We start from the raw sequence: 115,343 nt of genomic DNA, 5'->3' as shown, positions 1-115,343 counted from the left end.
CTGCCGAAGGACGCGAGCCCGATCGACTTTGCCTACACGATTCACACCGAGGTCGGCAACACGACGGTAGGCGCGAAGGTGAACGGCCGCATCGTTCCGTTGCGGACGAAGCTGCGCAACGGCGACATCGTCGAGATCACCACGCAGACCGGTCATGCTCCGAGCCGCGACTGGCTCAGCTTTACCAAGAGCAGCCGTGCTCGCAACAAGATCAAGCACTGGATCAACGAGCACCAGCGCGAACGCGCGATCGAGATTGGTCGCAAGCTGCTGGAGCGCGAGGCGCGGAAGTACAAGGTCTCGCTGCACAAGTTCACCATCGCGGACTACGAGCGCGTGGCCACGGAGTACGGGCTTGGCACCGAGGCTGAACTGCTCGGCGGCATAGGGTTCGGCAAGTACTCGACGCGGCAGGTGCTGAACAAGCTGGAGCCGGGATCGACGATGGCGGCTGAACCCGCGCCTTCTGAATCCGCAGTAGGCAACGCGATCGGGCAGATGTCCGATGTGGTCAAACGCGTCTTCTTCGGCAAGGGCTCCGATTCGCTACAAGTGGAGGGGCAGGACGACCTGCTGGTCTACCGCGCGCGTTGTTGCAACCCTATCCGTGGTGAAGAGATTATCGGCTACGTGACGCGGGGCAAGGGCGTTGCGGTGCACGCCAGAAGCTGTCCGAATGTTCAGAACCTGTTGTATGAGTCGGACCGCCGCATCCAGGTGGAGTGGGCCGCCGCTCCGGCGAGCCCGGGCGATGCGAAGTCCCCCAAGCCTACGACCTATCCCGTCCGCCTTACAGTTCTTTGTGAAGACCGCGCCGGCCTTCTGAAAGAGTTCACTGCGATCATCGCGGATGATGGAACGAACATACGCTCGGTCGATTCAAAGCCGACTCCTGATGGACAGGCTCTGGTTGACTTCGTCGTGGAGACGGTCGATGTGCGGCATCTGAACCGACTGGTGCTAAACCTGCGCAAGGTCCCTGGAGTGAGAGAAGTGCACCGCGTGCAGAAGATCTGACACGCCGTCAGCGCGTATGGTGTTGAGGTGGCTTCTTTATGAAGAAGATCCCTTTCCTCTTTCTTTGTTGGTCCAGCGCAGTATTTGGTCAGGCGAACCAGGGCGAACTGCAGTTGAGAGTCACCGGCCCCGACGGAGCCGCAGTGAAAGGCCCGGTGCGTATCGTGAGCGAGAGCAACCACTACACCAACACCATCACAGCGGATGCCGAAGGACGCGCCGTCCTGCAGCACCTGCCGTTCGGGCTCTATCGCGTGGAGGTCCGGCAGCCCGGCTTCGCATCACTCTCGCAGGCCTTCGAGATACAGACCTCCATTCCATTGCACGAGGGCATTCAGCTAAAGCTCTCCTCCGTTCGACAGTCCATCGATGTGAGCGCGGGGGAGACGCTGCTCGACACCGATGACGCTGGGTCGATCAATCAGATTGGCTCGGAAGATATTCAGAACCGGCTCAGCTCCATCCCGGGCCGCTCGATTCAGGACCTCGTCAGTTCGCAGCCAGGATGGCTCTATGAAGGAAACGCTGTTCTGCATCCGCGCGGCTCCGAGTACCAGACACAGTTTGTCATCGATGGCATACCGCTTACCGACGATCGATCGCCAAGCTTCGGCCCGGAGATCGAAGCCGATGATGTCCAGTCGATGAGCATCTATACCGCCGGCATTCCTGCTGAGTACGGCCGCAAGATGGGAGGAGTGGTGGAGATCAACACGCAGCAGGACTCCGATCCCGGTTTGCATGGCCAGGTCACTTTGTACGGCGGCAGCTTCGCCTCGGCGGGAGCCTTTGCCAGGGGACAGTACGCGTGGGGGAAGAACACGTTCAGCGCCAGCGGTGATGGTAGCCGGACGAACCATTATCTCAACCCGGTCGTTCCGCAGAACTACTCCAACACGGGAACGCTTGGCGACGTTGCAGCGGGTTATCGCCGTGAGTTGACGGCCAATGACCAGATCAGTCTGAGTGTGCGGCATGAACTCTCTCGCTACGACATCCCGAACGAGCTGGTGCAGCAGGCTGCCGGTCAACGTCAGAACGCGGACAACATCGAGACGTTGGGCATCGCTTCGTATCAGCACATCTTTTCGGCGTATGCCACCGGCGATCTTCACGGCATGGTGCGCGACAACGCGAACGACTTCTACTCGAATCCGGAATCAACGCCGGTCGAGGTCTCGCAACACAACTCCTTCCGCGAGGGATATTTCAAAGCGGCTTCACCTTCAATCGAGGACGCCAGGAGTGGAAGATCGGCGCGGAGACTGACAACATCTTTCTGCACGAGAACACGAGCTATCTCGCCACCGCCGATGCCGATGACGATAGCGGCACCAGGCCCGCGAGCCTTGGCCGTTTGAGACGATTGGCTCTGCGGTCCACGGGAGCGCGGCCGGCTGACGATGGTGACAACGAGCCCTTCACCTATCAGGATCAACGCCCGGATCTTGAGCAGTCAATCTTTATTCAGGACCGGATTCGGTTGAACAATTGGACGATCTCCGCCGGCCTGCGCTGGGACCACTATCAGCTTGTCGTCAAGGATCAGGGCGTTCAGCCGCGTTTCTCGATTGCGCGATCCTTCCCCCGGGCAAACACGGTGCTGCACTTCTCGTATGACCGCATCTTCCAGACGCCGTCCTTCGAGAACATCCTGCTGTCGAGCTCCACGCAGATTGAGTCGATCGATCCCGGTGACTTTCTGCGACTACCGCTCAAGCCCTCGAAGGGTGACTACTACGAGGGCGGACTGAGTACGGTCTTCGCGAAGCACTGGAAGCTCGATGCGAACCTCTACCGGCGCTTCGTCAACGACTACGCGGACGACGACCAGATCGACAACACCACCATCAGCTTCCCCATCTCGTTTCGTAAAGCGATCATCTACGGTGCGGAGGCCAAGATCACTGTGCCGGATTGGCATCATTTTTCAGGCTTTGCCAGCTACTCGTACATGGTGGGCAACGTCTGGAATCCGGTGACCGGAGGCATCTTTTTGAGTGACAACGCCGATGAGGCGGCGGCTAATCTCAGTGGGCACTTTCCGGACTCGCAGGACCAGCGGCACAGCCTGCGTGCGCGCGCTCGTTACGAGATCGTGCCGCGGCTATGGCTCGCATTCGGAACGCAGTACGATACCGGCCTTCCCTTCGATTTCGGAGGTGACCGCGATCAGGCGCTGGCGCAATACGGCCCTGAGATCATAAGCCGGGTCAACTTCGATCGGGGACGCATTCTGCCGTCCTTCCAGGTGAGCGCCTCCGCTGGGCTCGATCTCTACACGAGTGAACGAATGAAGATGCACCTTCAGGCAGATGGTGAGAACCTCAGTGACGTTCTGGACGTCATCGACTTTGGGGGGCTTTTTTCTGGCAACGCCATCGGACCGCCGCGCAGTTTCGCGCTGCGCCTGACGGCTAACTTCTAGCCCGCAAGCGTGAGGCGCAGGGCAACTCTCATGCACGTTGTCTTGCTCCCCCATTCGGTGTAGAGCGTGCATTTTATTTTCGATGTACAAGAATAGAGCAATGCGTGTGTTGTATTGACGACCGAGGGAGGGTGAATGCTGAAGATGACTGAAACCGCAGAACGGCGGCATGCCCGAGTCCGTTACAGTTCCGGAACGGTGATGGTCCGAGCTTCGAAGTCGAGTCCATTTGTCGAGGGCTCGCTCGTCGACATCAGCATCAGCGGCTGCTCTATCAAGACGGTTGAACCCTTGTCCGTCAGTCCAGAAGACGTCCTTGAGCTACGCATCGATCTGAGCACGCTGGTCTTTCGCGCCATCGGCTTTGTGCGACGCGCAAGCGCCGGCAGCCTGTCGCTTGGCATCGAGTTCCACCGCATCGCCGAGCAGGACAAGAACGATCTCGCAACCCTCATCGACTACTACGCTGAAGCGTAGCGCTGTGACCGTGCCTGCCTATTGAGAAAGATCCACGGTCATCCCCAGCGACTTCACCATGAAGATGTACTCGTCGGCTGTCAGGTCGACGCGCTTCGAGAGCGGCATGCCTGCGCCGTGTCCGGCGCGAGTTTCTATGCGGATGAGCACGGGATTTTCTCCGGCCTGGTCCTTCTGCATCGTCGCCGCGAACTTGAAGCTGTGCGCCGGGAAGACGCGGTCGTCGTGGTCGGCGGTGGTGATCAGCGTCGGCGGATAGTGCGTGCCGCGCTTCAGGTTGTGCAGCGGCGAGTACTTGTAGATTGCCTCAAACTCTTCCTTGTTCTCCGATGGCGCGCCATAGTCCGCCTTCCACGCCCAGCCTATAGTGAACTTGTCGAAGCGCAGCATGTCCATCACGCCCACCTGCGCCACCGCCGCTCCGAATAGTTCAGGCCGTTGGGTCACGCAAGCTCCGACCAGCAGACCTCCATTGCTTCCGCCCTGGATGGCCAGCTTCGGGGTTGAGGTGTACTTGTTGGCGATCAGCCACTCGCCCGCGCCGATGAAGTCGTCGAAGACGTTCTGTTTCTTCAGCTTCATGCCAGCCTGGTGCCAGGCCTCTCCGTACTCGCCGCCGCCGCGCAGCGTTACCTGGGCGTAGATGCCGCCCATCTCCATCCACAGGACATAGCTGGGCGCGAACTGCGGCTGCAGCGAGATGTTGAAACCGCCGTAGCCGTAGAGCAGCGTGGGGTTCTGGCCGTCGAGCTTCAGACCTTTCTTGTAGCTCAGGAAGATCGGGACCTTCGTGCCATCCTTGCTGGTGAAGAAGACCTGCTTGGTCTCGAACTTGGCCGGATCAAACTTTAATTTGGGCTGGCGATACACGGTCGTCTTCATCGCTGCCATCTCCAGCCGGTAGACCGTGGCCGGCGTAGTGAAGTTGGTGAAGGTGAAGAAGGTCTCGGTGTCCGTGCGCTTGCCGCCGAAGCCGCTCGCGGTGCCGATCGCCGGGAGCTCGTAGCGGCCAATCAGCTTGCCGTCGCGTCCGTGGAGTTCGACGAGACTTTGCGCGTCGGCGAGATACTGTGCGATCAGGGTGTCGTGCACCATGGTCAAGCCGTCGAGCGAGTTCTTCGACTCCGGGATCAGCGTTTTCCAGTTCTCGCGCTCAGGATGCTTGAGGTCGATGCCGATCACCTTGCCATTCGGGGCATCGAGCGTCGTCTTGAACCAGAAGTAGGTGCCGTCGTTAGCGATCGGATCGAAGGTGGCCTCTTCGGTCGTGACGAGCTTGATGGTCGCGGCGTCTGGATGCTCGAGGTCCTTGATGGTTATCTGGTTGTTCGGGCTGGTGCCGCGGTTCATGAAGATGATGAGGTAGCGTCCGTCGTCGGTCACGCTGCCGCCAACGTTCAACTCCTTGTCGTCTGGCCGCTCAAAGACCAGAGGGTCGGACATCTGAGGCGTTCCCAGCTTGTGGAAGTAGATCTTGTGGAAGTAGTTCGCCGTCTTCAGCGAACTCTCCTTGCTCAATTTGTCGGGACGCTCGTAGCCCTCGTAGAAGAAGCCGGAGTTGTCCTTGGTCCAGCTTGCTCCGGAGAACTTTGACCACTCGATGACGTCGGGCAGGTCTTTGCCGGTGGTGATGTCGCGGACGTGCCAGGTCACCCAGTCGGAGCCTGCATCCGAGAGCGCATAGGCCATCAGCTTGCCGTCGTCGGTGAGGCCCATCCCATTCAATGCAACGGTGCCATCCTTCGAGAGCGTGTTGGGATCGATCAGCACATGCGGCTCGCCGGAGAGGCCCTCCTGCCAGAAAAAGATGGACTGGTTCTGGAGGCCCGTGTTGTGGCTGTAGAAGTAGCGCTTGCCCTGGCGGCCGGGCGCGGAGAAGCGTTCAAAGTCGGTCAGCGCGAGCAGCCGCGACTTGATCGCGTCACGTCCAGGGATGGGGTCGAGATAGCTGCGGGTGAGTGTGTTCTCGGCATCGACCCAGGTCTTCACCTCGGGCGAGTCCACGTTCTCCATCCAGCGATACGGATCGCTGACCTTGGTGCCAAAATAGTCGTCTACCTGCTCCACCGTGTGCGCTTCGGGGTACTTGAGCGGGGAGGCTGGCTGTTGGGCGATGACGGCAGAGGAGGACGCAAGGGCTGCGGCGAGAACAGGCTTCATGAACATCATTGTAGGAGTGTAACGAAAAGCCCGCGACGCGCCTGTTGGATAGGGCGCCGCGGGCTTGTGATGAAGAAAAGGCTAGCGGTGGTGGCCCCAGTCGTGGTGGTCGCCGTGGTCGTCATGGTCCCAGTGGCCTTCGTGCATGGCCCAGCCGCGATCGTAGTGATCGTAGTGCGGATGGCTCCAATACGCGCCCGGATAGGGCGGGCGATCCCATCGACCGCCTACCCAGCGGTAGCGGCCTCCGTAGGGCTCCCAATATCCGTCGATCCACGCGTAGCCCGGTCCCGGAAGCGGAGGACGCGCCTCATAACGAATCGGCGGCGGCGGGGCGCCAATGTAGACACCGATCTGGGCGAATGCTGGTGCAGAGACTGCCGCTGCTGCAAGGGTCGCGCTGAATAGCCATTTCATCTTCATGATTGAGCTCCATTCGTGTCTGCCAATCTATTGCTACTGCCATCTTCTGAGATGTACTAACACCATCTCCGGCTAGAGAGTTTCGGCCCGTCGCGGAATTATGATGATTGGAGAACGAGGAGACCCAAGAATGCCCACGAACACGAAGACCGCAATTTCCACCGCCGACGCTCCAGCCGCCATCGGCCCTTACTCGCAGGCGGTTCGCGTGGGAGACATGTTGTTCGCTTCGGGGCAGATCCCGATCGATCCGAAGACCGGCAACCTTGTGGCGGGCGGTATCACCGAGCAGACGACGCAGGTGATGGAGAACATCAAGGCGGTGCTGGCAAAGGCGGGCATCGACTTCGTACACGTGGTGAAGACGACGGTGTTTCTAAAGAGCATGAACGACTTCGCGGCGATGAACGCGATCTACGCAAAGTATCTTGCGCCCGAAGGCGTCGTGCCTCCTGCCCGCTCGACGGTGGAGGTGGCGCGGCTGCCGAAGGACTCCCTGGTCGAGGTTGAGGTGGTCGCGGTAAACTAGCGCCGCGAATCGCGGGGTTCACACCACACGTCTAATAGAACGAGGAGACAAACCATGTCCGAGACAATTGAAACGACAAAACGCGAGAAGATTCACAAGACTGAGGCCGAGTGGCGCGAACTGCTGACGCCAGAGCAGTTCAACATCATGCGCCAGAAGGGAACCGAGCGCGCGTTCTCCGGGGCGCTGGTGAACAACCACGCCGATGGCATCTATCACTGCGGAGCCTGTAACGCTCCGCTGTTCACTTCGGACAAGAAGTTCGAGTCAGGCAGTGGATGGCCCAGCTTCTGGCTGCCGGTAGACGCGGACGCGATTGTTGCCACCGAAGATAACTCGCATGGCATGAGGCGGGTCGAGGTCGATTGCGCGACTTGCGGAGCGCATCTGGGACACGTCTTCCCGGATGGCCCGAAGCCGACCGGATTGCGCTATTGCATCAATAGCGCTTCGCTGGCGTTTGAAGGGAAATAAGCCCTGGGCCGTGGCGACCCGCCTGACCCCTCCTGGCGGCCGATGTGGAGGGATCGTTTCACCCTCACCCTTGAAGGGTGAGGGTCGATACGGTGATGTCGTCGTCCTGCCCGAAAGCCTGCGCGGCGGCTGCGATGGCTTCGGCCGATTGGGTGCTGATGGCGGCGGTCCGGTCGAAGCCATAGAGTTCGCCGGTCTTCGATCGCGCTTCGACGATTCCGTCCGTTGTCAGCGTAAGTTGATGGTGGCTTTCAAGCGTAAAGGCGGACTCTTCATACTCAGCGCTCGCGGCGAGTCCAAGCGGCAGGCCATTTTCCACACTCAGTTCCTCACCGCCGCAGTACGGCGCGATATGGCCTGCGTTGGCCACGATCATCTGTCCATCGGCGTTCGTCCGCAAGAGCAGACATGTTGTGAAGCCGCCATTGCTCCTGCCCATCATGTGCCGGTTCAAGGCAGCAAGAATGGCTGCGGGACTGTCGGTATACTCCACCATTGCGCGCAACATCCCTACCAGCAAAGAGACCTGCAGGGCGGCGGGCACTCCCTTTCCGCTTACGTCGCCAATGGCGATCAGCGCCCGGCCTTCGCGCAGGGGCAAGATCTGAAAGAAGTCGCCGCCCACCTCTCCGAAGGGACGGTATACCGAGTGGATCTTGAATCCCGGTACAGCCGGCATCACCTCGGGAATAAGCACCTGCTGAATCGCCCGCGCCGCCTCGATTTCGGTCACCAGCCGAAGTTTGTCCCGGCGATCCTGGATCAGCGCCCGGACAAAGATTGCTAGCGTCGTCACACCCAGGATCGTCAACGTCAAGGCGGTGCGCTTCCATCGCCAATCGCCGATGACAATGAGATTGCTCCACCCCGTAAACCGCTGTGCAGCGGGAACTACCGTAATCCGTACGATGAAGTGCAGGGCAAACGCTGCGGCGATCATCCGCTCGCGCCGGTTACCGTGGCGAAAGCCCTGATAGATCAGGACCGCAAGCGGAATCTCCGAGACTAGGGCAAGGTCCCTGAAGGCCGCCAGCGACGGGACCCACGCACCCAGAAGGACTAAGACGTAAAAAGGCCAGAAGAGTCTCGTCCATCTTGTGTTGGCGATGGCCAGGGCCTGCCCCGCCACCTCGGCGATCACCGCGACGGCAAAGGCCCGTAGGGTCCAGTCAAGCGGATCGGCACCGGCATACTCCGCTGTTAACTCGCATCCAAGCAGCCCGTAGTACAGCGCGAGTGTCCCGAAGACGCGAAAATCCCGCGCTGTAAGCCATAGCGACACGAAAGCGATGGCAAGCGAAAGCAGAAGCACACCCAGGATTAGATCGGGGCTGTGATGCAACTGATCGACTGCTGTCGTGGGTATGAAGAAAGGGTTGAGCTTGGGTAGCACGATCACAACCAGCCATGCGAGGCTCATGCGGAGACACTCCTCATCGATTTGAGCGCTGTAAGGATGAGGACGGCGACTCTTTGTATCAGTCGACGGAGGCTAGGCATGGACGTACTCGCTTGGGTCTCTGTCTGGATTTGGAGACGATGAATAAAGAGATGAACCATCCTAATTAGAACGCCTGGCCAGCGATTTGGTCAGGACCTCAGCAGGACGAGATAAACACGAAAAGCCCCAGTCGCCATCATCGCGGCTGGGGCACTTTCATTTGCAGCTAATTTCTGTGGAGCTTAGCCCTTTACGACTTTGCCGGTCTTGATGCAGCCGGTGCATACGCGCAAACGCTTGCTGATGCCGTTGGTCACGGCCCGGACGGGCTGCAGGTTTACGTTCCAGCGACGGCGGGTCGTGTTGTGGGCGTGCGAGATGTTGTTGCCAAACTGCGGGCCTTTGCCGCAAAGATCACATTTTTGTGCCATGACTGACTCCGTGTTCCAAACTTGACGATATCGTCGCAGGGCCTTCCAGCAAACAAGCCGCATTTCCAGATAAATCGGGAGATAATGGCTGTGGAAGTGGTAGGCACGTCCGGATTCGAACCGGAGACCTCTACCGTGTCAAGGTAGCGCTCTAACCAACTGAGCTACGCGCCTGCGTGCGTCATTTCAGTCTAAATGGAAGCTGGCCAAAGGGCAACCAAGGTGGGTGAGGAATCCATGGCTCGGGCCATCTCCCAGCATTTTAGAATGGGCTGAGGATCGAATGGCGCCAGAGATCTCCGCGAACCGATGGGTGGCGTTCGGTCTGTGGGCCGCGATTGCGGTCTATGCGGCTGCCCGAGTCTGCCAGATCTACGCCGACTCGCTCCCCATTCTGCTCATCGTCCTTCTGCATGTCATTCCGCCCGCTCTGCTGGCGATGATCCACGGCGGCGGCTTGTATGGCCGCCGGGGTGTGCTCGCGTTCACTGCCATCTGCCTGGGAACAGCTGCTCTCTTCGAGAGCCTAAGTCTACGGACCGGCTTTCCCTTTGGGCGCTACCACTTCACCGGCGTGATGGGGCCGAAGCTCTTTGGTCTGCCGTTTCTGCTGGCGCTCGCGTACCTGGGCATTGGCTATTGCTCATGGATTCTGGCCCTATTGATCCTGCGCTACCAGGACACCCCGCTCCGGGGAACTCGGATTTTCTCGGCTCCGATGCTCGCCAGCTTCATCATGCTTGCGTGGGACCTTTCGATGGATCCGCAGTGGGCGACGATCGACCGTGCCTGGATATGGGAGGACGGTGGCGCGTTCTTTGGCGTCCCGGTCAGCAACTTCCGCGGGTGGTACCTGACGGCGTTTCTATTCTTTCTCGCCTTCGCGGTCTATCTCCGCTCCCGTCCGCCCCCCGCACCGATCTCGCTCGGTTTTTGGCGCGCCCCGATCGCGATGTACGCGGTCTGCGCCCTGGGGAATCTGCTCATCCGGCCGCTGGCTGCCACTCCGCTTGCCGTGGCGGACGCTTCTGGCCGCATCTGGCGATCGGCGGACGTCCGCGATGTCTGCTATACGGTCTCTCTTCTCGTCCTGACGCCGTTTGCCTTGCTGGCGTGGTTGCGGCTCCGGGAACAGGCCGCGACCGGATGCATCGAGAAGCGATGAGGCGGAATCGTCCGATACGCTAAGATTGGCTATCCAGCCGTGGCCTTCCTTGCCCAGTTCCGCGCCGCGCCCAACCTTCTTACGATGGTTCGGCTCTTTACCATCCCCTTCATCGTCATCGAGATCTTGGATGGGAACTTCGGCGTCGCCTTCGCGCTGTTCATCCTGGCCGGGATCAGCGACGGCTTCGATGGGCTGCTGGCGCGTTGGCTCGACCAGAAGACGACGCTTGGCCTCTATCTCGACCCGATCGCCGACAAACTGCTGCTGAGCACGCTCTTTCTCGTTCTGACGCATGTCGGCATCATTCCGAGATATGTGACAGTGCTTGTCTTCAGCCGGGACTTCGGGATCTTGCTGATCGCCACGCTGCTCTTCGCGACCCATACACTTCGCGACTTCCGCCCAAGCCTCTTTGGGAAGCTGAATACGCTGGTCCAGATCGTGGCTCTGCTGACGATTCTGGGCGAAAAGGCGTTCTCAAGCCATCAATTTACGACGCTGAACGCCACCCTGGTTCGGTCGATCGCGTTCCTGGCTCCGCTCTCCGCAGCGCAATATGCCTGGATCGTCATTCAGAGGCTTCATTCGGCAGAAGATCCCCCACGTCGGAGTGCGCCGAAAACTGGTCTCGCCCAGATCTCAGCTGTGGAAGGTGCCGATCCTTCCGGCTCTACCGACCGGGTCGCGTCCTAGAAGGAATCTTAGGCGGAGTCCGCCGTCTCTTCAGCCGCCCGCTTCTGTTCTTCCTCTTCGAGCATCATGTCGCGGTATTCGATGGCGTCGAAGACCTCGCCGCAGTGCTGGCACTCGACAAACTCGGTGTCCTCATCGCGCGCGACGACGCGCACTTGTGGATGTCTGCACTTCGCGGGGATGGGCGTTATGGGCGGAATGGGAAGATTCTCACCCGGCCCGGCAAGCGTGTCAATGCAGTTTTTTGTGAAGACCTCAGCTTATGTACCGCATAGAAAGCTCAGGGACGCTCGACCCTCGGAGAACGCGCTTACGGGAGCCTTCTCAGCATCTTCGGAAGCCGGTTGCATCGGAGAAAATCTGGGCTTACACTTAGGTTGTACAATCCAGACCTTAACGGTCGGGATTGAGCTGGAAATTGAGTTGTGATTTGCCGGCCAACAACCGGATTAGGGCACAAAAACCGTATGCTTCGTCTGACAAAAAAAGCCGACTATGGCCTGATGGCTCTGAAGTATCTTGCCGAGCAGGCGGGCCCAGTGCCGGCTGCGGAGCCGGATGCGCATGTCAGCCTGGCTCAGTCGGCAAAGGACATCGCAGAGGCGTACCACATCCCTCCGCAGTTGTTGGCGAAGATCCTTCAGACGCTGGCAAAGGCCGGAATCCTGGTCTCGCACGCCGGGACGAACGGCGGTTATGCGCTGGCAAGGCCGGCGTCGCAGATCACGGCGTTTGAGGTGATCCGGGCTATCGACGGGCCGCTGTTTATTACGAGTTGCATCACGATCCACGGAGCGTGCGACCTAACCAGTCACTGCACCATCAAAGAACCGCTCCGCAAAGTAAACGACAGCATCAAAGACCTGTTGAGCGGAATCCGCATCTCTGATTTGATCGAGACATCGGAGAGCCGACCGGGTACTGAGACTGCCGTTGGCGGCGGGCTGATCAGTATCGCGCTTTAGGCGACAACAAGATATTTAGAGATTTGTAGGCAAAAAGGGGAAGTTTCAGTATGAGCGCACAGGCATTTGGTACAGATTTGATCGTTGCAGAGAGCAAGACTCCACTACCCGAGGGTGTACACCTTCCCCTCTACATGGACAACCACGCGACCACGTCGATGGACCCGCGCGTTCTCGAAGCGATGCTGCCGTACTTCACCGGCGTCTACGGCAATGCCGCCAGCCGCAACCACGCCTTCGGCTGGGAAGCTGAAGCTGCTGTCGAGAAGGCGCGCGAACAGATCGCAAAGCTGATCGGCGCGACCGCTAAGGAGATCATCTTCACCTCCGGCGCGACCGAGTCGAACAATCTTGCCATCAAGGGCGTCGCGCAGATGTACAAGGAGCGCGGCAACCACATCATCACCCAGGCGACCGAGCACAAGGCTGTGCTCGACACCTGCAAGCGCCTCGAAAAAGAGGGCTTCGAGGTCACCTATCTGCAGGTCCAGCCCGACGGGCTGATCTCGCTCGATGACCTGAAGGCCGCGATGACGGACAAGACCATCCTCGTCAGCATCATGTACGCGAACAACGAGATTGGCGTCATCCAGCCCATCGCCGAGATCGGCAAGCTCTGCCACGAGAAGAACGTAATCTTCCATACAGACGGCGTTCAGGCAGTCGGCAAGGTTCCAGTCAACGTGCAGGCAGAGAACATCGACCTGCTCTCGCTGACCGCGCACAAGATCTACGGGCCCAAGGGCGTTGGCGCTCTGTACGTTCGCCGCCGCAATCCCCGCGTTCAGTTGACCGAGCAGATCAACGGCGGCGGTCACGAGCGCGGCATGCGTTCGGGCACCTTGAATGTTCCCGGCATCGTCGGCCTGGGCAAGGCCTGCGAGATCGCCGGTGAAGAGATGGAAGCCGAATCGAAGCGCCTCACGGAACTTCGTGACTACATGAAGGCCAAGTTCGAGAACGCGCTGGACTACGTCCACGTCAACGGCAACATGGACCACCACCTTCCCGGTAACCTGAACATGAGCTTCGTCTATGTCGAGGGCGAGAGCCTGCTGATGGGCATCAACGACATCGCCGTATCTTCGGGCTCGGCCTGCACCTCGGCGACGCTTGAACCCAGCTATGTGCTGAAGGCTCTTGGACTTGGCGACGATGTTGCACACAGTTCGATTCGCTTCGGCCTCGGTCGCTTCAATACGAAAGCGGAAGTGGACTACGTTGCCGACAAGCTCATCACGACGGTCATTAAGCTTCGTGAGCTCTCGCCACTGTACGAGATGGTGAAAGAGGGAATTGACCTGAGCAAGATCGAGTGGGCAGCGCACTAATTGCGCTGCCGCCCGGAAAGAATTTACAAAGCGACGCATTCTTCGCCGTAACATCAAAGTAAGAGACACAGGAGACACAACATGGCATACAGCGACAAGGTAATCGACCACTACAGCAATCCCCGCAACGTCGGCCAGATGGACAAGAGCTCGGACGAAGTCGGCACCGGTCTCGTCGGCGCGCCGGAGTGTGGCGACGTCATGCGCCTCCAGATCCGCGTCAACCCCGAAACTCAGGTCATCGAGGACGCGAAGTTCAAGACCTTTGGCTGCGGCTCGGCCATCGCCTCCAGCTCGCTCGCCACCGAATGGGTGAAGGGCAAGACCATCTCCGAGGCGCTGACGATTTCGAACACCGATATCGTCAAGGAGCTTGCGCTTCCTCCGGTCAAGATCCACTGCTCGGTGCTCGCGGAAGACGCGATCCGCGCGGCGATCGGCGACTGGAAGAAGAAGAACCACGTTGCCGAAGGCGCTGAAGTAGCCGTCGCAGCTCACTAATTCTCACTCCGCAGATGTCCGTCATTTGACGGACATCTGTCTTGCTTAAGGGCACGGCTTCAGCCGTGCCAGACCAACCTCTGCGGGCGGCTTTAGCCGCTGAGGTAGGCTGGCAGAAGCACCGAATTCAAAACTATGGCCACAACTCTCCTCCAACCCGGAACCTCCGCCCCCAAGCCGGGAGCCTCCGCACCCGCTGATCCGCTCGCCGGACAGACTGTCCTCGACGCCGAGGGCCAGACCGGCCAGAAGGGCATCCAGCTTACGCCGCGCGCGCTCAAGCGCATCCGCGTCGCTATGGCGAAGGAGAACATCACGCCGGACGCGGGTGGCCTGCGCGTCGGTATCCAGGGCGGAGGCTGCTCCGGCCTGAGCTACAACATCCGCTTCGACACCCAGCCCCGTGATCGTGACCGCGTGTATGCGTTCCCGCAGACGCACCTCGATCCGACGGCGACCGACGCCCCGCACATCCGCATCTTCGTTGATCCGAAGAGCTTCATCTATCTTCACGGCATGGTGCTCGACTACGAAGAGACGCTGATGCGCCAAGGCTTCAACTTCATCAATCCGCATTCCACGAAGAGCTGCGGCTGCGGCTCGTCCTTCTCTACGTAGCCGGACCGCATGAACTACTTCGAATTCTTCAGCCTCCCTCTCAAACTCCACATCGACGTTCCGGCCCTCGAGAAGCAGTTCTACGTCCTCTCGCGGAAGCTGCATCCAGACCGTTTCGCGGGCAAGTCACCTGTCGAGCAGGAGGCCGCGCTTGCGGAGTCCTCGCTGCTGAATGACGCCTACCGCACCCTTAAAGATCCCATCGCGCGTACCCAGTACCTGCTCACGCTCGAGGGCGTGCAGCTTGAGGAACAGTCAAAGTCCGCTACAGATGCTGCGCGCGCAACCGGCGAGCAGAAGAAACAAATCGTCCCGCCCGAGCTGCTCGAGGAGGTCTTCGAGCTGAACATGCAGTTGGCCGAGATGCGCGCCAACAAGCAGATGGGCGAGGACGAGCCTGAGCTTCGCCGCGAACTGATGACCGCAAAGGACGCCTTCGACGAGAAGATGGTCCAGGCACAGGAAGATCTTGAAGCACTTTGGACAAAATGGGACAGCGCTCTCGAGGTCCACGACGAGGCAGCGAAGCTCTCCGCCCGCGACGGGATGGTCGTCCTGCTGAACAAGCGCAGCTACCTTCGCAATCTTGTCCGTGACGTCAACGAGGCGCTGGAGTAGACGTCACCCTGCGGGCGTCTCCCACGGATCATACGTTCCGATGCTCCACAGATGGCCTTCGGGGTCGCGGCACGAAAATGCCTTTCCGCCATAGTCCATCTCCTTTAGCTCTCCCACGATCTCCGCTCCGGCTGCCTTCGCGGTCGCATAGATCGCGTCCGCATCGCTTACGATCAGGCACGCATGCTGGGTCTCCTTCTTGCCAATCTCATCGGGTTGGACGATATGGTTGCCGTATTCGCCGGCGTTCTGGACCGACCCCAGCATGATCATGCCGTTCCCGAAGGTAAGTTGCGCGTGCATGACCGTATTTCCGTCGCCCATGTACACCGCCTGTTTCTCAAATCCCAACGCCGTACACAGCCACTCGATCGCGGCCACGCAGTCGCGGTAGCGCATTGCTGGAATCACGGTTGATCGACAATCCTTCGCGAACTGAGCCATGCTGATCCCCTCTCACATCCAATAAACGAGCGCATCCGGCTGACAATGCGATGCGACAATCAAAGTAGCGCCTGAAGCGTCGGCGCGCAAGCCTCGGAAAGTTAAAAGGAACTTCAGAACCATGGCAGAAGAAACACAAGCAGGCCGCGTAGTCGGCATAGACCTCGGCACCACCAACTCGCTCGTTGCGTTCATGCAGGGCGACTCTCCCGTGGTCATCCCGGGAGAAGATGGCGACCGGCTCGTTCCCTCCGTCGTAGCCTTCAACGACCAGACCGCCGAGGGCTTCCTTGTTGGTAACGCGGCGCGCGCGACGCTGCTTACGGACTCGTCGAGCGCCGTCTACTCCGCCAAGCGTTTGATGGGCCGCGACCTCGCCGACATCGAAGAAGAGCTCAAGCTCTTCCCCTTCAAGCTCGCCGAAGGTCTGAAGCCGGGCGAAGTCCTTAAGCTCAACGTTGGCGGCCTCTCGCTTACGCCGCCAGAGATCTCCGCCTACGTCCTGCTGCAGCTCAAGAAGAACGCTGAGCGCTTCTTCGGTGCACCGGTGACCAAGGCGGTCATCACCGTCCCTGCGTACTTCAACGACGCACAGCGCCAGGCGACGAAGGATGCTGGCCGTATCGCCGGTCTCGAGGTCCTCCGCCTCGTCAACGAGCCCACCGCTGCGGCGCTTGCTTACGGGCTCGATAAGCAGAAGGACGGCCTCATCGCCGTCTACGACTTCGGCGGCGGAACCTTCGACGTCTCCATCCTCAAGCTTCACGAGGGCATCTTCGAGGTCATCGCCACCAACGGCGACACCCACCTGGGCGGCGACGACATCGACAACCTGCTGATCGCCATCGCGCTCGATGACATCGCAGGCGACGCCGATCTCGCTCTGACTCCCGACACGCTGCACAGCGGCGAGACCATCCAGGAGATTCGCAAGGCGGTGATTGAGGCGAAGATCAGGCTCTCCACTGAAGACTCGGCACGGCTCAACGTGAGTCTTCCCAATGGCAAGTCCTACACCCGCGAGATCACCCGGGCTCAGTTCGAGCAGCTCACCGCGCAGGTCATCGCTCGTACCGCCGCGCCTTGCAAGCAGGCTCTGAAGGACTCAGGCCTGACGCCTGACCAGATCGATGAGGTCGTGCTGGTCGGCGGATCGACGCGAATTCCTGCTGTTCGCGCGCTGGTAGATGACCTTTTCCAACTCACCCCGCGGGGTAAGAAGCCGCACACCGATCTCAATCCCGACGAAGTCGTCGCGCTCGGCGCTGCCGTTCAGGCGCAGATACTCTCCGGCAGTTCGTCGGCGGCGACCGCAGACCTTTTGCTGCTCGATGTGACACCGTTATCGCTTGGCATCGAGGCGCTCGGTGGCGTGGTCTCGAAGATCATCCAGCGCAACTCGACCATCCCGGCGAGTGCCACCGAACACTACACCACCGGCGTGGACGGTCAGACCAACGTCGCGATTCATGTGCTCCAGGGTGAGCGAGAGCTCGCCAAAGACTGCCGTTCACTGGCGCGCTTTGACCTCAAAGGCATTCCGCCGATGATGGCCGGACTGCCGCGCATCGAGGTGAAGTTTCTCATCGATGCAAACGGCATTCTGCATGTCAGCGCGCGAGAACAGCGCAGCGGCCAGCAGGCGGAGATCGAGGTGAAGCCCACCTACGGCCTCACCGACGAGCAGGTGGAAGACATGATCCTTGCCTCGTTCGACAACGCCGAGCAGGACATCGAGGAGCGGCAGGTGATCGAGGCAAAGAACGAAGCAGAGACCATCCTGACAGCCGTCGATAAGGGGCGTTCGCACGATGCCTGGCAGCAACTTAGCTCCGATGAGATCGCGACCATTAAGATTGCCGTCGATGAGCTCAAGGCGTCTGTCCTCGGGGGCCAATACAAAACCATCCGCTCCGGCATCGAGCGGTTGGACAAGGCTACCCGCCGCTTCGCCGAACTGATGATGGACTCGGCGGTCTCGGGCGCGATGAAGGGCAAGACGATGACGTCGGCCGGAGAAGACATGGGCGAAGGCCCGACTGCGCCGCATCCGTTTGCCAAGGCCGATATCAAATAGCCACTGAGGTACGGGTGCCCCATCCATCGCACGTTCACCGCGATGGGTGGGACCTAGAAGGCTCAATCTTCGTAGACAATCGCCAATAGCTCTCCCGCCAACTTGTGCAGTGGCCGGAAGAGAGGAACGCCGGCAATCTTCAACGCCACCAGCAGCATCTTCAGCGTCTTCTCGTAGAGCGCCATGGTCTTCTTCTGTTCAGGGCTGCGATCATAGACCCAGAAGAGGATGAGCCCCATCTGGTACATCCACAGCAGCCGGCCTAGGTAGGGCGATAAGCTCGGCGGCAGTTTCACTCCACTCTCATGCGCGGCGCGCTCGAAGGTGGCGACGTCTTCATCCCGAATGATCGCCGTCTCCTGCGAGAAAGGCGACAAAGGATGCTGTGGGTCGGTGTGCGCGGTCAGTGCGCTGAGCAGGCTTCGGTTTGGCTCGAAGTAGGCGAACTTCTTTGAGAGAATGACGCGCAGACGGGCCTCGAGCGTCTTCGCGTGGTCCAGTTCCGCGCCGATCTCCACCTGCATCTCGCGGTGTGAACGCTCGTAGAACGCCATCACCAGCGCGTCCTTCGAGTCGAAGTAGTAATAGGCAGCTCCCACTGCGACGCCCGCTTCGGTCGCAATCTCGCGCATAGTAGCCTTCTCGAACCCGCGCGCGCAAAAGACCGAGAGAGCGGCCTCGAGGATCCGGATGCGCGTCTCTTCCGACTTCTTCAGCTTCTTCTCTTCCAACTCGGACCCCACAACCTGTTGAACAGGTTCAAACAAACCATAGGATGCCGCCGTTCACGCGTCAACTTGCAGCGGAGATGGGCTTCAGCCTCCGGGCAGAGCCTCATCTGAACTAAACTGATTAGGACATGTCCTTAACCGAAGTTCACTATCTGAGTTCCGAAGATCTAGCCACTCCCGCCGCCGAAGACATGGTGCGCGTCACCTTTCTGCCTGAAGGCAAGACCGTTGAATTCCCCTTTGGCTCTCTCGAGTACGACGGCCACGGCCTGCCGATGTCCTTCCTCGATGTTGCCGAGAACTATGACATCTTCCTCGACCACGCCTGTGGCGGAGCCTGCGCCTGCACGACCTGCCATATCTGGGTAAAGCAAGGTGCCGGCGGCGTCAGCGAAGCCGAAGACCTGGAGCTCGACCGCATGGAGACGGCCGCGGACATTCAACTGAACAGCCGCCTCGGCTGCCAGGCAGTCATCGAAAAGCCTGGCACTTACGTCGTCGAGATTCCCAAGTGGAACCGCAACTACGTGCAGGAGGGCAAACCCTCCACCCCGTCGGCATAGCTTTAGCCACCTCACAGGAGAGAACGATGCCCCGCGAAATTACATGGACCGATGTCCTAGAAATCGGTATCCAGCTTCAAGAGAAGTTTCCCGAACTCGATCCCTACACTGTCCGCTTCACCGATCTTCACCGCTATGTGACCGAACTTCCGGGCTTTGCGGGCGACCCCGCGAAGTCGAACGAAGGTATCCTCGAGGCCATCCAGACGGCCTGGCACGAAGAGTACGAAGACGCCAAGTAGGCGATGGACGACCCTTAAACCAGCAGTCGCATGAATAGGGTAAGTTATCCGCATGGAACACATCATCGACGGCGTCCTGCGCTTTCAGCGTGAGGTTCGGCCCAACAGCGAGGCGCTCTATCGCGAACTGGCGATCGCGCAGTCGCCGCAGGCTATGTTCATCGGCTGCGCTGACTCTCGCGTTGTCCCCGAGATCTTTACCGCGCAGGACCCCGGATCGCTCTTCGTCGTGCGGAACGCGGGAAACATCGTCCCTCCAAGCTCTACCGAACCCGGCGGCGTTACGGCCAGCATTGAGTATGCAGTCGCCGTGCTGGGCATACCCGACATCGTCATCTGCGGTCACTCAGGCTGCGGCGCGATGACGGCGATCCTGAACGGTGCCCAGAATCTTACGAAGCTCCCCGCAGTAGCGCGATGGCTCCGCTACTCGGATGCCGCCTTGCGCGCGGTTGATGCCGAGGTTCCGGACGCTCCCCTTGAAGTTCGACTTGACGCGCTGGTGAGAGAGAACGTCCTCACCCAACTGGATAATTTACTAACCCATCCCTCGGTAGCGGACGCGATTCACAACAAGCAGCTTCGCGTTCACGGCTGGGTATACGACATTGGAACAGGCCGCGTGGACAACTACGACGCGCGTATCCAACAGTTTGTGCCGCTTACCGCTGAGACCTTCGCCGACGCGACGCCGCTGGTCTAACTTTTTCTGCGAAGCAGTTGCGCGGGAAGTTTTGCCCTCGTCGCAAGCAGCGTTGCTCCGCTGATAACAGCCCAGACGATGGTGCCAATAGCGATGGCAATAAAGTCAGCACGGTGGCCTCGCGACAGGTTCAACGCTCTCAGGCAGGCCGCAACTCCGGCATAGCTGAGCAGGCTTGCCAGCAAGGCCTTTCCAAGCTCTGCGTACTCAAGCCCCTGAATGTGAACGAGGCGATATCGGTGCAGAAGAATCGCCAGCGTGACCACGCTGATGGCCATGCCGATGTCTGAAGCGATGGCCAGTCCGGCTACACCCATCCCCTGGAAGAGCAGGGCATAGATGGGGATGGAGATGAGCGTCACTGCCCAACCCGCGACGGCTGGGGTGAGCGTGTTTCCCGCCGCGTAGAAGCTGCGGGAGTAGATAGCCTGTGCCGACCAGACTGCGATAGAGATGGCAAAGATCGTGAAATAGCCTGAGGTCTCGGCGGCATCTGCGGGGCTGAAGCGGCCGCCGCGGAAGAGGTCGATGAGGGGCATCGAGAGTGCCATCATCCACGCACCCGCCAGGAGGGACGTCGCGACGACGCGCGAGACCGAGCGATTGACGGCGCTGGCGAAGTCCCACGAACGGCCTTGCGCGAAGAGTGAAGCGAAGAAGGGAAGGGAAGCGGCTCCGGCCGCGGAGCCAAGGAGAGTCATCGGGGCGTTGAAGAGGCTCTTGGCCACGCTAAGCTTCGAGATGCTGCCCGGCACCGATGCCGCATAGTAGTTGACGATCCACTTGTCGGCGTAGGTCAACGAGACCCCCACCATGAGTGGGACACTCAGTTTCAACCATTCGCGGAAGACGGGATGGCGAAGGTCCAGAATAAATTTGTAACGCCACCCGTTACGATACGCTCCGAACGCGGCAAACCCTGCCGGACCGAGCACCATGCCCGCGACAACGCCATAAGCGAGCGAATCGACGCCAACGGAACGCGAGAGGAGGACGCCGCCAAGGATGATGCCAAGGTTATAGACCAGCGGCCCGAAGGCCTGGTAGAGAAAGATTTTCCGCACGAGCAGGCGCGAACCCAGAACACCGCCCGCAAAGAAGAAGAGCTGCGCGGGAAGGATGATCCGGGTGAGGCGAGTGCAGAGCGCGGCGCTCTCCGGGGAGAAGTCATGGAAGGCCAGGCGAGTGTAGAGCGGAGCGAAGATCTCCGCCGCGAGGATGGCTGCGCCCAATATCGCGGCGACGCCGTTGAGCACGATGAGCAGGGCATGGTCGGCACCCGCCTCGTCGCCTTTTTGCCGATAGCGGTTGAGGATGGTGATCAACGAGATGGAGGCTACGCCGCCGACCAGGAAGTAGCTCAGCATGTCCGGTAGTTGGAACGCTGCGTTGTAGGCGTCGGTCGCCGGGCCGGCCCCGAATGTACGGTTGATATACGCCGTGCGGACGAGGCCGAGAAGACCGGATAGCAGGGTTGACGCCATCGTGATCAGCGTCGCAGAGAATGCGGTCTGGGTCTGCGACATGCGCAGCCAGGCAAACCTGCCCGGCTTTTCCGCACCCGGATTCTTCACCAATGCCAAACTCAATCTCTCCCAACTGGCTGCAAACCTCCATTCTATCGGGCGGGGTCGGTGAAATCTGCGAGACTAGGTCAATCTACTCGACTAGGGTCAACAGCATGGAAAATCACCGCCTCAGGGTCTTTCGCGAAGTGGTCGAGCAGATGAGCTTTCGCAAGGCCGCTGAGGCGCTTCATCTCAGCCAGCCTGCGGTGAGTCAGCAGATTCGCGCGCTCGAAGAGGAGTGCGGAGCGAGGCTGTTTGAGCGCGACGGCAACCAGATTGCCGTCACCGCTGCGGGCCGGGTTCTGCATGGGTACGCGCTCTCTGCCGCGGCTCTGGTTGAAGAGGCGAAGACCGCGCTGGGAGCGTTGAATCACATGGTCAGCGGGCAGCTTCGTGTTGGAGCTTCGACCACGATAGCGCAGTACATCCTGCCCCGAGTGCTTGGAGCCTTCCACCGGCAACACCCGCAGGTGCAGCTTTCGGTGTTAAGCGGAAACACCGAGGAGATCGTCGAGGCAGTCGTTGCGGAAGGCGTAGCGCTTGGCCTGATCGAAGGTCCGGCCATGCGGCGAGGACTTCGGGTAGAACCGCTGATGCGCGATCGCATGGTCTTGATTGCGGGCGGCAAAGGACGGTCAACAGAGACCCAGGCGGCCATCTCCATCGAAGAACTCACACGCCTGCCGTTGCTGATGCGGGAGCGCGGCTCGGGCTCTCGTCGCGTTGTGGAGCGCGCGCTGAAACATGCCGGTGTCGCCGTCAATTCGCTTCATGCCGGGATGGAGCTTGACTCGACGGAAGCGATTTTGAGTGGCGTGGAAGCGGGACTTGGCGTGGGGTTCGTCTCCGAGAGCGCTATCGGGAAAGAGCTTCGGCTTGGTACGGTTCGTATCGTCAACCTTCAGGGCGTTGCCATCGAGCGTGACTTCAGCCTGATCTATCGTGCCGGTCAAGAGCCCGTTGGAGCGGCAGCGGCCTTCCGACGCTTCGCAGCCTTCGATCTCCGAAGTTGAGGCTTGTGCAAGGTTATAAGAAATGCTTATGACCCATCGTAACAATCGTCTCGACAATGCAACTCCACGGGCGTCTTCTTGTAGCTGACATGATTCGCAATCTCTTCTATATCGGCATTATTCTCTCGGCCAGCGGGCTTATCTCACCCCCGATCGCGCTTGCGGGCGGCCTGATCTTCGGGCTGACCACCATCCATCACTTCCACGTCGAAAGCCGCAATCTTTCGAAGTTCCTGCTACAGGCAGCGGTCGTCTGCCTGGGCTTCGGGATGAACCTGCAGGAGGTCGTCCACGCGGGCAAGTCCGGATTTATCTACACGGCGATCAGCATCACCTTCGCGCTTAGCCTGGGCGTCGCGCTGGGCAAACTGCTGAAGGTCCAGCAGACGCAGTCGCTCTTGATTGCCTTCGGAACGGCGATCTGCGGAGGAAGCGCGATTGCCGCCATCGGCCCGGTGCTCGAAGCCAATGAGGAAGAGATGGCAGTCTCTCTGGGCACGGTCTTCGTGCTCAACTCAGTCGCTCTGCTCACCTTCCCGGCGATTGGCTGGGCCTTGCATCTGTCGCAGACGCAGTTCGGACTGTGGGCGGCGCTGGCGATCCACGACACAAGCTCGGTTGTGGGGGCGGGAGCGAAGTACGGGCCAACGGCGCTTGCAGTCGGCACGACGGTCAAGCTGGCGAGGGCTCTATGGATTGTTCCGCTGGCCATCGCCACCGCGTCGATCCGCAAGAGCAAGACGCGCATTCACTGGCCCTGGTTCATCCTGTACTTCTGCGGAGCGGCGGTGCTGGCGACTTACGTTCCCCACTTCCTGCCGCAGTCTGTGCCGTTCTTCGGTGCGCTCAACCGGCTCGGCCGCGCAGCGCTCACCGTGGTTCTCTTCCTGATCGGCACCGGCATCACGCGCACGACGCTGCGCGAGGTGGGCGTGCGTCCCTTGATTCAGGGCATCACGCTCTGGATTGTGGTGGCGAGTCTGTCGCTGTATGCGATCGCGCGCGGATGGATCGCGCTCTAGGACTGGTCCAGGTTGTCGAAGAGGCTGGCGAACTCGGGCTTTGCGACGACGGCCTTTGGCTTCACCGCGCGGATCGACTGCACCGCTGCCTTGGGCTTTGCAACCGGCTGTTGAGAGAGAAGTGCAAGCAGGGACTGCATTTCGGCTCGCAGAGCTTGCAGCTTGACCGAGATCGCGTCATTCGATTCAGGTTCGGCTGCAGGTGCAATCGCTGTCGGTGCCGGTGTTGCAGCCAGGGGTTCTTTAGACCGAAGTTCGCCCTTAAGATACTGGCGTGCTCCGGCGATCGTGTAGCCCTCATCGTAGAGGAGCGTCTTGACCCGGAGCGCCATCTCTACATCGCGTCGACGGTAGAGGCGCTGGCCGGTGCCTCCCTTATTGGGCTTCAGCTGTGGAAACTCGCTCTCCCAGAATCGGAGCACATAGGGAGCCACTTCGCAGAGCTTCGCTACCTCGCCGATGCGGAAGTAGAGCTTGTCCGGAATCTCGCGCGCGCTCTTGGAGGCGCCGCCGGTCCGGTCCGTCTTCGCCCCGCTCCGAACTGGCTGACGTAGTGCCATTGCAGACTCTCTCCGGTGCGGACTCCAGTAAGCCTGGTGCGCCGCCTTGCTTGCCAACAAGTATAGCGGCTGGCACCCGGATTTATGAGCTTCGCTGAACCTGCGGCATTACCCTGAAAGATTCTGTGAACCGTCGAGCGCGCGATGTCGTATGTTGTCTCATACGTTTTTGCGGAGGCACAGCATGTCCGGTTCCCAGTCCAACTTCAGGCCAATCACCTTTTTGCTGCTCGGCGCGCTTCCCATCACCCTGATGCTCGGGTGCCGCATTGAATCGAAGAAGAGCGAAAGCGGCAATGGCGACAATGTGAAGATCGCGACGCCGTTTGGCGGAATGTCCGTTAAGACCGATGACTCGGACGTCGTAAAGAGCACCGGGCTGCCGACCTACCCCGGTGCGGTCATCACGAAGAAGAAGAGCAAGGACGATCACAACGATGGTGCTGCTGACATCAACATGAGCTTTGGAAACTTCACGCTCCGGGTGAAGGCTGTGAGCTTCACCACGACGGATCCGCCGGACCAGGTGCTGGCCTTCTACAAGAAGGGTCTAGCCCGCTTCGGCACGGTGATTCAGTGCAAAGACCACACGCCGGTGGGATCGCCGACACGCACTCCGGACGGGCTAACCTGCTCGGACGATGAGAAGGACAGCCACGTCCATGTGGACGACGATGTGAGCGGGAAGACGGAGCTAAAGGCGGGATCGAAGCAGCATCAGCACATCGTCGCCATCGACCCCGAAGGGAGCGGCACCAAGTTTGGCTTGGTGGCGCTCGACCTGCCGGGGCACTTCACCTTTGGCGACAAAGATGACAAGGACAAAGACAGTGACGAAGGAAAGCAGTAAAGGCGGGGAGTAAAGCAAGAAAGCAGGGAGTACAGGGCGCTTCAGCCCGGGAGGCCAGCCTAGCTGGCCTTCGCCAGAACATCCAGATGTACCGGGGCAATCCCCATTCTGAGGAGCCCGATCTTCTCGGCTGCAGCGGATGAGACGTCGATGACGTGGCCAGGATCAAGCAGACCTCGATCGTTGATCCGAACAATCACGGAGAGGCCATTCTTCAGATTGGTCACCTTGACGCGCGTCCCGAAGGGAAGCGTATTGCTGGCGGCGGTCAACTTGCGGCAGTCAAAGCGTTCGCCGCTGGCGGTGCGATGGCTATCCAGCACCAGGCCATACCATGTGGCCAGACCCGAGGGAACATGCTTCAGCTTCGCGAAGCTGGCTTCGACACGCTTCATGGTCAACAGACCGGGCGTCCGTGTGGTCACGGGCGACGGGGGAGTCATCAGGGAGGTCGTTGGGGTGGGAGAGACCTCGCGATTCAGGGGAGCGGTCGGCGCGGTCTCGGAGGTGTTGCTTACAGTGACCGGTTCAACGGGGTGTCCCAGTTGAACGGCGTTAACCAGTACGGTTCCTACAATCAGCGTCGAGCGCAGCGTTTCCAAAATCATCCAATCTCCAAATAGTACCTGCCGCAATTTGTGCGGCCCAACATCCAGTCACGGCTGGCACGTCTACAACGAATGTCCAGTTTACCAAATTAGACGCCGGAAGTTACCCTCAAAGGTCATGTATGCACTGCGAATTGTGCAGTTTGTAGGCAATCGCCGGAGCGAATCAGCCGAGTTAACAGAGTTGAACTTCCTGCGGCCCCATACTGAGATGGCCGTGGCTCCGATTCAGAGAGCCTGCGCTCACAGGACATCATGTATCCCACTGCCGCACCCTACTTTGTCTTTCTGGTAGCGGTCTGTCTCGTCTATTGGGCGGTCTGCCAGATTCGAGCCGCAAGGCTTGCGATCCTGGTAGTCGCAAGTCTCTTCTTCATTGCCAAATTTGGCCTTGGCTGCCTGTTGCTGGTGCCCGTCGCAGCGGCTCTGGACTTCTTCTTCGGCCTGGGCATCGGTCGCAGCACCTCAATCACGCAGCGGCGCGTTCTGCTGGCCGGCAGCGTCGTGCTGAACGTCGGCCTGATGGCTGCGGCCAAGGGATTCGGCGCAAAGCTGGGCTGGCTGTTCACCTTCAGCCTGTCGTACTACTGCTTCCAGCAGCTCAGCTACACCATCGACATCTTCCGCCGCGACGCTGAGCCCGAGACGAACTTCCTGAACTACGTTTCGGCAGCGACGTTTTTTCCGTCGCTCACGGCTGGCCCGATCAACCGCCTGCCTGACCTGATCGACAAGCTAAAGAAGCCATTCTCGCTCGAGGATACCCGCAGCGCCCGCGCGCTTCTGCTGATCGCTTCCGGTCTCATCAAGAAGCTGCTGATCGCGCAGTTCCTCGCCGACAATCTGGTGAACAACTTCCTCGACACGCCGAAGCTCTACAGCGGCTTCGAGGTGCTGGTCGCCGTCTGGGGCTACGCCTTCCAGCTCTACTACGATTTTTCGGGCTACACGGACATCGCCATGGGATCGGCCCTACTGCTGGGAATTGCGGTGCCGGAGAACTTTCACCGGCCCTACAGCTCCGCCAATATCGCGGAGTTTTGGCGCAAGTGGCACATCTCCTTCTCGCAATGGCTCCGAGACTACGTCTACTTCTCTCTGCCTTCGGAGCGCCGCGTCGCTGCGGCGAAGTTCACCAATCCGATCATCACCATGCTGCTGGGCGGCCTCTGGCACGGCTTCGGATGGACGTTCCTCATCTGGGGAGCGATGCACGGCGTAGCACTCTCTCTCACTAGGGCATGGCACGACTGGCGCAAGAAGCTTGGCAAAAAGCCGTCCGCAATCGGCCGGTATGTGGCCGTCTTCTTTACGTTCCAATTCGTCTGCGCAACCTGGATCTTCTTCCGCGCCGACTCCGCCTCGGATGCGCTCGACGTCTTCCGCCGTATCGGCTCGATGACCTTCTCGGTCGAGCATATCTCGCTTGCGATCGTCCTTTATCTTGCCGCCGCCGTCCTCCTGCACATCGCGCCCGAATCCTGGTTCGATGAGGCGGTCGCTCTCTTCAGCCGGACGCCTTTCATCCTCCAGGGAGCAGCGATCGCGGGAGTCGTTCTTGCCCTGCAGACCCTCGCCGGCAAGGGAGCCGCGCCGTTCGCTTACAGCAAGTTCTGAACCGTGATCACGCCATGAAGATAAAGATTCAAGTCGGACCGACCGCATTTCCGATCAAGACAGCCCTAGCTGTCGCCACCATCGCCGTCTCGCTGACGGCGTGGCACTGGCGCGTCGGGAAGACCTCGGCTGTCTATCCGTCAGGCCTCGACTGGCACAGCTTGTCCGCGGTTGGAGACCTGCCCTGGCTGCACCGCCCCGCTTCAACCAAGGCGGTGACTCACGCACCCGCCAAAGGTGCCGTCGGCACGGCGGCGCAGGCTCAGCAACCGCCCGACGCTCTGCTGATCGACAACGCCGGTTCGCTGGACAAGTTCTACGCGTCGCTGGCCAAGCTCGACGCGCACTCCGCGCGCGCGGACGCCACCGTCGTCCACTTTGGCGACTCGCCCACGACCGCCGACCTCATCACCGGCGACGTTCGCCAGCAGCTTCAGCAGCGCTTCGGCGACGCGGGACCGGGCTTCAACCTCATCGCCAAGCCGTGGGCCTGGTACCAGCATCGCGACATCGACGAGACCGACAAGGGATGGAAGTTCACCACGGCAGTCGGCCTGATGCGCGAGGGGCAGTTCGGCATCGGAGGCGTGGGCTTCGACGGCGGCAAGGACGCGTCGGCGCGGTACAAGTTCTCCGGCACCAGCCCGGACTCGATGCAATTGATCTGGAAGAATCAGACCGGTGGTGGATCGGTCTCCATCAGTGCGGATGACACCGAGGTCGCAACTGTGTCGACCGCGACCCCGATCGATCAACTTCTCCAGGGAGCACTTGCGACCCCCGAAACGCCCGTCGCGAAGCCGGTCGCAGCTACGGCATCGCAGTTCAGAACGATTCAGCTTCCTGCTGGCACGAAAACCGTGTCGCTCAAGGTCACGGACGGCAACGTCCACCTCTACGGCGTGATCTTTCAGCGCAATCAGCCCGGCCTGACCTACGACAGCATCGGCCTCAACGGAGCGTCGATCACGGTGCTCTCTCGTGCGATCTCGAAGGACATGATGAAGCAGAGCTTCGCGCATCTGCACCCCGACCTGATCGTCATCAACTACGGCACTAACGAGGCCGGATTTGCCTCCTTCATCGGCAAGCAGTACGAAGGCGAGCTTCGCATGGCGATCGCCCGTGTTCACGAAGCGGCCCCCGATGCGTCCATCCTGTTGATGAGCCCCATGGACCGCGGCGAGCGCGGGGCGGGCAACGCGATCACCACCATGGATACCATTCCGAAGATCGTCGATATACAGCGCCGCGTCGCCGCCGATACCGGCTGCGCCTTCTTCAACACCTTCCAGGCGATGGGTGGCGATGGCACCATGCAGCGCTGGTATGAGGGCAAACCGAGACTCGTCGGGGGCGACCTGATTCATCCCACGCCGCAGGGTGCGAAGATCGTTGCCACCTCGTTTGTCGGCGAGATTCAGAAGGGCTATGCGCGCTACAAATCCCGGAATGGTCTGCAGCCGCCGGCTGCAATGCCCGTTGCGGCACAGGCATCCTCCCCAATCAGCGAAAATAGTAAAAGATGACAAGCTCTCCGCGCCTGCGCCGTGCCAAATTCGTTTTGTTCGCTGTGGCTCTCTTTGGAGCAGGCACATACTCCACCCCCGGAATCTCTGCGGAGACGCCCACAAAGCCGGTGCGCAGGCTGGCTCCTCCTAAGAAGACCGTGTCGAAGCCGAAGAAGAAGAAGACTTCTTCATCCAAGTCGGCTGCTAAGTCTGCTGTGAGCTCAAAGCACAGCGCGAAGTCCACGACTGCTGACGCAAAGGTGAAACGTCACCACGGGCCGCCGCTTACCGCATACCGACTTGGGCATGGAGATAGCGGAGCGGGCACAACTACCGTCCCGGCCCCGTATACCGCTCCACCTCCGGCAATCGCTACCGGCCCCGCGCCGCTCACGCCCTCCGCTCTTCCCGGCCAGATCCAGTTCCCCGAGCACCTCGACCACTTCTTCGCACGGCTGCGCGACGAAGAGAGCGGCGACAACCAGCAGACGGTACGTATTCTGCAGTTCGGCGACTCGCACACCGCCGCCGATATGTTCACCGGACGCATGCGTTCACTCTTTCAGCAGCGGTTTGGCAACGGAGGCGCCGGGTTCACCTACGCAGGCCATCCGTTCGCGGGGTATCGCATCCTCGGCACCAGCCGTGCTCAAAGCAACGGATGGATCGACGAAGGCGTTCACTTCACCAAGATCGTGAACACGGAGCTTGGTCTGGGCGGGGTCGCCAGCACCTCTACGAGCGCGGGTGATTCCATCGGCCTTGATGCTCCCTGCGCCCTGCTTCAGGTGCAATACCTGAATCAGCCCGACGGTGGCAGCTTCCTGGTCACCGAGGACGGGCGAGAGCTCGGTCATGTCTCGACGGACAACCCGGTCTCCGCCGAGACCTTTGAATCGCCCTGTACTTCCAGCTCCGAGAGCGGACTGATACACCACTTCCAGGTTGTCGCGGACTCCGGCCGTCCGGTGCGTCTCTTCGGCACCGTGACCGAGCGCCCGGGAACGACCTATGAAGCTCTCGGCCTAAACGGAGCGGAAGCGGCATTGATGCTGCGCTGGGACCAGCCCATCTTCACCAGCTACCTGAAGCAGCGCGATCCCAGCCTGATCGTCCTCGCCTACGGCACCAACGAAGCCGGCAATCACAACTGGACCTACGAAAGCTATAGCGAAGTGCTGGGGAAGATCGTCGACATGCTCCATGACACAGTCCCCGACGCATCGATTCTCGTCGTCGGGCCGCCAGACCGTAGCCTGCGCGTGGGCCGCCGCCGCTCAGCCCATTGGCAGACCTTCGCCGCGACCGTCCACATCAGCGACGCGCAGCGCGACGTATGCCGCACCCATGACTGTGCCTTCTGGGACTGGCGTGCACGCATGGGCGGCCTTGGAAGCATGAATCGCTGGGCCTCCGAAGGGCTTGCCCAGCAGGACCACACCCACTTCACCAGCGCCGGATACATCCAGCTTGCTGACCTGTTCTACTCTGATATCATCGGCGCGTACGAGGTCTGGAAGGGGCTTCATCCAGCCACACCGCGTACCGTCTCTTCAGCCGCTCGTCGACCCTGAGCCTCACTCCCTCCCCAACCGCAACTCCCCCAGCTGAAGGGCTGGACGAACATGGCAGACCGCTCCCTCATCCTCAAGTGCATTCAGGCTGTATCCGCATCTCAGACAACTCCGACTCCAGACGAGAGTCTCTTCGACGCCGGTCTGCTCGACTCCTTCTCGCTGGTAGATCTCGCAACCCAGTTGGAGAGCCATTTCGGCGTCCAGATTCCCGACTCGGATTTGTCGCCGCGAAAGTTCGACACCATCGAACGCATCGACGCCTACATCTCGTCGCGAGCGAAGTAGTCTTCTCTCATGAGCTACCTTCGAGCCTTCGGAAAATATCTCCCCGAGCGCGTCGTCTCGAACGACGAGCTTGCAGCCGCCCTCGAGGTTGAGCCGGCTTGGATCCTGAGCTCCTGCGGCATCGAGGAGCGGCGATACGCGTTCGACTCCCAGACCCTCGTGGACCTAGGCGTCGAGGCGGCGCTGGATTGCCTGAAGAACGCTGGCACGGAGGCAAGCACGATCGGCATCGTGCTGGTCTCGAGCGGATCACCGGATGTCTTCTGCCCCGGCCCTGCCAGCGCCATTGCCGCGCGTCTCGGATTGGGTGACACGCCGGCGATAGATGTGCCGATTGCGAGTGCGGGATCGATCTCTGCGCTGGTGCTGGCGGAATCTCTGGCTGCGCGGTTCGGCAACGTGCTCGTCGTCGCCACCGAGGTGATGTCGCGCCGAATCCTTCGCACTCCTGAGGGGAAGAACAATGCCATCCTATTCGGCGACGGCGCGGGAGCCTGCCTGGTGACCCACGAGGACGCTGGCTTCGCCCGTATCGAGGCGGTCGCGCTGCATACGGACGGAGAGCGTGCCGGGGCCATCGTCGTCCGTGACGGCCAGTTCTCCATGGACGGGATGGCCGTCATCCGGCAGGCGAGCCAGAAGCTTCCCTCGGTCATCTCGGAGGTGCTCGCCAAGGCAGGAGTCGCCGCTGAAGAGTTGGGCGCGGTCCTGATTCACCAAGCGAATCTGAACCTGCTCGATCGCGTGGCGAAGACTTTGAAACTGCTGCCGGATCGACTCTTCACCAACATCCAGCGGTATGGCAATACGTCTTCGGCTTCGATGCTGATCGCTGCGGCGGAGTGGCGTGAGCGAACGCCTGAAGTGTCCTCCCCCATTGTGCTCGCCGCTTTTGGCGCTGGGCTCACCTACGGTGCACTGCTGGCCACTCCTACGTCGGAATAGAAAAGCGCCATGCGGCGATGACCGCATGGCGCTTTCTTCTTGATCGAGAGGGGTCAGTACTTCGGCATAGTTGGATCGATCTTCTCGGCCCATGCAAGAATCCCGCCCGTGAGGTTCGAGACATTGCTGAAGCCTGCATTCTTCAGGATGACAGCCGCCTTCTGGCTTCGTGCTCCCGAACGGCAATGCACGATGATCTCCTTGTCCTTCACCGACGCAAGCTCCGAGATACGGCCTTCGAGCGAGCCGACCGGAATCAGCGGCGCACCGAGGTTCGCAATCGGATACTCATGCGGCTCGCGCACGTCGAGCACGAAGATATCTTCCTTCGCGTCCAGCTTGCGCTTGAACGCTTCGACCGAGATTTGCGGGATGCCGTCGACGACTGGAAGATCGCCTACGGCCTGATTCTGGGCGACTTCGAGCGGGCCAACCTCGGTCGGCTTGGGAACGCCGCAGAACTGGTCGTAGTCGATCAGCTCAGTGACCGTCGGATGTGTTCCGCAGACCGGGCAGTCGGGGTTCTTGCGCAGCTTCAGCGTGCGGAAGCTCATGCCTAGCGCGTCGACAAGCAGCAGACGTCCGATCAGCGGGTCGCCGATCTTCAGGATCAGCTTAATTACCTCCGTCGCCTGAATGATGCCGACGAGACCGGGCAGAATGCCGAGTACGCCACCCTCGGCGCAGGAGGGAACAAGGCCGGGCGGCGGCGGCTCCGGGTAGAGGCAGCGGTAGCATGGGCCTTCTTCGGTGCCGAAGACGCTGGCCTGCCCCTCAAATCGGAAGATCGATCCGTAGGCGTTGGGCTTGCCGGTGAGCACGCAAGCGTCGTTGACCAGGTAGCGGGTCTGGAAGTTATCCGTCCCGTCGGCGATGACGTCGAAGTCCTTGAAGATCTCAAGCGCATTCGCGCTGGTCAGCATGGTGTTGTACTTGACCACGTTCAGGTGCGGGTTCAGACCCTTCAGCATGATCTCGGCGGAGTCGACCTTCAGCATCCCGACTGTCGCGGTCGAGTGGATCACCTGGCGCTGCAGGTTGCTGGCATCCACGGTGTCGAAGTCGACGAGGCCGATGGTGCCGACGCCTGCCGCTGCGAGATAGAGCGCAAGAGGTGCGCCAAGGCCGCCTGTGCCAACGCAAAGCACCTTCGCCGCCTTCAGCTTCTGCTGGCCCTCCATGCCCACCTCGGGCAGGATCAGGTGGCGCGAGTAGCGGGCGATCTCGTCGTTCGTGAGCTTCGGAAGTTCTGTGGTCGTGAGTTCTTCAGTAAGAACTGGCATGGTGCTTGTCCTTCTTTTCCGCTTCGAGCGCGGAAATCATGAAATTGTAAGGGAATTGGTTACAGATACACTCGACCGGCGCGGAGACCTTCGAAAAGGCGGCCAGGAATGGTTACAAATTACAACAACAGCCACCGGCGATGGAAGGAATGATGGTGAGTTCGTCGTTCTCAGCCGCAACGGTCTCTTCCTTGTTGGGAAGGTAGCGCACGTCATCGTCGTTCAGATAGACGTTCACGAACGAACGCAGCTTGCCTTCGGCGGTGAACAGGTGATTGCGCAGTTCGGGGTAGCTGGTGGCGAGCTGATCGAGCGTGGCTGCCACGGTTGCGCCGCCGACCTCGACCGTCTCCTTGCCGCCTGTGTAACTGCGGAGCGGCGTAGGGATGTGAATCTTCATGCTTCTCCTCTTTCCTTGCTGATCAACTCTGGTTGAGGCGTCTCTACGACGACCTCTTCGTTCTGAAACGCTTTGTTCTCTTCGCTCGTTCCGGTCAGCAGGAACGAGTTCGTCAGCTCTGCCTTGCCCTTATCGACGCTGGTGATGACGTAGCTGCAGCCCATCCAGTGCGCTTCGGCAAAATCTGTCTGTGACCATTGTGCCGGATGATCAGGGTGCGAGTGATAAAAGCCGACGATATCGAAGCCCAGACCGCGCGCCTGCCGCTGGACTTTCACCAGCTCCTGCGGCGCGATGTTGTACCGGTTGTGGGCGGAGTCCGTGCGCGTGTTGCCCGCCCGGACGATCAGACTGACCCGGTTGCCAACGCCTGCCTCGCTTTTGCCGAGGAGCACACCGCAACACTCATGCGGATAAGTCTCCTCGCCATGGGCGCGCAGGGCTTGAAAGTCTTCTTCGGAGATATGGATCATGCGGGTTCGCCCTCCTCCCAGAAACGTTCGCTAAGATACTTGTCCGCAGAGTCGCAAAGAATCGTCACGACGACTGCCTCGCGTCCTGCCGCTGCTTCCTGTTCTGCGATCTCGACCGCCGCTGCGACGTTTGCAGCCGAGGAGACGCCCATCAGTAAGCCGAGATGGCGGCCAAGATGCTTCGCCATCTTGTATGCGATCTCCGTGCCCATCTCGATGTTCTCATCGGCGAGCTTCGGATCGTAGATCTTCGGCACGATGGCCGTCGCCATGTGCTTCAGGCCTTCGAGTCCGTTGAACGGCGAGTTCGGCTGCATCGAGATGCAGCGAATGTCCGGGTTCAGCTCCCGCAGCCTGCGCGTGGTTCCCATAAACGTCCCGCTGGTCCCTAGACCGGCGACGAAGTGAGTCACGCGGCCGTTGGTCTGCTCCCAGATCTCTTCGGCGGTGGTGAAGTAGTGCGCCTTCCAGTTGTTGTCGTTCGAGTACTGGTCGGCGTAGAAGTACCGGCCGGGCTCGGCGGCTACCAGTTCGCGCGCTTTGCGGATCGCTCCATCGGAGCCGTCGGCGGGATTGGTCCAAACAACGTTCGCGCCATAGGCCTTCAAGATCCTCTTGCGCTCCGGAGACACATTCGAAGGCACGCACAGCGTCACCGGGAAGCCAAGCGCCGCTCCGAACATCGCGTAGGCGATGCCGGTATTGCCGCTGGTGGCGTCGAGCAGGCCGCGATCCTTGCTGATCAGCCCTTTGGCCTGGGCGTCGGCGATGATCATCGACGCGGCGCGGTCCTTGACGGATCCGCCGGGGTTCGCCCACTCGGCTTTGCCGAGGATCTGCACCCCGGCCAGGCGAGGGCTTAGGCCGTCGAGGCGGACGAGAGGCGTCTTCCCGACACGGTCGAGGACGCTGGTGCCAAGCGCGGTAGATGTCGTTACTAGCGTTGCACTCATACAAAGAACCTGCGTACTTGTCGTTCTAGCAACTCCGAATTTGGGCCGGAACGCTGAGCTACATTGAACCGAAAATCGATCTATGCGACAGTTATTGAGTCTAACTTATCGAAACCCATGGCAAAAAAGACCACACAGCGAAGCTTCAACGACGTCCTCTCGCTTCTGGGCGGTCAACGATTCGATGTTGCACCAGCCCACGACGGTTCACGCCGCACTCCGGCTGGCTTCCCCCCCGGTTTCAAAGTCAGCAAATACGGCTGCGCGGCGGAAATTGCCGAAGCTCCGTCAGGCTCCGATGGTACCGTTCTGGTGCTGGCGCGACCAGGCTGGCTGCTCGGCGGAGAGATCTCCCGGCTGGTCGATAAGGGCTACCAGAAGTTCTTTACCTCCAGCAAGATCGAGATTCCGGCGACCGCCGACCATCTCCGCGCGCTGCATACGTTTACCGAGGAGCTGAACGAGGCAACCGGATCGGCCACGCTCTACAACCAGTCTCTTGGGACCACTAGCGATAGTTACCTCTACGACCGGGTCAAGGGTAGGGAATAGACGACCGTTACTTCCGGCGATTCTGCTCGCGCTGCAGCTCCCGGTAGGCCTCGCTCTTACCCAGGCCGCGCTCCCTCGCGACGCGCTTCAGCGCCGCCATCTCGCTTAGCCCATCCGACTTAATCAGCGCCGCAACCTCTTCGGCGATGCTTCCTTTGACTGCGTCCGAAGCCGCTTCCGGGGCCAGCATCAGGACCATCTCTCCGCGAACGCTGGCCCGCGCTGCCAGTTCTGCCCGGACCTGCGCGACTCTCCCGCGCAGAAACTCTTCGTGCAATTTGGTCAGCTCGCGCGCCAGCGCTACTGGTTCCGAGCCTCCAAAGACCGCCTCAACATCTGCCAGCGCCTCCAGAATCCGGTGAGGCGTCTCGTAGAAGAGCTGCGTCGACCCATCCCGTGGCAGATCTTCCAGAACAGTCTTTCGTGCGCCCGCCTTCGAAGGAAGAAATCCTCGAAAAGTAAATCGCTCTGTCCCCAGCCCGCTGGCGATCAGACCAGCCAAGGCCGCGTTGGCGCCGGGGATCGGGAAGACCGGTACTCCTGCCGCGATGGCCGCTGCGGCGATCTGGCTACCGGGATCGGCGATTCCCGGCGTGCCTGCATCGCTCACCACTGCGATCCGCGCCCCGGCCTTTAGTGCAGCCGTCAATTCTTCGGACCGCGATCCTTCGTTGTGCATGTGATAGCTGACAGTGGGCGTCTTGATGCCGAAGTGGTTCAGCAGCTTCTGCGTCTGCCGGGTATCCTCGCAGGCGATGCGGTCGGCTTCGCGCAGCACGCGGAGCGCTCGTAGGGTGATGTCTTCAAGATTGCCGATGGGCGTCGCGACGAGATACAGCCCGGGAGCGAGCGGGCCGGCCTTGCGCGGAAGAATCGGCTCTTCTAAATCGACCGGAACATCAGCTTCAATATGCTGCGATTCGTCCACTGCGATTATTCCTGGTCCTGCTGGCTGGCGCGAGCGTTGCGCTCCTGCAGCTTCTTCGACTGGTTCAGGATGCTCATGGACTGTGAGAGATTCTGCGGCGTGATGATGCCAATGACGCGCTCGCCTTCGACCACCGGCACCAACTGAGCACCGACTCCATTCGTAATCCGCTGCAGCGTCTTCAGCAGGGAGTCGTCAGGCTGCGCCGTATGGAATGACCGCGTCATCACGCCCTGGACGTAGCCGTTGCCGTCTGTCTGCAGCGCCTCGAAGATACCCTGCCGCGAGACGGCACCGACGAGATTTCCAGCGCGCACAACCGGGAAAACATCCTGGAGCGAATGAATCGCCTGTTCGAGCGCGTCTTCAAGCGTCGCGGAGGCGGAGAGCGTCGTGTACTCCGTCAGCATGACGTCCTTCATGCGAACACTGTCGACCTTGGTCTGGAGCAGCACGCCCTGGTCTTCGAGATGCGCCGCGACCAGAACGAAGATGCCAATCAGCATCAGCACCAGGTTCACCAGCACGATTCCCATGATGACCATGCCGATGGCCAAATACTGGCCGAACTTGATCGCCTGTTGTGCACTGGCGATACCCCCACCGGCACTCGAAAATCCGCCGCGCAGCACACGACCACCATCCAGCGGCGCGACGGGGAGGAAGTTGATTGCGCCAAGCAGCACCTGCGTCCAGGCGAAAGAACGAAGGAGCGCGTCCGGTGTGACCCATGGCCGGTCGAGCAGGCCAAGTCCCGGAGCGATTCCTGCCATCATGCCGAAGAGGATCAGGCCCGTCGCGATATTAGCCAGCGGGCCGACGACGGCCATGCGCTTCTCGATGGCCGGCTTCGCTGCCCGCGCCGTGTCGTCCTGGGTCGCGTAGGTCGGAAGACCGCCGGTGGGGAGGAGAAGAACGCTGCGAAGTTCAAGTCCGAAGGATGCTGCAGCGATAGCCCGGGCGATCTCGCGCAGCACCACTGCGAAGAACAGCATCAGCCATAGCGTAAAGCCGCGCGTGCCGTTGCTCCCGGTCGCCTCGGCGAAGGTGATAGACGTTCCCAGCAGGAGAAGGAAGAACGCATGGATGCGCACTTCAACTCCGAGATATCTTCCAACGGGAAACGACCACGTCCGCATGATTCGATTGTATGCCTGCCTTTCGTTCGGCCGGTGTGCTGTTCCGGCGAGCGGCTACACTGTGGAGATGCGCGTTATTGCAGGAACTTATCGCTCCCGGCTGCTGGTCTCGCCACGGGGGACCGCAACTCGGCCTACCAGCGACCGCCTCCGCGAGACGCTCTTCAACATCCTCTCCCCAAAGATCGAGGGCTGTCAGTTCGCCGATCTCTACGCCGGCACCGGCGCTGTCGGCATCGAGGCGATCAGCCGCGGGGCAGCACAGGTGTGGTTCGCGGAGAACGTCGCCCCGGCTATTGCATCGATCCAGGCTAATCTTTCCGCGCTGAAGATAGTTCGTGGATTCACTATCGAAGACCGGGGAACGGGTGCGCTTCTGCAGCGGCTGGCAAAGTCTGGCAAGCCGCTCGACATCGTCTTTCTCGATCCGCCCTATGAGGCTGAGGCGGAGTACGAAGGTACTCTCAGCTTCTTCGGCAGCGTCCGTGGCCGCACGCTGCTGGCCCCGGAAGCTGTCGTGGTCGCCGAGCACAACACGAAGTCAACGCTTCCGGAGCGCTTTGGAGGCCTGGAGCAGTATCGCCGCCACAAGCAGGGTGACGCATCGCTAAGCTTCTATCGGGTCACTGCATCGACGCCGCCGGGCGACTCATAACCTCCGCCCGTGTGCTTGCCGGTGCGAAGATCGACAGCAAAGGCCATCTCTTTGTCCGTCGGCATGTTCCAGCCTGAGCCGTGGAGCGTGTGGCCGTCGATCTCGCCCAGTTGAACTCCCTCCCAGCTCAGCCTCCCCGTCTCCCATGCGAGGCCATCGCGTCCCCACGCCAGAATCTTATGGAAGCCCGCAAAGAGTAATAGATTCTCCTCAGGCGCGATGCAGACAGCGGAGACCGGCTTCATCGCGAGCAGCGTGCATCGCTCAGGCTGCAGGCTGTTGACGAGATAAGCGTATCCCCCAGCAACGGCGCAGAACTCATCCGGATTCGGGCAGGCGAAAAAGCCTGTCGGCACGGCGGCGCTGGTGAACCCGAGGGCGCAGGTCGCGAGGAACGTTCCTCCCGCAGCGGGGTGGATCAGCAACTGCAGCGCCCCGCGAGCGAGCGCATCTTCCTCGCCCGCGATCTGCAACGGAAACGTGAACTGTCGCGCCGGAGCGATCATCGGCGGCTCTTTCAACACCTGCGCTCGCCAGTTTGGCGGCCACGCCTCGAACGACCTCCGTGCCTGCTCTACTGTGTTCAAGCCAGCGCCTGGGCGATGTCGTCGACGAGATCTTCGATCGCCTCGCATCCGGCGCTCAGGCGAATGAGCCCATCGGGGATGTTGTCGTGGCCCCAACGCTTGCGACGCTCCGCCGTGGTGTGAATTGCGCCAAAGCTGGTGGCATCAGTGATTAGTTGCGCTCGGGAGAGGAAGTCGTCCGCTTTGGCCTGATCCTTCAAGACAAAGCTGAGCACCGGCCCAAACGACCGCATCTGGCGTCGAGCAACGGCGTGACCCAGCGCGCTTGGCAGGCCCGGATACATCACCGCCGAGACCTCGCCGCGCGTACCGAGAAACTCTGCGAGTGCCAGCGCATTCTCGCAGGATCGCTCCAGGCGCAGCGGCAGCGAGGCGATCGAGCGCAGCAGAAGCCACGCCTCCATCGGGCCCAGGATCGCTCCAGAACGAGTCCGCACCTTTGCCAGCCGGTCGTAGAGATTCATGCCGGAGGCGTCGGTCGCGCCTTCGCGAACCGCGACGTGTCCGGCCAGCAGGTCACCGTGGCCGCCAATCATCTTGGTGTCGGAGGAGACGGAAAAGTCCGCTCCTAGAGCCAGCGGAGACTGGCCCAGCGGCGTTGCCGTCGTGTTGTCGACGCCCACCAGAGCGCCGGCTTCGTGTGCCACCTTTGAGAGCGCCGCGATGTCGCAGACATCCATCGTCGGATTGCTGGGCGACTCAAGCCATAGGAGCTTTGCGCCTTCGAGCAGCGCCGCCTGGGCATCTCCGGCGGTCGGAGCCAGCCGCATCTCGACCCCCAGTGGAATAAAGATGTCCTGCATCAGCGCCCGCGCGCCGAAGTAACAGTCTGATGGCAGCACGGCCACATCTCCCGGCTCTAGGACTGCGCTGAACACGGCCGAGATCGCCGCCATTCCCGAGCCGTAGACCAGCGCCTTCGCGGTGTAGCCGTCACCTGACTCCATCCCGGCAAGTGCGCTCTCGACTGCGGTCCAGGTCGGATTGTGGTCGCGAGCGTAGGTGTAGGCACCCTCCTCCGGATCGCCCGGAGTGTGGAAGGGGGCGGCAAATACCGGGCCGTGGTGAATGGGTTCGCCGGTGGCGACAGGGGTCAGGGTCGACCGGATGATTCGGGTAGCGTCACGCATAGCTTTGAGTCTAAATCCGCCGGGTTATGAAAGCCGGATCAGCCGAAACGATGCTCCCAGCCGCCCGCCGTAAGTTTTCGTCTGTGTCCGCTCTCGTCGATTATCGTGATCGCCGCTCGTGGCTTTCTTGCTGTGAAGGTGCCAATGCGAGTAATCCGGACGCCTTCAATGGTTACCGGAATTCGCGTGGCTGGCTTGGCGGAGAAGAGAAGTTCGTAGTCCTCGCCGCCGTGCAACGCGAGATCGATTCTGCCGGAGGCGAGAGGATGGATGGACGCTGCGGGAAGCACAAGCTCGGCGGATAGGTGCGAAGCGTCACAGAGATGTTTCAGGTCGGTCGAGAGACCGTCACTGACGTCAATGCACGAGGTGGCCAGCCCGCGTCGAAGTAGGGTCTGCCCCGCCGAGAGCCTGGGAGCAGGGAATAGCTGTGGATGTTCGCCTGACTTCCTTATCTTCCCTGGAGCGGCGGCAAGCTGTTTCAACTCTGCCGCCGCTCCGCCAAGACTTCCAGTGACATAGATCAGGTCGCCGGCCTTCGCGGTCGACCTCAGCAGCGCCTTCCCGGCCGGAACCGATCCCATGAGAACGATGTCAGCGAGGACGTGCTCGCCAGGTGAGGCGGCAGTGTCCCCTCCTGCGAGCGGGACACTCACGGCGTCTGCCAGCGCCCGCAATCCGCGAAAGAAACCATCGACCCAGCGCCGGTCAGTATCACGAGGAAGTGCCAGTGAGAGAAAAGCCGCGATTGGCTTGGCTCCCATCGCCGCGAGGTCGCTCAGCCCGCGTGCGAGGCAGCGATGGCCGGCAGACTCGGGCGTATGCCAGTCCCGGCGAAAGTGACGACCCTCAAGGCAGAAGTCGGTCGTGACGACGATCTCATGACCGGCAGGCGGGCGAATCACCGCGCAGTCGTCACCGATGCCCACCCGGACCCGGCCTGCGGGGCGGCTGGCCGAGGCCCGCCGGATGCTTTCGATCAGGGCAAGCTCATGGGTGTTGCCGGGCGGATATCTCATGATCTGGACGCCATCTAGTCATCGTAAATCGCCCTGGCGTATCTGCTTCAGCGGCTGCAACATGCCACTTGCGAGGTATGCCCGAACCGGTCAAACTGCCCGTGCCCGGTTGCCTGACCGTGGCGCAGCTAGTACGATTAAGAAGCTCACAAGAGATTCGAGTATCCGCAGTGGCGAATGACCGAATGCAAATGAGAAATGCTAACTTCGATTTCCCCGCATCCGATCCATCATCCTCGGAGCCTCGTCTCTCTTAGCGCCGCGTACTTACTCTTCCTTTGTGGAGCGGCCAGATCCGGGCGCAGGTCGTCGTTTGAATCTGTTGAAGAAGCGCCATTACATCCTGTTTGTCAGCACTGACGATAAAGGGGCGGTCACCAAGGTTCCGGTTCCGATGCACTACGCCTATATCTTCGTGGCGGCGGCGGTGATCGGCTTGTTCACGGTGACGGGCCTGGCAGGATCGTACTCCCGGATGCTGGTGAAGATGTCGTACTTCAACCAGGTTCGGAAGGACCGCGACCTTGCGCGCGCTGACAATGCTCATCTGACCGAGGCGCTGCATCAGAAGGAAGTTCAGACAGCCTCGTTGGGATCGCTGGCGACCGAAGTCTCGGCGCTGTACGGATTTACCGCGAGCAAACTCTCCCAGGTACATCTTGGCGGACGGGCCAGCAAGTCCGCCGGCAACGCTGCGGCGAACCTGGTCGCGACGGCGCCGCTCGCTGTGGCTGCAGGCTCCGACGCTGCTCTGACCGACGAGAGCTACTTCAAGTCACTCGACACCTTCTACGCCCTGCGCACCTCCGCTATGAGCGGCAGCGCTGCCCGCGAACTTACCGGAAACACCTTCGGCCGCACTACGTTCCTCAGCGATCCTGACGCCGGCATCGTCGGCGACTCCTTCGACTCGCCCGGCGGCATCCCCTCGCTCTGGCCGGTGATGGGTAACATCAGCTCCAGCTTCGGCCAGCGTGAAGACCCCGTCCTCGGCAACGGCGACGGCGAGTTCCACAAGGGCCTCGACATCTCCGCGCCAAGCGGCACCCCGGTCCGCGCCACCGCAGACGGCACCGTCAAGCTCGCTGGCATGGTCAACGGCTACGGTCGCGAGGTCATCATCGACCACGGCCATGGCCTCGAGACCTGCTACGGCCACTTGTCTGCCTTTGCCGCCATGCCCGGCGAGACGGTCGTCCGTGGCCAGGTGATCGGCTACGTCGGCCACAGCGGTCGCGTCACTGGCAACAACCTCCACTATGAGGTCCGCATCCGCAACACCCCGGTCAATCCACATAAATACCTGCGCGAGACGATGGCTGAGGTCGGGAGCCTGCCCCCGGCTGGCAACTAAGCGCAGCCCGCAGTTATGTTCCAATAAAACTGTGAGCCACACCTTCGAAATCAGCACCCCTGCAAACAAAGTCTCCGTCGGCGACGGCAGTCTCTTCCTCATCGCTGGACCCTGCGTGCTCGAGTCCGAGCCTCATGCCCGGATGCTCGCCGATGAGATCCAGCGCATCACCGATGACCTGAAGATTCCTTACATCTTCAAGGCCAGCTATGACAAGGCGAACCGCACCAGCATCCACAGCTTTCGCGGCCCGGGCCTTGTTGAAGGCTGCCGCGTTCTCCGCGCCATCTCCGAATCCACCGGCTTGCCTGTACTGACGGATGTCCACACCCCCGACGACTGCGCCCGCGTCTCGGATGCTCTTGGCGACTCCGAGATCGTCCTCCAGATCCCCGCCTTCCTCTGCCGCCAGACCGACCTACTCATCGCCGCAGCCAAGACTGGCCGCCCGGTGAACGTAAAGAAGGGCCAGTTCGTCGCTCCTGCGGACATGAAACACGCCGTGCAGAAGCTCCATGACTCGGGCAACGACCGCGTCTTTCTCACCGAGCGCGGTGCCAGCTTCGGCTACAACAACCTCGTCGTCGACATGCGCTCGCTGCCCGTCATGCGCGGCTTCGCCCCAGTCGTCTTCGACGGCACCCACTCCGTGCAGACCCCGTCCGCCGGGAACGGCGTAAGCGGTGGCCAGCCGGAGTTCATCCCCGTCCTCGCCCGCGCAGCAGTAGCGGCGGGCATCGACGGCATCTTCCTCGAGGTCCACAACAATCCCGCCGAGGCCAAGTCCGACGGAGCCAATGCACTCAAGCTCGACCACCTCAAGCCGTTGCTTGAACAGCTTCTCGCGATCCACGCCGCAATCGCCTGAACCTCTGCGACAGCGTGCTCATCGAATCTCTATGAGCACGCCCGCACCCCCCGTTCCGACAATCCACCCCGGCACCCGCATAGGCCACGTCCACCTGAAGGTCGCCACCATCGACCGTTCGCTCGCCTTCTACCGCGATGTTCTGGGCTTCGAGGTTAAGCATCGCTTCGGCGACTCCGCCGCCTTCATCGCGGCGGGCGACTACCATCACCACATCGGCCTCAACACCTGGGAGAGCGCAAGTGGCTCGCCGCCCGCACCCGGAACGACCGGCCTCTATCATCTTGCGATTCTCTACCCGGACCGTGCCACGCTCGGCAACGCTCTGCAGCGACTGATCGACGCGGGCATCTCGCTCGATGGGGCTTCCGACCACGGAGTAAGCGAAGCCCTCTATCTCCGCGATCCGGACGGCAACGGAGTAGAGCTCTATCGCGACCGTCCCTTCGAAGACTGGCCGCGACTGCCGAACGGCGAGCCCACCATGTACACACGCCCGCTTAACCTGGGCAGCCTGCTCGCCGATCAAACGCCTAAGCCGTAACGATCAGCCCGTTCTTCCAAAGCGCCATCACCACGTCCAACTGCGCGGCATGCGGAGCTTCGTCGCCCTCGGCCACCGCAGTCCACAGAGCGGGAATTGTTTTGTGCGTTCCTGCCCGCAGCAACTCGACCGCCTTTACCGCGTACTCTTTGTTTCTGTTTTCGGCACCAGGCTCAGCGACGGCCACGCCCTTCACCACTCCGGCTTCGCACAGCCCAAGGAAGGCGGACTTGGGCGCGCTCTTCTTCTGCATGTAAGGTTTATCCGGATAGAGCTGGCGTACAGCTGTGTCCCATCTCTGGGCAGCGGTCACCTGTGCTGGTACTTCAAGGCGGGCAGCAATCAAAGCCGCTTCGCCGAACTTATTGGCCATTCGATTCCTCAATCTCTAACTGTCAGTTTCAATTGTAGGCACTCCATCCACATCCCGCACCAAAGCCCTGTATTCTGGTCGTCATGAACGTTCTGGTCATCGACATTGGCGGCACAAACATCAAGGTTGCATCCACAGAGAACCGGGTCCCCATAAAGATCCCTTCAGGTCCGCACCTCACCGCCAAGATCATGGTCGATGACGTTCTGGCAGCCACCAAGAACTGGAACTACGACTGCATCAGCCTCGGCTACCCCGGTCCGGTGAAAGATGACGCCCCAACCATGGAGCCGCACAACCTAGCTCCGGGTTGGATCGACTTCGACTACGCCGAGGCTTTCAAGAAGCCTTACATCTTTATGAACGATGCTGCGATGCAGGCACTGGGTGGATACAAGGGTGGCCGAATGCTCTTCCTCGGCACCGGCACCGGCCTGGGCTCCGCGCTGATCATCGATGGCAAGATCATCTCGCTCGAACTCGCGCACCTGCCCTACAAGAAAGGCCTCACCTACGAGGAGTACATCGGCGTAGCTGGCCTCGAACGGCGCGGGAAGAAGCGCTGGCGGAAGTCTGTGCTCGACATCGTCACTCGTCTACAGGCGGCGATGGTCTGCGACTATGTGCTGCTCGGCGGCGGCAACGCGAAGCTGATGCAGGACCTTCCTCAGCACGTCATCCTTGGCGCAAACAGCAATGCCATCGACGGCGGTATCGCCGCGTGGGATGGGGTGAAACTCTCTGCCGCCAAGAGGAAGTTGAATAAGAAGTCGTAACCGCTCGAGCTACTTTATCGACCGTCCTAGACCCTGCAGCAGAAGCGTCATAAACGAAAGCCCTCGCCGGCTGTCCGCACTGGTGGAGCGCCGGAAAAGTTGCCATAGAGAAGGCGGCTGGCGCTCTGCCTGGTGCTCTTGAGTCGCCGTTGTCAGGACAGCGCTCAAGTTGTCGAGGATCTCGGGGTCAAGCTGCCCCAGCAGCTTTACCGTTGCCAGCAGATTTCGTATGGATGCAATTCCTTCCGGCGTCTTTGCATACTTCGCGATCGTAATGGCGATGGTGTCCTTCGCCGATACCATCCCGTCGAGTAGATCAAGGATTCCCTGATCGTGCGCGGTCTGCAGGAGATCCCACAGCACCAGCAGCGCCTCGCCATGTTCGACAGGAGCGGCCTCGAGGCGCTTCTGCAACTCCTTCTTGTGATCCACCGGAAGCGGCTTGAACGTAAGCGGTGCGGCCATCGAAGACTCCTGAACTTCCTAAACGTGGGTTGAAACGATCTGTACCAGCTTGTCCGATGGCTTCGATCCTGGGATGTGATAGTCAGAGCGGGCCCATTTGCGTTCGATCTCGACGCCCATCGTCGGCGTGCGCGTGCCGTAGCGGAAGTTCTTGCGTGGCAGCGGATTCTCGCCCTGCTCGGGCAGGACTGTCATAGAAACTGCGGTCTCCTTGAACGCAGGAGTATGCGTCTGTCGGTCGGTGTGGCTGCTGGTCAGATTGTTCACCGGTTGGTCAACCGAGTTCAGTGACATATAAAGCTGCTTGCCCTGCACTCGATCGGACACCAGTACCTGCACCCGCACCCGCCCATAAGGGGAGGCAAGCTGCACATGTCGTCCGCTGGTGATGCCGCGTTCCTCCGCAAGCTCCGGAGACACCTCGACAAAGCTGTTAGGCGTGATCTCGTGGATACCAGCGGTGCGCCTCGTCATAGAGCCCTGCTCAAAGTGCTCAAGCAGGCGCCCGTTATTCAGGTGCAGGTCATAAGTCGAACTTATCTCCTCCGATGGTTCGATCCATGTCACGGGAAAGAACCGCGCCTTGCCATCGGGGAAGTTGAACTTGTCGGTAAATAGAAGCGGTGTATCCGTTCCATCCGCATGAACCGGCCACTGCAGGCTGTTGAAGCCTTCAAGCCGCTCATAACTGACGCCCGCAATCAGCGGCGTCAGAGAGGCCGCTTCCGCCATGATCTCCGACGGGTGTGTGTACTTCCAATTGCCGCCCATGCGATTCGCGATCAGTTGGATGATCTCCCAGTCGGGCTTCGACTCGCCCAGCGGTTCAAGCGCCTTGTAGATGCGCTGAATGCGACGTTCGGTACTGGTGAAGGTGCCGTCTTTCTCGAGCGACGTTGCTGCGGGAAGCACCAGGTCGGCATAGCGGCAGGTCTCGGAGAAGTTGATGTCCTGCACCACGAAGAACTCTAGCTGCGCCAGCGCCTTAGCTACATAGCCCGCATTCGAGTCCGACGTGACCGTGTCTTCGCCCTTGATATACATCGCCTTCAGCGACCCATCAAGGATCGCGTCGATCATCTGGTGATTATCCTTGCCCGTCGACGTGGGAAGCGTCACGCCCCAGCCCGCTTCGAACTTCGCGCGGACGGCTTCGTCTTCGACCTTCTGATAGCCCGAGTAGACATTGGGCATCGATCCGAAGTCGCTCGCCCCTTGCACATTGTTGTGCCCGCGCAGTGGATAAGCTCCCGCACCCGGACGCATGTAGTTGCCCGTAAGTAGCAGCAGGTTCGAGAGCGCGGTCGCAGTGTCCGATCCGCCGCAATGCTGCGTCACGCCCATCGCAAAGAGAATGCACACGCCATCCGCAGCAGCGACTTCGTTCGCCACCGTAATCAACGTCGCCTGCGGCACGCCGGTGATCTTCTCTGTGTACTCCAGCGTGTAGGGTTCGAGTGACTTCGCAAACTCGTCGAAGTGGTTCACCCACTTCGTGATGAACTCCGGCTTATGCAGCTTGTGGTCGAGGATGTACTTCGCCACGCCGTTCATCCACACCGAGTCCGTTGACGGATTCGGCCGGAAGAAGATGTCTGCCCGCTCTGCCATCTCGTGCTTCCGGATGTCGGCAACGATCAGTCGCTGGCCGCGAAATTTATGCGACCGCTTGATGCGAGTGGCGAGTACGGGATGGTTCTCCGCTGGATTCGCGCCGACGATGAAGACCAGGCCCGCGGTCTCGATATCGGAGATCGAACCGGAGTCGCCGCCGTAGCCCACGGTGCGCTGCAGTCCCATCGTTGCCGGGTTCTGGCAGTAGCGCGCACAGTTATCCACGTTGTTCGTGCCGATCACCGCCCGCGCCAGCTTCTGCATCAAGTAGCTCTCTTCGTTGCTCGTCTTCGAAGAAGAGATGAAGGCCAACGCATCCGGCCCGTGGTCGCGCATCACCTGCTTGAACTTCTTCTCGATTACATCGAGCGCTTCGTCCCAGGTGATCTCGCGGAAGTGATCGCCATCACGCAGCAGCGGATGCACCAGGCGATCCTCGGCGTTCACGTGTCCCCACGCAAACTTACCCTTCACGCAGGTTGAGATGCCGTTCGCCGGCCCATGTGTCGGCTCGATCTTCAGGATATGCCGGTCGCGCGTCCACACCTCGAAGCTGCATCCCACCGCGCAGTAGGTGCAGACGGTCTTAGTCCGCTTCACGCGCTCGTGGCGCATCTCCGACTCCATCTCGGAGAGCGCCAGAATCGGCCCGTACCCGATCGGCGGCTCAACCCCTTTGACCACCTCGATCATGTCGTGAAGGGCTTCATCGGGGAGATTCGTTAGATACCCCGCATGGCCAAGCATTGACTTCTCCATCAGCGCATTGCATGGACAAACCGTCACGCAATGGCCGCACGAGACGCAGCTTGAGCCTTCGATCTTTTCGCCACCATCCCATAAGACGCGCGGGTTATCCGACGCCCAGTCAATCGTCAGCGTCTCATTTACCTGCACGTTCTGGCACGCCTCCACGCAGCGCCCACACAAGATGCACTGGTCGGGGTCGTAGCGGTAGAACGGGTTCGACATGTCCTTCTCATACGGCTTCGGCGTATAAGGTCGCGACTGGTGCTTCACATCCAGCTCCGCGGTCGTATTGTGAACGGTGCAGTTCTGGTTGTTGTTGTCGCAGACCGTGCAGTAGAGCATGTGGTTTTTGAGGATGCGATCGAAGGCCTCTCGCTGTGCGATGTCCACGGCTTCGCCTTCGGTCGAAACATTCATCTGCGCCGTGACTTCAGTAGAGCAAGCTCGAACCAGGGATCCATTCACGCTGACCATGCAGGTGTCGCAGCTTTGAATCGGGCCCATCTGTGGCAGGTAACAGACTTGCGGCACCTTCTTGCCGTGCTCGCCGGCCGCGCGATTCAGGGCTTCTACAAGAAGCTCTCCCGTACGCGCGGGAACTTGCTTGCCGTTCAGGATGAGGTGGACATCGGTCTCGGTCGGCAGCGGGGTGTTCAGCAGGCGCTTCATAGAGTTCATCCTCGTTCAGATGGGAAGAAGTTTCAAGGCGTTAGCCGGTCGCGTTAGGTTACGAAGTCGCAAGAGCCTCGCGCCCGGCCAAAATCTGGGCAGCCGCGCGCAATCCTGAACTCAGCGCGGCATGGACGGTTCCCCAGTGACCGTCGGTCGTAGTGTGCTCTCCGGCGAAGTAGATTGTGTCAGCGATTGGTTCAACGAACTTTTCCGGCGCATCGATTCCTCTCTTTGCGATATAGCTGTATGCGCCCGCGGCCGAGATGTCTGCCGACCAATCGTGCAGGTAGCAACCGCTTAGCTGATCGCGAATGGATACCGCGTCAAGCTGAAAGGCCTCTGCGAGGACAGCGCAAGCTTGTTCGCCTACCGCCTCCACACTCAAGCCTGCCAGCGCGGAACTTCGCGGGCCGCCGACCCATCCTGTGATCGTGTTGCTGGCTTCAGGATGCGGCGTCCACCATACGGGCGGTATCTTCGCCGGCGTAAAAAGAAAGCTCAACTCGGCGAGTGCGGGTTGCGGCGGAAGCTCCCTCCAGAAGCGCTCCTTGAAGACCAAGGTGAAGCGGGCGGCATGGCCCATCCGGATCGGTCCGTCGATGGCGAGCAAGTCCCGAATGCTGGCAGGTAGTGCAGGGCGAAACTCCGGCTCTCCGCGCTGCAACACGCCAAGTGGCAACGCGATAACGATGCGTCGGGCAGAGAAGCTCCGCTGATCTTCGCCCTTGCCTGCGATGGCGAGAACCCTTCCCTCGCTCCACTCGAGCCGCCGAACTCGCGTGTTTGGAAGAATCTGCCCACCGAATTCCTGCACCTTCGCCGCAAGGAATCTAGGAAGCTGGTCATAACCGCCGGTGATGTGAAAGGCCCGGTCTCCCTCGATGGCGTCTTCTGCTTTCTGCTGGAATCCCAATGCGGCGATACTGATCACGTGATGGTCAGCCGCATTGAATCCTTCCACAAAGCCAATGGCGGCTGCGCAGGCCTCTTCGGAGAGGTGCTTCGTCGCAAGAAACTCCGCGAAAGAAAGATCCGGCCCGGAGTGATCTTCCAGTTCTTCAAGCACCACAAAAGGGCTTTTGGGTTGACCAGAGTCGTCATCATCCTGCTCATCAGAGCGCAGCTCGCCATGCTGAAAGCGCACGGTCGAGCCATCCCGTTCCACAAGTTCGAGCCCGGCCTCTTTAATCAGAGCCAGCAGCTGTGGAGGCTGACCATGAATGAACTCCGCCCCCAGCTCAACAATTTCATCTCCAACGTGACGAGTAAAGATTCGCCCCCCAACGCGGTCCTCCGCCTCAAGTACCAGCACTCGTTGACCGTCGATGGCCAGCGCGCGAGCAGCAGCCAACCCCGCCATTCCTGCGCCCAGCACCAGCACGTCAGCGTCGTTTTCTTTCTGATCTTTTTCGCTCATGCTTCCAGTTTGCATTTATGCCGAGGTGAGTGTCGTGAACGCTTGCGGAGGAGCTCCGAACCGCTCCTTCAGGATGGCAAGCGCCTCTGCGCGAGTATTCACGACGCCGTCAAGTTGCGCATCCTCGGCAAACTCAAGCATCTCTTTGAACTGCACCCCCGGGCGATATCCGGCGACGATAAGGTCGCGCCCGCTGACGAACGGCTTGGGCCGCGCAGATTCCTCCGGATCTTCGTGAAAGTGCTGCTTGGCGAACTCATACAGGCTCAGGTTGCCGTTCGAGGATAAGACATCCATGCGGTGAAGTTCAAGATGCTCCTCGAACTTCGGCATCCGCAGGAAGCGCTTCAAAGTCGCCTGGCGCATGTTCAGGATGTCACCAAAACGCATGTGATTTTTCACCAGCGCGACGATCTGCTCGGCATCTTCGTTTGAAAAGCGCAGCCGGTGCAGGATCACCTCGGCCATGCGGACGCCTACCTCAACGTGGCCATTAAAACGTATGCGGTCGCCCGCAACGCCGGGCTTGGGCGGAGTGAACGTGGCCGGCTTGCCGATGTCGTGCAGCAACGCACCCCAAGCCAGCGTCGGCGAAACTCCCGCAGGCAGCTTCTCCAGCAGCAGCATCGTATGCACCCAGACATCGCCCTCGGGGTGATATTGCGGAGGCTGCTCGACGCCCTTCAACTTCGTCGCCTCTGACAGAACGTGCCCCAGCAGGCCGGACTCGTCCAGCAACTCAAAGGCGCGGCGTGCATGGCCCTCGGTCAGCATCATCGTCAGCTCTGCCGCGATCCGTTCGATGCTCACCTTGGTGATGCTCGCTGCCTGGGCACGAATCGCCGCCATGGTCGCCGGGTCGATCTCGAACTCCAGTCGCGCGGCGAATCGCACCGCCCGCAGCATCCGCAGCTTGTCCTCGGCGAAACGGGTCGCGGGATCTCCGATCGCGCGCACGATCTTCGCTTCGAGGTCAGCGCGGCCACCCACAAAGTCCAGCACCGACGCATCAAGGTTGCTGCTCTCGTCAAACGCGATGGGATCGAGCAACATACCGTTGATCGTGAAATCGCGCCGGACAACATCTTCCTTCGGGTCTGTTGAGAACCGTACCGCGTCAGGCCGGCGGCCATCGGTGTAGATGCCGTCGTTGCGGAACGTCGCGACTTCTATATCAGTCGGATTCTCATCGGTGTCTGTCTGCACCAGAACCACGCCGAAGTGGGCTCCGACGGACTTCGTCCTCGGAAAAAGCGCTATGACCTCATCCGGCGTCGCGCTCGTTGCCACGTCGAAATCTTTAGGTGTCAGGCCTAACAGAAGGTCGCGAACGCAGCCCCCTGCGAAGTAAGCCTGGTGGCCGGCGTTACGAATGGCCTGGGAGACGGACAGGGCAGCCCTGTACTCAGGGCCGCTACAAAATGCTTTTGAATCGGGTGCCATCAACTTCCTCTTATGATGGTTAGATGCGGGAAAGCGACGGAACAGCTTCCATGGGAACTGGGTTAATCCTCGGCATCGAAAGCTCCTGCGATGAGACCGCGGCGTCAGTCGTGCGCGACGGACAGTGTGTTTTATCGAACATAGTCGCCTCCCAGGTTGAGCTTCACGGCAACTACGGCGGCGTCGTCCCCGAACTCGCCTCCCGCGAGCACCTCCGCAACATCCTTCCCGTCGTTCGCCAGGCCATGCAGGAGGCCAACGTCACCTACGCCGATCTCGACGCCATCGCTGTGACCGAGGGTCCCGGTCTGGCAGGAGCTCTCCTGGTCGGCATCACCTTTGCGAAGTCTCTCGCCTTCGGCCTCGACAAGCCGCTGATCGGCGTCAATCACCTCGAAGGGCACATCCATGCCGTGGTGATGCAGGGAGAAGGGAACAGGGAGAAGGAAGAGTTACCGTTGCTTGCGCTGGTAGTCTCCGGCGGCCATACGCATCTCTACCTCGCGTCGCATGACGAACAGAGCTGGCACTATCGCAATGTCGGCCGCACGGTCGACGACGCAGCCGGCGAAGCCTATGACAAGGTCGCCAAGCTGCTCGGCCTCGGCTACCCCGGCGGCCCGTGGATGGACGCGCTCGCCGCCCACGGCAACCCTCGCGCCGTCACCTTCAACTTCGGGCAGATCACGCCGCGGCCCGGTGCCGTTACGCCGAACAAGAAGGCTATCGCCGAGCGCACCGGCCCGGTCTTCGACTTCTCTTTCAGCGGAATCAAAACCGCCGTCCTTCGCTACGTCGAAACCCACGCCATGAAGCCGTCCATTGGGATTCGCCACGCCGCGCTTGCCGCCAGCCCCGATCTCAGGCCCGCGGGAGCCGCCAGCCTCTGCGATCAGCAGACGCTCGACCTGATCGCATCGTTCCAGTACGCGGTCGTTGGCAACCTGATGCGCCAGAGCTTTGCCGCCGCCGAGGCCTTTGGCGTGCGCAGCATTCTCGTCTCGGGCGGTGTCGCTGCCAATCGGGAGCTTCGCCAACGTTTCACTGCGGAAGCAGAAAAGCGCGGACTCACGGTCGCTTTCCCCTCGCTCGCCTTGTCGACCGACAACGCCGCCATGATCGCCGCGGCAGCCTGGCCGAGGTTCCTCTCCGGTCAGATTTCGGACGACAGCCTCGTCGCCACCCCCCAGCTAAAATTAGGCTGAGTCCGAAAGCGGTTAGTATTCAGCAGCGAAACAGCCGGTACAAGGAGCGCCAACCTGAAGATCATCTTGCAGATATTGTTTGGCTTAGCTGTGGGAGCGATAGGACTGGCCTTGGCCTTTGCGCTCATGCGCCACGACGACACGGCCCCTTCAATCGCCTTTGCGTTTTTTCTCTTATTCCTGACTCTTCAGTGGATTTCAACCATCTCCTTCCCGCGCGATATGGTGCCGCGCTTCGTAGTGAGTTCAATTTTGTGTATGGCCAGTGCTTTGTGGTTGCTCCGTTCGAACTTCCCGATATTTTGGGAGCATGAAGATGAGCCACTGGTTTACTCCATCACCTGGCGCTCGGCAGTGGTTCTCCTCGTTCTTCTTGCGACTCCACATTGCGCCTCCTATCTGGCCTCTAGGTCAATCGAACGGTTTCGCCGCAGGGCCATATAGCCATCGACTAGAATCAAATAGGATTATTTTAGAAAGCGGACTGCACGGCGCAATCGCCCGGCAGCGGGTATTCTTTGCGCGTGTCTTCGGAATCTGAATCGCAACTGCAGCTCTTCAACACGCTTAGCGGTACGGTCGAACCCCTCGTTCCCGTCGGCGCTCCGGCGCTCCGTATGTACGCCTGCGGCCCCACCGTCTACGACTACGGCCACATCGGCAACTTCCGAACTTTCCTGCATGTCGATGTCCTGCGCCGCTTCCTGAAGCAGCAGGGCGTTCCCGTCCAGCACGTCATGAACATCACGGACGTCGACGACAAGATCATCCGCAACGCTGCCTCCGCCGGCAAATCCATCGAAGACTACTCCGCAAAGTTCGAGCAGGCGTTTTTCGAGGACATGGAATGGCTTGGCATCGAAAGGCCGGAGCACCTGCCGCGCGCCACCGACTCCATCCCTGAGATGGTCGCCCTCATCCAGAAGCTCGCCGAGAAGGACACCGCCTACCAGATCGAGGACGGAAGCTGGTACTTCCGCATCGCCAACTTCCCTGAGTACGGCAAGCTGGCCAAGAAGGATCTAGAAGGCCTCGAAGATGGCGCCCGCGTCGATAACGATGAGCACGAGAAGGACGCCGCCCGCGACTTTGCGCTATGGAAAGCAGTAAAGGGCGACGAACGTCACTGGGAGACTCCTCTCGGCCCCGGCCGTCCCGGCTGGCACATCGAGTGCTCCGCCATGGCGCGCAAATATCTCGGCGAGAGCTTTGACCTTCACGCCGGCGGCGAAGACCTCATGTTCCCGCACCACGAGAACGAGATCGCCCAGTCCGAATCAGCGACAGGTCACACCTTCGCGCGCCACTGGATGCACGTCCGCTTCCTGCTCGTCGAAGGCCGGAAGATGTCGAAGTCCGACAACAACTTCTACACCCTCCGCGACCTTTTGCTGAAAGGCTATCGCGCCTCCGCGATCCGTTTCCTGCTCATCTCGGTCCCGTACCGGCACCAGCTCAACTTCACCTTCGACGGCCTGATCGAATCGACCAACGCCATCGATCGTCTACGGACGTTCCACCAGCGGATGTTGAAGGGCGGCTTTGCTGCCGGTCTAAACCCCGAGATAGCCGCAGCCACGGCGAAGGCCCGCGCTGGCTACACGGCCTCACTGGCCAACGACCTGAACACCGCCGAGGCCCGCGCCGCCATCTTCGACCTAGTCCGCGCGGCGAACTCCGCCGCTGACGCTGGCACGCTGCAGTCTGAAAATGTCACTGAGATTCTTTCGGTGCTCACGCTCTTCGACGGCGTCTTCGCTGTCCTCACGGACAACGATGCTGCCATCACCCGCGAAGCGATCGCCTGGGCCGAGCGCGAAGACCGCATGGATGAGGTCGCTACAAACCTTGTCGAGAAGCTCGCGTTTTCGGACGCCGACATCGACGCCCTCGTCGCCGAACGCACCCAGGCCAAGAAGTCACGCAACTTCGCCCGCGCCGATGCCATCCGCAACGACCTGCTCGCTAAGGGCATCCTGCTCGAAGATGGCAAGGACGGCGTTCGCTGGAAACGCCAGTAACCAAAGGAACTCTTCGCCCGCAGATACCGCCCGCGAGCCACCCACCCAACCTTTGTCATCCCTCGCTGCTGTTGATCACAGTCTTCTCGTGATCAACAGCAGCGGAGGATCTACTTCTCAAGCCCTGCCCTAACGCCTACTTCCCCGGAAACAGCGGACTCAGCACCGCCCGTACCTGCTCCGCCGTAAACGGCTTCGAGATATTCCCCTTCGACCCCGCCGCCTTCGCCCGCGCCACGTGCTCGGGGCTGTTCTCCGTCGTAATCATGATGATGTGCGTCCCTGGGCAGAGCTTCTCTTTCTGGATACGCTCCATGAACTCCAGCCCGCTCATCTTCGGCATATTTGTATCGGTCACGATCAGGTCGTACTTCTGCTGGCTGCGCAGCGCGGAGCGCAGCACCTGGACGGCCTCAATGCCGTCCCCGGCATACTCAAACTGGTTGATCGCGGGGATCGCGGTATTCACCGCCTTCTGCACCATCTTCCGCAACAAAAGTGAATCGTCGATTATCAACGCACGCATCGAGCAAACCCCCGTCCTTCTACGCAGTTCATCGGCAGCACGCGCGCAGGGTTGAGAGGCTGGGATGAAACTTCCGATGGAGGGAAATGGGACACCACTAGCCCGAAGGTGTTCCATTTTTCTGCACCGTGCCGGTAATCCTCTTTCGTTCCTGTCCGATAAAGGCATGTGAGAAGAGGTCTGCCCGGTATGGATGTGAACGAACAAGAGGAACGGGACGAAGACATTCGCCAATTCCTCATCGAGAGCAACGAGAATCTCGCCACGCTCGATGACGAGATCGTCAAACTCGAAAAGACACCCGAGAATAACGCCCTTATCTCCAGCGTCTTTCGCACGATCCATACCATCAAGGGGACGTGCGGCTTCTTCGGCTTCGACCTGCTCAGCGCGACCGCTCACATTACGGAGAACATCCTCGCCCAGGCCCGCGCGGGGCAGCGTACGCTCACGCCCGACGTCATCTCGCTCATCCTCGAAGCGGTCGACAAGATCAAGATACTGCTGGTCAACATTGAGCAGACCGGCGTCGAAGGCGACGTCGACTGCGCCGAACTCATAGGCCGCCTCGAGATCGCGCACGACTCCTGCGGCGCGGAAGCGGCACATGCTGCCCCTGCGCCGCCCGCGCCGGTTGCCGCTGTCCCTTCGCCAGTGGTGGAAGTCCCAGTTGCAACAGCTCCGCTTCCGCCCGCCGCGCCAACACCCGCTCCGGTCCCTGTAGCCGCGCCGCCCGCTCCTGTTCCAGTAGCCGTAGCGCCTCCGCCGCCCGTGCAGGCTGCGCCACCACCACTGGCTCCCGTCGCCGCTGCGCCCATTCCAGCACCGCCGCCTCCACCCGCCACGCCCGCTGCCCCTGCGAAGGCCCCTGCCGCATCTACCGACTCCACCATCCGTGTCGACGTCGGCCTGCTCGACAAGTTGATGAATCTGGTCGGCGAACTCGTCCTCGCCCGCAACCAGCTCCTGCAGAACTCCAGCACCCAGAGCATGTCGCTGCAGAAGACCACCCAGCGCCTGAACCTCATCACCAGCGAGTTGCAGGAAGGCGTGATGAAGACGCGCATGCAGCCTATAGGCGTTGTCTGGAATAAGCTGCCGCGTGTCGTGCGCGACCTCGCTTCGCAGGTGGGTAAGCAGATCTCCATCGAGATGATCGGTGCGGACACCGAACTCGACAAGACCATCATCGAGGCCATCAAGGATCCGCTCACACACATCGTCCGCAACTCCTGCGACCACGGCGTGGAGAACCCCGCGACCCGCACCGGCAAGGGCAAAGATCCCGAAGGCCGCCTGCTTCTGCGCGCCTTCCACGAAGGCGGCGTCGTCAACATCGAGATCACCGACGACGGCGCAGGCATCGACCCCAACAAGATGCGCACCAAGGCCATCGAGAAGGGCCTCATCACCGAAGAGCAGGCCGCTCAGATGAACGACCAGTCGGCACGCGAACTCATCTTCGCTCCCGGCTTCTCCACCGCGGAGAAGGTGACAAGCATCTCAGGCCGCGGTGTCGGCATGGATGTAGTCAAGACCAACATCGAGAAGATCGGCGGCAATGTCGAGATCCTCGAAGGCAAGCCCTATGGCACGACCATCCGCATCCGTATCCCACTCACACTCGCGATCATCCCCGGCCTCATCGTCTCGCTCACGCCGAAGGTGGTAGCTTCCTCGAACGGCTCGCATGTTGCGCCAACCCGTGACGAACGCTTCGTCGTTCCCCAGGCGAATCTACTCGAGTTAGTCCGTCTGGAGGGAGTCAAGATCGAAGAGCGCATCAAGAGTCTGCACGGCACTCCCATCTTCCACTATCGCGGCCAGCTACTTCCGCTCGTCTATCTTCGTCGCATTCTCGGCAAGTCCATGCCGGAAGGCGAACCGGAGGCCGTCAGCATCGTCGTCCTGCAGGCGGAGAACCGCAGCCTTGGCCTCGTCGTCGATGCCATCCACGACACGCAGGAGATCGTCGTCAAGCCGCTTGGCCGTCAGTTGAAGGGCCTCGATTGCTACCTCGGCGGCACCATCATGGGCGATGGCCTTCCCGCCCTCATCCTCGATGTCGCGGGCCTTGCGCGGCTCGCGAATCTCCAAGGCCGCAACTCCTCAGCCACGGTCGACTCCTCCCGCTCCGGCCCGCAGCAGGCCGCGCTGCCCACCAAGATGCTGCTGCTCTTCCGTGCCGGGAACTTCCACCGCATCGCCGTCCCGCTGCCGCTGGTTGCTCGTCTCGAGAAGATCCCCACCAACACGGTCGAACGCGCCGCCGGCCAATCCGTGCTGCACTATCGCGGCGACATCCTCCCACTCGTCGATCTCGCCTCCGTGCTCGAACCCGGCTCCGGCCACGACGCCTTCGCCGAAGAGATCATCCAGCTCATCGTCTTCACCGATGGCGCACGCCGCATCGGTGTCATCGTCGACCAGATCGTCGACATCGTCGACGAAGCCGTCACCGTCCGTCGCGGCGCTGCTGCTCCAGGCTTGCTAGGTTCCGCAGTCATCGGCGGCAAGATCACGGACCTCCTCGACCTCCACGCCGTCGTCAGCGCCGGGGGAGGGAACTGGCTCAACTCCGACGACATCGGCTCGCAAGGCCACACCATACTTCTGCTCGACTCCTGCCTGCCCGCACGCGAGATGATCGCCGAATACCTTGGCGCCTCGGGCTTCGATGTTACCTCCGCGAACTCTGTAGGGGACGCGATGCCACGCATCCGCCAATCCAGCTTCGACATCGTCATCGCCGCAGTGCCGGAAGGTCGTTCCGGCTTCGACACGCTCAAGGCGCTTCGCCGCGACAAGCAGTTCGACCGCACACCCATTCTCGGCCTGGTCGATCACCCCGAGCAGTTGGACGCATACGTTCCCGACGGCCTCTCCTACGACGCCCGCATCATGCGCTCGAACCGTGAGGACCTGCTCGCATCCATCTCGTCGCTCGTCCGCCCCAGCGGCCACTATCACCAGGCAATGTACGAGGAGGCGGCATGACCCCATCGACTGAAGACTCCCGCCAATATGCAACCTTCCGCGTTGCAGATTTATTCCTCGGTGTTGAGGTGTTGAAGGTGCAGGAGCTCATCCGCCGCCAGGAGATGAGCCCCGTTCCGCTCGCGCCGCGCGCCATCGAAGGCCTCATCAATCTACGCGGTCAGATCGTCATCGCCATCGATACGCGCCGCAGCCTCGGTCTGCCGGCCGCCGAAGGCGAAGACACACGCGTCAACATCGCCATTCGCTCCGGCGACTCCGTCATCAGCCTGCTCGTCGACGAGGTCTGCGACGTCATCGATCTTCCCCTCTCTGCCCGCGCTCCCGTACCGGAGAACATGCCCTACGAACAGCGCCAGATGATCGAATGCGTCTTCCGCACCAAGGACGAGTTGATGCTCGTCCTCGATACCGCCAACGTCTTTGAGAACGCCTGCAGTTAGACCCAAATTCTGATTCAAGTTTGAAACACGGAGAGGACCAAGCCATCATGGAAACAAATCTTGAAAACGTACACGAAGATCTAGCAGCGCAGCAGGTTGAAAACCCGATTGACCTGGTGCGTCAGCTCGCCGCCGTCGCTCGCACCCAGTCCGTCGTTGAGCTTGATCTCGACGGAAAGATTCTCTTTGCGAACGATGTCTTCGCAAAATTGCTATGCTCCTCTCCCGAAGCGCTCGCAGGTTCGATGCACAGTGCTCTCCTTCGCCCCGCAGAGCAGCGCTCAGCCGAGTACCGGCAGTTGTGGGATAACCTGCGCCAGGGCAAGCTTCACAGCGGCACCTATAGACTCCTCGCCGGAGATGGCTCGCCTGTCTGGCTTGAGGGCTCCTTCAATCCCATCGCTGGTTCAGCGGGCAAGTCAAACCGCATCGTCATGTTCGCCCACGACATCACAGAGGTGGAACTGGAGCGGCAGAACTTTAGCGCCATCTTCGCCACTGTCAACCGGATGAACATGTTCGCAGAGTTCACCCCGGAGGGCATCATCCTCAGCGCGAACGAGAACTTCTGCAAGGCCTTCGAGTACGAGGCCTCCGACATCATCGGGCAGAATCTCTCGAGGTTCAACTTTGCCGACCCCACCAGCCAGGAGGAGTTTAGCGAACTGTGGGGCACCGTTCTCGGAGGCCGCCATAAGAACCAGGCGTTCAAACGCAAGTCGAAGGATGGTCGCGTCATCTGGGTCGGTGGCACCTTCGCTCCGGTGCTCGACGACAAGGGCAGCGTGGTTAAGATCATCTGCATCACCAGCGAGATCACCCAGCGCATCGTCGATGAAGAGAACCGCAACCGCCAGTTGAACGAGACCAAAAACACCAAGGCGATGATCGAGTTCACCAACGAGGGCGTCATCCTCGATGCCAACGAGAACTTCTGCCATGTGTTGGGCTACACCCTGTCGGAGATCAAGGGCAAGCATCACAGGATCTTCGTCGACCCCCAATACGCCGCGAGCCGCGAGTACGTCCAGTTCTGGGAGGACTTGAACCGCGGCACCTTCCAGACCTCAGAGTTCCGGCGCATCGACAAGAGCGGTAAGGATGTCTGGATCCAGGCGACTTACAGCCCGCTCTTCGACATCAACGGCAAGGTAGACCGCGTCACCAAGCTGGCCAGCGATATCACCGCTCAGGTGCAGGCCAAGGCCAATGCAGAACTTGCGGAGACACGAGAGAAAGCGTCGACGCAGGAACTCCGCCAGAAGGTCGAATCGCTGCTGGTCGTCGTCGCCGCAACGGCGAATGGCGATCTCACCCAGACCGTCACGGTCACCGGTGAAGATTCCATCGGCCAGCTTGCGGCCGGTCTCACCAAGCTCATTACCGATCTCCGCTCCAGCATCTCCGGCATCGGACAAACAGCGAGCGCCCTCTCCGCAGCCTCGTCACAACTGCTCAAGATTAGCCAGCAGGTACTCACCAACTCCGACGGATCCTTGCAAAAGGCCAAGACCGTTTCCATGAACAGCGAACAGGTCTCCGCCAACGTCTCGATCGTCGCGGCCAGCTCGGAAGAGATGCTCGCTTCCATCCGCGAGATTTCGAAGAGCGCATCCGGTGCATCGCGCATCGCCCGCACCGCAGTGAGCATGGCCGACGAGACGACCCAGACCATCGGCAAGCTCGGCGTATCCAGCCAGGAGATCGGCAAGGTCATCAAGGTCATCACGTCGATCGCGCAGCAGACCAACCTGCTGGCTTTGAACGCGACGATTGAAGCGGCGCGCGCTGGTGAAGCAGGCAAGGGCTTCGCGGTCGTTGCCAACGAGGTCAAGGAACTCGCGAAAGAAACAGCACGCGCCACCGGCGAGATCAGCCTGAAGATCGAAGCCATCCAGAACGACACCAAGGCAGCGGTCAAGGCTATCGGAGACGTCAGCTCCATCATCAACGAGGTCAACGATATCTCCGGAACCATCGCCTCGGCCGTTGAAGAGCAGACCGCGACCACGAACGAGATCGGTCGCAACGTGACCGATGCTGCAAGAGGCACCGGCGACATCGCCCGCAACATCACCCTGGTTGCGGAGTCGGCGGAGTCCACCACCGCCGGGGCGCGCGATACCGAGACAGCCGCCAAGGAACTCACCGAGATGGCCAACCAGCTTCAGGTGCTCGTACAGCGCTTCCGCATCGCCGCATAACGATCAGACACTCCCTCCCGCACCGTGCGGGAGGGTCGCCAACCGAAGGGAACCGCCATGAAGAAGGCACTCGTCGTCGATGATTCACGGGCCATCCGCACCATGCTCTCGCGCATCCTCGTCCGCTATGGCTTCGAGGTCGCGCAGGCCGGTGACGGATCGGAGGCCCTGGTCGTGCTGGAACAACACCACGGAGACTTCGACCTGCTCTGCGTCGACTACAACATGCCCGTGATGAACGGTCTCGAGCTGCTGAGCGAGATGCGCGAGCAGCCACGCTTCGACGACATCCCCATCATGATGGTCACCACCGAAACGCAGATTGACTTCATCACATCAGCCCTCGCGCTCGGAGCCAACGAGTATGTCATGAAGCCCTTCACCGACGTCATGGTCCTCGAAAAGCTGCAGACCCTCGGCCTCGTTCCTTACGAATGAAAATCTCTCCGCACCCAGATCGCAATTCGCCACGGATCAGCCAAATCGCCAACGGCAGAAAGGAACTGCAGCCTTCATGACCATGCTTCTAGAAAGCAGCAACTCACAGGCGACCAAGATCCGCGTCCTCGTCGTGGACGACTCCAGCCTCATCCGCCGGATGGTCTCGCGCATCTTCGAGAGCGACCCTGAGATTGTCCTCACCGGCACCGCGCGCAACGGCATCGACGCCCTGAGCAAGCTCGGCGAGATGAATCCGGATGTAGTCACGCTCGACGTAGAGATGCCCGAGATGGACGGCCTCGAGACCCTTCGCGCGATCTCGAAGACCTATCCCGCAATCCGCGTCATCATGCTTAGCAGCCTTACGGAGCGCGGCACCAGCACCACACTCGACGCCCTGATGAACGGCGCAAGCGACTACGTCACCAAGCCTATGCAGGGCACGGAGTCGGCCTACGAGCAGCTCGCGGTGCAGCTTCTCTCAAAGGTCAAACAACTCTTTCCGAAGTTGAACTCCAACAAGCTCGCGGCAAGCGTGGCCCGCGCCAATGCCATCTCTTCCGCACCCGCTGTCTCGCATCCTCCGGCGGAGATCTGTTGTATCGGCGTCTCTACCGGCGGCCCCAGCGCGCTCTACGATATCTGGAGCCAGTTCCCGAAGAACTTTCCTCTGCCCGTCGTCCTCGTGCAGCATATGCCGGCCATGTTCACCCAGATGCTGGCGGACCGGCTGCACAGCGTCGGCTCCATCCCCGTCGTCGAAGGCACGGAAGGTATGATGCTGATGCCAGGCCAGGCCGTCATCGCTCCCGGCGGCTTCCACATGCGTGTTGCACGCCAGGGTCGCGAGCTCATCGTGACGCTCGACGAAGGCCCCAAGGAGAACTCCTGCCGCCCCGCCGTCGACGTCCTCTTCCGCTCCATCGTGGAAGTCCTCGGAGGCCGCGCCATCGCCGCAATCCTCACCGGCATGGGGCAGGATGGCCTGCTCGGCGTGCAAGCGCTCAAAGCCAAGGGTGCTGTCATCCTTGCGCAGGACGAGGCCACGAGCGTCGTCTGGGGCATGCCCGGCGCAGTCGTCGCTGCCAAGGCCGCGGACCACGTTCTTCCACTCGACAGAATTGTTCCCGAGATCCTAAAGAGCATTCGATACCGATGACGAATCCAAACCCCATATCGCGCCTCGAATACCCTGGTTCCCAGGGAGCCAACGCTGCGCCGCTTATCTCGCCGCGCAACTACACCTTCCTGCAGACCTACATCTATCGCGAGTCCGGCATCGTCCTCGACGACGACAAGCAGTACCTCTTCGAGAGCCGACTGCGTCCTATCGTCATTCGCGAAGGTCTCGCAAGCATTGATGCCCTCTGCGACCTCGTAGCCACAGGCCGCTCGCCCGCGCTTGCCACCCGCGTCATCGATGCGATGACGACCAACGAGACGCTCTTCTTCCGCGATACAGCCATCTTCGAGGTCATGAAGACGACCGTCCTTCCGGAGTTGATCGCCGCTGCCGGTTCACGCAAACTTCGCATCTGGTCGGCCGCGTCCTCCACCGGGCAGGAGGCCTACAGCCTCGCCATCACGCTGCTCGAAGCACGCATCGATCCCAGCCGGGTGGAGATCATCGGCACCGACCTCTGCGAACAGGTCGTCGAGCGCGCCGCAACAGGGAAGTATGTTCAGTTCGAAGTTGGCCGCGGCATGCCCATACTTCTCCTAATGAAGTACTTCACCAAGGTCGGCCTTGACTGGCAGATCAAGCCCGAAGTCCGCAACATGGTCCACTTCCAAAAGTTGGACCTCAGAGGAAGCTTCGCCGCGCTCGGAAAATTCGACCTTGTTCTTTGCCGGAACGTGCTCATCTACTTCGACGCCACGACCAAGGAACAGATCATCGCCTCCATCGCCAAGACCATCCTGCCTGGAGGCATGCTCGTCCTTGGCTGCGCGGAAACACTCATCAGCGTCGATCACAAGTACGAGCGTAAGGTCTTCGGTCACTCCACCTTTTACGCCGTTCGATAGGACAAACCCATGCTTGCCGAACTCCTCACTCCCGAAAACATCGACGTTCAGATCTCGGTTGCGCAGCAGGCCTTTACCGTCCTGGCCGACATCGAAGTCTTTCCCGTTCCGCCAGCCCCCGAGCTAGTGATTCTCGATCCCAACGAGATCGCCGACATCCGCGCCACCATCTGCTACATGGGCGAGTCCGAAGGGAGCATCCGCATCGAGTGCAGCCCCTCTATCGCCTTCGCCTTCACCGAGCGCATGACCGGCGCTGAACTACCGCAGGCCTTCAACGAAGACGTCCGCGACGCCATCGGCGAGCTGATCAACACCATCGGCGGCAACCTCAAAGGCCTGCTGCCGGCGGGCACGCGCATCAACACGCCGCTGGTCTTCCCCCAGCCTGCGGACAAACTCCATCACCATCAGCCGGAGCCGCAGCTAAGCTGTCTCAACTTCAACTCGCAGTTCGGCCCGTTCAGAATTGTGTTGCTCGATACGCTACCCGACGCGGCGTAGGACGAACGGCAACGACGAAGCCATGTGCCCCATTCATCGCAGTCTCATGGCGATGAATGGGAATTCGTGCTAAGCGCGAACCGCTTTAGCCTCCCCATCACCACAGACCTGTCATCCTGAGCGAAGGCCCTTGCAGTATCACCGCAAGGGCCGCAGTCGAAGGAACCCGAGGGATCTGATCCTGCCAGTACCGCTCGAATCTTTCGGCCAATGAATCGCTTTGCCTACCGGCTAATCCGAAGCGCCAACTGCAACACCCTCTGCTCTGTCGTCGTAGTGGTAATGCTGCCAAACGCTGCCGCCCCAAAGCTTCCATTCGGCTGCGAGAACGCAGGCGTATTCGTCACGTTGAACAACTCCGCGCGAAACTCTACGTCGTTCTTCTCCATCACCTTCGTGTGCTTCACTAGGGCCATGTCGAGATCGCGAAACGCCGGTCCACGTACCGGATTTCTCGACGCATTTCCCAGCGTGAACGTGGGTGCTGCCGCAAACGCAGCCGTATTGAAGTAGTGCGCGGGCGTCCGCAGGCCGGGGCTCAGCGAAGAGTTCGCGATGATGTTCGGGCGCTGCAGCGAGAGGCCGGCGAAGGCATTGTTGTTGGTCGCCTGCGTCACCGTCACCGGCATGCCCGACTGAATCGAAGCGATCCCATTCACCGCCCATCCACCTGCAATCACGCTCGCGATGCCGTGCGATGCAAAGCTGTGTCCGCGTCCCGCTGGCAGATCATACGTCGCCGCAAGCGAGGTAACGTTCGGCATGTCGCCATTTGAAGAGTCCCGCTCAAGTCCGGGCCGGAAGCTGTCCGCCGCAATCAGGCTGCTCGAGTTCGGCGACGACAGCACGGTCGACGAGAACACCGAAGAAGCATCGTCGATCAGCTTGGATTTTGTGTATGCCGCAAGGAAGTAAAGCCCACGCGTGACGCGCTGCTCCACCTTCACTTCAAGGGCGTTGTAGTTCGTTGTGCCGCTGTTATTGCGATACGTCGCCACGTTCTGGAAGCGGGGATACGGCTTCAGCAACTGAGCCGCTGCAACGGTCTTGGTGCCGATCGGACTCGAGTTCGGAATCTGTCCGTAGTACGGATTGGTGACCTTGCCGGTTAGTGCTGTCGGGTTCGTCAATCCCACTGCAAGCTGCGCGGCAGTCAATTGATTCAGGTTTGCATCCGGAATTCCAACATGCACGATGTGCGATCCGACATACGCGATATCGACCGATAGATTATTCGTAATCTGCCGCTGTACCGCGAGGTTCCATTGCTGCACGTATCCCGATCCAGCGGCGCGCTTCGCCGTGTAAACGCTCTGCCCAAGACCCGCATCTGCTTTCAACGAGATCGGTGCCACGGTCGGTCCGCTCGCAAGCGCGAATGCTGAGTTGATGCTGTCCTGCGTCTTCTGCTGCACGTTCTGGATGAACGGGAACTGCGGCAGCGTAAACGGTGTCGTGATGCCCGACTGGTCGATGAAGACAATGCCAAATCCCGAACGCACTACGGTCTTCGGCGTCAGCAGATAGGTGAAGCCGAGCCGAGGTGCGACGTTGTCGTAGTGAAGTTCACGCGCGCTCTTCGAGTTGCCATCGACGCCCGCATAGTCCAGTTGCTGCGTCGCAAGATTGAAGACCGCGCCCTGGTTGCTCTTCTCGGTCGAAGGCGAATGCAGCGTCCAGCGTGCTCCGATGTTCAGCGTCAGCTTGTCGGTCGCGCGCCAGTCGTCCTGAATGAAGTACTCCTGGATGTGGTCGCGTGGGCGCAGGATCGATGTCTGTAGATCGATCGAGAAAGTATCGACCTGGCCTAGCAGGAAGCTCGCCAGCGCGTTGCCTCCGGTAGTCGTCGTCGCTGCCGCAGTCTGCGTGTTCGTTCCAGTCGTGGTGAACGCAAACGAGCCCGTCGGGCTCGGCGGAGCGACTGCATTCAACTGGTAGAAACGTACGTCCGCGCCGCCCTTGATGGAGTGCCGGCCGAACGTGTAATTCAAAGTCTCTTCGAACTGCCACACGCCCGTCTGGTACTGCGAGAACGTGCTCGCGGTCGATCCAATCTGCTGGAAGCCAGTAATTGTGAACAGCGGGAGCGCATTGTTGAACGCGGCGTTCGTCGGGATACCCGGAATGTTTAGCGCCGACGATGCCGTATCGCCAAGCGTCGGCCCAACGATATTGTTGCTGCGCCGCGTATAGCCAACATGAACATCGTTCAGCAGATGTGCATTGAAGGTATGCGTCTCATCGAACACCGCTTGCTGGCCGAGCACATTCGACAGCCCGGCGACGTTGCCCGTGCCGATGATGCCTCCAAGTACCGTCCCACCGCTCCCCGGCAGAGAAGTAATCGGCAGTTCCACATCACTGAAGTAGGAGTACCGCCCAAACGCACGGTCCCTCGTCTTGTACGCGCCATCCACGCGGAAGTCGAACTGGTTCTGGTGGTCGGCATCGTTGGCCGTGCGCGTGTAGTTGTTAGCCGCGCCAGACTTCGTCGGCGCCGGGAAGCGGTTCAGCAGCGCGAGCGCAACCGGATCGAATGGCGTAGTAATTACGTCGTTCGCAAACTCCTGCCGGATGTACTTGCCGTTCACCGTCTGCGTCGTCGCTGGGTCATAGATCTTCGACACCCCGGTGAAGATACCCTGCCGTTCGAGCAGCGTTGGCACGGTCGAAGTGGCCGGTTTTCCGATCAACTGCTTGATGCCCTGATAGTCCCCGAAGAAGAACAGATGATTGCGCAGCACCGGCCCGCCAAGAGTCCCGCCATAAAGGTTGCGGCGATACTCCGGCTTCGCTCCGGTCGTCGCAAAGTAGTTGCGCGAGTTCAAATCTTCATTGCGGAAGAACTCAAACAAGCTCCCATGAAACTCATTGCCGCCCGCCCGTGTCGCCACGTTCACCACGCCGCCATTTAACCGGCCAAACTCGGCAGGCACGTTGTCCGCCTCGACCGTGAACTCCGCAATGTCATCGACGATGGGGAAGAACGCAACCTGCCCCGGCTCAGGCTGCAGCGCGGAGATGCCGTCGTAAAGATACTCGTTGGTCCGCGGACGTCCACCGTTGATGCGCGGGAGCACTGTGCCCGGCGGCAGTGCCACACCAGGTGCCAGTGTCGTCAGGTTGATGAAGTTTCGGCTATTCAGCGGCAGGCCCACAACCGTGCTTCCCGCGATATGAGTCTCAATGTCGCTCTCCACCGACTGCATTAGCGGAGCATCCGCCGTCACGCTCACCGTCCGATTGTCGCTTCCCACCGTCAGCATCAACGTCACGTCAGCAGTCTGCCCAACCATCGCCGTAATTCCACTGCGGGTCAGGTGTTCGAATCCAGCCGCGTTGACATCAATCCGATACTCGCCCGGCGTGATCTGCGAGAACAAGTAGTCGCCCGAGGACGAACTCACGGTCTGCTGCGCTACATTAGTCGAGGCCTGGGTCAACGTCACCTGCGCGTTCGGCACTGCCGCTCCTGAAGGATCGACGACTCTGCCTTGCAGCCTGGCTGCAATCTGCGCAAACGCGGACGAAGAGACGATAACCAGCAAAAGAGCGACAAGGAAGATATTTCTAGATTTCACGCAGGAATCTCCGGGAATTGCGGCAGCACGCGGCAAGCGGTATGGAAGGGAAGATGGCCGGACAGGCAGCTTTCGTTCGACGCTGGTCTGAGGAACCTGGCCTGTAGGGCGTCCTAACGAAAATATACGTTTCAATACGTGTAGTCAATCAGTGAGACGCAGCTCTGCCGAGCGAGGTTACAGCCTCTTATGCTGGGTTTTATTCGGCGTCCAACCGCTCCACCATCACGTCCGTCGACTTGATCAACGCCGCCGCGCTGTCGCCTTTTTTGAGGCGAAGCTCCCTCACCGCACTTGCCGTGATGATCGCCGTGATCTGAGTGTCCCCTGCGCCGATCACGACCTCCGCCAGCAGGCCCTCAACGCGAACGCTGAGCACCTTGCCGCAGATCTGGTTCCTTCCGCTCACCCTGCGGAAACGAGCCCGCGACTCAGCCTCCGGCTTCAGACTGTCCTTCGCCAACAGCGGCTTCAACGCACTCTCTGCAATCCGGTGGTGTCCGCCGGGCGTCTGTACGGTAGGCAGTTTACCGTTCAGGATCCACTGCTTGATCGTCGGATAGCTGATGCCCAGCATCCGTGCTGCTTCGCGAGGTGTAAGCATCGGTGTCAGGGTCGCCATGGACGCAACTGTACCAGCGCCGTGCCCTCCTCGCAAAAGCCCGGCGTTCGCCGCGTTCCCTCCGCCTGACTGGCGCGCAAGAAACGAATTGGCGTTTGCGCTCACTGCTATACTGCGCGCAATTCCGGAATAGGTCATCGGGAGTCGGCTATGTTCAAGAGAGGTTCTGCTGCGGCCTTCGCTGTGACCGTCGCCCTCCCGACGGTGCACTTCGGTTCGCCCTCGTCTGCTGCGCCGTCCGGTATTACGGTTGTCGGAGCTTCGGCGCGCCAGGAGGCGGTGCCGAAGGTGTCCTACGCTGGTGGCTGCAGTGCCTATTTCGCCTCTGAAGGGGGTAAGCCGCATACGGAACCCGAAGACGAAAACGCCGGTTCAGCGACCACGGTCATCGATAGCTTCTTTAGTCTCGACGCCGGAAAGAATCCGCCGCTCCCATCGACAGTCCGCTATGCCATCGCGCTTACGCCTGATCCTCGCCACACCAACCTCAGTGTCATGTTCGACCGCGAGATGGCGCTGCTTGTACAGGCCGCCCAGGACCAGGGCTACGACTACAACTCCTCATGGATTCCGTGGTCATCAGACTCATCGCCTGCCCTGACTCATCTCGGCGAGCGACAGTATGCGGACGACCTTGGCAGCCAACGCGAAAGCTGTCCCGGCGTGATCCTCTTCCGGCGCCGCAACCAGTCTGGCGCGGAGACATTCAGCAAAGGTCTGGTGGTCCTCGTGGTCGGGGAACAGGCCACCGGGGGTATCAATCAGGGGCAGTGGTGGAACGCTTTGCTGTGGCTGAGCCAGCACGCGGGACTGACCGCCCCCTTGCCACACGCGGACAAGACCCAGGCTAAGCCGATCGCCGGCGACGGCGTCCTCCGCATCCTGGGACCTACCTTCACCGGATCCCTACCTTCGCTGAGGCGAAACCTTAAAGCTCTGTACGATCCAGACGCGCCGCAGCCCGGTGGCGCTCCCGCTCCGCCAGCAAATCTCCGCGACTGGTTTCCCATCGCCCGCATACTCAGCGGCAGCGTCAGTAGTTGCTCCGCGGTGCAATGGTTCGAGCGCGAACTTCCACGCGGCGCGCAGGGTTCCTCTCCGTGGCACATCGACTTCGGCACCTTCCAGGAGAACGACTCCGTCCACATCTATCGCCTGATGAAGTTCCTCAGCTCCCAGGGGACTTCTCCATCGGACACTGCCATCCTCTCCGAAGATGAGACCGCCTACGCAGCGCGCGAGAAAACGGATTCTCCCTGCGACTTTCCCTACGCCCAGGACAATCGCCCCATCCATCTCGTCTTCCCTCGCGACATTTCTGCTCTCCGTAATGCCTATGAGAGACAGGAGGTCTTCGCGGGTAGCGGACCGGGCCTCAAGGAGCGCGCCCATCCGATCCTGCATGGCGATGCTCCCGGAGATACGGATCAATCCGAGATTACCGACACCATCGCAAGCTCCAATGGCGCCGTCGCCGCCATCGACCAGGAGGCCTATCTCTATGGCCTCGTCAGCATCCTGCGAACGCATCACGCCCGCTATCTCATCCTGCGTTGCACCAACCCGCTCGACTTCCTTTTCCTGACCCGCTTCTTCCACCGCGCTTACCCGCAGGCACGCATCGTCACGGTTGGCTCGGACCTGCTCTTCCGCCGCGAGATCGACACCACGGAGTTTCGCGGCGTGCTCTCGATCACCAGCTACCCGTTGCTGCCACGCTCTCAGCATTGGTCGCGGATTACGGAGGATAAGTGGGACGAACAGAACCACAACCACTTGGTCTTCCAGGGCGACATCGCGGAGGGCATGTACTTCGCCGCGCGTTACACGTTGCAGGGTGCGAACCTGCCGAGCCCAAACTCCGATCCGCAGACGGATCAATCTTCGGACGTTCCCCTGATCCCCGCCCAGCAAGCTCCGCCGGAGTGCCTGGACATGACTGGCCCATGTCCTGCGCTGCGGATGTATCGGGCTTTTCCCGCACCCGACTTCTCCGATCCCTTCTGGTTTCACCCGGAGACTACGGTCAAGAACGACTTCGCGACGCATCCACCCACCTGGATCTCGGCCGTAGGTCGTGACGGCTATTGGCCGATCGCTGTCATCAAGAGAGATCAGATCGCCGGCGTGTGTCTCGAAGATGAAAACAACCATTGTTCCATCGGCTCTCCCGCGAAGGCTCCGCCCGTCTCGACCGTTCTGGATCTCATTGAGCCGGACCCCGCAGAACTCGCGAAGCTGCCGGACCCGAAGACTCCGACCTCCGCTCTTGTACAGCACTATGAATTCAAACGCGCGTCCACTTCAGGTCAACCCAGGATCTTGAATTCCCGGCTCAGGATCTCGCTTCCGCTTCCCTGGATCATCGCCGCGTTACTTGCTTCGGCCCTGCTTGGCTACCAGGTTTGGGGATTGATTCAGGGCGGCATCAATCCCGCGGATGGTCTCTTCTCGGTCTTCCGTCTCTCCGAAGATCCCGCGCATGGCGTCCTGCTCGCCGTCGGCTGCTCATTGTCGTTGATGCTGCTCTTTGAACTCGGAGGGGTCTCGTTCGTCCCTCCTGATTTTTCCCTCGTTAGCGGTTCCAGGGCTTACATCTACACCGTCTTCACAACTCTCTTTGTTGCAGTCGTTCTACTCATTGTCTGGTTCGTTCGACGGAAGCGCAGACTCGACGGCCTGGGTCTACCGCCGGCCGCAGGCAGCCTCATTCGGACACTTGGAACCCTGGCAGCATCCTGCACGGTGTTCTTCCTCCTGTTCTGGTTCTGTTATCTCTCGCGCCTCGATGAGGTCAATGCCGTCCCGCGTTTCTATCGCATGGTCCACATTACCGACGGTGTGTCTCCATTGCTCCCGGTCCTGCTTCTGACCTTCGGCTTTTATCTTTGGAACTGGCAGGCGGTCGCGGGAGACCTAATGCTAGCCCGGGGCTGTCCTACTTTGCCCCGTTTACGCAACGAACATGCAGTGGAAGGGGGTTGGTATCAGATCGGTCCGTTTGGCCGGACCTTCTTCTCACAGCCAGCCGCAGGTGACGGACCGAACACGCTTGAACCGGAGAACAACCACATCAGCCAGACGGTTGGCAGAGAGATCCTCCGTCTTGCCCACCCCTTCTGCTTCTCGAACCGGATCATCGCCGTGCCGATCTTTTTCTTCATCGCGACGTGCGTGTGTTTCAACTGGACTCATAACCTTCCTCTCCTGGGCCTGGAGAGTAGCTGCTTCAACATCGTCGTCGACGGCATCCTCATCCTCGCGCTCCTCTTCACCGCCACCGAAGCGCTCCGTCTCTACTCCACTTGGGTCATGTTGAGAAAGCTGCTGCTTGCCCTCGGACGTCTGCGCCTGCTCAGAACCATCTGTCGCCTTCGTCCCATCGAGGCGGGCTCTATCTGGAGTGTCAGCGGGAGCGTCCGCCGCGTCCAGTACGACCTCCTCCGCGACCAGCTTGATGCTGCTAACCGGCTGATCCTCCTCACGGATGCGACGCCAGAAGGTGCCGGCCCCTTCACATACCTTCAGAAGGCGGCCATCTATGGAAAAGAGTTCGCCAGGCATATCGAGTCTCCCGTCGTGGGCGAGGTCGCATGGAACTCTCATCTCACGCCTCCCGCTCCGATGCCTGTGGAGGAACCAGCTCAGATTCTTCCGTCTCTGATGCTGCGAGACGTTCTCGCCGACGCCGTTGGCGAGGTTTCCAACGTGCTTACTCAGATCTGGTGCACAGAAACGGAATCAATCAACATTGAGGGGCTCGGTACCGGGGGCGAAGAGAATCCCAAGATGATCCCACTCAGCGACGATCCGCAAATCCGCGCTGCGGAGGAGTTCGTCGCCTACCACTACATCTCCTTCATCCAGAACATCGTCGCCCGCATGCGCACCATGACGCTCTCGATGATCTTCCTCTTCATCACCGTCTGCTCGGCCATCTCGTTTTACCCCTTCGTTCCGCGCACCGAAGTCAGCGTCTGGCTCATCCTGAATCTTGTGCTGATCGGCTCCGCTGTCGCCTACGTCTACGCCGGCATGGAGCGAGACGAGATCCTCAGCTACATCGCCAGCACCACGCCAGGCCGATTGGGAACGGACTTTTACGTTCGCCTTGCGACATTTCTGGCCGGGCCTCTGATCGGCGTCCTGACTACCCAGTTTCCATCCATCACAGACACCGCGTTGCAATGGCTGCAGCCTGGCCTCGACGCCATAAAGTAGTCAAAGTGCCAGTCCGGGTCCGCCGGCGACTATAACCATGTACCACGTGCGCGAAATCTGCTATACACGCAGTTACACCCATGAAACTCCGTCTGATTGTCCTGTCCGCTGCTGTAATTGCGACCCTGCCGCTGCCGTCCCGCACTCAAACTCCGGCGTCCTCCGCCGATCCGTACCGCGATGAGCCGTTTGTCTTTGAGCGGTACGATACGACCACTACGATGAAGGCCGACGGCACCGGAGACATCGTGCAGCACGTGATCGTGCGCGTTCAGTCCGACGGCGTGGCGCGACAGTTCAGCGTCCTGAATCTCTCGTATGCCTCAGCAAATTCGACCGCGACGATGGAGTTCGTACGCGTACACAAGCCGGACGGCAGCACCATCAACACGCCGGTCGACGACGCCATGGAGATGCCCGCCGAAGTGACCCGCGAGGCGCCGATGTACTCGGACCTGAAAGAGAAGCACCTGCCTGTGCGCAGCCTTGCGTCAGGCGACCGGCTGGAATATCAGTTCCACACCGTCCTTACCAAGGCGCAGGCTCCGGGACAGTTCTGGGGGGCAGAGCACTTCCTGGTGCAGGGTGGTGTGGTTCTGGAGCAAAGCCTCACGCTCTCCGTGCCGGAGAAGACCTACGTTCAGGTTTGGAGCCCGAACCACAAGACGACTCCAGTGGTGCGCGACGGGATGCAGGTGTGGACGTGGACCTCGTCGCAGGCCAAGGCCAGCGCACGCGACGAGAACGGCAAGATGACTGCCGCCGACGTGAAGGACCCAGACGAGGACGCCGACGGGCGCAAGCTCCCCAGCGTGGCCTGGACCACCTTCCATAGCTGGGCCGAGGTTGGCGATTGGTATCGCAGCCTGGCAGAGCAGCGCCTCCAACCCACCGCCAGCGTACGGGCCAAGGCTGACGAGCTGACGAAGAACGCGAAGACACCCCAGGAGCAGGCAGAGGCGCTCTACCACTTCGTTGCGACGCAGATTCGTTACATCTCGCTTTCGTTCGGTGTGGGCCGCTTTCAACCGCATACACCCGACGAAGTGCTGGACCACGGCTACGGCGATTGCAAGGACAAGGATACCCTGCTCGAGAGCCTCCTGCGCGCGAAAGGGATGACCACGGCACCCGTGCTCATCGGGGCCGGTATCGCGCCGGTAACGGATGTGCCCTCACCTTCCGTCTTCAACCACGCCATCACGACCGTAGAGTTGCCTGACGCGGCGGGCAAGCCAGAGCAAGTGTGGCTCGATTCCACAGCGGAGGTCGCGCCCTTTCGTGTGCTGATGCCCGTCATCCGCGACCAGCAGGCGCTCGTCATCCCGGATAAGGCACCCGCCACATTGGAGAAGACTCCGCCCAACCCGCCCTATGCCTATCACGAAGACTTTACCGCCGTGGGCACGCTGGACGGCGACGGCTTGATGAAGAGCCACATGGTCCTGACCGCGAGGTCAGACAATGAGCTCGAGTTGCGCTCCATGATGCAGCGGCTATCGCCCGCGCAATGGGACGACGCGATGCAGTACCTCTCGGGGGCAATGGGGTTTGGAGGCAAGGTGAGCGGTACGGACATGCGCCAGGCCGATGCAGCCGCGCCCGTGAAGATCAGCTACGACTACAGCCGAGAGAAGTACGCCGGGTGGGAGAACAAGCAATCGCTGCCGCTCTTCCCCGCAGTTGAACTCACTCTAATAAACGACGAGAAGGCACCAGAGCACGATATCGATCTTGGGGCGCCGCGAACCGTCGAGGCTCACAGCACCGTCGCTCTCCCCGCTGGCTATCGTGCCGAGCTGCCCGACGCGGTGCATGTCACCCGGGAGTTCGCGACCTACGACAAGACCTATCGCCTTGTCGACGGGAAGGTCATCGCGGAACGAAAGCTGGTCGTCAAGGTACATAAGTTGCCGCGTGACCGCTGGAAGGACTACCTCGCCTTTCAGAAGGCCACTCTTGTTAGCGATGGGGAGCCTTATCTGCGGCTCATCCCACCCGACCATCTCACGATCAACAAGCAGGCCGCCAAGAGCGCATCCACCGCGCCGGCAAAGGACACGCCGGCCAAAGATGCTATGCCTGCGGTTGATTCCTCAAACCCATCCGACGTTCGGCAGCAGCTCGCAGAGATCACCACCATGCTGCAGCGACGCGATCTCAGTGGGGCTCGCAACCGCCTCGAAGCTTTACGGAAGAGTTCGCCGGATGCGCCTTATGTGCTGGGTATGCTTGGGCTCGTCAAGGCGGAGGACGGCGACTTCGACGCCGGAGCCCATGATGTCGAAGCGGAGATGAAGGCGCATCCCGATGACGACCCGTGGATGGTGCTCGGTCTGGCCCAGGAGTACAGCAGCAAGCAACGTTACAGCGATGCCGAAGCGTTGCTAAGCAAGTTTGGCGGCAGCGGTGATCGCGTTCAGCAGATGCGAGTCTACGTGCTTGAGAGGCAGAATGACTACATGCATGCGCTCGGAGTTTTGCGCGATCTGCAGGCGCGCCAGCCTGACAATCGTGCGATCGCCTCGCAGGTGGCAAGCACTCTATACGAACTGCATCGCAACGAAGAAGCCGCCATGGCCGCGAAGAAAGCGATGGACGGTAGCGACGATCCTGATGTCATCAACAACAACGTCTATGTACTGTCGGAGACGAAGATCGATCTTCCGTTCGCGGAGACGCAGTCGCGCCGCTCGGTCGATCTGCTCGAAAAGGCGACCGCCTCGCATATTTTGGAAGTGGCGAATACGAAGGCCTTCGCTGATTCGTCGAACCTCGTCGCCTCGTGGGACACGCTGGGGTACATCCTGCTGCTGGAGAGCAAGCCTAAGGAGGCCGAGCCCTACCTGCGCGCAGCATGGTTCTCTCAGGAAAGCGTAATCGTCGGCAATCACCTGGCGCAGGCCTTCGAGGGGCTGGACCGCAATCCAGATGCGCTATGGATATACCGGCTTGCGAAGGAGGCTGAGCACGCTGCCGATGCGAAGCAGGACTATGCCGAAGTGACCGCGGCCATTGCGCGCCTCGAGAAGGCCGGGGTCAAGGCGGCCAGCGGTGAAGGCTTTCCCACGTCAATGCAGGACCTTCGCAGCTACCACGTGAAGAACGGTGCTGGCGCGGAGGGTGGCGGCACGGTGCGTCTGCAGTTGAACGCCGAAGGCGTCGCCGCAGCCATGCTCGTCTCCGGCGACGCAAAGCTGAAGCCCCTGCTGGACGAGTCGAAGTCGCTGCGTCTGCCCGGCGCGGAACCCGCCGGATCGTCCGCGCGCGTACTGCGCGATGCGGTGGTGTACTGCGGCAAGAAGAGTTCAACCTGCGATCTGGTGTTCATGCTCAACTCTGGTATCGCAGTGGAGGGAGCGTCAGAGTAGGCCCCGTAGACTCCAGCTGCGGTGTTTTTTGTTAGACTCTGGGGCAGCCTAGCGAGGAATTGGCGAGGCTCTTGCCCATGCTCCAGACCATCGACGATGCAACGCAACCTGCGCCTGTTGTGGCTGGGATTCTCCGCACCGCCCTCTCGCGCGGTGCGCGCCTGCTTCTATTTGCGGGTGTGATCGTGAGTTCGATGTCCAGCGCTATCGCGGCGCAGGCGATAGCCGCTACCGTGCATCATCCGGCCAAAGAAGAAGCCAGAGAAAAGGCAATTCGGGAGAACAACGCCGGCGTTGCCATGCTGACGCAACAGCTTCCTGACCGTGCTCTCATTCGTTTTCGGGCAGCGAGAACCCTCGCTCCGGAAGACCCCGCGCCTCTCTTGAATGAAGGCATAACACTTCTCTATCAACAGAAGGATGCCGAGGCGGAGGAGCTTCTACTGAAGGTGCAGAAGTCTGTGCCAACGGATGCGCGCGCCGCCTATTGCCTGGGCCTCCTCTATTTCAGAATGGCCCGCCCCGATGCTGCTCTGGAGGCGTTTCAACGCGCGTTGGAGCTTGATCCTCGGGATGCCGATGGATGGTACTTCCTGGGCAGCACTGCCGCGATACTTAAGAAGGACGACGTAGCTCAAAGGGCGTTCGAACGCGCCATCGAACTCAATCCGGCACACGCTTCAGCGGAGTTTGGCCTGGCGCGAATGTTGCAGCATCGCGGCTCTGCCGACAAGGCCCGTCTCCACTTCACGCGCTTCCAGCAACTAAGCAAGGATGGCCGTGGCCGTACAGTGAATTCGATCTACGGAGAGCAAGGGCGAAATGCCATGGCCCAGGAGCTGCGCTCCAGCCTCCCAAGCGTTGAACCGCTGGGCAACGTGGCCTTCACGGTACTCCCTCTTGATGCAGGTGACACTGATCTCAGGCCCGACAGTCCTGATCCAGCATTGCAACATGGCGCAGGACTCTGCGTTCTGGATCTCTTCGGGGATCATCGCAAGACGATTTTGAGTATGGGCAACGGAAACCAACCCTTGCACGCATGGCAGATTCACGACGGACACCTGGTCGAGAAGACTCTCAAGGATACCGGACTCGATGCATCGGGCGCTGGGAAAGCCATTGCCTGCGCTGTTGGCGACTTCAACGATGACGGTACTCCAGACCTCGCCATAGCTTTCACTAACCGCATCGTGTTGCTCCTCAATCAAGGGCCGGGCCGCTTCAAAGACGTGACACAGGGGTCCGGTGTGACAGGCCTGAATCAGCCCTCGGGTCTCTCCTTTGTTGACTTTGACCACGACGGTGACCTCGACCTTCTGCTAACTGGCAGCGGACAAGAGGGCAACAACATTCTGTGGCGAAATAACGGAGACGGAACTTTTACCCAGTGGACCAAAGAGACAGGGCTCAGCGGCTCTTCGTCCACCTCGGCGGCAATCCTGTCCGACATCAACAGCGACCGCGCGGTGGACCTCATCACGACAGGCATGGCGCCCTCACCAGAGCTCTACTTCAACCAGAGGGAAGGAGCCTTTCGCGCGCAGCCGCTTTACCGCGATGCGTTGGGCCCGACGCGAGGCATCGTTACAGCGGACTTCGAAAAGACGGGACGCATGGACATCGCCGTCACGCACGTGGGCGCTCCAGGACTTAGCGTATGGAGCAACACCGGTAGCGAGGATCCCAGCAAAGCCCTCTTCGAGCGCATCCCCGTGCCGCTAAAGGGAGCTACCGGGGCCTTTGGCCTGGCGGCGTTCGATGTCGACAACGACGGCTTCGTTGACCTGGCAGTGCTGGTGGATGTAAGCGGGACGCGCCAACTCCGCGTCTTACGCAACTGCGGTCCTCGCTGCTTCGAAGATGATTCAGAGCATCTTGGGCTGAAGGGCATCGATCTGTCTGAAGCGGAGTCGGTGATCGCTGTGGATACAGAGCAGCGAGGCGTCGCCGATCTGATCATCGGCCGCGTTGGACGAACGCCTCTGGTGCTGCACAACTCCGGCGACAGCCGTCATCATGCGCTGCGCTTGGCCTTGCAGGGCCTTGCGGACAACCGTAGCGCCATCGGCACGCAGGTCGAGCTCATCGCGAACGGCCAGCCACAGCACTTCGAGATCACCGGCAGCGCCGGGCTCGCCAGCCAGGGCGACCTAGAGCTGCTCGCAGGCTTAGGCACGGCGGAGACCGCGGATGTGGTACGCCTCTTATGGCCCACCGGCGTACCGCAGGATGAGATCGACAAGCCTTCCGCGAAGCCGTCGGTGATTACAGAGCTCGACCGCCGTGGGAGCTCCTGCCCGACGCTCTTCACCTGGAACGGAGAGCGCTACGAGTTCATCAGTGACGTGATTGGCGCCGGCGTTGTCGGGCACTGGATCTCTCCAACGGAGAAGAACATCGCCGATCCCGACGAGTGGGTGCGGGTGCGCGGCGACCAGTTGAAGGCGCACGATGGGCTGCTCTCTCTACGCTTTGGCGAGCCCATGGAAGAGGTCAACTACATCGACCAGGTAAAGCTCGTAGCGATCGATCATCCGGCGGGCACCGAAGCCTATCCCGAAGAGGCGTTCCTCGATGAGCCTCCCTTTGCCTCGGGCAAGCTGGTAGTCGCGTCCAGCCATGCCCATGTACCGGAGGGAGCGTGGGACGATCACGGCAACGATGTTCGACAGCTGCTATCGGACGAGGATCACCGCTACGTGCGCGACTTCGATGTGCTTCGCTATGCAGGCTTCACCAATGAGCATCAACTCACTCTGGATTTGGGCGACTGGAAACAGGCCCAGCCATTGCGTCTCTTTCTCACCGGCTACATCGAGTACTTCACGGCCAACTCGATGTATGCAGCATGGCAGGCCGGACTGACGCCGCAGTCGCCATCGCTCGAAGCGCAGCTTCCCGATGGAAGCTGGAAGACGATCATCAAAGACCTCGGCTTTCCCGCCGGCCTGCAGCGCACGATCGTTGCAGATCTTACCGGCAGACTACCCGTGGGTACACGGCGCGTCCGCCTTCGTACAAACCTGCAAATCTATTGGGACAAGATTCTGGTGGATAACGCAGAGGATCCTCGCAAGGCACGCACGACGGAGCTCCCACTGCATGGCGGCAACCTTGCGTTTCGCGGATATCCGAAACAGATCGAGCGTGACAATCCCGGCGATCTGACCTACGACTACAACCAGATCAGCGCCACGGGCCCCTTCTTCTGGCAGCGCGGGAACTACACGCGCTATGGCGATGTGACACCGCTTCTAGAGGCTGCGGATAACCGATACGTCGTCTTCGGTAGCGGCGAGGAGATCGAGGTGCAATTTGATAACTCTTCGCTTCCGCCGCTCTCGCCAGGATGGCGCCGCGACTATCTCTTCTATGTCAATGGATATGTGAAGGACATGGATTTCTACGAAGCCAGTCCCTACACCGTCTCGCAGATGCCCTTTCATGGCATGAGCGCTTACCCTTACGGCAATCAACAGAGCTATCCGCTGACCCGCGAGAACCTGCGTTATGAGCTGGAGTGGAACGACCGTTCGCGCTCCGGCGAACAGGCGCAACCGCATCATTTTGACTACAAGCCAACGCAGGAACGACTTGGACTTTAGGCGCGTTGAATCGTCTTCCGTGTGTCGATTGTTTCGTGAGGATCGAACTTTTCAGCAGCTGTAGTTGCCTATGCCATGCCCCGGATCGGCAAGACAAAGTATGCGGTCGCTGGCCTGCATTTTTGAATGATTGGAGCACCGAATGGGATTTGAACCCATGAATACTGGTTTTGCAGACCAGCGCGTTAGCCACTTCGCCATCGGTGCTCATTGACTCGCCGGGAGCCGGTGAATGCCACACTCCCCGCAATCTCGTTGATCCTATCGTACAACCTTGCCTTAGCCTAAGTCCCTAGCGGGCTGCGAGCGCAAGGTCCTTCTTCGCCAGATACCACGTTGCCACGTTCAATCCGGCGCCACCACCGTTGGTTCGCTTTGCCGCGTCGGCCAGCGTAGCCGGAGCAGGCACGATCACCTGTTGACCCGGCTTCCAGTTTGCCGGACAGCTCACGCCGTTCGCATCCGCCGTCTGCAGTCCCTGGAACATCCTCACCAACTCCGCGACATTGCGTCCCAGCTGAGCAGGGTAGTACATCAACGCCCGCACCAGGCCCTGCGGATCAATCGCAAACACCGCCCGCACGGTCGCCGTATCGTTCGCCACTTCATGCACCAGGCCATAAGCCTGAGAGACTTTCTGATCGAGATCGGCAATCACGGGGAAACGGATCTGAACTCCCGCCATCGACTCCAGGTCACGTACCCATGCAATGTGCGAGTAGATCGAGTCAATCGACACGCCCACGAGCTGCACGTTTAGCCGCTCAAACTCATCCTGGTGCTTCGCAAACTCGATGAACTCAGTTGAGCATACCGGCGTGAAGTCCGACGGATGCGAGAACAGCAGCACCCACTTGCCCTTGGCCGTGTAGTCGCTCAGGCGGATCGGGCCGTGTGTGCTCGTCGCCTCGAAATCCGGCGCTACTTCAAGAATCCTGGGAATCCGACCTTCGCTCATCGCTGCTCCTATCCCAAACCGAAAACAATCAGAAACAGAAAACCCACCCTCGCTTCTCAGCGTCCGGGTGGGTTTTATCTGCTCTTCGAAATGCTTCGCTTACTTCGAGTCGCTTATCCCATCATCCCGGAACACACCACGTCACATCCGCAGCAACAGCAGCGGCAGCAAGGCATGTTCGAGATGGAAGTCATCGTCATAAGCTCTAAACTGAATCTGTACCGCAGCCTGCCCTGAGTTCTATGCGGGTATGGCCGAGGAGGCTGTTTGACCTCCTTGCGGTAACTTCGACCTTACGATTTCGAGGCTTTCATGTCAATCCCACCCTCATCCTCTGGACACGCCCGCACCGACTACGCCCTCGTCGACGTCTTCGCCGAGTCACCCCTCGAAGGCAACATGCTCGCGATCTTCACCGATGCTCGCCACCTCTCTGCAGACACCATGCAGGCGCTCGCCCGCGAGACCAACCTCGCTGAGACCACCTTCATCATCCCGCGCGACCCCGCCATCGAAGCCGAACGCGGCGTACAGGTTCGCATCTTCACCGTTCAGGAGGAGCTTCAGTTCGCCGGCCATCCCACTCTGGGCACTGCCACGTGGCTCTATCTCAATCACCCCGTGCTGCGCGGGGCGGAGACCATCACGCTCGACCTTCCCGTCGGCCCCATCACTGTGACGTTCGGCCCTCAGGATGCCGCAAAATCAGGCGTGTCCGGGACCATGCAGCAGAAGGCTCCCACCTTCGGCATGACGCACTCGCCAGAGGCCATAGCAGCCGCGCTGGGGCTCTCGGTCGATGACCTTGACCCGTCGCTGCCAATCCAGACTGTCTCGACCGGCATGGCCTTCTGCATCGTTCCGCTACGCTCGATGGAAGTCGCGTCGCGCCTCTGCATCCCGCAGGATAAGGCGCAAGCCTATCTCGACTCCTGCGACGCAAAATTCTTCTACTGCATCACGCGCACGGAGGAAGGCTCGTCTGCTGACTGGCACAACCGGATGCAGTTCTACAACGGTGAAGATCCCGCCACTGGCTCGGCATCGGGCTGCACCATCGCTTATCTTGTGCACCATAAGGCGGCAGTCAATGACCAGACAGTTGTATTCGAGCAGGGAATTGAGATCAATCGGCCAAGCCGAATTGAGGTTAGAGCCGCCTTTTCAACCGATCAACAATCGATTCCCGATTTAGTGTTCGTCGGAGGTCGCACCATTCCCGTTGCATCCGGGACCTTTTTCCTGCCGTGATACACCGGATTCCCACAAGGGAAAACCGCGTTTAACAGCCAATTCACGCATGCTTCGAATTTTTGCTTCGATGGCAAGAGGAAAGAAATCCTTCGCTTCGCCAAATCTTCGCACTTGCGAAGTCCATGAGCCGTTCGTAATGTTGGGAAGCGTTACAGGAGACAGATGAGGCGCGCTGTTCGGCTCTCTTCATCGTTGCTCTCCAAAAAACAGTCTTTCGCCTGCTTTACCACAACTTGAGTTGAGAGAAGCCTCGCTGCTTGTCCACCCCGGTTCAAGTCTCCATCAGCTTCGCTGATGTGTGCTCTTGGATCCGATGCCGGACACCGCAGACGCTCGCCTTCACTCGCACATCGCCCCTGCTTGCAAGGCGATCTTACCGCAAATCGCGCTAAGATCGCGGCCGCCGCAGCTAGGCCATCTGCGTCCCTGAAGCCAGCGTGGCAACCTGCCCTGACTCCTTGCACGATGCAAGGCGGACCAGCAAGTGGGGCTTCTCTCGCACCCGTGGCCGCGCCGTTCCATGCCTCTAAACGAGGTCGAACGGCAGGCCAGGGGCACTGCTTCCCTCAGGAGCAGACAGGAGAGTCTCGTCTCATCGAGCCTCTCTTGTCTGACTCCCCTCGGCGCAGACGCCCTTTCTCGCTCTCAATTCATCGAGAACGTCTGCGGGTTCGTCCGAAACCATGCTGCCACGATGCGCCTCGCAACAAACGAGCACATCGCCGCGGCCCTCTCCGCCGCACGGCCCTACCAGCCGTGCCGGCAGATAATGCGAGCCCCGATGCGCCCCAAGAAGTCCATTCTCTGTGTCGACAGCAACGAACAGCCTCTCTCCGTTCGCAAGTTCCTCCTCGAAACCCGCGGCTATCGCGTCCTTACCGCAACCAGCTCCCAGCAGGCGCTTGAGATCCTCCAGGCCTCCATCCCCGGCACGCTCGACCTCATCCTTGCGGACCTCATCATGCCGCAGATGGACGGCAACGAACTTGTCCGCCGCGCCAAGCAGCTTCACCCCGGTCTACCCGCGATGATCGTCTCCGGCACCGTCACCTCCTTCGACCGCGCGATCGCCGCCGATGTCTTCCTCCCCAAGGGCGCATGTTCCGCCTCCGAGATGCTCGAACGCATCCGCGTCCTGGTGGCCCGCAAACGCGGCCCCAAGAAGGCCGTCAAGCCCGACTACACGACCCCCGAGTACGCGCAGCCCTCCTTCGCCCACGCCGCCGCCAGCTAGCTAGCGCAAGCCTCAAGCATCTGCGTAAAACTCTTGTGTCTGTAATTCTGCTTGTCATTCCCGCAGGGAATCTGCGTTTAGAGTGCCACCAGTCTGTGCCCCATTCATCGCAGCCTCATCGCGATGAGTGGGCCGGGCCACTCATTCTCACTCCGCCGCTGTAAACTCGTCGCAATGTTCTTCATCTATTCAGACATCCGGAAAGCTCTACGGCCAACAATGACTGCTCTGAAGCTAGCCCTTATGGCACTCCTCGTCCCCGCCACCCTCGTCTCTGCCCAACTCCCTGAAACGACCCTCACCGGCTGGCAGATGCAGGACACCTCCAAGGTCGCAGGCAAGCCCGCCGAGGTCTCAAGCGCTACCTTCCATCCGGAAGGCTGGTACACCGCCACCGTCCCCGGCACCGTCCTCACCACGCTGGTCGACAACAAGGTCTACCCCGAGCCCCTCTACGGCGAGAACATGCGCTCCATCCCGGAGAGCCTCAACAAGGCCGACTACTGGTACCGCACCACCTTCCTTGTTCCGGCCTCGCATAAAGGCCGCCACACCTGGCTGCACTTCGCCGGAATCAACTACGAGGCGCAGATCTGGGTCAACGGCCACCAGGCCGGCTCCATGCGCGGAGCCTTTATCCGCGGCGATTTCGACATCTCTGCGTACATCAAGCCCGGCACCACCGCGACCCTAGCCGTACTCATCTCTCCCCAGCCTCATCCCGGAAAGCCCGTCGAACACACCGTCGCCAACGGCGTAGGCAAGAACGGCGGCGACACGGCCACCGACGGCCCCACCTTCCTCTCCACCATCGGCTGGGATTGGCTACCCGCCGTGCGCGATCGCGACACCGGCATCTGGCTTCCCGTCACTCTCTCGGCCAGCGGTCCAGCCTTGATCAAGCATCCCTTCGTCACCAGCGAGATCTCCCCCGACCACGCAACCGCGGACCTCACCGTCGCAACCACCGTCACCAACATCACAGCTGCCCCCATCACCGGCACGCTCATCGGCATCATCATGGGCCCCGGCGGCAAGCCCATCGAGTTCAGCAAGAAAGTCAGTGTCGACGCCAACAGTTCAACAGCAGTCTCACTCGACAGCACTACAGTGCCCGCACTTCACATCGCAGACCCGCACCTCTGGTGGCCCAACGGTTACGGCGAGCACCGCCTCTATCATCTCTCCCTCTCCTTCAGCATCGGCGACCCTAAATCACCGGGCATGTCCGACTTCATCACCACCAACTTCGGCATCCGCAAGATCGACTACTCCGTCTCCGACTCCGAGAACCTCACCATCTCCGTCAACGGTGTCCGCATCATGGTGCGCGGCGGCAACTGGGGCCTCGACGAAGGCATGAAGCGCATCCCCCGCGAACGCCTCGACGCGCAGTTCCACATGCACGCGCTCGCCAACATGAACCTCATCCGCAACTGGGTCGGCCAAAGCACCAGCCCCGACTTCTACGATATGGCCGACAAGTACGGCATCCTCCTCTGGGATGAGTTCTTCCAGCCCAACCCCAGCGACGGCCCCAACCCGGACGACATCCCGACGTACCTCGCTAACGTCACCGACAAGGTCCTTCGATACCGCAACCATCCCGCCATCGCGGTCTGGTGCGCGCGCAACGAGGGCTATCCGCCCAAGGCGCTCGATGACCAACTGAAGATCATGATGGCGAAGCTCGACCCGACGCGCCTCTATCAATCGAACTCCGCTGACGGTCGCGGCGTCTCCTCGCACGGTCCTTACTACTGGCGTTCGCCCCACCTTTTCTACAACCTCAACGAAAGCTTCAAAACCGAGACCGGATCCGTCTCAATCCCGACCATTGAGTCGATCCAGGGAATGATGCCCGAGAAGGACTGGGAGACCCAGAACGACGACTGGGCCCAGCACGACCTAGCCCACGGAGCCCAGCGCGGCGACGCCTACCCCTCCGAATTAGCCAAGCGTTACGGCCCCATCCGCAACCTCGCCGACTTCGTCCGCAAGGGCCAGCTCGCCAACTACGAGGCCTTCCGCGCCATGTACGAAGGCCGCAACGCGCAGATGTTCAAGGCCACCACCGGCGTCATCACCTGGATGAGCCATCCCGCGCAGCCGAGCTTCGTCTGGCAGCTCTACCACTATGACCTCGACCCAAACTCCTCGCTCTTCGCCGCAAAGAAGGCCGGCGAAAAGATCCACGTCCAACTCAACGAAGCCAACTACGGCGTCGAAGTCGTGAACAACACCCCCGAACCCTTGACTGGCCTCACCGTCCACCTTACTGAGTACAGCCTTGCAGGCAAGGTCACCTCCGAAGACACGAAGCCAGTCGCCTTCGTTCCGGCAAGCACCACGATCAAAGCCTTCCAGTTTGTACCTGCGACGCGCGAAGCCCTCTACTTCGTCAAGCTCGAACTCAACGATTCAAATGGCAAGCTAGTCTCCACTAATTTCTACTGGCAGAACGTCGCCCAGGAAGACTTTACCGGCCTCGACAAACTCCCCACCGTCACGCTCAACGCCGAGGCATCCTCAAGGATCGTGGGCGACAACACGCACATCAAGGTCACCCTCCACAACCCATCGCAATCCATCGCCATGATGACCCACATCCAGCTTCACCAGAAGCAATCCGGCAAGCGCGTCCTGCCTGCCTTCTACTCTGACAACTACATCACTCTCGTTCCCAACGAGAGCCGCACTATCACCATCGAAGCCGCCACCAAAGACTTCGCAGGCGAAACCCCGCTAGTCGCCATCGACGGCCTCAATATCGACGTAAAGCCCACGACCGGCGAGGTCTCCATAGCTCCCAATCTCAACGCTCAGCCCATGCACTGGCCCTCCTCCAACCTCGTCCCTCACCAATAAGGCCGAATGTCCCACGTCTCGATTCTGAGACGTGGGACATTCGCTCAGAGCGAACCGCCTTCACCGCACAGCCACAACCCTTCGGGTGCCCCACCCATGGCTCGCATCTGGCCATGGGTGGGACGTACACCGTCGACCCAGTTCGCCCTACCGCTGCACCCCATCAACCGCCGCAACCAACTCTCTCAGCTTCGCCATCTCCACATCACTCACCGCAACAATCTCAAGCCCCGCAGCGTGCGAGTCCACGATATGAAACCCCGAGGCCCGCACCTCCGCGGCATCTCTGGCCTCTGATCCAGCCTTCTCCATCAGGAAGACCGAGGCCCGATGCTTGCCCACGCTATAGATCAACTGCGCCGCCGGACGATGCCCCACATAAGCCAGGTTCGCTCCCTCCAGCGTTGTCCCTTCCGGCAATCCTTCCGGCACGTTAAAACTGAACGGAATCTTTCCCTGGAACCATGGCTTCACCGTGTGCCGGTCGGAGGACAACACCTCCGGTGCTGCGCTCGCAGCCATCGCTGCTACATGCTGATCTGTAATCTCCGTCGCCAGCCCTTGCTCGATCTTCTGCGGCGTAAGACGCCACCATCCCATGCCTGCGAACGCAACGAGCAGCGCTGCCGCAACCGCCCACTGCCTCCAAACCCCGCGCCCTACAGCGGGCTGCGCGTCACGAGTGTTGCCCAAACGCGCTCGCAGATTGTCTGGCAACGTGTACCGCCGCCCCGCCTGCGCGGTCGTCTGCTTCAGCATCATTCTCGCAAGCGCGTCCGTCGTACACTCCGAGCAACTCGCAAGGTGCGCCGTCGCGGCAGCCATCTTCTCCGGAGACAGCTCGCCGTCAGCCAGCCCATTCATCGCGCTATCCGACAGATGTTCCATCATCTCCGCACCTCTTTCGCCATCAACTGCTCACGGAGCCGCTGTCGTGCACGCGCAATACGCGACATCACCGTACCCATGGGAATATCCAGCACCGTGGCAATCTCGCGGTACTTCATCTCCTCCACATCGCACAGCAGGATCACCTCAAGCAGCGGCGCGGGCAGCTCTTCCATTGCCGCCTCCACCGCCGCCCGATTGCTCATCTGCAGGAAGAGGCTCTCCGGCGTCGCCCACTCAACCGCTCCGTCCGGGACGATCTCGGTTCCACTCAGTTCATCTTCCAGCGCAAGGGTCCGCCGCGATTCAAGCCCTGTCTTCGAAGTCAGAAAGGTATTCCTTAATATCCGGAAGATCCAAGCCTTGAAGTTGCTACCGGGCTCGAACCCAGCGTAGCCGCGCAGCCCCTTCAGATACGTCTCCTGCACCAGGTCCTCGGCATCGGCAGGAACCCGCGCCAGCCACGAAGCGAGATTGTAGAGCGCAGGCAGCAGTGGCTCCGCCTCTTCCTCAAAGCTTCGGGTTGGTTTGGCCTGTTCAGGCGCGGCGCGTTTCCACGCTAGTAACGTCATTGCTGCTCCGCTTCATCCATGCAAACTATAAAGCGTCGAAAATATTCCCGGAATAAATCTTAGGTTTGCTGGTTTAGCTCTGCGGAGGAACCAAAACCCATGAGCGATCAACATCTACCCGAATCAGCGCCTGATACATCAGCATCCACACCGTCGGCCGACGGCATCGACCGCCGCAACTTCCTGTCCTGCATGGCATGGGCTGGAACCGGCCTTATCTGGAGCATGGTGGGCGGCGTCCCTACCTCGAAGCTCTTCGCCGCCACGCCGTCCAGCCATGCTGCCGCGCAAAGCAGCTTTAGCTTCGTCCAGATCAGCGACAGCCATATCGGTTTCAACAAGCCCGCGAACCAGGACGTCACCGGCACTCTAAAGATTGCCCTCGACAAGATCAACGCCCTCCCCACAACTCCCGAACTCCTGCTCCACACCGGCGACATCACCCACTCCGCCAAGCCAGCCGAGTTCGACACCGCCCAGCAACTCATCAAGTCCGCCAAGGCCGGCGAGACCTTCTACGTTCCCGGAGAACACGACTTCTCCTCCGACGACGGAGCACAGTATATGGCGCGCTTCGGCAAAGGGACCCTGGGAACCGGCTGGTACAGCTTCAATCATCGCGGCGTCCACTTCATCGGGCTGAATAACTGCCTGCAGATCGACGCCCTCGGCAAGCTTGGCCCAGAACAACTCGCGTGGCTCAAGCAGGACCTCACTGATCTCTCAGCTTCCACACCCATCGTCATCTTCGCCCACATTCCGCTATGGATGGTCTATCCCGAGTGGGGCTGGGGCACCAAGGACGGCGCGGAAGCCCTCAGCTACTTCAAGCGCTTCGGCTCGGTGACGGTGCTCAACGGCCACATCCACCAGGTTGTGCAGAAGGTCGAAGGCAACGTTGCCTTCCATACCGCAACCTCAACGGCCTTCCCCCAGCCCGCTCCCGGCAAGGCACCCAGCGCGGGCCCAATGATGGTGCCAGCAGGCAAGCTCCGCAGCGTCCTCGGAATCACGGAGGTTCAGTACATCGCGAAACACTCCCACCTTGCCATCGTCGATGCTTCGCTCGCGGAGAACGCATGAGCGCCCGCATCGCCCTCCTCACCTGTATCACTGCTCTGGCAGCCTCGCTGCTCCTCGCCCGCGTCCATCCCTTAGGGGACGCGGGCCTCTTCACCCCGGCCCCGCCAACTCATCACAGCTCCATCCCGCCGCAGGTTGACGCTATCCTCTCCAGCAAGTGCGCCGACTGTCACTCCGACTACTCCCGCCCGCACCTGTATGGCCGCTTCGCTCCCGTCTCCTGGCTGATGGAGCGCGACATCGTCGAGGGTCGCAGACACCTTGACCTCACAGCCTGGGATACCTATTCGCCCGACAAACAGCAGACCCTGCAGTCCCTCATTCTCAAGGAGACGAAATCGAACGATATGCCGCTCCCGCAGTACCGCTTCATCCATCGCAACGCCGCTGTCACGACAACCGATCTGCAAACCCTGACAGCCTGGGCGCGCGGTCGCAATTCAATTGACCAGGCGTCTGCGACCCACATCGGCGATGCCGCCGCAGGCTCAATGCTCTTCGAAAAGCGCTGTACAGGCTGTCACGCTCTCGAACAAAGTCACGAAGGCCCAAGGCTGCTCGGAATCGTCGGCAAGCCTGCCGCGCAGCTTCCCGGCTTCGACTACTCCGCCGCGCTCAAGAATGCCCATATTGTGTGGAACGAGACGACGCTTGATCGCTGGCTCACTGACCCGGACGCATTCGTTCCCGGCAACAACATGAGCTTCAGCGTCGTAAAGCCGCAGGAGCGCAAAGACCTAATCCAGTTTCTTAAAGAGACTCGTTGAGCGCAGGCTCTACGCCTCCACCAGCCCATATCTTCGTTGCCACTGTTGCTTCAGCCGTGCCCACACCACCTGCCGCTCCTCGTCGGAGACCTTCGGATCAGGCTCTCGCGCAAACCTTGCCGCCTCCACTTTGGCCAGCTCCAACTGCTCCCTATCCCGGATTAGATTTGCCACGCGAAACTCCGGCAGCCCCGCCTGCCGCGTCCCAAAGAACTCCCCCGGCCCGCGTTGCTGCAGATCTAGCTCTGCCAACTCGAACCCATCCTGTGTCCGCACCATTGCATCCAGTCGGGCCTCGGCCTGCTCGCTCACGCGGCCTCCGGTCATTAGGATGCAGTAACTCTTCGCCGCTCCACGCCCCACGCGCCCACGCAACTGGTGCATCTGCGCCATACCAAACCGCTCCGCATGTTCGATCACCATCACGGTAGCGTTCGGCACATCCACGCCCACTTCAATCACCGTCGTAGCAATCAGCACATCCACGTCGCCGCGCTTGAACCGCGCCATCGCCACTTCCTTGTCATCAGAACTCATCCGCCCATGCAGCAGCTCAATCCGCAGCCCAGCAAGCCCACCCTTCCTCAGTTCCTCATACATCTCGGTAGCCGACCGCAGCTTCGCCTTAGGAAACAGTGCCGGCTTTACGCTCTTGCTCTTCACAGCGGCTTTCTTCGCTGCCTTCTTCGCCGTCTTTGCCCCGGCACTCAACGCAGCTTCGGCCTTCGCCTCCATCTCTTCATCGTGAGCAAAGTCCAACTCCGGCTGATCGTCCTTGGCCCCCTCAATCACGGGATAAACGATATAAGCCTGTCGCCCCTGCGCCACCTGCTTGCGCACGAAATCCCACACATCGCCGGCGCGTTCCTCCGTTGTCCTCCGAGTCACAATCGGCGTTCGTCCCGGCGGCAACTCATCGAGCACGCTCACATCAAGGTCCCCATACAACGTCAACGCCAGCGTCCGTGGAATCGGCGTAGCCGTCATCACCAGCACATCGGGATCGAGCGCATCGTCCTTCTTCATCAGTCGAAATCGCTGCTGCACGCCAAACCGATGCTGTTCGTCGACAATGACCAGCCCAAGGTTCGCGAAGTCCACCTTGTCCTCGATCAACGCATGAGTCCCAATCGCAAGCTGCGTCTCTCCGCGATAGATCGTCCCTCGCGCCCCACGCTTGGTCGCCTCGTCCAGCGACCCGGTCAAAAGTGTCACCCGATAAGACCGCCCCGTCTTCGGCGATATCGCATCAGCGAAGAGCTTCCTCGCCGACAAATAATGCTGCGTAGCAAGAATCTCCGTCGGCGCCATTAACGCCACCTGGTAGCCGTTCTCAATCGCCACCAGCGCCGCCTGCATCGCCACGATCGTCTTGCCCGATCCCACATCACCCTGCAGTAGCCGCCGCATCGGCTGCGGCCGCTTCATGTCCGTAACGATCTCGCCGAGTACGCGCTTTTGCGCCGCAGTCGGATGAAACGGCAGCACCTGTTTGATCGCCTTCCGAACGCCATCGCCAGTCGTGAACGCCGTCCCTGCGCGCTCCCGCATCCGTCGCCGCTTCAACTCCAGCCCCAGTTCGAGGTAGAACAGCTCTTCAAAGATCAGCCGCCGATGCCCCGGCGTAGTCGCCGCAATCAACTCCATCATCGGCGTCCCCGCCTCTGGAAAATGAACCGCCTTCAGAGCCTCCAACCGCGCCGGTAACTTCAGCCGCCCACGCAAATTCCCAGGAAGAGTTTCGGCGTCGACCACAGGAACACCCTGTGCCCCATTCATCGCAGCATCATCGCGATGAGTGGGACCGCCACCACTCTCCATCTCCTCAAAGATCGACCAAAGCACCCGTCTCAACCACTTCGACCCCAGCTTCGCTCCCCACGCCGTCGTCCCACCCAGCGTCTCGTACACCGGCACGATCCGCCCCACTTCCAGCATGGAAAACTCAGCGTCCTCGCCTTGTGCATCCGTAGGCAACAGCTCGAACTGCGGCTGAATCATCTTGAACTTCCCCGCACTCGACCGCGAAGGCTCCAGCTTCCCATACAGCGCCACCATCTGCCCGGTACGGAACTTGTCCTTGAGATAAGTCCCGCGAAACCACATGCACTTCACCGTGTCGAGCCCCTGCCCCACGGTCATCTCAAACAGCGGCATATGCTTGGTCTGCAGCAGCGTCGCGCCCCTCACCTCTCCGATGATCGAAGCCATCTGCCCCGCCTTCAGCGCGGAGATCGGCACCGGATTCAGCCGGTCCTCGTAGCGAAACGGCAGGTGATACAGCAGGTCCTCGACCGTGTCGACACCGCGCTTCTCCAGCTCGACAGCGACCCGCTCCCCCACCCTTTTGAGAAACTTCACCGGCGTAGAGAGTTCAAGCACATCCCGATGCTACCAAGCCCACGATCCAACCTCACCATCCACCCATCTGGTCCACCAAAAGAACCGTCATTCTGACCCCTGAGTTTGTCGAAGGGGAAGAATCCCGACGCCGCCCGCATCACCCGTACCGCCCGAACTGTTCAACCGCCAAATCCGGGAGCCCCATCTTCGCGACCGTTTCATCGTCGCTAAGGTGGGCGTCTCGCCCCAGCGCGGCCGGACTTCTTCGCCGCGCCGAGACCTTCCCAACAGATTTCCTCTTACCCCAACTTCAACGTCTGATACGTCCGATACATCTCATCCCCAATCCCCATAAACGGCTTGAACAAAACCGGCGCCCCACCCGTCTCCACCGAGTAAGCGTCGCCGCCCTCCACCTTCTTCGCCGCCATTAAGCTAGAGCGCGTCATCTCCGTCGGCCAGTGCCCGGTCGCCATGTAGACCACCGGCCCGCTCATCAACGCCGCGAACTCAGTAGTGTTCTCGGAAGCCAACATCTTGCCCGGTTCGGTCGACGAATGTTGATTGACGTTCATGCTCAACGTCTCCACTCGCACCGGCATCCCGAACTCCATCTCCATCACATCGCCATTTCGCCAGCCGCGCTTCACCGCGTAAAACGTCCCCGGCTTCACCTCGCCATCCACGCTCTTGCCATTCACCAGCACCCGCGTCCCCGGCCCGGCCCACGCCGGAATCCGCAGGTTCAGCACAAACTCCCGCTCCGCAGTCAGCTTCAACGTCATCTTCGTAGTCTGCCGGAACGGATACTCCGTCTCCTGCACCAGCGTCACCGGAACACCACCTTGCTTCCATGTAACCTGCGAAGGCACAAATAGATTCACATGCAGACCCGCATCGCTCGCGAAGTAGGAGCTGATTCCATAGTCCGCCGCCATCTGCGGCAGCGTCCCGGAGCAGCACGGCCACTTATTCGCGTAATAAAGTTTGCGCCCATTCATGCTGTAGTCCGAGTAATAAAAGCTCGACCCATCCTCCTGGATCGGCTTCACCCCCAGCACCGTGTTGTAGAGCACCCGCTCCATGCTGTCGCCATAACGGCTGTCGCCCGTCACGCGCAGCAGATAACGCGTGATCTTGAAGTGCCCATACGCTCCGCAGGGCGTCTCAAAACTGTTCCGCTCCGAGAACAAACTCCGCGCCAGATCATCCGTATGCGGCCGCAGCAGCGACTCACCCGGCCCCCATCCTCCAGTCGCATAGCTCTGATCCTGCACGATGCGAAACCCGTTCGTAGCTGCCCGCAGGTGCTTCTCGCTGCCTGTCGTCAAATAAGCCTGCATCGCTGAACTCAGCGCGTTCACGTGGCTGTACGCATGCTCTCCCGGCAGCACGTTGATGTCCTCGGCCAGCGGATTGAAGAGCAGGTCATCTTCAAGAAACCTTACCGCCGTGTCGCGATACTTCACGTCACCCGTTCGCTGATAAGCCAGAAATAGATTCTCCGGCAGCGTATACGTCTCGTCCCACGTATCGCCGTCGATCTTATGTGGCCGTGCATGCTGCTCCATCCGCGAGAGCGCCTTTTCCGGCAGATGCGGCAGCGCCGCATCCAGAGCCACCTTCATCGCCGGTTCCGCAGACTTCACGCCCGCAAGATAACAAGCGTCACTCAGCCCGCAGAACGTCTTATCGAACGTATATCCGGGCAGATGATATCCGTCATAAAACTTGCTCACCAAAGTTGGTTGCAGCCCCGCCACAAGCTGCTCCACCTTCACCTTCGTCGCGCGATCGCCCGTAGCCGCATATCCTCGCGAGAGCGCAGACACATACTGTCCAAAGCTGTGCCCTGCAACGAATCCCTCCGCCCCGCCATTGGTCGCCCAGAACCGCGAGTTCGAGTACCACCCGCCCATATCGTCGCCCGGAGCGTCGAGTCCTGCCCCCTGTCGAAACGGCTTCAGCAGCATGTCGTTATCCAGCCCCAGAAACCGCGCCTGCGTCTGCTCAAACTGCGTCCGCATCGGCCCCGGCAGCAGCGTGACCTGACCATACTCAAGCTGCTTTAGCCGCGCACCCGCGCCTGCACCCGGCAGAAGATCCGCCATCGCCCGCCCACCTAATGCCAGCCCTACTGAGGCCGCAGCCCCACCCTTCAACACATCCCTGCGCGTAAACGAGTGAAACGACATCGCGATAGATCCCCCGAACCCTTGTCTTCAGTCGCAGAAATCCTACGCCACCCGTGCTACGACTCTCAATCCACCGTAGTACGACTGTCCCATGCTCGCGGTCGCAAACTCTGCAAGCCAGTCCTCCAGATAAACTGGAAGAATGGACACCTCTTTCGCCGAGCAGGCGCAGAAGCCCGCCAGCATCCTCACCCGCACGCCGCTCATGGCGCTCGCCGTCGCGGCCTTCGGCATCGGCACCAGCGAGTTCATCATCATGGGTCTGCTGCCGGAACTCTCGCGCGACTTCGCCGTCACCATCCCCAAGGCCGGTGCGCTGGTCACCGGCTACGCTCTCTCCGTTACCATCGGAGCTCCGCTTGTCGCCCTCGCCACTGCCCACTTGGAGCGCAAGCGCGCCCTGCTCTTGCTGATGGCCGTCTTCACTCTCGGCAACCTCGCCTGCGCCGTCGCGCCCACCTACAACCTCCTCTTCGCCGCCCGCGTCCTCACCGCCCTCTGCCACGGAGCCTTCTTCGGCATCGGCTCCGTAGTCGCTGCGAATCTGGTGCCCCGGAATCAGCGATCACAGGCGATCGCACTCATGTTCTCCGGCCTCACCCTCGCCAACGTTCTCGGAGTTCCCGCCGGTACCGCTCTCGGCCAGGCATACGGTTGGCGTGCCGCCTTCTGGGCCATCGTGCCCATCGGCCTCGCCGCCGCGACCGCGCTCTTCTTTCTCGTCCCGCCGCAGGAAGCAGGGAAGAGTAATCTCATCCACGAGTTCCGCGTCCTCCGCCGTCCTCAAGTACTGCTCGGTATGTTTATGAGCACCCTCACCTCTGCCTCGCTCTTCTGCGTCTACACCTACGTCGCGCCCACGCTGCTCGTCGTCACCCACGTCTCGCCGCATATGGTCACGCTTACGTTGCTGCTCTTCGGCGTCGGTATCACCATTGGCAACCTCGCGGGCGGCACCCTCTCAGACCTTCACCCAAGAACCTTCCTTATCGCCTCGATGCTCGCCCTTATGGCCTCGCTCTTCGCCCTCTACTTCGCAGAGCCCTACGCCATCCCCTGCATCGCTATGATCCTCATCTGGGGAGCGATCCAGTTCGGTGCCGGCGCTCCGCTCCAGTCCCGCGTCGTCGACCACGCCTCCGAAGCCCCCAACCTCGCCGCCACCCTCAATCAGGGAGCCTTCAACTTCGGCAACGCCACCGGAGCCTCACTTGGCGGCCTCATCATCACTGCCGGATATGGCTATCGCAGCCTCACCTTCGCCAGCGCCGCCATCGCCCTCGTAACCCTTGCTCTCGCCTTCCTTGCCGTCCGCCTCGATCGGAACAACCCTCGCCCAATCTCCCGCGAGCCCGGCCTCCGCATCTCGCACTAGCCATCACACCGCTTCTAGGCTCGCAGCAGGTTCACGCCTGCGGCTTCATACTCCTTCGTCACAACTTCGCTGGTACCCCGCTCGATCACGATCGAACTCACCTTCTCAAGTCCCATGATGCGGTACGGCGACGCCGCATTCAACTTCTCCGCAGACGCCAGCACAACTGTCTCCGCCGCCGCACCGCTCAGAGCTCGCTTGATCGCGGCCTCTTCGTAATCGCCCGTTGTCAGCCCGGTCTGCAGATGAACTCCGGTCACCCCCATAAAGAAGGTGTCTGCACGAATTTGCCGGATTGAATCCATCGTCTCCGCCCCCACTGCAACGATCGAGTGCTTGAACAGTCGTCCGCCAAGCAGAATGACTTCAACCGAAGCGTGGTGGACCAGCTCAAGCGCAATCGTAGGACTGTGCGTCACCACCGTCGCTTGCAAATCAGAAGGCAGATGCCGGGCGACCTCTCGCGCTGTCGTCCCTCCATCCAGAATGACAACCTGCCCTGGACGGACCATCGCAGCGGCGGCCATGCCAATCGCGACCTTTCCTTCGTGACGCAGTAACTCTCGTCCAGCAAAGTCCGCGACTGCTGGCGACGCCGGCAACGCTCCACCATGCACTCGCTGGAGCAGCCCCTCCTGCGCAAGTTCGCGAAGATCGCGCCGAATGGTGTCCTCGGAGACCCCCATCGCCTTGCTGACATCCTTCGCCACAACCTGGCCATCGCGCTTCAGGAGAGAGAGAATCTGCTGCTTTCGTTGAGTCGTAAGCATTGCACGATAATACTTGACATTGCGCGAAATTGCACGATATCTTCACCTCATGCCTATGACGCTCAGCAGCCCGTCCATGGAAGGGAAGATTCGCATCCACTCCGTTGAGACCCTCTCCGATGATTGGTACGTCCTCAAAAAGACGACGTTCGAGCTCCTACGAAGCGACGGAACCTGGCAGCGGCAGAATCGAGAGACCTACGACCGGGGCAACGGAGCCACGATCCTGCTCTACAACCTGGAGCGCGGAACCGTCGTGCTCACCCGCCAGTTTCGCTTTCCGGCCTACGTCAATGGCCATCCAGGCATGTTGATTGAAGCCGCTGCCGGCCTGCTCGATCAAGCCAGCCCCGAAGACCGCATCCGTGCAGAAGTCGAAGAAGAGACAGGCTATCGGATCTCGCATGTCCGCCGGATCTTCGAAGCCTTCATGAGTCCCGGCTCCGTCACCGAACGCCTCTACTTCTTCGTCGCCGAGTACCACAGCGGCTCACGCGCAACGCTGGGCGGAGGCAATCACGCGGAAGGTGAAGACATCGAAGTCCTCGAACTGCCGATTGGAGAGGCGATGTCTGCCATCGACACAGGTGCCATTCAGGATGGCAAGACCATCATGCTGCTGCAATACGCCTACATTCATCTCTTCAGCGACCGCGCTGCCTGAATCAAACCCTCCTGCAAGGCATCGAACCAACAGGAGAACACCTCATGCAGATCGCATTCCTCGGCCTCGGCAAGATGGGCACTGCCATCGCCTCGCTTCTCATCGACAAAGGCCACAGTCTCACCGTCTGGAACCGCTCTGCGTCCGCGGCCGATCCTCTCGTTCAACGCGGAGCCGTACTCGCATCGCCTCCCACGGAAGCTGTGCGCTCCGCGGAGATTATCTTCACCATGCTGACCGACGACAGCGCCGTCGAAGACGTCCTCTTCACCCAAGGCACGCTCGCGGCCATCCCGTCGAACGCCATTCACATCTCGCTATCGACCATCTCAGTAGCCCTGGCAGAACGTCTCGAAGCCGCGCACACCGAACACCATCAGCTCTTTCTCAGCGTCCCTGTATTCGGCCGCCCCAACGTAGCCGCCGAAGGCAAGCTCTGGCTCGCAATCGCTGGCGACTCGGCAGTCATCAACGAGGCTATGCCCGTCCTCGAACACATCTCGCGCGGCCACACTATCGTCGGCACACGTCCCAGCCAGGCTAATGCCGTCAAGGTGGCCGGGAACTTTATGATCACCTCGATCATCGCCTCCCTGTCAGAGGCCTTCACAGTAGCCGAAGCAAATGGAATCGACCCCGCCATCTTCCTCGAGACCGTGAACAGCGCTCTCTTTCAATCGGCCTTTGTTGGCAACTACGGCAAGTTCATGATCGATCCACCGCAGAGCCCAGGCGCAACCGTCAAGCTCGGCGCAAAGGACACAAGGCTCTTCCGCGAAGCCGCCCAATCCAGCCACACCCCAACGCCGCTTGGCGACCTGTACCAGCAACACATGCAAGCAGCAATCGCCGCAGGTCGCGGCGATGAAGACTGGGCCGCTGGCTACCTAAGCCAGACCCGCGCCGAAGCTGAGATCCTCTCAATCGCTCAAGAATAATTCCGTCATCCTGAGCGGAGGTTGGCGCGATTTTGCGCCAACCGTAGTCGAAGGACCTGCATCTCTTCTTCCTCACTACATCCGCTCGGATCTTTCTCGCAATCAGTCTTCAAGCAATCGTCTTCGACCCAATCGAACGGGTGCCCCACGTCTCGCTTCCGAGATGTGGGACGTAAACCCTAACCCCCAATCGCATCCAGCCGAGCCACAACCTCCGGCGACAACAAAATATTCGCCGCCGCGAGATTCTCCCGCAGATGCCCCACCGACGAAGTCCCCGGAATCAGCAGCATGTTGCTCGATCGCTGCAGCAGCCACGCCAACGCTACCTGCATCGGCGTCGCGTTCAACTCTCCTGCAACGGAATCCAGCTCCGAAGACTGCAACGGCGTAAATCCGCCAAGCGGGAAGTAAGGCACATAGGCCACACCCTTCTTCTCCAAAGTCTTTACAAACTCGTCGTCGCCCCGCTTCGCGACGTTATAGAGATTCTGCACGCACACGATTGGCATGATCTTCTCCGCCTCCGCGAACTGCTCCGGCGTCACCTGGCTCAGGCCGATATGCTTGATCAGCCCTTGTTCTTTCAACTCCGCAAGCACTGCCAGCGGCTCTGCCAGAGAACCCTCGTCCGGCCGCTCCAGCCCGCCGTTGCGCAGATTCACCACATCCAGCGCATCCAGTCCAAGGTTGCGCAGATTGTCGTGAACGCCGTTCACCAGCACATCGCGCTTCATGCTCGTGATCCACGATCCATCGCTTCCGCGCGTCGCTCCTACCTTGGTCACAATCACCAGTCCATCCTTGTAAGGATGCAGTGCCTCCTTGATGATCTGGTTGGTCACATGCGGCCCATAGAAGTCGCTGGTATCGATATGGTTCACGCCGCTCTCAACTGCTTCGCGCAGAACCGCAACGCACGCCGCTCTGTCTTTCGGCGGACCAAAGACATGCGGCCCCGCAAGCTGCATAGCGCCATAACCCATCCGGTCCACCGTCATCGAAGTTCCGGGAAACGTAAAATTCCTCGAGTCACACATCTATTTCTCCTTCGCTGCTTCTTACTGTTCTTCGCTCTTCCTGTGTTTAGATGAAGAAAGCTTCAGGTTAGGAGTTCGCATTTGCCCCCGCAATCCGCAGTCCTCTTAGAGCCCCGCAAATCGCCGGTTCAGGCCCGCTCCACTGCCAGTGTCGAGGCCATTCTCGAGGCCACCGTTCAGGTTTTGCTCACCGTCGGCCGGGAGCGGTTCACCACCACCCGCGTCGCGGAGCGAGCCGGTGTCTCGGTCGGCACCCTCTACCAGTACTTCCCCAATAAGACTGCCCTCCTGCAGGCCGCGCTCCGCCGCCATCTCGAGGCCGTCACCAACGCCATCGACCGCGTCTGCCACGAGCAACGCGGCCGCTCCCTCGAAGAGATGGGCACCGCCCTCATCACCGCCTTCCTCGATGCCAAGATGAAAAACGCCAACGCGAGCGTCGCCATGTACTCCATCAGCGCCGATGTCGACGGCATGAAGATCGCGCGGCAGGTCGGCCTTCACTCCGGCAAGTCCGTCGCCGCGATGTTCGCCACTACCAGCGATCCCCCTCTGAGCGATCCCGACCTTGTCGCCTCCATGCTAAGCAGCGCGATGGCGGGAGTAAGCCGCCGCCTGCTCGAAGGCCCTTCGCCTGAAAAACACGTCGAACCGCTCAAGCAGGAACTCATCTTCCTCGCCCGCGCCTACCTCAAAGCCTGCGCTGCGCGCTAAGCGAGAATGGAAACATGAGCAACACCGAAAAGTTCACTGGCCGAGTCTCCGCATACGTCGCCTACCGCGAGCGCTACGACCCCGAGATCGTTCTTCCCATCCTCCGCGACTCGTGCAGCCTCAAACCCGGTTGGACCATTGCTGACATCGGCGCGGGCACAGGCATGTTGAGCGATATTTTTCTCGCCAACGGCAACCGCGTCCTCGCCATCGAGCCCAACGCCGAGATGCGCGAAGCCTGCCTCGAACTTCACCCAGCGAACTCCGCGCTCTCCATCATCAACGGAACCGCCGAAGCCACTGGCCTCCCAGATGCCTCTGTCGAGGCCGTCGCCGTGGGCCGTGCCCTGCACTGGTTCGACCTCGAAGCTACTATTCTCGAGTTTCGCCGCATCCTCAAGCCCAGCGGCTGGGTCATCATCATCGCCTTCGGCCGCTCAAAAGAGGGCAGGGAAGAGAACATCGCCTACGAAGACTTCCTCCGCCCCTACACTAGGGATGGCGAAGGCACGCGCGTCTCCTACGCTGTCTATCAGCGCCTGAAAGACCTCTTCCCCAACGGCGAGTTCCACCAGAAAGATATCCCCGGCGAGATGTCTCTCGATTGGCAATCCCTGCGCGGCCTCACCCTGTCGCTCTCCCACGCGCCGCTGCCCGGGACGCCGGAATTCGCCCCGTTCGAAGCCTCCCTCATTCGCTACTTTGACAAATATCAGCACAACGGCAAAGTCACCCTTACCACCCGCTACTGGATCAACGCCGCACGCTTCGCTCCTCTCTCGTAAACAAGCCGCAGGATTCTCCCTGATAAACTCACCTCATCACACCACCCCGAGATCCCATGTCCATCGTTGAACTGCACAACGTCCGCAAGGCGTACGACACCAAAATCGCCGTCCACGGACTCTCCTTCAAGATCGAGCCCGGCACCATGTTCGGTCTTCTCGGCCCCAACGGCTCCGGCAAGACGTCGTCGATCCGCATGATGATCGGCATCACCGTGCCCGACTCCGGCACCGTCTCGCTCTTCGGCCAGCCCTTCGATCGCAGCCAGCTCATCCGCGTCGGCTATCTTCCCGAAGAGCGCGGCCTCTACAAAAAGATGAACGTCCTCGATCAGCTCGTCTTCCTCGGACAGCTCCACGGCCTCGACGCAGCGACGGCGAAGAAGCGCTCCCTCATCTGGTGCGAGCGCATGGAGATCACCGAGGCCATCCCCAAGAAGACCGAAGAACTCTCGAAGGGTATGCAGCAGAAGATACAGTTCATCGCCTCGCTCCTGCACGAGCCCGATCTCATCATCATGGATGAGCCCTTCAGCGGCCTCGACCCGGTCAACGCAACGTTGCTTCAAGACACTCTGGTGGACCTCCGCAAGGAAGGCAAAGCCGTCCTCTTTTCAACCCACCGCATGGACCAGGTTGAAAAGCTCTGCGACGAGATCGCCCTCATCGCCAACGGCCATCTCCTCCTGTCCGGCTCCATGCGCGAGGTGAAGTCCACCTATCCGCGCAACCGCGTTCAGGTCGTCTTCGAAGGCTCGGACGCCTTCCTGAAGCACCCCGCCATCGAAGAGGCCAAGAACTACAGCGGCCACGCCGAGATCAAGCTCGCTCCATCCTCCGACCTCGCCGCCGCCTCAAACGCCGTCCTCGCCGAAGCCCTCACCGGTGCCCGCATCTCCCGCTTCGAAGTCATGGAGCCAACGCTCGAAGAGATCTTCATCGAGCGCGTGACCGCCCAGAACGCGGCCAACGCCAACGCAAACGGAGTCGCCCATGTCTAGCGTCCAGCCCAGCTTCTTCCATAACACCTGGCTCATTGCCAAGCGCGAGTACGTCGAACGCATCCGCGCCAAAAGCTTCATCGTCATGACCGTGCTCATCCCCGCGCTCATGGGCGGCCTCACCTTCGCCATGAACTACGCCACAGGCAAGAACGCGAAGTCGGATGTGAACCTCGCCATCGTCACCCAGGACTCCAGGTTCGGCCTCGATCTCCAGCAGGAGCTCGCGAAGCACAAGCACCCGAAGATCACCGCAAACGTCTTGTCACCGCAAGGCGGTGGAGCTGATACGCGTCTTACGCTCGAAGGCGAACTCAAGAGCAAAGACCTCGACGGCTATCTATGGGTTACCCCTCCGGTATCCGAGCACGCAGCCCCAACCTTTGAGTGGAAGACGCGCGCCAGGGGCTACATCAACACCCAGAACGAGCTCAGCGAATCCATCCGCACCGTCCTCACCCGCCAGGGCCTCGCCCACACCGGCATGGGAGCCAACGACGTCGAAGCCCTCATGCAGCCCATCGATCTCGACGCCTCAGTCGCCAGCAAAGACTCCGCCTCCTCCGGCGAAGCCGTCGCCTTCGGCCTCTTCTTCATCATGTACTTCGTCATCCTCTTCTACGGGATGAACGTCGCCCGCTCCATCATCGAAGAGAAGACCTCGCGCATCTTCGAGGTCCTTCTCGCCACCATCAGGCCCGAAGAGATGATGGCCGGCAAGGTCCTCGGCGTCGGATCGGTCGGCCTCACCCAGGTCGGCATCTGGCTCCTCGGAGCTATCGCCCTCAGCGCCCCCGGCCTCATCTCCCTCGGCGACGACTTCGCCTTCCACATCACCGCCCGGCAGGGGATCTTCTTCGTCGTCTTCTTCTTCCTGGGCTACACGCTCTACTCCGGCATGGCCGCTGCTCTCGGCGCGATGACCAGCTCCGAGCAGGAACTGCAGCAGATGAACATCTTCCTTATGCTGCCTCTCATCGCCTGCTCCGGCGTCGTCTTCACCGTCGTCTCGGACCCCAGCGGCACCGTGGCGAAGGTCTTCTCTTTCATCCCCTTCTGCACACCGCTCATCATGTACGTCCGCATCGCGGTCAGCCAGCCACCCTGGTACGAGATCGCCATCTCGATCGCGGGCCTCGTCCTGACCATCGCCGCGATCCTCTGGTTCGCCGCCCGCATCTATCGCGTCGGCATCCTGATGTACGGCAAAAAACCCAACCTGCCCGAACTTCTGCGCTGGCTCAAATACAGCTAACTTCCGGAACTCCAAAAAGCCGGGTGCCCCACATCTCGCTTTTGAGATGTGGGATATTCGTGCGAAGCACGAACCGCTCCCGCTAAACTAGCCAAGTGCCACCACCCAACTACACCCTCACCCAGCGCCTGACCCTCTTCCTCGTCCCGCGCCTGGCCTCGCTGCTCATCCGCATCCTCGGCTCGACCCTCCGCTACGAAGACATCATCTCCCCCGGTGTCACTCCCGGCTCTCAGATCCCCGGTCCGGTTGTCTACGCCTTCTGGCACCGCTGCCTTCTCTCCTGCGCCTACTACTTCCGCGGCCAGAAGATCGCCATCCTCATCTCCCGCAGCTTCGATGGCGAACTCATAGCCCGCACGGTCGAGCGCCTAGGGTTCATCGCCATCCGCGGCTCCAGCTCGCGCGGCGGCGCGATGGCCCTGAAACAGATCGCCGACGAGTACGGCCGAGGCACCCGCTGCGCCATCACCGCCGACGGCCCCCGAGGCCCCAACATGGTCGCCAAGCCCGGCACCGCCCAGTTCGCCCAGCTCGTCGGCACCTGGGTCGGCACCTTCTACGTCCTTCCCCTCCGCGCCTGGGAGCTCAAGACCTGGGACCGCTTCCTCATCCCCAAGCCCTTCAGCCGAGTTCTCATCACCTGGCCCCCCCACGTCCCCGCCGCCGAAGTCACCGAACAAACCGTCCAGGCCAATCTCGATCAAGCCGTTGCGATGACGCAGAAGGTGCTCTAGCCGACCGGCCTCCCCTCAGAAGCGTCATCTCGACCGAAGCCGTGCAGTTTCACCGCACGGCGCAGTGGAGAGACCCCCGCATTTCGCCGTTGCCGATGCTTGTTTTCCCCACCGTTCAATATCCGCGCATCAGCGGGTGCCCCATATCTCGATTCTGAGATGTGGGCCTTCGCGCCCCGCGCGAACCGCTTCTGTTTCCATCTGCATTAAACTCATCAAAGTGCTCGTCTCCGATTTCAACTTCGACCTTCCCGAAGACCTCATCGCCCAATCCCCGCCCGCGATCCGCGGCACCAGTCGCATGCTCTCCGTAGACCGCGCCACCGGCACCCTCAAAGACGACACCTTCGCCAACCTCCCCAGCTATCTCCGCGAAGGCGACCTCCTTATCCTCAACGACAGCCGTGTAATCCCCGCGCGCCTCTTCGCCACCCGAGCCCGCAGCCCACAAACCCAGGCCAGCTCCCCCGACCCAACCGGCCGCATCGAAGTCCTCCTCACCCAGCAACTCCCCAGCGAAGAACAAGAAAACATCTGGTCCGCCTTGGTCCGTCCCAGCCGCAAGATCCAGCCCGGCGAACACCTCCACTTTGCCGATCCAGTCACTAACGAAATAGCCCTCACAGCGGAAGTCCTCACAACAGGAGAATTCGGCGAACGCATCCTCCGCTTCGTCCCCAACTCCGAGCCCTTCCACGCCATCCTCGATCGCATCGGCCACATGCCCTTGCCGCCCTACATCCACCGCGATGACGCAGCCGAGGACCGCCAACGTTACCAGACCGTCTACGCCAACCAGCCCGGCTCCGCCGCCGCTCCCACCGCAGGCCTCCACTTCACTCCTGAAGTCTTGCAAGCCCTCAAAACCAAGGGCGTGCAGATCGAGTACGTCACCCTCCACGTAGGCCTTGGCACCTTCCAACCTGTCCGCGCCACCCACCTCGCCGACATCCGCCTCCATGCCGAGCACTACACCCTCCCCGCCGCCACCGCCACGGCTATCAACGAAGCCCTCGCAGACAGACGAAGAATCATCGCCGCTGGAACCACCACGACCCGCACCCTCGAACACTGCGCCCTAGTCGCCGACCGCAAACCCCTCGAGCCCCACTCCAGCGAGACCAGCATCTTCATCTCCCCCGGACACACCTTTCGCATCGTGCAGGGACTGCTGACCAACTTCCACCTCCCACAATCGACGCTCCTGATGCTGGTCAGCGCTCTCGCCGCTCAAGCCCCCAGCGCAGAGCAGGGAAGAGAACTCATCCTCTCCGCCTACCACCACGCAGTCCAGCAGCGCTACCGCTTCTTCAGTTACGGCGACTGCATGCTCCTGGTCTGAGGCGCTATCCTCAAAGAGCCATGGCGATCAACCCCAACGACTCTGCGAAACAATCCTCCAAGCCCCCAATCTACCTTCTCGACAGCATGGCCTTCATCTTCCGCGCTTACCACGCCATGCAGCGCCAGCGCCCCATGTCGACGCGCACCGGCATCCCCACCGCCGCGACCTATGTCTTCGTCAACATGATCAACAAGCTGCGCAAAGACTTCTCCCCGCAGTACCTCGCAGCCATCTATGACGTCGGCGCCCCGGTCCATCGCAACGAGCTGGCGACCCAGTTGAAGGACGTCCAAAAATTCAACATCAAGACCCAGGCCTTCGAGACCATCGAGTATGGCGGCTACAAGGCCAACCGCGCCGAGACTCCACCCGACCTCATCCAGCAGCAGCCCTACATCCGCCGCGCCCTCGAAGCCTTCCGCATCCCCATCCTCTACTACGAGGGCTTCGAGGCCGACGACGTCATCGGCACCCTCTCGCACAAGCTCGCCGCGCTCGGTCACCACGTCTACGTCATCTCGCCAGACAAGGACATGATGCAACTCGTCACCGACGAAGTCAGCATCCTCAATCCCACCAAAGACAATCTCATCCTCGATCCAGCCGGCGTGACCAATGTCCTCGGCGTCCCGCCCGAACAGGTGATCGACGTGATGGCCCTGCGCGGCGACTCGGTCGACAACATTCCCGGCGCTCCCGGCATCGGCGACAAAGGCTCCATCGACCTCATCAAGGAGTTTGGCTCCGTAGAAGCCGCACTGGACCGCGCCGACGAAGTTAAGAAGAAAACGTATCGCGAATCGTTACAAAATAATCGCGACAACATTCTCCTCTCGAAAGAGCTCGTCACCATCCACACCGAGGTGCCCATCGACTTCTCCATCGAAGCCATGCGCACCCAGCCCGTCGACAACGCCGCCTGCCGCGCCCTCTTCTCCGAGCTCGAATTTACCACGCTGCTCAAAGAACTCGCCCCTTCTGTCGACAACACCGTCATCTCCTACGATTTGAAACCCACGCAGTTACAAATTGATCATCTCCTCACTGCTGCTCGCGCGATCAACTCCGAAACCGGCCTCCCGCAGGGCCTAGCGATAGCCATCTTCGAAGACGCTCGTGCACTCTCCGAAGAGCTTGCCATCGAAGACCCCGCCACCGAGGCCGAAGTAGAGCCACCACCCGCCGAGACGATGTCCCTCTTCGGCGCTCCTGCAGACACAACCCCCGAAACCTTGTCATCCTTCGTCGAAGGCGGAGGACCTGCTTCTAGTGCAGCCACAGATGCCCCCGACCCCGCCTGCCGCCTAGGCCTGGCCGTGACAGCCGACTCCGCGATCGAAGTCTCCCTCGACGCCCCAGGCATCAAAGAGGCCCTCGCCGACTCCACTCTTCCCAAAGACCTCCACGACCTCAAAGCCGTCCTCCGCGCTCTCGTTCCGCATAGCATCGAACTAGCCGGAGTCCGCGACGATGTGATGCTCCTCAGCTACCTAGTCAACCCAACCCACGGCTCGCACACGCTGCCCGACATCGCCGCTCGCACCACCAGCCGAGCCCTCATCCATCAGCCCACGAAGCTCAATCCCGCCGACCCCAACCGCCTTCCCGAAGCCGCTGCCGCCATCGTTCGCCTCGCGACTGCGCTCTCCACGCAACTATCCGAAGCCGGCACCTTCGAGCACGAGATCCCCAAAGATGACCCCGCCCTCGGCGGTGCTGTGACCCTCGAGATGTTGGTAACCGAAAAGCCAACGCGCAAGGAAGATATCTCCCCGCTTCATAACGTCTATGAGACGATCGATCTCCCCCTAGTCCCTGTCCTCCTCCGCATGGAACAGACCGGGGTCCGCGTCGACAGCGAAGTCCTCCGCGCTCTCTCCAGTCGCCTCTCCATCGACATCGACAACCTCGCCGAGCGCATCTACTCCCTCGCCGGTGAGACCATGGGCCTCGACTCCCCTCATCGCTTCAATATCAACTCGCCCAAGCAGCTAGGCGACGTCCTCTTCAATAAGATGAACCTCCCCAAGCCCATGAAGTACGGCAAGGGAAAAGTAGTCAGCACCGCCCAGGACGTCCTCGAAGAACTGGCCGAACACCACGCCGCTCCCGCTCTCGTCCTCGAGTACCGCCAGATGTCCAAGCTGCGCAGCAACTACACTGACCAGCTTCCGACCCTCGCCGACTCCGAAGGCCGCGTCCACACCACCTTCAATCAGGTAGGCACCGCCACCGGCCGGCTCTCCTCAACCAACCCCAACCTGCAAAACATCCCCACCCGCACCGCCCTCGGTCGCGAGATCCGCACCGCCTTCATCGCCGCCCCCGGCAACGTCCTCATGTCCGCCGACTACTCGCAGATCGAGCTCCGCCTCATGGCCCACTTCTCGCAGGACCCGCTCCTGCTCAATGCCTACCGAACTGACCAGGACATCCACACCCTCACCGCAGCCGAGGTCTTCGGCGTCGACCCCGCCACCATGTCCAAGGAGACGCGCGCCCGCGCCAAGGCCGTCAACTTCGGCATCGTCTACGGCATCAGCCCCTTCGGCCTCGCCGCCCAGCTGGGCATCGACCAGAAGGAAGCGAAGCTCTACATCGAGACCTACTTCGACCGCTACAAGGGCGTCCGCACCTTCATCGACGAGACCCTCGAAACCGTCCGCCGCGACGGAGCTGTCAAGACCTACTTCGGCCGCATCCGCCCCATCCCGGACATCCAGTCCCGCAACCCCAACATGCGCGGATTCGCCGAACGCACTGCCGTCAACACGCCGCTGCAAGGCACCGCCGCCGACCTCATCAAGCTAGCGATGATTGCCCTCGATCGCGAGATGACTGCCCGCAACCTCCGCTCAAAAATGACCCTTCAAGTCCACGACGAACTCCTCTTCGACGTAGTCCCCGAAGAGGCCGAAGAGCTTCAGGCCCTGGTCAAGCACGAGATGGAACACGTAGCCGAGTTCTCCATCCCCATCGTCGCCGACGTAGGCATCGGCCAGAACTGGCGTGACATCAAGTAGCTTCAACTCGCAAAAATAAGCCTGCGCCACGCAAACATCACGCGACGCAGGCTTGCGGCAGAAAACTCTTCTAGAGCGGTGTTATCCGCTAAGCCCCCGGCACCGGAGAAGGGAAGCCGAGAACTGGATACTTGCACTGGCACTGGTCCTGCGTTGGCTCAATCAAAGCAAGCATGGACCTTCCCCGCCGGAAAGTTGTCTTGGCTCGGTCTTATTCTTGTCAGCACTTTGTCGATGTCTTCAATGCAGCCTGATTAACTGCACAAGCCGTCCGCAAAAAGCGGCCATTGCTCCGCCGTCACTTACTCCGCTGTCATTTACTTCGCCGTTGCTTCTAACGCTCCCGTCGCCGTCATAAAGTATGGCGACGCTCCAGTCTGGGTGACCTTGACCCCATGCGTCGTCCCCACCTGGTAAGCGTCTTTCGGAATCGTCAGGATAAATCGGTTACGGATCAGGAAGAGGATGCCTGCAATTCCGTCTCTGCGGAACTCCGGGGCCGAACTTAGCGTCAGGCCACCATCGTTAGCGCAAAGCAGTTCCAGATTATTGACCGAACGCGCAGCGGGCGGCGGGGCGAAGGAGGAGGTTGCACCCGGTGTTCCGTGTGTGGTCGTCAGCGAGTTCCGTGAAAAGTCGTCCGCATCTGCCTGCCGTTTGTCCCTCAGCCCGAAGATGGCCACTCCCTGGTCGAACGCGTACTGCTCCACTGCCAGCCAGTCGTACTTCCCACCGCCACTTTCACCGCTTGAGATGAGCAGGATCGCCCGCCTTCCCGGAGCATGCGATAGTCCCGCAACCGCTACGGCGATGTCGTCCCACAGCGGAAACGTCTTGCCGCATGCCGAGTGATCCTTACCCCCATGCAGCGTTGGGAACGTCATCGCGTCGCTCACCCCCTTCCGCAATGCCGCGGCGTCAGGAACCCCATTGTTCATCGAGCGTGTCATCGTGCAATCGGCCGCGTACATCGTGATCCGATCCTTTGGAAGCAACTGCGATCCCACCAACCCTGCAAACTCGTCGCCCAGCTTGGCAAGATCGTGAAAGCTGTCCCTGCTCGCATCGATCAGAATCACCAGCGAGAGCGGATCCTCACCCTCCCGGCGCATCGAGAGCGGCGTAATCTGCGTTCCATTTGCGGTCTTCAACCGCAGCCTCTCCAACGACACGTCGTCGACAGGCCGATGGATATGATCTGTGACCAGCAAAACCATCTCAAGCGTCGGTGCAGCAACTACAGGGGTGCCTGAAGGAACTGTTGCTGCAGGTGCAGTCGCAATCGGATCTGTTGCCTGACTACGCAGTAGGGCGCAACTGCCGGACAGGAAAAGGAAGGCGGTCAACGAAATCAAGGTAGGAACAGAAGCGAGCGAACGCGAGTATTTCAAGTAGGATTCACCTTCTGCGGAGCATTACGCATCCGCGTGAAACTGCCTCTCTCGGGCGCAGGAAGCATAACACTTCGCAGGTAAGCCAGCTTCTGGCTTGCCAAGAAAGACGGCTCCTCTCCGGCGGCACCGACCCGCTAAATCAAGCGATGTCTGCCACTTTCGTGTCACACTTGGCCCCTGAAGCCCAAAAATTCTTGCCCATAAAGGGCAAAGCCATTAGCATCACCTCAAGGACAAATCCTCGCCACCTGCTGTCTGCCTTGAGTTGCGTTTATGCTCTTCTGTCGTTCCTTCGTGTAGTTGGATCTCGTCCCTCCAAGCGATTCACCAGATCCATAACGCGAAAGGTAGATTTAATGCACTGGCAGACCATCCACCGCTTCAGATTTCTTTTGGTAATGTTGCTGGGCATCTCCTGCCATTCCGTCGCTCATGCTGCCTGCCAGGTCGAAGGCCCCTCGCTCGAAGAGACGACGAAGTATCTCGTTGAAGCCGGCCGTGCGACCGTCCCAAACTTTACCCTCACGTATAGCGTCGAAACTGGCGTCATCAAGCTCGACTCCGGCTTCCGCCAGAGCGTTCCTGTCTATCTTCTCGACTGCGAGTCCTTCGTCGTCAGCGGCCACCCGCCCACCAACGTCAAGGTCTGGTGCAAGGACAACGTTCTCTGCGTCAACAGCATGCAGAAGACCGGCGAGCCCTTTACCGAAGGCGCACTCCGCATCTACTACGAAGCGGACGAAGAGCACGCCCTCCGCGTAGCCCGCGCCCTATCGCACTTCGTCTATCTCGTGCAGAAGCAGTACGACGAACAGAAAGACCCCTTCGCCACCAAGAAGTAAATCGGTCCTCGTAGAACCGTCATCGAACCGCCCATCTGCCGCTCCTTTTCGGAGCCGCAGATGGGCGGTTCAGTTTCTAGTCATACGCATAGGGATTCGTGTCCACCGTAGTCATTCCGCGCGTCTGGTTGCAAAGAAACACTGAGCCGGTGAAGTAGATCCCCGGCTTGGTCACGGTCTTCGCCACTTCGTACGCATGCTTCAGCTCCGCCACCGTCAATTGCACTGGCGCCTCGTCAGGCTGATACGTAATCCCGTACGGATAGTCCTCGCCCGTCTTGCTAATCTCCACATGACATCCAACCACATGCGTCACCGGGTGCGTCTCCAGGAACTTCATCAGCCGCTCCATGCTCTTGTACCACTTGTCCCAGAAGCTGATGTAGCACCGCCCCCGGTAGAACATATCGCCCGTGAAAAGAATCTGCGTGTATTCGTCGTAGTAAGCAAACTCTGACTCGACGTGCCCCGGGCTTCCCCAGATCAGAATCTTCCGCCCTCCCAGGTCGAGCGCCACCCGCTCCTCCGGGTAGTTCGTCATCCCCCAGAACCCGACCATCTCCTCGTGTGTCTGCCCCATGAACCGCGTATTCGGCCTATCCCAGAACTGGTCGATCCCCGCATAGTGGTCATCATGCAGATGGCTGAAGCTCAAGAGCAGCCCCATCTCCTCTGGCTTGCGTCCATTCCGCCCGCACCACTCCGCAATGCACTGGTCGACCGCATCCCGCAGCCCCCAATCCGTCCGTAGCTGCGTATACCCCTGGTCGATGAACAGTATCCGTTCGTTCCCAAAGTAAAGGTGCATAAACGGGGCTTCGTAGCTGTAGGCCTTGTTCTGCCGCAGGTACGCCGTGTGCTCGTTATACCAATGCACTTGCACCGCCGGATCCTTGTTGTCCATACAAGAGGGCGATCCGCAGATCCACTTATCCGGCCAAGTCCCGGCCGCTGGAACACTGATTGTGAAGTCGATCACCTTCGCCGCAATAGGCGGCTCCGCGACCGCCTCCCGCTCCATCACAGCCGACACCGTAGGAATCACCACCGAAACAATCGGCAAAGTCAGAAAACTTCTACGATCCAAGAAACTCACCTCCCCTTTTTCTTTGTCATTCCCGAAGGGAATCTGCTGTTGCTTGTGCGCCACACACTCTGTGCCCCATTCATCGCAGCATCATCGCGATGAGTGGGTCCGCCACAGATCCCTCAAGGCAGCCAGAACGGCACCGCAATATCCGGCATATCCGCCCCGGTCCGATAAACCTGCTCATCCGGCCCCACCCGGTTCAGCAGGATAAACTCCTCCCGAAACACCACCTTCGCCTGCCCAACGATGCCAGTCGCAGACACCAGCGCGTCCGCGATGACGCCAGGCTCCAACTGCAGCACATGCTCAAACTCCCGATGGTTCCTGAATCTCGGATAAGCCCTGCCCGGCACGAACATCATCTCCACGTGCCCACCCATCACCCACTTCACCGGATGGCTCTCGCTCCAAGCCTTCAGCCGGGTCAGCGAGGCCACATAGTCGCGATCGTTCGCGATCATGATCCGCCCCGGATACAGCAGGTCACCCGTATAAAGCATCTTGTTATACGAGTCATAAAACGTCACCCCATCCTTATGCGTCCCCGGCGTAGGAATGACGGTGATCACCCTCCCGCCCAGGTCGATCTTCCGCGTCTCATGCGGCCATTTGCTCAACCCATAGAAGGCCTTCGCCTCGGCCAGCTCCATCGGCGCAAGCGTCGTGTCCGGCCGTCCCACAAACTGCCCCCGCCCTTGGTGCTGCGAGACGTCCTCACCCGAGGTCAGCACCACGGTCAGCGGAATCGTCTTTCTCCCCCGCAACTGGCACCACCGCCGCACCAGCGCATCCACCGTGGCCCGCAGCGGATAGTACGCCGCATCCGGCGTAGCTCCCGTATCGATCAGCAGCGCCTCACTGTTTCCAAACAGCAGATAGGTAAACGGAGCCTCCCAATGCACGCACGGATTCTCCCGCAGGATGTACGTGTCCTCGTTGTAGGCGATCACATGTACCCGGGGATCGGTATTCTTCGCCGCAACCACCGACCCATGAATCCACCGCAGGGTAATGTCCCCCGCCGCCGGCCCTTCGCACGCGTAGTCATGCATCACCGGCCCCGTCCTGCGCAGCGGCAGGCACGAGTCCGTATTCTTCACCCCCAGCGGGTTATAAGCCTGCTCCGGATCGCCATTCGGTGTATTCGCCAGCTTCTTCGGCGGCACCACCACGCACGGAACAGTCACCTCTGGACTACCAGCCTGCATCGACCCCCCTAAAGATCGTCATCTCGACCGAAGCCGTGCAGCTTGATCGCACGGCGCAGCGGAGAGACCCCCGCATTTCGCGTTTGCCCCACCACACCGCGCCCGGACGCAACCCCCGCCGCCGCTCCCCAACCCTCTGAAAGTGATGCTCCCAGTCTACGCGCCCACACGCCCTCGAATCAGCAATATAGCCACTGCCTATCCCTCACATAACCTCATCGCTAGCCCTCTCAAAGATCGCCAGCCACCGAAATTGCGTCAAACCATACATGACAGCCGAACAAGGCTCCCAACGAGGAGCCCTCCTCCCTCCCTCTGCACTTCTGCTCATCCTGGTACTCATATACCCGCTGTCTGCCTCCGCCTCCGCGTCCTTCCTCCTCGAAGAGCCCTACGGCACCTTCGGCGCACTCAACCCCACCGGCCACGCCGCCATCTATCTCGACAACGTCTGCGCCGACGCCCCCACCCACCTTCGCCCCTGCCGAGAAGAAGAACCCGGAGTCGTCCTCAGCCGCTACCACCACGTAGGCGGGTACGACTGGGTCGCCATCCCCGTCATCCCCTATCTCTACGCCGTCGACTCCGTCAGCGAGATCCCCGAACGCGTCGACAAGAAGGAAGCCGCCGCCCTCCGCGACGCCTACCGCCGCAAGTACCTTCTCGACATTGCTCCCACCACCCTCGACGACCGCGCCCCAAAAGGCGACTGGACCCAGCTCGTCGGTGCCTCCTTCAACCGAAGAATCGATGGCCTTCGCTTCGATACCACGCCCGATCAGGACCTCGAACTCATCGCCATCCTCAACGACCGCCGCAACGTAGCCCACTTCAATCTCTTCTATCGCAACTGCGCCGACTTCTCCCGCTCCGTCCTGCAGCACTACATGCCGGACGCCATCCGCCGCAATGTCATCGCTGACTTCGGCATCATGACCCCCAAGCAGATCGCCCGATCCCTCGTCGTCTACGACAAGCGCCACCCGGAGCTGCACGCGACCTTCTTCACCATCCCACAGGTTCCCGGAAACATCCACCGCAGCCACTCCGTCGACGGCGTAGCCGAGGCCCTCGTCAAGAGCAAAAAGTACGTCATCCCGTTGACCTTCTTCGCTCCCCAGGTCACCGGAGCAGCCGTCGCCGCCTTCCTCGTCGATGGCCGCCTCAAGCTACCCAAAGACGCCCCGGATCTTGTTCTAACCACCAGCACCGAACTGCAGCCCTCCGACGGCCTCACTGCGCCGGCAGAAGACCCGGCCGGCCCCGCTGCGACAAGCCCCGCCACTTCATCTCCCGTCCGGCTGGACTCAGCCGACCCCGCCTCCCCGCTGTTACACTAAAGATTCGCGCCGTCCCTTCAGCGCGGACATCTTTTCAGTTCCGCCAGATGGCCGGATCACCTCGCCGCCGCGGAACAACTCAAAGGAAGACACAACCACCGTGGATCAACAGACCAAAGAGACTCTCAAGCACGACCAGTTCATCGACACCACCAACTCCGGCATCTCCTGGGCCAGCGCCAATCGCGGCACCCTCATCACCGGTGCCGCCGTTCTGCTCGTCGCGATCGTAGCCCTCATCGGTGGCTTCGCTCTCTACAACCACCGCTCGGAGCAGGCAGCAACCGACTATGGTGCCGCCATGCAGGCCTACCAGACGCCCATCGCTCAAGCTGGTCAGCCCGTGCCTCCCGGCGTCAAGACCTACCCCTCCGTCCTTGAGCGCGCCAAGGCCGCCAACGCCATGTTCCTCACCGTCTCGGACAAGTACGGCATGACCCACTCGGGGAAGCTCTCGCTCTACTTCGCTGGCCTCACCTACATCGAAGCCGGCCAGAACGGCCCCGCCGAGACCACCCTCAAGAAGGTCGCCGACGGCTGGAACTCCGATCTCTCCGCGCTTGCCAAGCTCTCTCTGGCTCAGCTCTATCGCCAAACCAGCCGCGATCCCCAAGCCATCGACCTCTACAACCAGCTCACCGCCAAGCCCACCTCCACCGTCCCCGCAGGTCTCGCCCAACTCCAGCTCGCCGAACTCTACGAGTCCGAAGGCAAGCCCGCCGACGCGAAGAAGATCTACGCTCAGCTCAAGGACAAGGACGCCAAGGGGCCCATCGGCCAGATCGCGCAGCAGAAGCTGAACCCGACCCCTGCAGGCGGCGGTCCCGGCGCAGCAATCCAGGCTCAGTAAGCATCCGTTCCAACCTTAAACTGAAGCGGCGGACCAGAACTCAGGTCCGCCTTTTCAGTTCAGCGGAGTTATAAGAGAAAGCCTACATAAGGGCACGACGTCAGCCGTACTACAGGCTGTAAATTCTGAGCGCGGCTTTATCCGCTGAGATACGTTGCTGGAAACACGTCCTCTCGACCGAAGCGCCGGACAGCATCACAGTCCGTCGCGTAGTCGAGAGACCCCGCATTGGCATTGCTTTTTCTGCTGCTTGGAAGCTCTATGCTCCCTCCAGCACCCTCACCCCGTAACCCTCCAAACTCACCGTCTCCGACACCGCCGCCCCGCTCAGCGCATCCTTCATCTTCCCCGCCACCTTTACCGAGACCGGCGCAGCGTTGTAGTTCAGCAGATAAGTCAGCGTCCCTTTGTTTGACCGCCGCGTCGTGATCTCCACTCCGCGAGGCACATCCGCTGTAACCTTCACCCCCGAGGTCGCGGAGAGTGTCAGAAGCACCCGAGCCAGATCCGCCGGCTCAAGATGCGCCCCCACATAAATTGCCTTGCCCTTACCGAAGCCATGCGACGTAATCGCCGCCTTCCCGGCGTACTGCCCCGTCGTATAAGTCGCCAGAACATCCGCTCCCTTCGGGTCGAGAATGTCACTCCACACCTTGCACTCCGCTTCGTTCCCCGCGAGCATGCCCGAGAATTTAACGCCCTGCTTCTCCGAATAAATCGGCTGCGTGTCGAGCACCTCCACACCCATCACATCCCTCAACAGCCCCGGCAGCGGAGTATCGACCACGCGGTCGTTCTCCTCCTTCACGCCCAGCCGGAAACCTGCGACAAACGTTCCACCACCCTGCACAAAGCTGCGAATCCGCTCCGCCTGCTGCTTGGTGACGATGTACATCACCGGCGCGTAAAGCACCTTGTACTGCGACAGGTCCTTCGTTGCGTCCACGATATCCACGCCCGCGTTCGACGCTCCCACGCACCCGTACCAGGTCATCAGCTCCGTCGCGTACTTCAGATTCATCTGGCTCGGCTGAATCGTCAGCGCCCAATCGGAGTTCGAGTCGAAGCACAGCGCCACCTCCGCCACATATGGAGCATTCAGCGCCTCATGCCCCAGCGACTTCAGCTCCTTGATCGTCTGCCTCATCTCGTCGAACCCCGGACTATGCGACCGGTCGTGACGGATCATCCCGTGCCAGTACTCCTCCGCCCCGAAGTTCGCCGTGTCCCAGCGGAAGTAGTTGATCCCCATCGCTCCATGCGCGACCGCCTGGTACGTCCACAGCCGAATCTGCCCCGGCTCCGGCTGCGGCGAAAAGTACGGCTGCCCCGCCTTGCCCGACTGCTCTTCCATAATCATGAAGGGCTTGCCATCCTTTGCGCTGCGCGAAAAATCATGCGCAAACGAAGCCACCGAAGAAGTACTCTGCCCGCCAAAGAACAGCGCAAAGAACCCCGGATAGTTGTCCGCCGAGACGAAGTCCAGCTTCCGATACAGGTCCCGCGCGTCGATCGTGTCCACCACACCCGGCAGGTTATTCGTCGTAATAAAGTGCTTCGGACACTCCCGCCGCAATACCATCAACTGCTCTTCGAGATAGCTCACATTCGCGTAGCTCTGATACCGGTCATAGTCCAGCATCAGACCCGGATTCGTCGGAGCGCCCGATGGCAGCGGCACCGGAATCTGCGTCCAGTCCGTATACGTGTTGCTCCAGAAGACCGTCCCCCACGCCTCGTTTACCGCCTCCAGCGTCTTGTACTTCTCCCTGGTCCACGCCTGAAATCCCTCGCCGCAAAACCGGCAGTAGCAACGCGCGTCGCTTCCCAGCGTCAATTCGTTATCGATCTGCCACCCTGCCACACCCGGCGTACTGGCGAACCGCTTCGCCATCTCTGTCGCAATCGTCAACGACAGCTTCCGGTAAGTCTTATTCGTCGGACAGGTGAACCTCCGCGACCCATAAGTCAGCGTGACGCCATGCTCATTCACGATCAGGATCTCGGGATACTTCTTCGATAGCCACGAAGGCGGTGCAGCCGTCGGCGTCCC

100 protein-coding genes and 2 tRNA genes (2 of these 102 only partly in view) are annotated in these 115,343 nt (G+C 60.7%); 62 read left to right on the top strand and 40 right to left on the bottom strand.

Features of this window, described 5'->3' with window-relative positions:
- The 4 genes from HDF16_RS07400 to HDF16_RS07390 form a co-directional block, all read left to right on the top strand.
- Positions 1 to 1,017 carry the final stretch of a RelA/SpoT family protein gene (locus tag HDF16_RS07400; protein ID WP_246408837.1) on the top strand. The gene continues 1,449 nt to the left of window position 1, outside the view, so only the last 1,017 of its 2,466 coding nucleotides appear in the window; its start codon lies off the left edge, out of view; the stop codon is at positions 1,015 to 1,017.
- 38 nt (positions 1,018 to 1,055) lie between these two features.
- Positions 1,056 to 2,378, top strand: a complete 1,323-nt coding sequence (locus tag HDF16_RS30545) for a TonB-dependent receptor plug domain-containing protein (protein ID WP_246408836.1) — start codon at positions 1,056 to 1,058, stop codon at positions 2,376 to 2,378.
- Positions 2,270 to 3,445, top strand: a complete 1,176-nt coding sequence (locus HDF16_RS30540) for a TonB-dependent receptor plug domain-containing protein (RefSeq protein WP_348641288.1) — start codon at positions 2,270 to 2,272, stop codon at positions 3,443 to 3,445. The genes HDF16_RS30545 and HDF16_RS30540 overlap by 109 nt, the downstream gene beginning before the upstream one ends.
- 135 nt (positions 3,446 to 3,580) lie before the next feature.
- Positions 3,581 to 3,922: a PilZ domain-containing protein gene (locus HDF16_RS07390; protein WP_184215035.1), complete on the top strand. Its 342-nt coding sequence runs from the start codon at positions 3,581 to 3,583 to the stop codon at positions 3,920 to 3,922.
- An 18-nt stretch (positions 3,923 to 3,940) separates the two neighbouring features.
- On the opposite strand, the gene HDF16_RS07385 is transcribed toward HDF16_RS07390, so the two are convergent.
- The gene (locus HDF16_RS07385; RefSeq protein WP_184215032.1) at positions 3,941 to 6,082 is read right to left on the bottom strand and encodes a prolyl oligopeptidase family serine peptidase; all 2,142 of its coding nucleotides are present in this window, start codon (positions 6,080 to 6,082) and stop codon (positions 3,941 to 3,943) included.
- 81 nt (positions 6,083 to 6,163) lie between these two features.
- On the bottom strand, positions 6,164 to 6,505 hold the full coding sequence (locus HDF16_RS07380; protein WP_221312583.1) for a hypothetical protein: 342 nt from the start codon (positions 6,503 to 6,505) through the stop codon (positions 6,164 to 6,166).
- A gap of 130 nt (positions 6,506 to 6,635) precedes the next feature.
- On the opposite strand from HDF16_RS07380, the gene HDF16_RS07375 reads away from it, so the two are divergent.
- Both HDF16_RS07375 and msrB read left to right on the top strand, forming a co-directional pair.
- On the top strand, positions 6,636 to 7,034 hold the full coding sequence (locus tag HDF16_RS07375; protein ID WP_184215029.1) for a RidA family protein: 399 nt from the start codon (positions 6,636 to 6,638) through the stop codon (positions 7,032 to 7,034).
- Positions 7,035 to 7,088: 54 nt separating this feature from the next.
- Positions 7,089 to 7,508: a peptide-methionine (R)-S-oxide reductase MsrB gene (msrB, locus tag HDF16_RS07370; protein ID WP_184215025.1), complete on the top strand. Its 420-nt coding sequence runs from the start codon at positions 7,089 to 7,091 to the stop codon at positions 7,506 to 7,508.
- A 64-nt stretch (positions 7,509 to 7,572) separates the two neighbouring features.
- Here msrB and HDF16_RS07365 read toward each other — a convergent pair whose 3' ends face one another.
- The 3 genes from HDF16_RS07365 to HDF16_RS07355 all read right to left on the bottom strand — a co-directional run bounded on the left by HDF16_RS07365 (position 7,573) and on the right by HDF16_RS07355 (position 9,554).
- Positions 7,573 to 8,928 carry a PP2C family protein-serine/threonine phosphatase gene (locus HDF16_RS07365; protein ID WP_184215022.1) on the bottom strand — a complete coding sequence of 452 codons (1,356 nt, stop codon included), beginning with the start codon at positions 8,926 to 8,928 and terminating at the stop codon, positions 7,573 to 7,575.
- A gap of 263 nt (positions 8,929 to 9,191) precedes the next feature.
- Positions 9,192 to 9,380 (bottom strand): 50S ribosomal protein L28, encoded by a 189-nt coding sequence (gene rpmB, locus HDF16_RS07360; RefSeq protein ID WP_184215019.1) that lies wholly within the window; start codon positions 9,378 to 9,380, stop codon positions 9,192 to 9,194.
- Between the two features lie 97 nt (positions 9,381 to 9,477).
- A tRNA-Val gene (locus HDF16_RS07355) sits at positions 9,478 to 9,554 on the bottom strand.
- Between the two features lie 109 nt (positions 9,555 to 9,663).
- On the opposite strand from HDF16_RS07355, the gene HDF16_RS07350 reads away from it, so the two are divergent.
- On the top strand, positions 9,664 to 10,545 hold the full coding sequence (locus tag HDF16_RS07350) for a carotenoid biosynthesis protein (protein WP_184215016.1): 882 nt from the start codon (positions 9,664 to 9,666) through the stop codon (positions 10,543 to 10,545).
- 39 nt (positions 10,546 to 10,584) lie between these two features.
- A complete protein-coding gene (locus tag HDF16_RS07345) occupies positions 10,585 to 11,241 on the top strand; it encodes a CDP-alcohol phosphatidyltransferase family protein (RefSeq protein ID WP_184215013.1) in 657 nt (218 codons plus the stop codon).
- Between the two features lie 8 nt (positions 11,242 to 11,249).
- Here the strand turns inward: HDF16_RS07345 and HDF16_RS07340 are convergent, their stop codons facing one another.
- Complete coding sequence (locus tag HDF16_RS07340; RefSeq protein ID WP_184215010.1) at positions 11,250 to 11,396, bottom strand: hypothetical protein; 147 nt, start codon at positions 11,394 to 11,396, stop codon at positions 11,250 to 11,252.
- 312 nt (positions 11,397 to 11,708) lie between these two features.
- Between HDF16_RS07340 and HDF16_RS07335 the strand changes: the two genes are divergently transcribed.
- The 5 genes from HDF16_RS07335 to hscB all read left to right on the top strand — a co-directional run bounded on the left by HDF16_RS07335 (position 11,709) and on the right by hscB (position 15,274).
- Positions 11,709 to 12,206 (top strand): RrF2 family transcriptional regulator, encoded by a 498-nt coding sequence (locus HDF16_RS07335; protein ID WP_184215007.1) that lies wholly within the window; start codon positions 11,709 to 11,711, stop codon positions 12,204 to 12,206.
- A 50-nt stretch (positions 12,207 to 12,256) separates the two neighbouring features.
- A complete protein-coding gene (locus tag HDF16_RS07330) occupies positions 12,257 to 13,537 on the top strand; it encodes an IscS subfamily cysteine desulfurase (RefSeq protein WP_184215004.1) in 1,281 nt (426 codons plus the stop codon).
- An 81-nt stretch (positions 13,538 to 13,618) separates the two neighbouring features.
- Positions 13,619 to 14,038, top strand: coding sequence for a Fe-S cluster assembly scaffold IscU (iscU, locus tag HDF16_RS07325; RefSeq protein ID WP_184215001.1), 420 nt, complete (start codon positions 13,619 to 13,621; stop codon positions 14,036 to 14,038).
- Positions 14,039 to 14,173: 135 nt separating this feature from the next.
- Positions 14,174 to 14,656, top strand: a complete 483-nt coding sequence (locus tag HDF16_RS07320; protein ID WP_184214998.1) for a HesB/IscA family protein — start codon at positions 14,174 to 14,176, stop codon at positions 14,654 to 14,656.
- Between the two features lie 9 nt (positions 14,657 to 14,665).
- Positions 14,666 to 15,274, top strand: a complete 609-nt coding sequence (hscB, locus tag HDF16_RS07315; RefSeq protein ID WP_184214995.1) for a Fe-S protein assembly co-chaperone HscB — start codon at positions 14,666 to 14,668, stop codon at positions 15,272 to 15,274.
- Between the two features lie 3 nt (positions 15,275 to 15,277).
- Here hscB and HDF16_RS07310 read toward each other — a convergent pair whose 3' ends face one another.
- Positions 15,278 to 15,685 (bottom strand): VOC family protein, encoded by a 408-nt coding sequence (locus HDF16_RS07310; RefSeq protein ID WP_348641267.1) that lies wholly within the window; start codon positions 15,683 to 15,685, stop codon positions 15,278 to 15,280.
- Positions 15,686 to 15,839: 154 nt separating this feature from the next.
- On the opposite strand from HDF16_RS07310, the gene hscA reads away from it, so the two are divergent.
- Positions 15,840 to 17,795 carry a Fe-S protein assembly chaperone HscA gene (gene hscA, locus HDF16_RS07305; RefSeq protein ID WP_184214990.1) on the top strand — a complete coding sequence of 652 codons (1,956 nt, stop codon included), beginning with the start codon at positions 15,840 to 15,842 and terminating at the stop codon, positions 17,793 to 17,795.
- 62 nt (positions 17,796 to 17,857) lie between these two features.
- Here hscA and HDF16_RS07300 read toward each other — a convergent pair whose 3' ends face one another.
- Complete coding sequence (locus HDF16_RS07300) at positions 17,858 to 18,562, bottom strand: TetR/AcrR family transcriptional regulator (protein WP_221312582.1); 705 nt, start codon at positions 18,560 to 18,562, stop codon at positions 17,858 to 17,860.
- Between the two features lie 92 nt (positions 18,563 to 18,654).
- On the opposite strand from HDF16_RS07300, the gene HDF16_RS07295 reads away from it, so the two are divergent.
- The 3 genes from HDF16_RS07295 to HDF16_RS07285 are packed head-to-tail and all read left to right on the top strand — an operon-like array spanning position 18,655 to position 20,034.
- Positions 18,655 to 19,089, top strand: a complete 435-nt coding sequence (locus HDF16_RS07295; RefSeq protein WP_246408834.1) for a 2Fe-2S iron-sulfur cluster-binding protein — start codon at positions 18,655 to 18,657, stop codon at positions 19,087 to 19,089.
- Between the two features lie 26 nt (positions 19,090 to 19,115).
- Complete coding sequence (gene iscX, locus HDF16_RS07290) at positions 19,116 to 19,331, top strand: Fe-S cluster assembly protein IscX (protein WP_184214987.1); 216 nt, start codon at positions 19,116 to 19,118, stop codon at positions 19,329 to 19,331.
- A gap of 52 nt (positions 19,332 to 19,383) precedes the next feature.
- Positions 19,384 to 20,034 (top strand): carbonic anhydrase, encoded by a 651-nt coding sequence (locus HDF16_RS07285; protein WP_184214984.1) that lies wholly within the window; start codon positions 19,384 to 19,386, stop codon positions 20,032 to 20,034.
- Here the strand turns inward: HDF16_RS07285 and murJ are convergent.
- Complete coding sequence (gene murJ, locus HDF16_RS07280) at positions 20,031 to 21,608, bottom strand: murein biosynthesis integral membrane protein MurJ (protein ID WP_348641287.1); 1,578 nt, start codon at positions 21,606 to 21,608, stop codon at positions 20,031 to 20,033. The two genes, HDF16_RS07285 and murJ, sit on opposite strands and share 4 nt — an antisense overlap.
- A gap of 107 nt (positions 21,609 to 21,715) precedes the next feature.
- Here murJ and HDF16_RS07275 point away from each other — a divergent pair, with 107 nt between their 5' ends.
- Both HDF16_RS07275 and HDF16_RS07270 read left to right on the top strand, forming a co-directional pair.
- On the top strand, positions 21,716 to 22,615 hold the full coding sequence (locus HDF16_RS07275) for a LysR substrate-binding domain-containing protein (protein ID WP_184214981.1): 900 nt from the start codon (positions 21,716 to 21,718) through the stop codon (positions 22,613 to 22,615).
- A gap of 89 nt (positions 22,616 to 22,704) precedes the next feature.
- Positions 22,705 to 23,637 carry a YeiH family protein gene (locus tag HDF16_RS07270; protein WP_246408830.1) on the top strand — a complete coding sequence of 311 codons (933 nt, stop codon included), beginning with the start codon at positions 22,705 to 22,707 and terminating at the stop codon, positions 23,635 to 23,637.
- Here HDF16_RS07270 and HDF16_RS07265 read toward each other — a convergent pair.
- On the bottom strand, positions 23,634 to 24,197 hold the full coding sequence (locus HDF16_RS07265; RefSeq protein WP_184214976.1) for a MerR family transcriptional regulator: 564 nt from the start codon (positions 24,195 to 24,197) through the stop codon (positions 23,634 to 23,636). The two genes, HDF16_RS07270 and HDF16_RS07265, sit on opposite strands and share 4 nt — an antisense overlap.
- 184 nt (positions 24,198 to 24,381) lie before the next feature.
- Between HDF16_RS07265 and HDF16_RS07260 the strand changes: the two genes are divergently transcribed.
- Entirely contained in the window at positions 24,382 to 25,047 is a 666-nt protein-coding gene (locus HDF16_RS07260; protein ID WP_246408828.1) for a hypothetical protein, read from the top strand.
- Between the two features lie 59 nt (positions 25,048 to 25,106).
- Here the strand turns inward: HDF16_RS07260 and HDF16_RS07255 are convergent, their stop codons facing one another.
- Positions 25,107 to 25,655: a septal ring lytic transglycosylase RlpA family protein gene (locus HDF16_RS07255; RefSeq protein WP_184214973.1), complete on the bottom strand. Its 549-nt coding sequence runs from the start codon at positions 25,653 to 25,655 to the stop codon at positions 25,107 to 25,109.
- A 255-nt stretch (positions 25,656 to 25,910) separates the two neighbouring features.
- On the opposite strand from HDF16_RS07255, the gene HDF16_RS07250 reads away from it, so the two are divergent.
- Genes HDF16_RS07250 through HDF16_RS07230 form a run of 5 tightly spaced genes read left to right on the top strand, consistent with a single transcriptional unit; the run spans position 25,911 to position 31,590 of the window.
- On the top strand, positions 25,911 to 27,272 hold the full coding sequence (locus HDF16_RS07250) for an MBOAT family O-acyltransferase (protein ID WP_184214970.1): 1,362 nt from the start codon (positions 25,911 to 25,913) through the stop codon (positions 27,270 to 27,272).
- Between the two features lie 14 nt (positions 27,273 to 27,286).
- Entirely contained in the window at positions 27,287 to 28,801 is a 1,515-nt protein-coding gene (locus HDF16_RS07245; RefSeq protein ID WP_184214967.1) for a GDSL-type esterase/lipase family protein, read from the top strand.
- Complete coding sequence (locus tag HDF16_RS07240; protein ID WP_184214964.1) at positions 28,798 to 30,357, top strand: SGNH/GDSL hydrolase family protein; 1,560 nt, start codon at positions 28,798 to 28,800, stop codon at positions 30,355 to 30,357. The genes HDF16_RS07245 and HDF16_RS07240 overlap by 4 nt, the downstream gene beginning before the upstream one ends.
- A 51-nt stretch (positions 30,358 to 30,408) precedes the next feature.
- Positions 30,409 to 30,645: an acyl carrier protein gene (locus tag HDF16_RS07235; protein WP_184214961.1), complete on the top strand. Its 237-nt coding sequence runs from the start codon at positions 30,409 to 30,411 to the stop codon at positions 30,643 to 30,645.
- 9 nt (positions 30,646 to 30,654) lie between these two features.
- Positions 30,655 to 31,590, top strand: coding sequence for a 3-oxoacyl-ACP synthase III family protein (locus HDF16_RS07230; RefSeq protein WP_184214958.1), 936 nt, complete (start codon positions 30,655 to 30,657; stop codon positions 31,588 to 31,590).
- A gap of 53 nt (positions 31,591 to 31,643) precedes the next feature.
- On the opposite strand, the gene moeB is transcribed toward HDF16_RS07230, so the two are convergent.
- From moeB to HDF16_RS07210, 4 genes are all read right to left on the bottom strand, one after another.
- A complete protein-coding gene (gene moeB / locus HDF16_RS07225; protein WP_184214955.1) occupies positions 31,644 to 32,873 on the bottom strand; it encodes a molybdopterin-synthase adenylyltransferase MoeB in 1,230 nt (409 codons plus the stop codon).
- Positions 32,874 to 32,985: 112 nt separating this feature from the next.
- Positions 32,986 to 33,273, bottom strand: a complete 288-nt coding sequence (locus HDF16_RS07220) for a MoaD/ThiS family protein (protein ID WP_184214952.1) — start codon at positions 33,271 to 33,273, stop codon at positions 32,986 to 32,988.
- Positions 33,270 to 33,746 (bottom strand): Mov34/MPN/PAD-1 family protein, encoded by a 477-nt coding sequence (locus tag HDF16_RS07215; RefSeq protein ID WP_184214950.1) that lies wholly within the window; start codon positions 33,744 to 33,746, stop codon positions 33,270 to 33,272. Before HDF16_RS07215 ends, HDF16_RS07220 begins: the two co-directional genes overlap by 4 nt.
- Positions 33,743 to 34,699 carry a PLP-dependent cysteine synthase family protein gene (locus HDF16_RS07210; protein ID WP_184214948.1) on the bottom strand — a complete coding sequence of 319 codons (957 nt, stop codon included), beginning with the start codon at positions 34,697 to 34,699 and terminating at the stop codon, positions 33,743 to 33,745. The genes HDF16_RS07215 and HDF16_RS07210 overlap by 4 nt, the downstream gene beginning before the upstream one ends.
- Positions 34,700 to 34,816: 117 nt before the next feature.
- Here HDF16_RS07210 and HDF16_RS07205 point away from each other — a divergent pair, with 117 nt between their 5' ends.
- Positions 34,817 to 35,251, top strand: a complete 435-nt coding sequence (locus tag HDF16_RS07205) for a hypothetical protein (RefSeq protein WP_184214946.1) — start codon at positions 34,817 to 34,819, stop codon at positions 35,249 to 35,251.
- Positions 35,252 to 35,258: 7 nt separating this feature from the next.
- Here HDF16_RS07205 and rsmI read toward each other — a convergent pair whose 3' ends face one another.
- Together rsmI and HDF16_RS07195 are read right to left on the bottom strand one after the other, a co-directional pair.
- Positions 35,259 to 36,125: a 16S rRNA (cytidine(1402)-2'-O)-methyltransferase gene (gene rsmI / locus HDF16_RS07200; RefSeq protein ID WP_184216168.1), complete on the bottom strand. Its 867-nt coding sequence runs from the start codon at positions 36,123 to 36,125 to the stop codon at positions 35,259 to 35,261.
- 59 nt (positions 36,126 to 36,184) lie between these two features.
- Positions 36,185 to 37,273 carry a CBS domain-containing protein gene (locus HDF16_RS07195; RefSeq protein WP_348641266.1) on the bottom strand — a complete coding sequence of 363 codons (1,089 nt, stop codon included), beginning with the start codon at positions 37,271 to 37,273 and terminating at the stop codon, positions 36,185 to 36,187.
- Positions 37,274 to 37,316: 43 nt separating this feature from the next.
- Between HDF16_RS07195 and rsmD the strand changes: the two genes are divergently transcribed.
- Positions 37,317 to 37,973, top strand: a complete 657-nt coding sequence (gene rsmD / locus HDF16_RS07190) for a 16S rRNA (guanine(966)-N(2))-methyltransferase RsmD (RefSeq protein ID WP_348641265.1) — start codon at positions 37,317 to 37,319, stop codon at positions 37,971 to 37,973.
- Here the strand turns inward: rsmD and HDF16_RS07185 are convergent.
- The 3 genes from HDF16_RS07185 to thiL are packed head-to-tail and all read right to left on the bottom strand — an operon-like array spanning position 37,934 to position 40,709.
- Entirely contained in the window at positions 37,934 to 38,560 is a 627-nt protein-coding gene (locus tag HDF16_RS07185; RefSeq protein WP_184214940.1) for a hypothetical protein, read from the bottom strand. The genes rsmD and HDF16_RS07185 overlap by 40 nt on opposite strands.
- Positions 38,557 to 39,690, bottom strand: a complete 1,134-nt coding sequence (locus HDF16_RS07180; protein ID WP_184214938.1) for a cystathionine gamma-lyase — start codon at positions 39,688 to 39,690, stop codon at positions 38,557 to 38,559. The genes HDF16_RS07185 and HDF16_RS07180 overlap by 4 nt, the downstream gene beginning before the upstream one ends.
- Positions 39,691 to 39,728: 38 nt before the next feature.
- The gene (thiL, locus tag HDF16_RS07175; protein ID WP_184214937.1) at positions 39,729 to 40,709 is read right to left on the bottom strand and encodes a thiamine-phosphate kinase; all 981 of its coding nucleotides are present in this window, start codon (positions 40,707 to 40,709) and stop codon (positions 39,729 to 39,731) included.
- Between the two features lie 313 nt (positions 40,710 to 41,022).
- On the opposite strand from thiL, the gene HDF16_RS07170 reads away from it, so the two are divergent.
- From HDF16_RS07170 to HDF16_RS07160, 3 genes are read left to right on the top strand one after another with little or no spacing between them, the layout of a single operon-like run.
- On the top strand, positions 41,023 to 42,063 hold the full coding sequence (locus HDF16_RS07170; RefSeq protein ID WP_348641264.1) for a M23 family metallopeptidase: 1,041 nt from the start codon (positions 41,023 to 41,025) through the stop codon (positions 42,061 to 42,063).
- Between the two features lie 31 nt (positions 42,064 to 42,094).
- Positions 42,095 to 42,931, top strand: a complete 837-nt coding sequence (gene kdsA, locus HDF16_RS07165) for a 3-deoxy-8-phosphooctulonate synthase (protein ID WP_348641263.1) — start codon at positions 42,095 to 42,097, stop codon at positions 42,929 to 42,931.
- A gap of 31 nt (positions 42,932 to 42,962) precedes the next feature.
- Positions 42,963 to 43,475 (top strand): VOC family protein, encoded by a 513-nt coding sequence (locus HDF16_RS07160; protein WP_184214933.1) that lies wholly within the window; start codon positions 42,963 to 42,965, stop codon positions 43,473 to 43,475.
- Here HDF16_RS07160 and HDF16_RS07155 read toward each other — a convergent pair.
- Entirely contained in the window at positions 43,465 to 43,848 is a 384-nt protein-coding gene (locus HDF16_RS07155; protein ID WP_184214931.1) for a DUF6979 family protein, read from the bottom strand. The genes HDF16_RS07160 and HDF16_RS07155 overlap by 11 nt on opposite strands.
- Positions 43,849 to 43,931: 83 nt before the next feature.
- On the opposite strand from HDF16_RS07155, the gene HDF16_RS07150 reads away from it, so the two are divergent.
- Entirely contained in the window at positions 43,932 to 44,624 is a 693-nt protein-coding gene (locus tag HDF16_RS07150; RefSeq protein WP_184214929.1) for an ROK family protein, read from the top strand.
- 9 nt (positions 44,625 to 44,633) lie between these two features.
- Here the strand turns inward: HDF16_RS07150 and HDF16_RS07145 are convergent, their stop codons facing one another.
- The 4 genes from HDF16_RS07145 to HDF16_RS07130 are packed head-to-tail and all read right to left on the bottom strand — an operon-like array spanning position 44,634 to position 50,985.
- Positions 44,634 to 45,089, bottom strand: coding sequence for a DUF1641 domain-containing protein (locus tag HDF16_RS07145; RefSeq protein ID WP_184214927.1), 456 nt, complete (start codon positions 45,087 to 45,089; stop codon positions 44,634 to 44,636).
- 18 nt (positions 45,090 to 45,107) lie between these two features.
- Positions 45,108 to 48,131: a formate dehydrogenase subunit alpha gene (gene fdhF, locus HDF16_RS07140; RefSeq protein WP_184214925.1), complete on the bottom strand. Its 3,024-nt coding sequence runs from the start codon at positions 48,129 to 48,131 to the stop codon at positions 45,108 to 45,110.
- 49 nt (positions 48,132 to 48,180) lie between these two features.
- Positions 48,181 to 49,542 carry a flavin monoamine oxidase family protein gene (locus HDF16_RS07135; protein WP_281383425.1) on the bottom strand — a complete coding sequence of 454 codons (1,362 nt, stop codon included), beginning with the start codon at positions 49,540 to 49,542 and terminating at the stop codon, positions 48,181 to 48,183.
- A gap of 15 nt (positions 49,543 to 49,557) precedes the next feature.
- The gene (locus tag HDF16_RS07130) at positions 49,558 to 50,985 is read right to left on the bottom strand and encodes a CCA tRNA nucleotidyltransferase (RefSeq protein WP_184214921.1); all 1,428 of its coding nucleotides are present in this window, start codon (positions 50,983 to 50,985) and stop codon (positions 49,558 to 49,560) included.
- A gap of 50 nt (positions 50,986 to 51,035) precedes the next feature.
- Here HDF16_RS07130 and tsaD point away from each other — a divergent pair, with 50 nt between their 5' ends.
- The 3 genes from tsaD (at position 51,036) to cysS (ending at position 54,211) form a co-directional block, all read left to right on the top strand.
- The gene (gene tsaD / locus HDF16_RS07125; protein WP_184214919.1) at positions 51,036 to 52,190 is read left to right on the top strand and encodes a tRNA (adenosine(37)-N6)-threonylcarbamoyltransferase complex transferase subunit TsaD; all 1,155 of its coding nucleotides are present in this window, start codon (positions 51,036 to 51,038) and stop codon (positions 52,188 to 52,190) included.
- A gap of 66 nt (positions 52,191 to 52,256) precedes the next feature.
- Entirely contained in the window at positions 52,257 to 52,634 is a 378-nt protein-coding gene (locus HDF16_RS07120; RefSeq protein ID WP_184214917.1) for a hypothetical protein, read from the top strand.
- A gap of 80 nt (positions 52,635 to 52,714) precedes the next feature.
- Positions 52,715 to 54,211 carry a cysteine--tRNA ligase gene (cysS, locus tag HDF16_RS07115; RefSeq protein WP_348641262.1) on the top strand — a complete coding sequence of 499 codons (1,497 nt, stop codon included), beginning with the start codon at positions 52,715 to 52,717 and terminating at the stop codon, positions 54,209 to 54,211.
- 136 nt (positions 54,212 to 54,347) lie between these two features.
- Here the strand turns inward: cysS and HDF16_RS07110 are convergent, their stop codons facing one another.
- The gene (locus HDF16_RS07110) at positions 54,348 to 54,737 is read right to left on the bottom strand and encodes a response regulator (RefSeq protein WP_184214915.1); all 390 of its coding nucleotides are present in this window, start codon (positions 54,735 to 54,737) and stop codon (positions 54,348 to 54,350) included.
- Between the two features lie 189 nt (positions 54,738 to 54,926).
- On the opposite strand from HDF16_RS07110, the gene HDF16_RS07105 reads away from it, so the two are divergent.
- From HDF16_RS07105 to HDF16_RS07075, 7 genes are all read left to right on the top strand, one after another.
- Complete coding sequence (locus HDF16_RS07105) at positions 54,927 to 57,734, top strand: hybrid sensor histidine kinase/response regulator (protein WP_184214913.1); 2,808 nt, start codon at positions 54,927 to 54,929, stop codon at positions 57,732 to 57,734.
- Positions 57,731 to 58,177 (top strand): chemotaxis protein CheW, encoded by a 447-nt coding sequence (locus HDF16_RS07100; RefSeq protein ID WP_184214911.1) that lies wholly within the window; start codon positions 57,731 to 57,733, stop codon positions 58,175 to 58,177. The genes HDF16_RS07105 and HDF16_RS07100 overlap by 4 nt, the downstream gene beginning before the upstream one ends.
- A 47-nt stretch (positions 58,178 to 58,224) precedes the next feature.
- Positions 58,225 to 60,381 carry a methyl-accepting chemotaxis protein gene (locus HDF16_RS07095; RefSeq protein ID WP_184214909.1) on the top strand — a complete coding sequence of 719 codons (2,157 nt, stop codon included), beginning with the start codon at positions 58,225 to 58,227 and terminating at the stop codon, positions 60,379 to 60,381.
- Between the two features lie 57 nt (positions 60,382 to 60,438).
- Positions 60,439 to 60,819 (top strand): response regulator, encoded by a 381-nt coding sequence (locus HDF16_RS07090; protein ID WP_184214907.1) that lies wholly within the window; start codon positions 60,439 to 60,441, stop codon positions 60,817 to 60,819.
- 76 nt (positions 60,820 to 60,895) lie between these two features.
- Positions 60,896 to 61,981, top strand: coding sequence for a protein-glutamate methylesterase/protein-glutamine glutaminase (locus HDF16_RS07085; RefSeq protein WP_221312581.1), 1,086 nt, complete (start codon positions 60,896 to 60,898; stop codon positions 61,979 to 61,981).
- Positions 61,978 to 62,850, top strand: a complete 873-nt coding sequence (locus HDF16_RS07080; RefSeq protein WP_184214905.1) for a CheR family methyltransferase — start codon at positions 61,978 to 61,980, stop codon at positions 62,848 to 62,850. The genes HDF16_RS07085 and HDF16_RS07080 overlap by 4 nt, the downstream gene beginning before the upstream one ends.
- 9 nt (positions 62,851 to 62,859) lie before the next feature.
- Positions 62,860 to 63,354, top strand: a complete 495-nt coding sequence (locus HDF16_RS07075) for a chemotaxis protein CheX (RefSeq protein ID WP_184214904.1) — start codon at positions 62,860 to 62,862, stop codon at positions 63,352 to 63,354.
- Between the two features lie 224 nt (positions 63,355 to 63,578).
- Here the strand turns inward: HDF16_RS07075 and HDF16_RS07070 are convergent, their stop codons facing one another.
- Complete coding sequence (locus HDF16_RS07070; protein WP_184214902.1) at positions 63,579 to 66,935, bottom strand: carboxypeptidase regulatory-like domain-containing protein; 3,357 nt, start codon at positions 66,933 to 66,935, stop codon at positions 63,579 to 63,581.
- 199 nt (positions 66,936 to 67,134) lie between these two features.
- Complete coding sequence (locus tag HDF16_RS07065; protein ID WP_348641261.1) at positions 67,135 to 67,662, bottom strand: helix-turn-helix transcriptional regulator; 528 nt, start codon at positions 67,660 to 67,662, stop codon at positions 67,135 to 67,137.
- Positions 67,663 to 67,707: 45 nt separating this feature from the next.
- On the opposite strand from HDF16_RS07065, the gene HDF16_RS07060 reads away from it, so the two are divergent.
- The 3 genes from HDF16_RS07060 to HDF16_RS07050 all read left to right on the top strand — a co-directional run bounded on the left by HDF16_RS07060 (position 67,708) and on the right by HDF16_RS07050 (position 78,757).
- The gene (locus HDF16_RS07060) at positions 67,708 to 71,778 is read left to right on the top strand and encodes a hypothetical protein (protein ID WP_184214898.1); all 4,071 of its coding nucleotides are present in this window, start codon (positions 67,708 to 67,710) and stop codon (positions 71,776 to 71,778) included.
- Positions 71,779 to 71,858: 80 nt separating this feature from the next.
- Positions 71,859 to 75,149, top strand: coding sequence for a DUF3857 domain-containing protein (locus tag HDF16_RS07055; protein WP_184214896.1), 3,291 nt, complete (start codon positions 71,859 to 71,861; stop codon positions 75,147 to 75,149).
- Positions 75,150 to 75,226: 77 nt separating this feature from the next.
- A complete protein-coding gene (locus HDF16_RS07050) occupies positions 75,227 to 78,757 on the top strand; it encodes an FG-GAP-like repeat-containing protein (protein ID WP_246408826.1) in 3,531 nt (1,176 codons plus the stop codon).
- A gap of 131 nt (positions 78,758 to 78,888) precedes the next feature.
- Here HDF16_RS07050 and HDF16_RS07045 read toward each other — a convergent pair.
- Together HDF16_RS07045 and HDF16_RS07040 are read right to left on the bottom strand one after the other, a co-directional pair.
- Positions 78,889 to 78,964: transfer RNA gene (locus HDF16_RS07045), tRNA-Cys, on the bottom strand.
- Positions 78,965 to 79,049: 85 nt separating this feature from the next.
- Positions 79,050 to 79,715: a peroxiredoxin gene (locus tag HDF16_RS07040; RefSeq protein WP_184214894.1), complete on the bottom strand. Its 666-nt coding sequence runs from the start codon at positions 79,713 to 79,715 to the stop codon at positions 79,050 to 79,052.
- A 312-nt stretch (positions 79,716 to 80,027) separates the two neighbouring features.
- Between HDF16_RS07040 and HDF16_RS07030 the strand changes: the two genes are divergently transcribed.
- From HDF16_RS07030 to HDF16_RS07020, 3 genes are all read left to right on the top strand, one after another.
- Entirely contained in the window at positions 80,028 to 80,966 is a 939-nt protein-coding gene (locus HDF16_RS07030; RefSeq protein WP_184214890.1) for a PhzF family phenazine biosynthesis protein, read from the top strand.
- A 784-nt stretch (positions 80,967 to 81,750) separates the two neighbouring features.
- Positions 81,751 to 82,203, top strand: a complete 453-nt coding sequence (locus HDF16_RS07025) for a response regulator (protein ID WP_184216158.1) — start codon at positions 81,751 to 81,753, stop codon at positions 82,201 to 82,203.
- A 243-nt stretch (positions 82,204 to 82,446) separates the two neighbouring features.
- Positions 82,447 to 85,071 (top strand): glycoside hydrolase family 2 protein, encoded by a 2,625-nt coding sequence (locus HDF16_RS07020; RefSeq protein WP_246408824.1) that lies wholly within the window; start codon positions 82,447 to 82,449, stop codon positions 85,069 to 85,071.
- 147 nt (positions 85,072 to 85,218) lie between these two features.
- On the opposite strand, the gene HDF16_RS07015 is transcribed toward HDF16_RS07020, so the two are convergent.
- On the bottom strand, positions 85,219 to 85,962 hold the full coding sequence (locus tag HDF16_RS07015) for an anti-sigma factor family protein (protein WP_184214888.1): 744 nt from the start codon (positions 85,960 to 85,962) through the stop codon (positions 85,219 to 85,221).
- Entirely contained in the window at positions 85,959 to 86,531 is a 573-nt protein-coding gene (locus HDF16_RS07010) for a sigma-70 family RNA polymerase sigma factor (protein WP_184214886.1), read from the bottom strand. Before HDF16_RS07010 ends, HDF16_RS07015 begins: the two co-directional genes overlap by 4 nt.
- Before the next feature lie 99 nt (positions 86,532 to 86,630).
- On the opposite strand from HDF16_RS07010, the gene HDF16_RS07005 reads away from it, so the two are divergent.
- Both HDF16_RS07005 and HDF16_RS07000 read left to right on the top strand, forming a co-directional pair.
- Positions 86,631 to 87,614 (top strand): metallophosphoesterase family protein, encoded by a 984-nt coding sequence (locus HDF16_RS07005; RefSeq protein ID WP_184214884.1) that lies wholly within the window; start codon positions 86,631 to 86,633, stop codon positions 87,612 to 87,614.
- Positions 87,611 to 88,381 (top strand): heme-binding domain-containing protein, encoded by a 771-nt coding sequence (locus HDF16_RS07000; RefSeq protein ID WP_184214882.1) that lies wholly within the window; start codon positions 87,611 to 87,613, stop codon positions 88,379 to 88,381. The genes HDF16_RS07005 and HDF16_RS07000 overlap by 4 nt, the downstream gene beginning before the upstream one ends.
- A 9-nt stretch (positions 88,382 to 88,390) precedes the next feature.
- Here the strand turns inward: HDF16_RS07000 and recG are convergent, their stop codons facing one another.
- Positions 88,391 to 90,763 carry an ATP-dependent DNA helicase RecG gene (recG, locus tag HDF16_RS06995; protein ID WP_184214880.1) on the bottom strand — a complete coding sequence of 791 codons (2,373 nt, stop codon included), beginning with the start codon at positions 90,761 to 90,763 and terminating at the stop codon, positions 88,391 to 88,393.
- Positions 90,764 to 91,023: 260 nt separating this feature from the next.
- Positions 91,024 to 92,919, bottom strand: a complete 1,896-nt coding sequence (locus HDF16_RS06990) for a beta-L-arabinofuranosidase domain-containing protein (RefSeq protein WP_184214878.1) — start codon at positions 92,917 to 92,919, stop codon at positions 91,024 to 91,026.
- Positions 92,920 to 93,061: 142 nt separating this feature from the next.
- Here HDF16_RS06990 and HDF16_RS06985 point away from each other — a divergent pair, with 142 nt between their 5' ends.
- A complete protein-coding gene (locus tag HDF16_RS06985) occupies positions 93,062 to 94,294 on the top strand; it encodes an MFS transporter (RefSeq protein ID WP_184214876.1) in 1,233 nt (410 codons plus the stop codon).
- A gap of 14 nt (positions 94,295 to 94,308) precedes the next feature.
- On the opposite strand, the gene HDF16_RS06980 is transcribed toward HDF16_RS06985, so the two are convergent.
- Positions 94,309 to 95,064, bottom strand: coding sequence for a DeoR/GlpR family DNA-binding transcription regulator (locus tag HDF16_RS06980; protein WP_184214874.1), 756 nt, complete (start codon positions 95,062 to 95,064; stop codon positions 94,309 to 94,311).
- Positions 95,065 to 95,113: 49 nt separating this feature from the next.
- Here HDF16_RS06980 and HDF16_RS06975 point away from each other — a divergent pair, with 49 nt between their 5' ends.
- A complete protein-coding gene (locus HDF16_RS06975; protein WP_221312579.1) occupies positions 95,114 to 95,728 on the top strand; it encodes an NUDIX domain-containing protein in 615 nt (204 codons plus the stop codon).
- A 44-nt stretch (positions 95,729 to 95,772) separates the two neighbouring features.
- Positions 95,773 to 96,666, top strand: a complete 894-nt coding sequence (locus HDF16_RS06970) for an NAD(P)-dependent oxidoreductase (protein WP_184214872.1) — start codon at positions 95,773 to 95,775, stop codon at positions 96,664 to 96,666.
- A 179-nt stretch (positions 96,667 to 96,845) separates the two neighbouring features.
- Here HDF16_RS06970 and HDF16_RS06965 read toward each other — a convergent pair whose 3' ends face one another.
- A complete protein-coding gene (locus HDF16_RS06965) occupies positions 96,846 to 97,706 on the bottom strand; it encodes an aldo/keto reductase family oxidoreductase (protein WP_184214870.1) in 861 nt (286 codons plus the stop codon).
- Positions 97,707 to 97,787: 81 nt separating this feature from the next.
- On the opposite strand from HDF16_RS06965, the gene HDF16_RS06960 reads away from it, so the two are divergent.
- The 7 genes from HDF16_RS06960 to polA all read left to right on the top strand — a co-directional run bounded on the left by HDF16_RS06960 (position 97,788) and on the right by polA (position 106,566).
- A complete protein-coding gene (locus HDF16_RS06960) occupies positions 97,788 to 98,420 on the top strand; it encodes a TetR/AcrR family transcriptional regulator (protein ID WP_184214868.1) in 633 nt (210 codons plus the stop codon).
- Between the two features lie 14 nt (positions 98,421 to 98,434).
- Complete coding sequence (locus HDF16_RS06955; protein ID WP_184214866.1) at positions 98,435 to 99,205, top strand: class I SAM-dependent methyltransferase; 771 nt, start codon at positions 98,435 to 98,437, stop codon at positions 99,203 to 99,205.
- A 56-nt stretch (positions 99,206 to 99,261) separates the two neighbouring features.
- A complete protein-coding gene (locus HDF16_RS06950; protein ID WP_184214864.1) occupies positions 99,262 to 100,206 on the top strand; it encodes an ABC transporter ATP-binding protein in 945 nt (314 codons plus the stop codon).
- On the top strand, positions 100,199 to 101,461 hold the full coding sequence (locus HDF16_RS06945) for an ABC transporter permease (RefSeq protein ID WP_184214862.1): 1,263 nt from the start codon (positions 100,199 to 100,201) through the stop codon (positions 101,459 to 101,461). The genes HDF16_RS06950 and HDF16_RS06945 overlap by 8 nt, the downstream gene beginning before the upstream one ends.
- Before the next feature lie 95 nt (positions 101,462 to 101,556).
- A complete protein-coding gene (locus HDF16_RS06940) occupies positions 101,557 to 102,198 on the top strand; it encodes a DUF374 domain-containing protein (RefSeq protein WP_184214860.1) in 642 nt (213 codons plus the stop codon).
- A 220-nt stretch (positions 102,199 to 102,418) separates the two neighbouring features.
- Positions 102,419 to 103,540: a tRNA preQ1(34) S-adenosylmethionine ribosyltransferase-isomerase QueA gene (gene queA, locus HDF16_RS06935; RefSeq protein WP_184214858.1), complete on the top strand. Its 1,122-nt coding sequence runs from the start codon at positions 102,419 to 102,421 to the stop codon at positions 103,538 to 103,540.
- 20 nt (positions 103,541 to 103,560) lie between these two features.
- A complete protein-coding gene (polA, locus tag HDF16_RS06930) occupies positions 103,561 to 106,566 on the top strand; it encodes a DNA polymerase I (RefSeq protein ID WP_184214856.1) in 3,006 nt (1,001 codons plus the stop codon).
- Between the two features lie 317 nt (positions 106,567 to 106,883).
- On the opposite strand, the gene HDF16_RS06925 is transcribed toward polA, so the two are convergent.
- Positions 106,884 to 107,717, bottom strand: a complete 834-nt coding sequence (locus tag HDF16_RS06925) for a hypothetical protein (protein WP_221312578.1) — start codon at positions 107,715 to 107,717, stop codon at positions 106,884 to 106,886.
- A 599-nt stretch (positions 107,718 to 108,316) separates the two neighbouring features.
- Between HDF16_RS06925 and HDF16_RS06920 the strand changes: the two genes are divergently transcribed.
- Entirely contained in the window at positions 108,317 to 108,802 is a 486-nt protein-coding gene (locus HDF16_RS06920) for a hypothetical protein (RefSeq protein ID WP_184214852.1), read from the top strand.
- 76 nt (positions 108,803 to 108,878) lie between these two features.
- On the opposite strand, the gene HDF16_RS06915 is transcribed toward HDF16_RS06920, so the two are convergent.
- Together HDF16_RS06915 and HDF16_RS06910 are read right to left on the bottom strand one after the other, a co-directional pair.
- The gene (locus HDF16_RS06915) at positions 108,879 to 109,898 is read right to left on the bottom strand and encodes an MBL fold metallo-hydrolase (RefSeq protein ID WP_348641259.1); all 1,020 of its coding nucleotides are present in this window, start codon (positions 109,896 to 109,898) and stop codon (positions 108,879 to 108,881) included.
- A 113-nt stretch (positions 109,899 to 110,011) separates the two neighbouring features.
- Positions 110,012 to 111,100 (bottom strand): MBL fold metallo-hydrolase, encoded by a 1,089-nt coding sequence (locus HDF16_RS06910; protein WP_184214851.1) that lies wholly within the window; start codon positions 111,098 to 111,100, stop codon positions 110,012 to 110,014.
- A gap of 269 nt (positions 111,101 to 111,369) precedes the next feature.
- Between HDF16_RS06910 and HDF16_RS06905 the strand changes: the two genes are divergently transcribed.
- Complete coding sequence (locus HDF16_RS06905) at positions 111,370 to 112,440, top strand: hypothetical protein (protein WP_184214849.1); 1,071 nt, start codon at positions 111,370 to 111,372, stop codon at positions 112,438 to 112,440.
- A gap of 100 nt (positions 112,441 to 112,540) precedes the next feature.
- On the top strand, positions 112,541 to 113,290 hold the full coding sequence (locus tag HDF16_RS06900; protein ID WP_184214847.1) for a tetratricopeptide repeat protein: 750 nt from the start codon (positions 112,541 to 112,543) through the stop codon (positions 113,288 to 113,290).
- A 259-nt stretch (positions 113,291 to 113,549) separates the two neighbouring features.
- On the opposite strand, the gene HDF16_RS06895 is transcribed toward HDF16_RS06900, so the two are convergent.
- On the bottom strand, positions 113,550 to 115,343 hold the 3' portion of the coding sequence (locus HDF16_RS06895; protein ID WP_184214845.1) for a beta-galactosidase. Its footprint extends 324 nt past the window's final position; the window shows 1,794 of its 2,118 coding nt (coding positions 325-2,118); the start codon falls outside the window, past its right edge; its stop codon occupies positions 113,550 to 113,552.

The sequence above is a fragment of the Granulicella aggregans genome, assembly GCF_014203275.1.
Classification (GTDB): Bacteria; Acidobacteriota; Terriglobia; order Terriglobales; family Acidobacteriaceae; genus Edaphobacter.
The sequence above is the reverse complement of the archived record's forward strand: the minus strand, read 5'-3'. Positions and strand labels throughout refer to the sequence as shown.

Bases quoted from the DNA above. Each gene is read 5' to 3' on its own strand.
- HDF16_RS30545 (WP_246408836.1), top strand. From the start codon at position 1,056: ATGAAGAAGATCCCTTTCCTCTTTCTTTGTTGGTCCAGCGCAGTATTT.
- HDF16_RS07390 (WP_184215035.1), top strand. From the start codon at position 3,581: ATGCTGAAGATGACTGAAACCGCAGAACGGCGGCATGCCCGAGTCCGT.
- HDF16_RS07385 (WP_184215032.1), bottom strand. From the start codon at position 6,082: ATGAAGCCTGTTCTCGCCGCAGCCCTTGCGTCCTCCTCTGCCGTCATC.
- HDF16_RS07380 (WP_221312583.1), bottom strand. From the start codon at position 6,505: ATGAAGATGAAATGGCTATTCAGCGCGACCCTTGCAGCAGCGGCAGTC.
- HDF16_RS07375 (WP_184215029.1), top strand. From the start codon at position 6,636: ATGCCCACGAACACGAAGACCGCAATTTCCACCGCCGACGCTCCAGCC.
- msrB (WP_184215025.1), top strand. From the start codon at position 7,089: ATGTCCGAGACAATTGAAACGACAAAACGCGAGAAGATTCACAAGACT.
- HDF16_RS07365 (WP_184215022.1), bottom strand. From the start codon at position 8,928: ATGAGCCTCGCATGGCTGGTTGTGATCGTGCTACCCAAGCTCAACCCT.
- rpmB (WP_184215019.1), bottom strand. From the start codon at position 9,380: ATGGCACAAAAATGTGATCTTTGCGGCAAAGGCCCGCAGTTTGGCAAC.
- HDF16_RS07350 (WP_184215016.1), top strand. From the start codon at position 9,664: ATGGCGCCAGAGATCTCCGCGAACCGATGGGTGGCGTTCGGTCTGTGG.
- HDF16_RS07335 (WP_184215007.1), top strand. From the start codon at position 11,709: ATGCTTCGTCTGACAAAAAAAGCCGACTATGGCCTGATGGCTCTGAAG.
- HDF16_RS07330 (WP_184215004.1), top strand. From the start codon at position 12,257: ATGAGCGCACAGGCATTTGGTACAGATTTGATCGTTGCAGAGAGCAAG.
- iscU (WP_184215001.1), top strand. From the start codon at position 13,619: ATGGCATACAGCGACAAGGTAATCGACCACTACAGCAATCCCCGCAAC.
- HDF16_RS07320 (WP_184214998.1), top strand. From the start codon at position 14,174: ATGGCCACAACTCTCCTCCAACCCGGAACCTCCGCCCCCAAGCCGGGA.
- hscB (WP_184214995.1), top strand. From the start codon at position 14,666: ATGAACTACTTCGAATTCTTCAGCCTCCCTCTCAAACTCCACATCGAC.
- hscA (WP_184214990.1), top strand. From the start codon at position 15,840: ATGGCAGAAGAAACACAAGCAGGCCGCGTAGTCGGCATAGACCTCGGC.
- HDF16_RS07295 (WP_246408834.1), top strand. From the start codon at position 18,655: ATGTCCTTAACCGAAGTTCACTATCTGAGTTCCGAAGATCTAGCCACT.
- iscX (WP_184214987.1), top strand. From the start codon at position 19,116: ATGCCCCGCGAAATTACATGGACCGATGTCCTAGAAATCGGTATCCAG.
- HDF16_RS07285 (WP_184214984.1), top strand. From the start codon at position 19,384: ATGGAACACATCATCGACGGCGTCCTGCGCTTTCAGCGTGAGGTTCGG.
- HDF16_RS07275 (WP_184214981.1), top strand. From the start codon at position 21,716: ATGGAAAATCACCGCCTCAGGGTCTTTCGCGAAGTGGTCGAGCAGATG.
- HDF16_RS07270 (WP_246408830.1), top strand. From the start codon at position 22,705: ATGATTCGCAATCTCTTCTATATCGGCATTATTCTCTCGGCCAGCGGG.
- HDF16_RS07265 (WP_184214976.1), bottom strand. From the start codon at position 24,197: ATGGCACTACGTCAGCCAGTTCGGAGCGGGGCGAAGACGGACCGGACC.
- HDF16_RS07260 (WP_246408828.1), top strand. From the start codon at position 24,382: ATGTCCGGTTCCCAGTCCAACTTCAGGCCAATCACCTTTTTGCTGCTC.
- HDF16_RS07255 (WP_184214973.1), bottom strand. From the start codon at position 25,655: ATGATTTTGGAAACGCTGCGCTCGACGCTGATTGTAGGAACCGTACTG.
- HDF16_RS07250 (WP_184214970.1), top strand. From the start codon at position 25,911: ATGTATCCCACTGCCGCACCCTACTTTGTCTTTCTGGTAGCGGTCTGT.
- HDF16_RS07245 (WP_184214967.1), top strand. From the start codon at position 27,287: ATGAAGATAAAGATTCAAGTCGGACCGACCGCATTTCCGATCAAGACA.
- HDF16_RS07240 (WP_184214964.1), top strand. From the start codon at position 28,798: ATGACAAGCTCTCCGCGCCTGCGCCGTGCCAAATTCGTTTTGTTCGCT.
- HDF16_RS07235 (WP_184214961.1), top strand. From the start codon at position 30,409: ATGGCAGACCGCTCCCTCATCCTCAAGTGCATTCAGGCTGTATCCGCA.
- HDF16_RS07230 (WP_184214958.1), top strand. From the start codon at position 30,655: ATGAGCTACCTTCGAGCCTTCGGAAAATATCTCCCCGAGCGCGTCGTC.
- moeB (WP_184214955.1), bottom strand. From the start codon at position 32,873: ATGCCAGTTCTTACTGAAGAACTCACGACCACAGAACTTCCGAAGCTC.
- HDF16_RS07220 (WP_184214952.1), bottom strand. From the start codon at position 33,273: ATGAAGATTCACATCCCTACGCCGCTCCGCAGTTACACAGGCGGCAAG.
- HDF16_RS07215 (WP_184214950.1), bottom strand. From the start codon at position 33,746: ATGATCCATATCTCCGAAGAAGACTTTCAAGCCCTGCGCGCCCATGGC.
- HDF16_RS07210 (WP_184214948.1), bottom strand. From the start codon at position 34,699: ATGAGTGCAACGCTAGTAACGACATCTACCGCGCTTGGCACCAGCGTC.
- HDF16_RS07205 (WP_184214946.1), top strand. From the start codon at position 34,817: ATGGCAAAAAAGACCACACAGCGAAGCTTCAACGACGTCCTCTCGCTT.
- rsmD (WP_348641265.1), top strand. From the start codon at position 37,317: ATGATTCGATTGTATGCCTGCCTTTCGTTCGGCCGGTGTGCTGTTCCG.
- HDF16_RS07180 (WP_184214938.1), bottom strand. From the start codon at position 39,690: ATGCGTGACGCTACCCGAATCATCCGGTCGACCCTGACCCCTGTCGCC.
- thiL (WP_184214937.1), bottom strand. From the start codon at position 40,709: ATGAGATATCCGCCCGGCAACACCCATGAGCTTGCCCTGATCGAAAGC.
- HDF16_RS07160 (WP_184214933.1), top strand. From the start codon at position 42,963: ATGAGCACGCCCGCACCCCCCGTTCCGACAATCCACCCCGGCACCCGC.
- HDF16_RS07155 (WP_184214931.1), bottom strand. From the start codon at position 43,848: ATGGCCAATAAGTTCGGCGAAGCGGCTTTGATTGCTGCCCGCCTTGAA.
- HDF16_RS07150 (WP_184214929.1), top strand. From the start codon at position 43,932: ATGAACGTTCTGGTCATCGACATTGGCGGCACAAACATCAAGGTTGCA.
- HDF16_RS07145 (WP_184214927.1), bottom strand. From the start codon at position 45,089: ATGGCCGCACCGCTTACGTTCAAGCCGCTTCCGGTGGATCACAAGAAG.
- fdhF (WP_184214925.1), bottom strand. From the start codon at position 48,131: ATGAACTCTATGAAGCGCCTGCTGAACACCCCGCTGCCGACCGAGACC.
- HDF16_RS07135 (WP_281383425.1), bottom strand. From the start codon at position 49,542: ATGAGCGAAAAAGATCAGAAAGAAAACGACGCTGACGTGCTGGTGCTG.
- HDF16_RS07130 (WP_184214921.1), bottom strand. From the start codon at position 50,985: ATGGCACCCGATTCAAAAGCATTTTGTAGCGGCCCTGAGTACAGGGCT.
- tsaD (WP_184214919.1), top strand. From the start codon at position 51,036: ATGGGAACTGGGTTAATCCTCGGCATCGAAAGCTCCTGCGATGAGACC.
- HDF16_RS07110 (WP_184214915.1), bottom strand. From the start codon at position 54,737: ATGCGTGCGTTGATAATCGACGATTCACTTTTGTTGCGGAAGATGGTG.
- HDF16_RS07105 (WP_184214913.1), top strand. From the start codon at position 54,927: ATGGATGTGAACGAACAAGAGGAACGGGACGAAGACATTCGCCAATTC.
- HDF16_RS07100 (WP_184214911.1), top strand. From the start codon at position 57,731: ATGACCCCATCGACTGAAGACTCCCGCCAATATGCAACCTTCCGCGTT.
- HDF16_RS07095 (WP_184214909.1), top strand. From the start codon at position 58,225: ATGGAAACAAATCTTGAAAACGTACACGAAGATCTAGCAGCGCAGCAG.
- HDF16_RS07090 (WP_184214907.1), top strand. From the start codon at position 60,439: ATGAAGAAGGCACTCGTCGTCGATGATTCACGGGCCATCCGCACCATG.
- HDF16_RS07085 (WP_221312581.1), top strand. From the start codon at position 60,896: ATGACCATGCTTCTAGAAAGCAGCAACTCACAGGCGACCAAGATCCGC.
- HDF16_RS07080 (WP_184214905.1), top strand. From the start codon at position 61,978: ATGACGAATCCAAACCCCATATCGCGCCTCGAATACCCTGGTTCCCAG.
- HDF16_RS07075 (WP_184214904.1), top strand. From the start codon at position 62,860: ATGCTTGCCGAACTCCTCACTCCCGAAAACATCGACGTTCAGATCTCG.
- HDF16_RS07060 (WP_184214898.1), top strand. From the start codon at position 67,708: ATGTTCAAGAGAGGTTCTGCTGCGGCCTTCGCTGTGACCGTCGCCCTC.
- HDF16_RS07055 (WP_184214896.1), top strand. From the start codon at position 71,859: ATGAAACTCCGTCTGATTGTCCTGTCCGCTGCTGTAATTGCGACCCTG.
- HDF16_RS07050 (WP_246408826.1), top strand. From the start codon at position 75,227: ATGCTCCAGACCATCGACGATGCAACGCAACCTGCGCCTGTTGTGGCT.
- HDF16_RS07040 (WP_184214894.1), bottom strand. From the start codon at position 79,715: ATGAGCGAAGGTCGGATTCCCAGGATTCTTGAAGTAGCGCCGGATTTC.
- HDF16_RS07030 (WP_184214890.1), top strand. From the start codon at position 80,028: ATGTCAATCCCACCCTCATCCTCTGGACACGCCCGCACCGACTACGCC.
- HDF16_RS07025 (WP_184216158.1), top strand. From the start codon at position 81,751: ATGCGCCCCAAGAAGTCCATTCTCTGTGTCGACAGCAACGAACAGCCT.
- HDF16_RS07020 (WP_246408824.1), top strand. From the start codon at position 82,447: ATGGCACTCCTCGTCCCCGCCACCCTCGTCTCTGCCCAACTCCCTGAA.
- HDF16_RS07015 (WP_184214888.1), bottom strand. From the start codon at position 85,962: ATGATGGAACATCTGTCGGATAGCGCGATGAATGGGCTGGCTGACGGC.
- HDF16_RS07010 (WP_184214886.1), bottom strand. From the start codon at position 86,531: ATGACGTTACTAGCGTGGAAACGCGCCGCGCCTGAACAGGCCAAACCA.
- HDF16_RS07005 (WP_184214884.1), top strand. From the start codon at position 86,631: ATGAGCGATCAACATCTACCCGAATCAGCGCCTGATACATCAGCATCC.
- HDF16_RS07000 (WP_184214882.1), top strand. From the start codon at position 87,611: ATGAGCGCCCGCATCGCCCTCCTCACCTGTATCACTGCTCTGGCAGCC.
- HDF16_RS06990 (WP_184214878.1), bottom strand. From the start codon at position 92,919: ATGTCGTTTCACTCGTTTACGCGCAGGGATGTGTTGAAGGGTGGGGCT.
- HDF16_RS06985 (WP_184214876.1), top strand. From the start codon at position 93,062: ATGGACACCTCTTTCGCCGAGCAGGCGCAGAAGCCCGCCAGCATCCTC.
- HDF16_RS06980 (WP_184214874.1), bottom strand. From the start codon at position 95,064: ATGCTTACGACTCAACGAAAGCAGCAGATTCTCTCTCTCCTGAAGCGC.
- HDF16_RS06975 (WP_221312579.1), top strand. From the start codon at position 95,114: ATGCCTATGACGCTCAGCAGCCCGTCCATGGAAGGGAAGATTCGCATC.
- HDF16_RS06970 (WP_184214872.1), top strand. From the start codon at position 95,773: ATGCAGATCGCATTCCTCGGCCTCGGCAAGATGGGCACTGCCATCGCC.
- HDF16_RS06965 (WP_184214870.1), bottom strand. From the start codon at position 97,706: ATGTGTGACTCGAGGAATTTTACGTTTCCCGGAACTTCGATGACGGTG.
- HDF16_RS06955 (WP_184214866.1), top strand. From the start codon at position 98,435: ATGAGCAACACCGAAAAGTTCACTGGCCGAGTCTCCGCATACGTCGCC.
- HDF16_RS06950 (WP_184214864.1), top strand. From the start codon at position 99,262: ATGTCCATCGTTGAACTGCACAACGTCCGCAAGGCGTACGACACCAAA.
- HDF16_RS06945 (WP_184214862.1), top strand. From the start codon at position 100,199: ATGTCTAGCGTCCAGCCCAGCTTCTTCCATAACACCTGGCTCATTGCC.
- polA (WP_184214856.1), top strand. From the start codon at position 103,561: ATGGCGATCAACCCCAACGACTCTGCGAAACAATCCTCCAAGCCCCCA.
- HDF16_RS06920 (WP_184214852.1), top strand. From the start codon at position 108,317: ATGCACTGGCAGACCATCCACCGCTTCAGATTTCTTTTGGTAATGTTG.
- HDF16_RS06910 (WP_184214851.1), bottom strand. From the start codon at position 111,100: ATGCAGGCTGGTAGTCCAGAGGTGACTGTTCCGTGCGTGGTGGTGCCG.
- HDF16_RS06905 (WP_184214849.1), top strand. From the start codon at position 111,370: ATGACAGCCGAACAAGGCTCCCAACGAGGAGCCCTCCTCCCTCCCTCT.